The 114,224-nt window shown below is 55.2% G+C and carries 114 protein-coding genes and 3 tRNA genes (1 of these 117 running past the window's edge); 64 read left to right on the top strand and 53 right to left on the bottom strand.

Features of this window, described 5'->3' with window-relative positions:
* Positions 1-542: 542 nt before the first annotated feature.
* The 4 genes from AC2FH8_RS05435 to AC2FH8_RS05450 all read left to right on the top strand — a co-directional run bounded on the left by AC2FH8_RS05435 (position 543) and on the right by AC2FH8_RS05450 (position 4,462).
* On the top strand, positions 543-1,298 hold the full coding sequence (locus AC2FH8_RS05435; protein WP_281995294.1) for a 5-oxoprolinase subunit B family protein: 756 nt from the start codon (positions 543-545) through the stop codon (positions 1,296-1,298).
* Positions 1,295-2,293, top strand: a complete 999-nt coding sequence (locus AC2FH8_RS05440) for a 5-oxoprolinase subunit C family protein (RefSeq protein WP_496688677.1) — start codon at positions 1,295-1,297, stop codon at positions 2,291-2,293. Before AC2FH8_RS05435 ends, AC2FH8_RS05440 begins: the two co-directional genes overlap by 4 nt.
* 11 nt (positions 2,294-2,304) lie before the next feature.
* Positions 2,305-3,066: a LamB/YcsF family protein gene (locus tag AC2FH8_RS05445; protein ID WP_271948108.1), complete on the top strand. Its 762-nt coding sequence runs from the start codon at positions 2,305-2,307 to the stop codon at positions 3,064-3,066.
* A gap of 148 nt (positions 3,067-3,214) precedes the next feature.
* Positions 3,215-4,462, top strand: coding sequence for a hypothetical protein (locus AC2FH8_RS05450; RefSeq protein ID WP_496688679.1), 1,248 nt, complete (start codon positions 3,215-3,217; stop codon positions 4,460-4,462).
* 95 nt (positions 4,463-4,557) lie between these two features.
* On the opposite strand, the gene AC2FH8_RS05455 is transcribed toward AC2FH8_RS05450, so the two are convergent.
* Complete coding sequence (locus AC2FH8_RS05455) at positions 4,558-5,931, bottom strand: D-alanyl-D-alanine carboxypeptidase family protein (RefSeq protein ID WP_142635921.1); 1,374 nt, start codon at positions 5,929-5,931, stop codon at positions 4,558-4,560.
* 281 nt (positions 5,932-6,212) lie between these two features.
* Positions 6,213-6,914 carry an HAD family hydrolase gene (locus AC2FH8_RS05460; RefSeq protein WP_496688681.1) on the bottom strand — a complete coding sequence of 234 codons (702 nt, stop codon included), beginning with the start codon at positions 6,912-6,914 and terminating at the stop codon, positions 6,213-6,215.
* A gap of 93 nt (positions 6,915-7,007) precedes the next feature.
* Between AC2FH8_RS05460 and clpS the strand changes: the two genes are divergently transcribed.
* The 4 genes from clpS to hemF are packed head-to-tail and all read left to right on the top strand — an operon-like array spanning position 7,008 to position 10,076.
* A complete protein-coding gene (clpS, locus tag AC2FH8_RS05465) occupies positions 7,008-7,349 on the top strand; it encodes an ATP-dependent Clp protease adapter ClpS (RefSeq protein WP_496688683.1) in 342 nt (113 codons plus the stop codon).
* 31 nt (positions 7,350-7,380) lie between these two features.
* Entirely contained in the window at positions 7,381-8,346 is a 966-nt protein-coding gene (locus AC2FH8_RS05470) for a class I SAM-dependent methyltransferase (RefSeq protein ID WP_496688685.1), read from the top strand.
* A 37-nt stretch (positions 8,347-8,383) separates the two neighbouring features.
* The gene (locus AC2FH8_RS05475) at positions 8,384-9,187 is read left to right on the top strand and encodes an SDR family NAD(P)-dependent oxidoreductase (RefSeq protein WP_142635913.1); all 804 of its coding nucleotides are present in this window, start codon (positions 8,384-8,386) and stop codon (positions 9,185-9,187) included.
* A 4-nt stretch (positions 9,188-9,191) separates the two neighbouring features.
* Complete coding sequence (gene hemF / locus AC2FH8_RS05480) at positions 9,192-10,076, top strand: oxygen-dependent coproporphyrinogen oxidase (protein WP_281995301.1); 885 nt, start codon at positions 9,192-9,194, stop codon at positions 10,074-10,076.
* Between the two features lie 40 nt (positions 10,077-10,116).
* Here the strand turns inward: hemF and AC2FH8_RS05485 are convergent, their stop codons facing one another.
* From AC2FH8_RS05485 to modA, 4 genes are all read right to left on the bottom strand, one after another.
* Complete coding sequence (locus tag AC2FH8_RS05485; protein ID WP_496688687.1) at positions 10,117-10,524, bottom strand: hypothetical protein; 408 nt, start codon at positions 10,522-10,524, stop codon at positions 10,117-10,119.
* A gap of 73 nt (positions 10,525-10,597) precedes the next feature.
* Entirely contained in the window at positions 10,598-11,698 is a 1,101-nt protein-coding gene (modC, locus tag AC2FH8_RS05490) for a molybdenum ABC transporter ATP-binding protein (protein ID WP_496688689.1), read from the bottom strand.
* Positions 11,695-12,387, bottom strand: a complete 693-nt coding sequence (gene modB, locus AC2FH8_RS05495; protein ID WP_496688690.1) for a molybdate ABC transporter permease subunit — start codon at positions 12,385-12,387, stop codon at positions 11,695-11,697. Before modB ends, modC begins: the two co-directional genes overlap by 4 nt.
* A 3-nt stretch (positions 12,388-12,390) precedes the next feature.
* Positions 12,391-13,170 (bottom strand): molybdate ABC transporter substrate-binding protein, encoded by a 780-nt coding sequence (modA, locus tag AC2FH8_RS05500; RefSeq protein ID WP_281995303.1) that lies wholly within the window; start codon positions 13,168-13,170, stop codon positions 12,391-12,393.
* A 318-nt stretch (positions 13,171-13,488) separates the two neighbouring features.
* Between modA and AC2FH8_RS05505 the strand changes: the two genes are divergently transcribed.
* From AC2FH8_RS05505 to AC2FH8_RS05515, 3 genes are all read left to right on the top strand, one after another.
* Positions 13,489-13,564, top strand: a tRNA-Val gene (locus AC2FH8_RS05505).
* 66 nt (positions 13,565-13,630) lie between these two features.
* Positions 13,631-14,353, top strand: coding sequence for a hypothetical protein (locus AC2FH8_RS05510; protein ID WP_496688692.1), 723 nt, complete (start codon positions 13,631-13,633; stop codon positions 14,351-14,353).
* Between the two features lie 224 nt (positions 14,354-14,577).
* Positions 14,578-14,913: a hypothetical protein gene (locus AC2FH8_RS05515; RefSeq protein WP_281995305.1), complete on the top strand. Its 336-nt coding sequence runs from the start codon at positions 14,578-14,580 to the stop codon at positions 14,911-14,913.
* Between the two features lie 175 nt (positions 14,914-15,088).
* On the opposite strand, the gene AC2FH8_RS05520 is transcribed toward AC2FH8_RS05515, so the two are convergent.
* Positions 15,089-16,828: an arylsulfatase gene (locus tag AC2FH8_RS05520; protein ID WP_496688694.1), complete on the bottom strand. Its 1,740-nt coding sequence runs from the start codon at positions 16,826-16,828 to the stop codon at positions 15,089-15,091.
* A gap of 143 nt (positions 16,829-16,971) precedes the next feature.
* Here AC2FH8_RS05520 and AC2FH8_RS05525 point away from each other — a divergent pair, with 143 nt between their 5' ends.
* Positions 16,972-17,880, top strand: a complete 909-nt coding sequence (locus AC2FH8_RS05525) for a LysR family transcriptional regulator (RefSeq protein WP_496688696.1) — start codon at positions 16,972-16,974, stop codon at positions 17,878-17,880.
* A gap of 29 nt (positions 17,881-17,909) precedes the next feature.
* Here AC2FH8_RS05525 and AC2FH8_RS05530 read toward each other — a convergent pair whose 3' ends face one another.
* The 3 genes from AC2FH8_RS05530 to AC2FH8_RS05540 form a co-directional block, all read right to left on the bottom strand.
* A complete protein-coding gene (locus AC2FH8_RS05530; protein ID WP_496688698.1) occupies positions 17,910-18,908 on the bottom strand; it encodes a formylglycine-generating enzyme family protein in 999 nt (332 codons plus the stop codon).
* Between the two features lie 183 nt (positions 18,909-19,091).
* Positions 19,092-19,598, bottom strand: a complete 507-nt coding sequence (locus AC2FH8_RS05535) for a hypothetical protein (protein ID WP_496688700.1) — start codon at positions 19,596-19,598, stop codon at positions 19,092-19,094.
* A 409-nt stretch (positions 19,599-20,007) separates the two neighbouring features.
* The gene (locus AC2FH8_RS05540) at positions 20,008-20,958 is read right to left on the bottom strand and encodes a GlxA family transcriptional regulator (RefSeq protein ID WP_496688702.1); all 951 of its coding nucleotides are present in this window, start codon (positions 20,956-20,958) and stop codon (positions 20,008-20,010) included.
* Between the two features lie 154 nt (positions 20,959-21,112).
* Here AC2FH8_RS05540 and AC2FH8_RS05545 point away from each other — a divergent pair, with 154 nt between their 5' ends.
* The 4 genes from AC2FH8_RS05545 to AC2FH8_RS05560 are packed head-to-tail and all read left to right on the top strand — an operon-like array spanning position 21,113 to position 25,585.
* The gene (locus AC2FH8_RS05545) at positions 21,113-21,823 is read left to right on the top strand and encodes a GntR family transcriptional regulator (RefSeq protein ID WP_142635889.1); all 711 of its coding nucleotides are present in this window, start codon (positions 21,113-21,115) and stop codon (positions 21,821-21,823) included.
* A 7-nt stretch (positions 21,824-21,830) separates the two neighbouring features.
* Complete coding sequence (locus AC2FH8_RS05550) at positions 21,831-22,748, top strand: dihydrodipicolinate synthase family protein (protein ID WP_496688704.1); 918 nt, start codon at positions 21,831-21,833, stop codon at positions 22,746-22,748.
* Between the two features lie 3 nt (positions 22,749-22,751).
* Positions 22,752-24,248 carry an aldehyde dehydrogenase gene (locus AC2FH8_RS05555; protein ID WP_496688706.1) on the top strand — a complete coding sequence of 499 codons (1,497 nt, stop codon included), beginning with the start codon at positions 22,752-22,754 and terminating at the stop codon, positions 24,246-24,248.
* The gene (locus tag AC2FH8_RS05560; RefSeq protein ID WP_282021560.1) at positions 24,245-25,585 is read left to right on the top strand and encodes an NAD(P)/FAD-dependent oxidoreductase; all 1,341 of its coding nucleotides are present in this window, start codon (positions 24,245-24,247) and stop codon (positions 25,583-25,585) included. Before AC2FH8_RS05555 ends, AC2FH8_RS05560 begins: the two co-directional genes overlap by 4 nt.
* On the opposite strand, the gene AC2FH8_RS05565 is transcribed toward AC2FH8_RS05560, so the two are convergent.
* The 4 genes from AC2FH8_RS05565 to AC2FH8_RS05580 form a co-directional block, all read right to left on the bottom strand.
* Entirely contained in the window at positions 25,586-26,320 is a 735-nt protein-coding gene (locus AC2FH8_RS05565; protein ID WP_496688708.1) for an SDR family NAD(P)-dependent oxidoreductase, read from the bottom strand.
* Positions 26,317-27,048 carry an SDR family NAD(P)-dependent oxidoreductase gene (locus tag AC2FH8_RS05570; RefSeq protein WP_496688710.1) on the bottom strand — a complete coding sequence of 244 codons (732 nt, stop codon included), beginning with the start codon at positions 27,046-27,048 and terminating at the stop codon, positions 26,317-26,319. Before AC2FH8_RS05570 ends, AC2FH8_RS05565 begins: the two co-directional genes overlap by 4 nt.
* Before the next feature lie 67 nt (positions 27,049-27,115).
* Positions 27,116-28,657 (bottom strand): trimethylamine methyltransferase family protein, encoded by a 1,542-nt coding sequence (locus AC2FH8_RS05575; protein WP_496689146.1) that lies wholly within the window; start codon positions 28,655-28,657, stop codon positions 27,116-27,118.
* A gap of 119 nt (positions 28,658-28,776) precedes the next feature.
* Positions 28,777-28,923 carry a hypothetical protein gene (locus AC2FH8_RS05580; RefSeq protein WP_496688712.1) on the bottom strand — a complete coding sequence of 49 codons (147 nt, stop codon included), beginning with the start codon at positions 28,921-28,923 and terminating at the stop codon, positions 28,777-28,779.
* A gap of 149 nt (positions 28,924-29,072) precedes the next feature.
* Here AC2FH8_RS05580 and AC2FH8_RS05585 point away from each other — a divergent pair, with 149 nt between their 5' ends.
* From AC2FH8_RS05585 to AC2FH8_RS05635, 11 genes are all read left to right on the top strand, one after another.
* Entirely contained in the window at positions 29,073-29,978 is a 906-nt protein-coding gene (locus tag AC2FH8_RS05585) for a LysR substrate-binding domain-containing protein (RefSeq protein WP_282021563.1), read from the top strand.
* A 91-nt stretch (positions 29,979-30,069) separates the two neighbouring features.
* Positions 30,070-31,224: an aromatic ring-hydroxylating oxygenase subunit alpha gene (locus AC2FH8_RS05590; protein WP_142635876.1), complete on the top strand. Its 1,155-nt coding sequence runs from the start codon at positions 30,070-30,072 to the stop codon at positions 31,222-31,224.
* 47 nt (positions 31,225-31,271) lie between these two features.
* Entirely contained in the window at positions 31,272-31,496 is a 225-nt protein-coding gene (locus tag AC2FH8_RS05595; protein WP_142635874.1) for a hypothetical protein, read from the top strand.
* A gap of 125 nt (positions 31,497-31,621) precedes the next feature.
* Positions 31,622-34,042 carry a GcvT family protein gene (locus AC2FH8_RS05600; RefSeq protein WP_496688715.1) on the top strand — a complete coding sequence of 807 codons (2,421 nt, stop codon included), beginning with the start codon at positions 31,622-31,624 and terminating at the stop codon, positions 34,040-34,042.
* 102 nt (positions 34,043-34,144) lie between these two features.
* Positions 34,145-35,119, top strand: coding sequence for an alpha/beta fold hydrolase (locus AC2FH8_RS05605; RefSeq protein ID WP_496688717.1), 975 nt, complete (start codon positions 34,145-34,147; stop codon positions 35,117-35,119).
* An 82-nt stretch (positions 35,120-35,201) separates the two neighbouring features.
* Positions 35,202-35,278, top strand: a tRNA-Met gene (locus tag AC2FH8_RS05610).
* Between the two features lie 364 nt (positions 35,279-35,642).
* Positions 35,643-36,065: a lipase family protein gene (locus tag AC2FH8_RS05615; protein WP_496689148.1), complete on the top strand. Its 423-nt coding sequence runs from the start codon at positions 35,643-35,645 to the stop codon at positions 36,063-36,065.
* A 33-nt stretch (positions 36,066-36,098) separates the two neighbouring features.
* Complete coding sequence (locus tag AC2FH8_RS05620; protein WP_496688719.1) at positions 36,099-36,776, top strand: ABC-three component system protein; 678 nt, start codon at positions 36,099-36,101, stop codon at positions 36,774-36,776.
* A 13-nt stretch (positions 36,777-36,789) separates the two neighbouring features.
* A complete protein-coding gene (locus tag AC2FH8_RS05625; protein ID WP_496688721.1) occupies positions 36,790-37,284 on the top strand; it encodes an ABC-three component system middle component 5 in 495 nt (164 codons plus the stop codon).
* Entirely contained in the window at positions 37,284-39,200 is a 1,917-nt protein-coding gene (locus tag AC2FH8_RS05630) for a hypothetical protein (protein ID WP_496688723.1), read from the top strand. The genes AC2FH8_RS05625 and AC2FH8_RS05630 overlap by 1 nt, the downstream gene beginning before the upstream one ends.
* A 320-nt stretch (positions 39,201-39,520) precedes the next feature.
* Positions 39,521-40,186, top strand: a complete 666-nt coding sequence (locus AC2FH8_RS05635) for a hypothetical protein (RefSeq protein WP_496688725.1) — start codon at positions 39,521-39,523, stop codon at positions 40,184-40,186.
* Between the two features lie 39 nt (positions 40,187-40,225).
* On the opposite strand, the gene AC2FH8_RS05640 is transcribed toward AC2FH8_RS05635, so the two are convergent.
* The 12 genes from AC2FH8_RS05640 to AC2FH8_RS05695 form a co-directional block, all read right to left on the bottom strand.
* Complete coding sequence (locus AC2FH8_RS05640; RefSeq protein ID WP_496688727.1) at positions 40,226-40,663, bottom strand: hypothetical protein; 438 nt, start codon at positions 40,661-40,663, stop codon at positions 40,226-40,228.
* Positions 40,664-41,294: 631 nt separating this feature from the next.
* The gene (locus AC2FH8_RS05645) at positions 41,295-42,149 is read right to left on the bottom strand and encodes a PGN_0703 family putative restriction endonuclease (protein ID WP_496688729.1); all 855 of its coding nucleotides are present in this window, start codon (positions 42,147-42,149) and stop codon (positions 41,295-41,297) included.
* A gap of 79 nt (positions 42,150-42,228) precedes the next feature.
* Complete coding sequence (locus AC2FH8_RS05650) at positions 42,229-42,942, bottom strand: hypothetical protein (RefSeq protein WP_496688731.1); 714 nt, start codon at positions 42,940-42,942, stop codon at positions 42,229-42,231.
* Between the two features lie 113 nt (positions 42,943-43,055).
* Positions 43,056-43,346: a hypothetical protein gene (locus AC2FH8_RS05655; protein WP_496688733.1), complete on the bottom strand. Its 291-nt coding sequence runs from the start codon at positions 43,344-43,346 to the stop codon at positions 43,056-43,058.
* A gap of 2 nt (positions 43,347-43,348) precedes the next feature.
* Positions 43,349-43,726, bottom strand: coding sequence for a hypothetical protein (locus tag AC2FH8_RS05660; RefSeq protein WP_496688735.1), 378 nt, complete (start codon positions 43,724-43,726; stop codon positions 43,349-43,351).
* Between the two features lie 222 nt (positions 43,727-43,948).
* On the bottom strand, positions 43,949-44,935 hold the full coding sequence (locus tag AC2FH8_RS05665) for an AAA family ATPase (protein ID WP_496688737.1): 987 nt from the start codon (positions 44,933-44,935) through the stop codon (positions 43,949-43,951).
* Positions 44,932-45,891 (bottom strand): DNA-primase RepB domain-containing protein, encoded by a 960-nt coding sequence (locus AC2FH8_RS05670; protein WP_496688739.1) that lies wholly within the window; start codon positions 45,889-45,891, stop codon positions 44,932-44,934. Before AC2FH8_RS05670 ends, AC2FH8_RS05665 begins: the two co-directional genes overlap by 4 nt.
* Before the next feature lie 61 nt (positions 45,892-45,952).
* Positions 45,953-46,198: a helix-turn-helix transcriptional regulator gene (locus AC2FH8_RS05675; protein ID WP_496688741.1), complete on the bottom strand. Its 246-nt coding sequence runs from the start codon at positions 46,196-46,198 to the stop codon at positions 45,953-45,955.
* Positions 46,195-46,350 carry a hypothetical protein gene (locus AC2FH8_RS05680; RefSeq protein ID WP_496688743.1) on the bottom strand — a complete coding sequence of 52 codons (156 nt, stop codon included), beginning with the start codon at positions 46,348-46,350 and terminating at the stop codon, positions 46,195-46,197. Before AC2FH8_RS05680 ends, AC2FH8_RS05675 begins: the two co-directional genes overlap by 4 nt.
* A gap of 243 nt (positions 46,351-46,593) precedes the next feature.
* Positions 46,594-47,178 carry a DNA-primase RepB domain-containing protein gene (locus AC2FH8_RS05685; protein ID WP_496688745.1) on the bottom strand — a complete coding sequence of 195 codons (585 nt, stop codon included), beginning with the start codon at positions 47,176-47,178 and terminating at the stop codon, positions 46,594-46,596.
* Positions 47,179-47,294: 116 nt separating this feature from the next.
* Positions 47,295-47,897, bottom strand: a complete 603-nt coding sequence (locus AC2FH8_RS05690; protein ID WP_496688747.1) for a hypothetical protein — start codon at positions 47,895-47,897, stop codon at positions 47,295-47,297.
* A complete protein-coding gene (locus tag AC2FH8_RS05695; RefSeq protein WP_496688749.1) occupies positions 47,825-49,036 on the bottom strand; it encodes a tyrosine-type recombinase/integrase in 1,212 nt (403 codons plus the stop codon). The genes AC2FH8_RS05690 and AC2FH8_RS05695 overlap by 73 nt, the downstream gene beginning before the upstream one ends.
* A gap of 718 nt (positions 49,037-49,754) precedes the next feature.
* On the opposite strand from AC2FH8_RS05695, the gene AC2FH8_RS05700 reads away from it, so the two are divergent.
* The 13 genes from AC2FH8_RS05700 to AC2FH8_RS05760 all read left to right on the top strand — a co-directional run bounded on the left by AC2FH8_RS05700 (position 49,755) and on the right by AC2FH8_RS05760 (position 62,968).
* Positions 49,755-51,395 carry a hypothetical protein gene (locus AC2FH8_RS05700; RefSeq protein ID WP_496688751.1) on the top strand — a complete coding sequence of 547 codons (1,641 nt, stop codon included), beginning with the start codon at positions 49,755-49,757 and terminating at the stop codon, positions 51,393-51,395.
* Positions 51,392-52,339 (top strand): hypothetical protein, encoded by a 948-nt coding sequence (locus tag AC2FH8_RS05705; protein WP_496688753.1) that lies wholly within the window; start codon positions 51,392-51,394, stop codon positions 52,337-52,339. Before AC2FH8_RS05700 ends, AC2FH8_RS05705 begins: the two co-directional genes overlap by 4 nt.
* A gap of 17 nt (positions 52,340-52,356) precedes the next feature.
* Complete coding sequence (locus tag AC2FH8_RS05710; RefSeq protein WP_496688755.1) at positions 52,357-52,770, top strand: hypothetical protein; 414 nt, start codon at positions 52,357-52,359, stop codon at positions 52,768-52,770.
* A gap of 686 nt (positions 52,771-53,456) precedes the next feature.
* Positions 53,457-54,287 carry a class I SAM-dependent methyltransferase gene (locus AC2FH8_RS05715; RefSeq protein ID WP_496688757.1) on the top strand — a complete coding sequence of 277 codons (831 nt, stop codon included), beginning with the start codon at positions 53,457-53,459 and terminating at the stop codon, positions 54,285-54,287.
* Positions 54,288-54,330: 43 nt separating this feature from the next.
* Positions 54,331-54,663, top strand: a complete 333-nt coding sequence (locus AC2FH8_RS05720; protein WP_496688759.1) for a class I SAM-dependent methyltransferase — start codon at positions 54,331-54,333, stop codon at positions 54,661-54,663.
* 111 nt (positions 54,664-54,774) lie between these two features.
* Positions 54,775-55,125, top strand: coding sequence for a hypothetical protein (locus AC2FH8_RS05725; RefSeq protein ID WP_496688761.1), 351 nt, complete (start codon positions 54,775-54,777; stop codon positions 55,123-55,125).
* A gap of 437 nt (positions 55,126-55,562) precedes the next feature.
* Positions 55,563-56,534: a VOC family protein gene (locus AC2FH8_RS05730; protein WP_481668174.1), complete on the top strand. Its 972-nt coding sequence runs from the start codon at positions 55,563-55,565 to the stop codon at positions 56,532-56,534.
* 14 nt (positions 56,535-56,548) lie between these two features.
* Positions 56,549-58,063: a bifunctional 3-(3-hydroxy-phenyl)propionate/3-hydroxycinnamic acid hydroxylase MhpA gene (gene mhpA / locus AC2FH8_RS05735; protein WP_299353562.1), complete on the top strand. Its 1,515-nt coding sequence runs from the start codon at positions 56,549-56,551 to the stop codon at positions 58,061-58,063.
* Positions 58,060-59,040, top strand: a complete 981-nt coding sequence (locus tag AC2FH8_RS05740) for a fumarylacetoacetate hydrolase family protein (protein ID WP_299353559.1) — start codon at positions 58,060-58,062, stop codon at positions 59,038-59,040. Before mhpA ends, AC2FH8_RS05740 begins: the two co-directional genes overlap by 4 nt.
* Before the next feature lie 47 nt (positions 59,041-59,087).
* On the top strand, positions 59,088-59,879 hold the full coding sequence (locus tag AC2FH8_RS05745; RefSeq protein WP_299985868.1) for a DNA-binding transcriptional regulator: 792 nt from the start codon (positions 59,088-59,090) through the stop codon (positions 59,877-59,879).
* Positions 59,880-60,011: 132 nt separating this feature from the next.
* Positions 60,012-61,025, top strand: coding sequence for a TRAP transporter substrate-binding protein (locus tag AC2FH8_RS05750; protein ID WP_496688763.1), 1,014 nt, complete (start codon positions 60,012-60,014; stop codon positions 61,023-61,025).
* Positions 61,026-61,106: 81 nt separating this feature from the next.
* On the top strand, positions 61,107-61,652 hold the full coding sequence (locus AC2FH8_RS05755) for a TRAP transporter small permease (RefSeq protein WP_299353551.1): 546 nt from the start codon (positions 61,107-61,109) through the stop codon (positions 61,650-61,652).
* On the top strand, positions 61,652-62,968 hold the full coding sequence (locus AC2FH8_RS05760; protein WP_299353548.1) for a TRAP transporter large permease: 1,317 nt from the start codon (positions 61,652-61,654) through the stop codon (positions 62,966-62,968). Before AC2FH8_RS05755 ends, AC2FH8_RS05760 begins: the two co-directional genes overlap by 1 nt.
* Positions 62,969-63,463: 495 nt before the next feature.
* Here the strand turns inward: AC2FH8_RS05760 and AC2FH8_RS05765 are convergent, their stop codons facing one another.
* The 3 genes from AC2FH8_RS05765 to AC2FH8_RS05775 form a co-directional block, all read right to left on the bottom strand.
* Positions 63,464-63,943: a hypothetical protein gene (locus tag AC2FH8_RS05765; RefSeq protein WP_496688766.1), complete on the bottom strand. Its 480-nt coding sequence runs from the start codon at positions 63,941-63,943 to the stop codon at positions 63,464-63,466.
* 663 nt (positions 63,944-64,606) lie between these two features.
* A complete protein-coding gene (locus AC2FH8_RS05770; protein WP_281995168.1) occupies positions 64,607-65,977 on the bottom strand; it encodes a sensor histidine kinase in 1,371 nt (456 codons plus the stop codon).
* Positions 65,974-66,642, bottom strand: coding sequence for a response regulator transcription factor (locus tag AC2FH8_RS05775; RefSeq protein WP_496688768.1), 669 nt, complete (start codon positions 66,640-66,642; stop codon positions 65,974-65,976). Before AC2FH8_RS05775 ends, AC2FH8_RS05770 begins: the two co-directional genes overlap by 4 nt.
* Positions 66,643-66,781: 139 nt before the next feature.
* Between AC2FH8_RS05775 and AC2FH8_RS05780 the strand changes: the two genes are divergently transcribed.
* The 4 genes from AC2FH8_RS05780 (at position 66,782) to AC2FH8_RS05795 (ending at position 72,068) form a co-directional block, all read left to right on the top strand.
* On the top strand, positions 66,782-67,888 hold the full coding sequence (locus tag AC2FH8_RS05780; protein WP_281995166.1) for a type 2 periplasmic-binding domain-containing protein: 1,107 nt from the start codon (positions 66,782-66,784) through the stop codon (positions 67,886-67,888).
* A 68-nt stretch (positions 67,889-67,956) separates the two neighbouring features.
* Positions 67,957-69,984, top strand: a complete 2,028-nt coding sequence (locus AC2FH8_RS05785; protein WP_281995165.1) for a tripartite tricarboxylate transporter permease — start codon at positions 67,957-67,959, stop codon at positions 69,982-69,984.
* Positions 69,981-71,072 (top strand): 4-oxalomesaconate tautomerase, encoded by a 1,092-nt coding sequence (locus AC2FH8_RS05790; protein WP_281995164.1) that lies wholly within the window; start codon positions 69,981-69,983, stop codon positions 71,070-71,072. Before AC2FH8_RS05785 ends, AC2FH8_RS05790 begins: the two co-directional genes overlap by 4 nt.
* A 27-nt stretch (positions 71,073-71,099) precedes the next feature.
* Positions 71,100-72,068 (top strand): D-2-hydroxyacid dehydrogenase family protein, encoded by a 969-nt coding sequence (locus AC2FH8_RS05795; RefSeq protein WP_281995163.1) that lies wholly within the window; start codon positions 71,100-71,102, stop codon positions 72,066-72,068.
* Here the strand turns inward: AC2FH8_RS05795 and AC2FH8_RS05800 are convergent.
* Genes AC2FH8_RS05800 through AC2FH8_RS05810 form a run of 3 tightly spaced genes read right to left on the bottom strand, consistent with a single transcriptional unit; the run spans position 72,065 to position 74,429 of the window.
* On the bottom strand, positions 72,065-72,751 hold the full coding sequence (locus tag AC2FH8_RS05800; protein ID WP_281995162.1) for a transporter substrate-binding domain-containing protein: 687 nt from the start codon (positions 72,749-72,751) through the stop codon (positions 72,065-72,067). The genes AC2FH8_RS05795 and AC2FH8_RS05800 overlap by 4 nt on opposite strands.
* Positions 72,748-73,779, bottom strand: coding sequence for an AbrB family transcriptional regulator (locus AC2FH8_RS05805; protein ID WP_496688772.1), 1,032 nt, complete (start codon positions 73,777-73,779; stop codon positions 72,748-72,750). Before AC2FH8_RS05805 ends, AC2FH8_RS05800 begins: the two co-directional genes overlap by 4 nt.
* Positions 73,779-74,429 carry a GntR family transcriptional regulator gene (locus AC2FH8_RS05810; protein ID WP_281995160.1) on the bottom strand — a complete coding sequence of 217 codons (651 nt, stop codon included), beginning with the start codon at positions 74,427-74,429 and terminating at the stop codon, positions 73,779-73,781. Before AC2FH8_RS05810 ends, AC2FH8_RS05805 begins: the two co-directional genes overlap by 1 nt.
* A gap of 60 nt (positions 74,430-74,489) precedes the next feature.
* On the opposite strand from AC2FH8_RS05810, the gene tcuA reads away from it, so the two are divergent.
* The 3 genes from tcuA (at position 74,490) to AC2FH8_RS05825 (ending at position 78,593) form a co-directional block, all read left to right on the top strand.
* On the top strand, positions 74,490-75,959 hold the full coding sequence (tcuA, locus tag AC2FH8_RS05815) for an FAD-dependent tricarballylate dehydrogenase TcuA (protein WP_496688774.1): 1,470 nt from the start codon (positions 74,490-74,492) through the stop codon (positions 75,957-75,959).
* Between the two features lie 766 nt (positions 75,960-76,725).
* Positions 76,726-77,652, top strand: coding sequence for an MBL fold metallo-hydrolase (locus AC2FH8_RS05820; protein WP_496688777.1), 927 nt, complete (start codon positions 76,726-76,728; stop codon positions 77,650-77,652).
* Positions 77,649-78,593: an MBL fold metallo-hydrolase gene (locus AC2FH8_RS05825; RefSeq protein ID WP_281995313.1), complete on the top strand. Its 945-nt coding sequence runs from the start codon at positions 77,649-77,651 to the stop codon at positions 78,591-78,593. The genes AC2FH8_RS05820 and AC2FH8_RS05825 overlap by 4 nt, the downstream gene beginning before the upstream one ends.
* 1 nt (position 78,594) lies before the next feature.
* On the opposite strand, the gene AC2FH8_RS05830 is transcribed toward AC2FH8_RS05825, so the two are convergent.
* The 14 genes from AC2FH8_RS05830 to AC2FH8_RS05895 all read right to left on the bottom strand — a co-directional run bounded on the left by AC2FH8_RS05830 (position 78,595) and on the right by AC2FH8_RS05895 (position 91,508).
* On the bottom strand, positions 78,595-79,653 hold the full coding sequence (locus AC2FH8_RS05830; RefSeq protein ID WP_496688779.1) for a YeeE/YedE family protein: 1,059 nt from the start codon (positions 79,651-79,653) through the stop codon (positions 78,595-78,597).
* Positions 79,654-79,705: 52 nt separating this feature from the next.
* On the bottom strand, positions 79,706-80,929 hold the full coding sequence (gene hemA / locus AC2FH8_RS05835; protein WP_496688781.1) for a 5-aminolevulinate synthase: 1,224 nt from the start codon (positions 80,927-80,929) through the stop codon (positions 79,706-79,708).
* A gap of 1 nt (position 80,930) precedes the next feature.
* Positions 80,931-81,365: a DUF302 domain-containing protein gene (locus AC2FH8_RS05840; protein ID WP_496688783.1), complete on the bottom strand. Its 435-nt coding sequence runs from the start codon at positions 81,363-81,365 to the stop codon at positions 80,931-80,933.
* Between the two features lie 80 nt (positions 81,366-81,445).
* Complete coding sequence (locus AC2FH8_RS05845; RefSeq protein ID WP_496688785.1) at positions 81,446-82,708, bottom strand: FCSD flavin-binding domain-containing protein; 1,263 nt, start codon at positions 82,706-82,708, stop codon at positions 81,446-81,448.
* 27 nt (positions 82,709-82,735) lie between these two features.
* Entirely contained in the window at positions 82,736-83,440 is a 705-nt protein-coding gene (locus tag AC2FH8_RS05850; RefSeq protein ID WP_142635858.1) for a c-type cytochrome, read from the bottom strand.
* Between the two features lie 2 nt (positions 83,441-83,442).
* Positions 83,443-84,768, bottom strand: coding sequence for a c-type cytochrome (locus tag AC2FH8_RS05855; RefSeq protein WP_496688787.1), 1,326 nt, complete (start codon positions 84,766-84,768; stop codon positions 83,443-83,445).
* Entirely contained in the window at positions 84,752-86,014 is a 1,263-nt protein-coding gene (soxC, locus tag AC2FH8_RS05860; RefSeq protein WP_496676312.1) for a sulfite dehydrogenase, read from the bottom strand. Before soxC ends, AC2FH8_RS05855 begins: the two co-directional genes overlap by 17 nt.
* Before the next feature lie 24 nt (positions 86,015-86,038).
* Complete coding sequence (soxB, locus tag AC2FH8_RS05865; protein ID WP_496688789.1) at positions 86,039-87,736, bottom strand: thiosulfohydrolase SoxB; 1,698 nt, start codon at positions 87,734-87,736, stop codon at positions 86,039-86,041.
* Between the two features lie 87 nt (positions 87,737-87,823).
* Positions 87,824-88,669, bottom strand: coding sequence for a sulfur oxidation c-type cytochrome SoxA (soxA, locus tag AC2FH8_RS05870; protein ID WP_496688791.1), 846 nt, complete (start codon positions 88,667-88,669; stop codon positions 87,824-87,826).
* Positions 88,670-88,739: 70 nt separating this feature from the next.
* On the bottom strand, positions 88,740-89,069 hold the full coding sequence (gene soxZ, locus AC2FH8_RS05875; protein ID WP_142635848.1) for a thiosulfate oxidation carrier complex protein SoxZ: 330 nt from the start codon (positions 89,067-89,069) through the stop codon (positions 88,740-88,742).
* A 34-nt stretch (positions 89,070-89,103) separates the two neighbouring features.
* The gene (gene soxY / locus AC2FH8_RS05880; RefSeq protein WP_142635846.1) at positions 89,104-89,520 is read right to left on the bottom strand and encodes a thiosulfate oxidation carrier protein SoxY; all 417 of its coding nucleotides are present in this window, start codon (positions 89,518-89,520) and stop codon (positions 89,104-89,106) included.
* Positions 89,521-89,566: 46 nt separating this feature from the next.
* Complete coding sequence (soxX, locus tag AC2FH8_RS05885) at positions 89,567-90,043, bottom strand: sulfur oxidation c-type cytochrome SoxX (RefSeq protein ID WP_142635844.1); 477 nt, start codon at positions 90,041-90,043, stop codon at positions 89,567-89,569.
* Between the two features lie 131 nt (positions 90,044-90,174).
* On the bottom strand, positions 90,175-90,753 hold the full coding sequence (locus tag AC2FH8_RS05890; RefSeq protein ID WP_496688793.1) for a thioredoxin family protein: 579 nt from the start codon (positions 90,751-90,753) through the stop codon (positions 90,175-90,177).
* A 14-nt stretch (positions 90,754-90,767) separates the two neighbouring features.
* On the bottom strand, positions 90,768-91,508 hold the full coding sequence (locus tag AC2FH8_RS05895) for a cytochrome c biogenesis CcdA family protein (RefSeq protein ID WP_496688795.1): 741 nt from the start codon (positions 91,506-91,508) through the stop codon (positions 90,768-90,770).
* An 80-nt stretch (positions 91,509-91,588) separates the two neighbouring features.
* Between AC2FH8_RS05895 and AC2FH8_RS05900 the strand changes: the two genes are divergently transcribed.
* From AC2FH8_RS05900 to AC2FH8_RS05915, 4 genes are all read left to right on the top strand, one after another.
* A complete protein-coding gene (locus tag AC2FH8_RS05900) occupies positions 91,589-91,963 on the top strand; it encodes a hypothetical protein (RefSeq protein WP_271948177.1) in 375 nt (124 codons plus the stop codon).
* Positions 91,964-92,063: 100 nt separating this feature from the next.
* Complete coding sequence (locus AC2FH8_RS05905) at positions 92,064-92,372, top strand: ArsR/SmtB family transcription factor (RefSeq protein ID WP_142635976.1); 309 nt, start codon at positions 92,064-92,066, stop codon at positions 92,370-92,372.
* A 41-nt stretch (positions 92,373-92,413) separates the two neighbouring features.
* Positions 92,414-93,475 (top strand): YeeE/YedE family protein, encoded by a 1,062-nt coding sequence (locus AC2FH8_RS05910; protein ID WP_496688797.1) that lies wholly within the window; start codon positions 92,414-92,416, stop codon positions 93,473-93,475.
* Positions 93,476-93,760: 285 nt separating this feature from the next.
* Complete coding sequence (locus AC2FH8_RS05915; RefSeq protein WP_496688799.1) at positions 93,761-94,297, top strand: bacteriocin fulvocin C-related protein; 537 nt, start codon at positions 93,761-93,763, stop codon at positions 94,295-94,297.
* Between the two features lie 57 nt (positions 94,298-94,354).
* On the opposite strand, the gene AC2FH8_RS05920 is transcribed toward AC2FH8_RS05915, so the two are convergent.
* The gene (locus AC2FH8_RS05920) at positions 94,355-94,876 is read right to left on the bottom strand and encodes a ZrgA family zinc uptake protein (RefSeq protein ID WP_496688801.1); all 522 of its coding nucleotides are present in this window, start codon (positions 94,874-94,876) and stop codon (positions 94,355-94,357) included.
* 249 nt (positions 94,877-95,125) lie between these two features.
* Between AC2FH8_RS05920 and AC2FH8_RS05925 the strand changes: the two genes are divergently transcribed.
* The 10 genes from AC2FH8_RS05925 (at position 95,126) to speB (ending at position 106,400) form a co-directional block, all read left to right on the top strand.
* Entirely contained in the window at positions 95,126-96,397 is a 1,272-nt protein-coding gene (locus AC2FH8_RS05925; RefSeq protein WP_496688803.1) for an imelysin family protein, read from the top strand.
* A 128-nt stretch (positions 96,398-96,525) separates the two neighbouring features.
* Positions 96,526-96,819 (top strand): (2Fe-2S)-binding protein, encoded by a 294-nt coding sequence (locus tag AC2FH8_RS05930; RefSeq protein ID WP_142635828.1) that lies wholly within the window; start codon positions 96,526-96,528, stop codon positions 96,817-96,819.
* Entirely contained in the window at positions 96,767-97,252 is a 486-nt protein-coding gene (gene bfr, locus AC2FH8_RS05935) for a bacterioferritin (RefSeq protein WP_142635826.1), read from the top strand. Before AC2FH8_RS05930 ends, bfr begins: the two co-directional genes overlap by 53 nt.
* Positions 97,212-98,753, top strand: coding sequence for a di-heme oxidoreductase family protein (locus AC2FH8_RS05940; protein ID WP_496688805.1), 1,542 nt, complete (start codon positions 97,212-97,214; stop codon positions 98,751-98,753). Before bfr ends, AC2FH8_RS05940 begins: the two co-directional genes overlap by 41 nt.
* Entirely contained in the window at positions 98,753-99,763 is a 1,011-nt protein-coding gene (locus tag AC2FH8_RS05945; RefSeq protein WP_281995322.1) for an imelysin family protein, read from the top strand. Before AC2FH8_RS05940 ends, AC2FH8_RS05945 begins: the two co-directional genes overlap by 1 nt.
* A gap of 3 nt (positions 99,764-99,766) precedes the next feature.
* On the top strand, positions 99,767-100,849 hold the full coding sequence (locus tag AC2FH8_RS05950) for a DUF1513 domain-containing protein (protein ID WP_496688807.1): 1,083 nt from the start codon (positions 99,767-99,769) through the stop codon (positions 100,847-100,849).
* Positions 100,850-100,948: 99 nt separating this feature from the next.
* The gene (speA, locus tag AC2FH8_RS05955) at positions 100,949-102,838 is read left to right on the top strand and encodes a biosynthetic arginine decarboxylase (protein WP_281972444.1); all 1,890 of its coding nucleotides are present in this window, start codon (positions 100,949-100,951) and stop codon (positions 102,836-102,838) included.
* A gap of 21 nt (positions 102,839-102,859) precedes the next feature.
* Positions 102,860-104,083, top strand: a complete 1,224-nt coding sequence (locus tag AC2FH8_RS05960; protein WP_496688810.1) for a saccharopine dehydrogenase family protein — start codon at positions 102,860-102,862, stop codon at positions 104,081-104,083.
* A gap of 308 nt (positions 104,084-104,391) precedes the next feature.
* Complete coding sequence (nspC, locus tag AC2FH8_RS05965; RefSeq protein WP_496688812.1) at positions 104,392-105,561, top strand: carboxynorspermidine decarboxylase; 1,170 nt, start codon at positions 104,392-104,394, stop codon at positions 105,559-105,561.
* Positions 105,558-106,400: an agmatinase gene (gene speB / locus AC2FH8_RS05970; RefSeq protein WP_496688814.1), complete on the top strand. Its 843-nt coding sequence runs from the start codon at positions 105,558-105,560 to the stop codon at positions 106,398-106,400. The genes nspC and speB overlap by 4 nt, the downstream gene beginning before the upstream one ends.
* Here the strand turns inward: speB and AC2FH8_RS05975 are convergent.
* From AC2FH8_RS05975 to AC2FH8_RS05985, 3 genes are all read right to left on the bottom strand, one after another.
* A complete protein-coding gene (locus tag AC2FH8_RS05975; RefSeq protein WP_496689149.1) occupies positions 106,397-106,987 on the bottom strand; it encodes an HD domain-containing protein in 591 nt (196 codons plus the stop codon). The two genes, speB and AC2FH8_RS05975, sit on opposite strands and share 4 nt — an antisense overlap.
* A gap of 108 nt (positions 106,988-107,095) precedes the next feature.
* The gene (gene lptF / locus AC2FH8_RS05980; protein WP_142635808.1) at positions 107,096-108,235 is read right to left on the bottom strand and encodes an LPS export ABC transporter permease LptF; all 1,140 of its coding nucleotides are present in this window, start codon (positions 108,233-108,235) and stop codon (positions 107,096-107,098) included.
* 162 nt (positions 108,236-108,397) lie between these two features.
* The gene (locus AC2FH8_RS05985) at positions 108,398-108,880 is read right to left on the bottom strand and encodes a MarR family winged helix-turn-helix transcriptional regulator (protein ID WP_496676356.1); all 483 of its coding nucleotides are present in this window, start codon (positions 108,878-108,880) and stop codon (positions 108,398-108,400) included.
* Between the two features lie 77 nt (positions 108,881-108,957).
* On the opposite strand from AC2FH8_RS05985, the gene AC2FH8_RS05990 reads away from it, so the two are divergent.
* Together AC2FH8_RS05990 and AC2FH8_RS05995 are read left to right on the top strand one after the other, a co-directional pair.
* Positions 108,958-109,839, top strand: coding sequence for an EamA family transporter (locus AC2FH8_RS05990; protein ID WP_281995325.1), 882 nt, complete (start codon positions 108,958-108,960; stop codon positions 109,837-109,839).
* A gap of 73 nt (positions 109,840-109,912) precedes the next feature.
* A complete protein-coding gene (locus AC2FH8_RS05995) occupies positions 109,913-110,932 on the top strand; it encodes a hypothetical protein (protein ID WP_281995326.1) in 1,020 nt (339 codons plus the stop codon).
* A 145-nt stretch (positions 110,933-111,077) separates the two neighbouring features.
* Here AC2FH8_RS05995 and AC2FH8_RS06000 read toward each other — a convergent pair.
* A tRNA-Trp gene (locus AC2FH8_RS06000) sits at positions 111,078-111,153 on the bottom strand.
* 143 nt (positions 111,154-111,296) lie between these two features.
* On the opposite strand from AC2FH8_RS06000, the gene AC2FH8_RS06005 reads away from it, so the two are divergent.
* A complete protein-coding gene (locus AC2FH8_RS06005; protein ID WP_496688816.1) occupies positions 111,297-112,004 on the top strand; it encodes a lysophospholipid acyltransferase family protein in 708 nt (235 codons plus the stop codon).
* Here the strand turns inward: AC2FH8_RS06005 and AC2FH8_RS06010 are convergent.
* Together AC2FH8_RS06010 and AC2FH8_RS06015 are read right to left on the bottom strand one after the other, a co-directional pair.
* On the bottom strand, positions 112,001-112,246 hold the full coding sequence (locus AC2FH8_RS06010) for a MoaD/ThiS family protein (RefSeq protein ID WP_142635798.1): 246 nt from the start codon (positions 112,244-112,246) through the stop codon (positions 112,001-112,003). The two genes, AC2FH8_RS06005 and AC2FH8_RS06010, sit on opposite strands and share 4 nt — an antisense overlap.
* A protein-coding gene (locus AC2FH8_RS06015; protein WP_496676366.1) for a xanthine dehydrogenase family protein molybdopterin-binding subunit crosses the window boundary here: on the bottom strand, positions 112,239-114,224 show its 3' portion. Its footprint extends 270 nt past the window's final position; the window shows 1,986 of its 2,256 coding nt (coding positions 271-2,256); the start codon falls outside the window, past its right edge; its stop codon occupies positions 112,239-112,241. Before AC2FH8_RS06015 ends, AC2FH8_RS06010 begins: the two co-directional genes overlap by 8 nt.

The following is a 114,224-nucleotide window of genomic DNA, read 5'->3' on the forward strand; positions in this document are numbered from 1 at the left end:
GCCAAAAATCAGACCGTTGCGCCAATAACATCAGCGCGCCCGCCTAAATCATTCCCTAAGATGCCCACCGTCTCTCCAGTGTGTCCGGCCGTCTCTCCAACCCGTCCCACCGTCTCTCCAGTGTGTCACAAGCGCCTCAGCAGCGCCGGTGAAGGGGGTTCTAAGCATTACAAACATACACCGCAAGCAGAAAATCACGCCCTGAGCAACTTTTTTGCACTTTCTTATTTTACTCAATAAATTCAGATAATTAAGGTGATAAATTCGACCGATGCACCCAGGAAAGCCCATTATCACGCCTAAGGTATCCACACTGCTTTCCGTACGAGCTATGCCCGATATCAACATATTGTTGAGCTCCCCACGTCTACTACAAGACTCGTATGAGTCGCCCGGTATGAAACACACCCGCACCGAGTCGGAATTTGCCTGCACGCGGTCTGAAACGGGGATGCACCGGCAAATACTTTGCACCCTCTCTTGCGAAACGCTCTGGATTGCGTTCAGGTCACCTGACTAGTTACATACTGGCACGCAGCGAGATGACACGAACACACGCCGCCATCTTCCCACGCATATGCACCGTCGGCTTTGACGGCCTGCTGGTCTCTTTCGCCGAAACCATGGCCGAGCCATCGAACCGGGCAGCATTGGCGTTTCGAGCTGCGGTGGATTCTGAACGGTGGGAAGGTGTCATTGAAACCTCTGCGACGCTGGCGTCGACTTATATCCGATTTGAACCATCCCAGTTTGCCCACGCAAACCTTCGCGACCGGGTCGAGCAGCTGTTGCGGCGGCAGGATTGGTACAAAGCGCCCCTCCCCCAGGGGCGCAGGTTATGGAGTGTCCCCACGGTTTATGGCGGCGCGCTTGCCCCTCAATTAGATGAGGCTGCGGCTGCGGCCAGGCTGTCCCCCGATGAAGCCGTTCATCGATTGAGCGCCACAACCGTCCGCGTCCTGACGATCGGATTTGCTCCCGGTCAGCCATATCTTGGCCCGCTCGGCCCTGAGTTCAACATACCGCGCCTCAAGAAGTTGACCCCGATGGTGCCCGAGGGCGCTTTGGTATTGGCGATTTCGCAATTTGTCCTTTTCTCGGGACCCACACCAACCGGGTGGCGACATATTGGCCAAACCGCTTTTCGCTGTTTTCGTCCTGAAGCACAGAACAGCTTTGCCCTGAAACCCGGCGACGAAATGCAGTTCGTGTCAGTCACGCGTGAGGAATTAGAGGCGATACGCGCCAATGACGTTGATGGATCAGGCGGCGCGACCTGTCAGGAGATCGCGGTTTGAGCCTGTCTGTCCTGCGCATAGGGCCTGCTTGTACAATACAGGACCAAGGCCGCCACGGATATCTGGATCAAGGGCTTTCCCGATCTGGCGCAGCAGATTTACTGGCCCTGCACGAAGGCGCCGCATTGTTGAGGCAAAGTCCTAAACTTGCCGCGCTTGAAATGGCCGGAATGGGCGGTGAGTTTGAGGCCACTCATCCCATACAGATTGCACTGACGGGCGCACCGATGCAGGCCAGTATTGATGGCGCTGCCATTTCGTGGAATGCCTCTTACCGCCTTGAGACCGGACAGCGGGTGATAGTCGGGGCCGCCACACGGGGAACCTATGGATATTTGCACCTGGGCGGCGGTATTGAGGTGCAGGAGTTTCTGGGATCCCGCTCAACTCACCTTACTGCCAAAATCGGGCGCGCCCTACAGGCCGGAGACAGCTTATCCGCCGGGGCAGCGTCACAGCAGGCAGGACAGAAGTTGCGCGCTGAAGATCGGTTCTCGGGCGGTTCGCTGCGGGTTGTGGCCAGTTTTCAGACCGAACTGTTCGACCGGCAAACGCTGGACCGCTTTTTGCGCACGACATTCACTCGCGGGTCCCGCGCAAATCGCATGGGAATGCAGCTGGAAGGCGACGGAGAGGGTTTCGCCGCAAAGGGGCAGCTGAACATATTGTCCGAGGTCATCGCCCCCGGCGACATTCAGATGACCGGCACTGGCAATCCCTTTATTCTGCTGCCCGAGTGTCAGACAACCGGCGGGTATCCCAGAATTGCGACCGTCCTTCCCTGTGACCTGCCGCGGGCTGCGCAAACCCCGGCGGGCGTACAGCTTCAGTTCAGGCTGGTCGAAATGGACGAGGCCATTTCCCTGCAGGCGGCTTTTCAAAAAGAACTGGCCAACTTGCCATCCAAGGTCGAACCGCTGATCCGTGATCCTCATGACATTGCTGACCTGCTATCTTATCAACTGGTCAGCGGAATGATCTCTGCCACAGACTAAGGAGTTTGCCGATGCCCAGCGTAGATCTTAATGCCGATATGGGGGAAAGCTTTGGCCCCTGGAGCATGGGCGATGACAAAAGCCTGTTGCGGATTATCACTTCGGCCAACATTGCCTGTGGCGTTCACGCGGGCGATCCGGACGTCATGGCGCAAACGATGACCCTGGCTGCGGAAAACGGTGTCGGCATTGGCGCGCATCCCGGCTTTCCTGACCTACAGGGATTTGGCCGCCGCAATATGAAAATACCCCACGATAGCCTGCGAAATCTTGTTCGGTATCAGTTGGGATCGGCGATCGGTATGGCAAACGCCGTTGGAACGCAGGTCCGGCATCTGAAGCTGCACGGTGCATTGTCCAACATGTGTTCGGTCGATATCGACATGGCGCGGGCCTGTTATCAGGGCGCGCTGGACGTGAACCCAGATATCATCATCATGGTGCTGGCCGTCACCAAGCAGGAAGAAGCCGTTCGGGAATTGGGCTGCAAGTGGGTCGGCGAGATCTTTGCCGACCGCGCCTATAACGACGATGGCACTCTGGTCGACCGAAGCTTGCCCGGCGCCGTCATCCACGACCCCGAAATTGCAGGGCCTCGAATTCTGGAAATGGTCAGCGAAGGGGCCATCATTACCGAAACCGGCAAAAGGCTTAATACCGCGATCGACACGATCTGCCTGCACGGGGATGGACCAACCGCCGTTCAGATTGCGCATTCGGTCCGCGAAAACCTGATCGCGGGCGGTGTCGAGGTGACAAAGTTCCTGCGGTAATCCCGCGGGTGCAATGCGTCCGCCCGTACTCAGACTGTTGCCGAGGCTGAATTCCCTCCCTAGCATGTCAGCAAGCATATGTTCTGAATACCACAATCCCGGCAACGAACCGCACCTGGTTTGCCTAGTCTGGGCAAGGAGTAACTTTATGTCTTTTGATTTAGCGTCTTACGAACCACGCGGCGACAAGAAGAATTCGGACTTCTTCAACGAGTATTTGCCAAAAATTTACGAACGCCGTGCCAGCTCTGGTGTCGCCCAGCAGGTTGGGCCCATGCGCGCTGTCGTGCTTCAGGTCGAAACTGACGTTCTTTTCGACACTCTGGTCGAGCTATATGTGATGTCGCCATACCGTCACACGGCCAGCTATCTTGGACGGACGCATAAATACTCGGTCCTGCATTCACACCTGAACTACCCGGCGCTCATCGTGATGGCTCCGCTTAGCCCGACATTCGAAGACTTCATCCCGCGCATCAACCGCATGTACCCGTTGGCACGAAACACGCCGCAAACGCGCTATGTTGGCGAAGTGTTTGGCGCCACTGACCTGAACACGCTGACCAAAACGCTGGAGGATCAGAATATCCGGTTCGAATATTCCGGCGACACCGAGAACCCGTTTTACACGCTAAAGGGCCTTCGGTTCACCACCCCTTCTGATTTCACCTGCAACCGGGTCGGTTATTCAACGCTGGATTTCAACGATACCGACAGTTTGGGTCTGGGCGACAGGGTATTGCTCAGCAGCGCAGAACAAGCGCGACTGGATGAGGCTGCTGCCTTTGGTGCCGATAGCAATATCTCTTCACTGATGTTGGGCATCGACCATCTGGCGACACGCGTTCTGGCTGGTGAGCGCGAGGATGCGATCCTCGAATTTCTGACGATGGTGCCCTACTATTTCTGGGGGGCGTACAACATTTTCGACATGAATTCGTCGACCAATGTGAACCGCAATGCCAGTGTGAATGATGACAAGAAATCCCCGGCTAAGGTATTTACAGCCAATAATACGCCTTCGTTTGTAAACTCTTTTGCCAAACGGCCCATGCCAACCGAGGATTTCGTCCGCAATTTCGGACGTCGGCTGCATCACATGGCGATCGAGATTCTGGACGGCGATCACGGTGCGGGCGAAAAGAATGTGGATTTCGTTGTGAACACTCTGAAAGACCAGGGGGTGCCATTCCTGGCCCATGTGGTTGGAGAGTGCAAAGACGATCCGAACCTCAAGCAGATTTTCTCAAAACATTCGAAGAACACTCTGCTGATCACCGAGTATATAGAGCGCTGTCATAAGTATGATGGGTTCTTTACCAAAGATAACGTCGCGGCCCTGACTGCGGCCGCCGGTCAGGATGAGCAATATCAGCACGGCCACGTATTCGACTGACCTGACCCCTGCCACCTACTACGGCACGCTCGCTCAGAAAAAAAGGGCCACGGAATTCCGTGGCCAGACCCATCCAGGAGAGTATATGTCGGGTCTTATGACGGCCCGATCATGAAACAGGTGACATTGCGGGCCTGAAGTCTGCGGCAGGCCAGATCGGCTTGCTCTCGGGTCATGCCCTGGAACGTCGCGTCGAACCCGCGTGAGTTTTGATTGACCTTGCGCAGCGTGCCTTCCAATGTAGTCATTTCCGACAGGGCCGTTTTCAGTAGTACCTTTTCAGCCTCGTACCGGGTCGTATAGCGCCCCACATTCACGCCCCACAAATGACCGCCAGAGGTCGACAAGCGTGTGACGATTTCCTGCTCTGGCTCGGGCTGTTCTGCCGAGGCCAGCACTAGATCATCCGTGCGGACCGTCGGGCGCGTCGTTCCTTCGGTCGGCGTCTCTACACCGGCCGAGGCGATGGCTGCGGCGATACCGTCCTGAATCCGCGCGTCGTTCTTGGCTGCGGTTGCGGCGACATTGTTCGCCACTAGAACGGTACTCCCCCGCTGGGGTCGAAGAACCGGTCGCAGGCTTCTGGTGGGCGCGCCGCTTACGCTGGCGACTTTCGCATTCAAACCTGCATTACCGGCATAGGCCGGCCGGGCTGGTTTGCGGATCGGCGCGCGCGACGGGGCGCGGCGGAAACCCATGTCCAACAGCTCGGCTACTTTGGCATTGCGCGATGCGCCGGATTTGCCACCAAAGACAGTCGCGATGATCCGTTCGTCCTTGCGCTTGGCCGAGGCAACCAGATTGAACCCAGCTGCACGGGTATAGCCCGTCTTGATCCCATCCGCACCGCGATAGGCCGCTAGCAGGCGACGGTTCGTATTGGGAACGGTTTTGATCCCCGCATTCGTGGATTGGCGCGAAAACAGGTTGTAATATTGCGGGTAATCATACAGCAGATGCCGTCCCAGCGTGGTCATGTCCCGTGCGGTCGACAGATGTCCGGCCTCGGTCAGACCATGTGCGTTCTTAAAGGTTGTACGGCTCATTCCCATCGCCTTGGCGGTACGTGTCATGCGGCGCGCAAAGGCGGCCTCGGACCCGCTGAGGGCGACACCAATGGCAGTGGCTGCGTCATTGGCCGACTTCACCGCCGCCGCACGGATCAAATAGCGGAAAGCAATCTTCTGCCCCGAACGCAAACCCAGCTTTGAAGGCGGTTCAGAGGAAGCCTTTTTGGTGATGGTCACCTGCGTATCAAGAGTGATTTCGCCGTTCCGAACCGCTTCAAATGCGATGTACAGTGTCATCATTTTGGTTAACGAGGCCGGATGGAGGCGTGTATCGGCGTTTCGGGAATGCAGCACTTCGCCCGTTCGCGCGTCGATCACCATCGCCGCATATGGGGCAGCAATGCCCTGCGCCGGAGCGAAGGAAAACAACAACAGGAATGCTGCAAGGAATACGCCCATAGGGGCCGGAACTGTCCGCCGTACCTGCACGATTTTTGCCTCTGTCTACCTCAGGCCGCCGGGTTTTCCCGGTCAGCTACTATTTATTTTATTGCTCATCAGCGTAGCACAGCACCCCCGCGAAAGAAACCGAAAGCTCATAACTTTAACGCTTTCAGCGTATGTCAAAGACCCACTAGATGTGGCGGTGCAAACGGCGGCGCACCGCTAAACCTGCCATTTCGTCAAGACTGTGTCGTCGACTGGCCCCTATTTTCGGAAACTGCGACCAAATGGCAACATCAACTCAAAGAGCGAACCAGCGCCGTCAATCCACTAAGATCGGGCAATTCGTGGTATCTGGAACTGTCGGCCGGCACGTCGGCCTGCTCGATCTCCCAGACCAGCCCATGCGGCACGTATACGCCCCAGCATCCGGCCTGAATCGGAGCAACCACATCGGACCGCATCGAATTTCCGACCATCATAGCCGCAGCGGGCCCCTCGCCATGCTGCGCGAAGATCTGGCGATAGATTTCCGGGGTCTTTTCAGACACGATCTCGACCCCGTCGAAAAGATCGCCCAAACCGGATTGCGCAAGTTTGCGTTCCTGGTCTATCAGATCACCCTTGGTGATCAGGATTACGCGGTGGGTGTCGGCAGCGCTTTCGATGGCCTGCCGGGCATAGGGCAATAGCTCGATCGGATGGGCCAACATCTCTTGCCCCGCTTCGATCAGTTGGCGAATGACCCCTGCAGGAACACGGTCTTCGGTCACTTCGATCGCCGTTTCGATCATGGAGAGGGTGAAGCCTTTGATTCCATACCCATAATGCCGGATATTGCGTTTTTCGGCAGCCAGCAATCGGTCCATCAGGTGATCCGATTCGGCATGATCTGATAGCAGGTCGACAAAATGTGCCTGCGTCAGCTGAAAGAACCGTTCGTTGTGCCACAGCGTGTCATCGGCATCGAACCCGATTGTGGTTAGTTTTTCGCCCATTTGGATAACGTCCTGCTGGCTCTTTTATCTGACGCATTGGACGTTATATAAGCGCACAGATAAACCGAAGCCTGAATCGGACGTTTGCGCCTAATGTTTGAGAACCAATGGATGATGTCTGACAAATCGGACGACGATGCAGATTCGTCGATCCTGGTACAGACGCGCCCCAAGACCAAACGCCCGCCGCTGTACAAAGTGCTGCTTTTGAATGACGACTACACCCCGATGGAGTTTGTCGTTCACGTATTGGAACGTTTTTTCGGCATGACCCACGCAGAGGCGTTCGAGATCATGCTAACCGTCCACAAGAAGGGCGTCGCCGTTGTTGGTGTCTTCAGTCATGAGATTGCCGAAACCAAGGTCGGGCAAGTCATGGATTTCGCTCGCCGCCATCAACACCCCCTGCAGTGCACTATGGAACGCGAAGAGTAAGGCGACGCCTGACCTCTTTTCGGAATTGCCAATGTCCCCTCGCCTAGATCTTGCCTTGCAAAGCGGCCTTGAAATCGCGCAACCCCTGTCCGTGATTGGGCCAACGCCCGAGGAAGACCTCGCTGGGCTGGCTTCAGATACGCAGGTAGTCCAGCCATTCAAGCCGTTTCACGACCATTTTGCGGATCACGGATTCAGGGCCACGCCCGAGGCCGATGACCTGTGCCAGGACGCCATCGTTTTCCTGCCGCGTGCCAAGGCTTTGGCCCGCAACCTCGTGTATCAGGCTTGCAAGCGTTCGGCCGGATTGGTTGTGGTCGACGGCGCTAAGACAAATGGCGTCGACAGCCTGTTGAAGGATATTCGCAAACGCGTAACCGTGCAGGGGCCCATCGCAAAAGCACATGGCAAGATCTTTTGGTTCCAGTCCGACGTAAACGCGTTCGAGGACTGGGCCGCACCCGCCACCCAATCCGCCGACGGATTTCAGACAGCGCCCGGAGTATTTTCTGCAGACGGGGTCGACCCGGCCTCAGTAATGCTGCTTGCTGCCTTGCCTGAAAAACTGGGCGGTCGGGTCGCCGATCTGGGGGCTGGCTGGGGATACCTGTCCGCAGGGCTAATGGGTGCAAGGGGGCTGCAGGAATTGCATCTGGTCGAGGCCGATCACATCGCCCTGCAATGTGCTCGTGCAAATGTAAAAGACGACCGTGCACAGTTCCACTGGGCCGACGCGGTCACCTGGCGCGCGCCTGAGCCGCTGGATACGGTCATTATGAACCCGCCGTTTCACACATCGCGCAGTGCCGATCCTGCGTTGGGTCAGGGATTCATCAAATCTGCTGCGCGCAATCTGACACGGGGCGGTTCCCTTTGGATGGTCGCCAATCGACACCTACCCTATGAAATTACGCTGAACGAGGCCTTCGCGCAGATGAAGGAAGTGACCGGGGACAATCGTTTCAAGGTCTTCCACGCCTCTCGCCCTCGGCGGTGATACCCGCTAACCTGCACCGCACATCAGGAGAACACGCATGTCCTTTTCCATAGCCGGCAAGACCGCGATCGTCACAGGTGGTGCAAATGGTGTCGGATTGGCCATCGGACGTCACTTCGCGGATGCCGGGGCCAATGTCATGTTCGCCGACATGGATGAAAAACGACTGGCCAATGAACTGGGCGAGCAGGCAGATGACAGCAACATCCGTTTCTTCGCCGGGGATCTGCGTGAAAAGCTGACGATTGCGAACCTGCTTTCGGCCACGATTGACGCTTTCGAACAGGTCGACATCCTGATAAATGGCTCGCGCCAGGTTATTCCGTCTGATCCATTGGACATGGAAGACGACTCGGTCCGCACCTTGTTGAACCAGAACCTGATGCCGGCCTTGCGACTGAGCCAACTAGTTGCCAAACGGATGATCAAGCAATCCGGTGATGATGAAAACGAAAACCCTGCGGGATCCATCATCAACTTATCTTCGATTGCTGCCCGTCGCACCCATCCCGATCTGATGGCCTATTCGGTGTCTACAGCAGCGCTTGATCAGTTGACCCGATCCCTGGCCGTTGCCCTTGCCCCAAACCGCATCCGCGTGAATTCGATCGCGCTGGGATCGGTGATGAGCGCTTCGCTGCAATCCACGCTCAAGGAAAATCGCACATTTCGGGATGATATCGAAAAGCACACACCCCTTTCCCGGATTGCCGCGCCAAACGAACTGGCCGAAACCGCACAGTACCTTGCCTCGGACGCCGCAGGTTTCATCACTGGACAAATCCTAACCATTGACGGTGGACGCACTTTGCTGGACCCCGTCGCAGCCCCGGCCCATTAAACAGATGTTCGATACTGAAAAAGCCACCGCCGCAGCCTGGTTTCGTGACTTGCGCAATGAAATCGTAAACGCTTTTGAGCAGCTTGAGGATTCCCACGACACCGGACCTTTTTCCGATGCTCAACCCGGTCGCTTCGAAGTCAAAGAGACCAAACGGCATTCGGATGACGGGGCGGACGCCGGTGGCGGTTTGATGTCCGTGATGCGCGGCGGCCGCGTGTTCGAGAAAGTCGGCGTCAATGTCTCGACAGTATTCGGCCAGCTCGGGGAACGGGCGCAACAGGCAATGGCTGCCCGAAAAGGCATTCCCGGAATGACCGAGGACCCGCGGTTCTGGGCCTCGGGTATCAGCCTGGTTGCCCATATGCAGAACCCGCACGCTCCCGCTGTTCACATGAATACGCGCATGTTCTGGACACCTCACGCCTGGTGGTTCGGCGGCGGATCAGACCTGAATCCCTGTATCGAATATGACGAAGACACTGCCCATTTCCACGCAACCCAGAAGGCCCATCTGGATCCCCACGGACCGGGCCACTATCCGCGTTTGAAAGAATGGGCCGACGAGTATTTCTTTATCCCGCACCGCAAGCGCGCCCGCGGTGTCGGCGGTATCTTTCTGGATGACTATTGCACCGGAGACTGGTCATCGGACTTTGCCCTGACACAGGATATCGGGCGGGCCTTCTTGCCAGCCTTTCTGCCTTTGGTTGAAAAGCGCAGGCAACAGAGCTTTGACGCCGCTGATAAGGATACCCAACTGATTCATCGCGGGCTCTATGCCGAATACAACCTTGTCTATGACCGCGGAACCAAATTCGGGCTAGAGACCGGGCACGACCCGGACGCAGTGCTTATGAGCCTGCCGCCCTTGGCCAAATGGGTCTAGCGCCTGACCTGCCCCTGCGGTGCTTTTTACTTCCGGGGTTTCAGAACCCGAAATCCATGAAATTGTCAGAGCAATAGCGCTGCGCCGATGCCGCTGACATGTTCTCGCCAACGCGTTTGACAGTAACCGAATAGCCCGGCGTCGTATCAACCCCTTCGGGCGCAGTCAGCGAGAATTGCACCGTCCGTGTCTGTTTGTCATAGGCCCGGGTTATGTAAATACGCTGGTTCGATTTGGTTCTAAGCGTGCGTATCGCAAAATCCCCGATCCCGCACCAATAGGCCACTGGCGCAGAACTGCCGCTGGTTGAGACCTCGTAAACGCCATTGTCACGTGGTGTCACTGTCGTTCGGAATGCGGGGTTTATACCGACCCCGAACCCAACAGCCTGGGCCATGGCAGGCACCATCATCAGCGTCAGAATACATGTTGATACAAAGTATTTCATGGTGCTTGACCCCGGGCAAAAAAGATTTCCTTGGAAAATCATAGAACAGATACGCTTTCCGTAAAGCGCAGTTTCAATCCGCAAAGTGCAGCCGCCCACCGACATCCTGCGGCGCAAGCGCCACGGTTTTTATCACCGCAAAGCAAGGTTTGCCTGCAGCAAGCCCAAGGGCTTCAACCGAACGTCGGGTGATCCGAGCCAGAATAGTCCCTGCAGGTGTAATGACAGAGACGATCGCACCGGGGCCTTCCCCGGCTCGGATCGTATCAACCCTGCCCTCCAGTACATTCAGCGCTGACAGGCCCTCGGGCCGCTTACTGGCAAGGATCACCTCTTGTGCGGGGATGCGAATACGCAGGCTTTCACCGACCATATGGGGAATAAGCGGCAGAAATAGACGCGCCTCTTCGGCTGCCAACTCGGTCAACCCGTCTGCATGGTGAGCTGATACCTGCACCTGAAGCACCGCACCAACGGCTCTGACACCGAGCGGGGCCACAGAAGGATCAGCCATCACTTCGGAAGCCGGGCCTTGCCGAACCACCTTACCGTCCTGCAGGGCTACGACAGAAGTTGCCAGCCGCGCAACTTCGGCTGCCGAGTGGGTCACATAAAGGATCGGCACCGAAATCTCATCCCGAAGCCGTTCGAAATAGGGCAGTATCTCGGCCTTCCGTGCATCATCCAATGCGGCCAGAGGCTCATCCGCGAGGATCAGACGCGGGCTGGCCAATAAGGCGCGGCCTATGGCGACACGCTGCTTCTCGCCACCTGACAGGCTCAGTGGACGACGGTCCAGAAGATGCCCGATCCCCAACATTTCAATCACCTTATCGGGGTCTTCGCGCGGCACGCTTTTGGGCGCGAACCAGCGCCCATAGGACAGGTTCTGGCGCACAGTTAGATGTGGGAACAGCCGGCCTTCCTGAAAAATATACCCCAAGCGGCGTTTATGCGGAGGCAGCCAAAGGCGCTTTTCCGTATCGAACAACGTCCACCCGTCCACGGATACGCGACCAGCTTTGGGCTCCAGCAATCCCGCCACAGCGTTAACGATTGTCGTCTTACCGGCGCCGGACCTTCCATACAGAACCGTCACCCCGGCAGGCGCATCAAATTCGGCATCCAACTGAATACCTGGCAGATCATGTTGCAGATTGACGGAAAGGCTCATGTCCCCGACACCCTTTCCGCGGCGCGACGACCGACAAACTCTGACAACAGCAGCGCCCCCATCGCGATGATGACCGATATCACCACTAGCCGCATCGCCGCCGCCTCACCACCCGGAACCTGCAGAAACGCATAAACGGCCGATGGCAACGTCTGTGTCTGTCCAGGTATGTTCGAAACAAAGGTGATCGTCGCGCCAAACTCACCCATGGCTTTTGCAAAGGCAAGGATGGTCCCGGCGATCACCCCCGGCAGAATCATCGGCAAGGTTACGGTGACAAAAACCCACAGACGCGAGGCACCCAGCGTGGCTCCGGCCTGTTCGAGCTTAGGGTCGACGGCTTCGATCGAAAGGCGAATAGCACGGACCATCAGCGGAAACGCCATGATCCCGGCGGCCAGCGCCGCGCCGGTCCAGCGAAACGCAAAGACAATTCCAAGCCCCGCCAGAGGTCCACCAATCGGGCCCTGAATACCAAAGGTCAATAGCAGCAGATATCCCGTAACAACCGGCGGCAGGATCAATGGCAAATGCACCAACCCATTCAACACTTGTCGTCCGGGAAAGCGCCAGCGCGCCAGTGCATAGGCAACGAATATACCAAAGGGCAAAGTAACCAGCGTTGCCCAGAAAGAGACACGCAGCGACAATTTCAGCGCCTCAAGTTCTTCCGGTCCCAGCCAACCCATCGGCTAGTCGCCCGGCAGGGCAAATCCCTGCTCTGCAAAGACTGCCATCGCTGCATCGGTCTGTAGGTAGCTTAGGAAAGCATATGCCTCGGCTGAGGCTTGCGTTGTTACAGCGGCCGGGTAGACAATTTCCGGGTGAAGATTTGCAGGGAAAGAGGCCACAACCCGCACCCGATCCTCGGCCTGGGCATCCGATCGGTAGACAACACCCAAGGGGGCAGCCCCCGCGGCAACCAAAGCCAGAGCCGCGCGTACATTGTCGGTCTGTGCCACCTGCTGCTGAACACTATCCCAAAGACCTAGGTTTTGCAGCGCCGCTTTGCCGTAAATTCCCGCAGGCACGGCATCGACCAGGGCCATCGCAAGATGCCCACCTGACAAAGCGGCTGAGATGTCCGTCTGCGGGGAAAGCCCCTCAATTTCAACGGCCGTCGGCCCACCGATCAGGACAAGCCCATTTCCCAAAAGGTTAACCCGCGATCCAGCATCAATCAGCCGATTCTCCTGAAGGACATCCATCCAGTCACTGTTGGCTGAAATATACACATCCGCCGGGGCGCCCTGTTGAATTTGACGTGCCAGTATAGAAGACGCCGCATACGATATGACAACCTCCTGACCGCTTTGCCGTTCAAAACCCGGTACAAGTGAATCCAGAGCATTTTTCAGACTGGCAGCAGCAAAAACCAAAACATCGTCGGCCTCTGCACGCTGCGGAGTCGATATCAAACTACCCAAAACAATAGCAGCAGCCAGAAAACGGCTTGCGGATGACAGGGTCATATTGTTCCCGTCTCGTAGGTTAAGGTTCCATCAGGGGATATCTGAGGCGGCGGGGGGCGCGCAAGCATCGATAGGACGCATCGTGAATAAGAACCTTTGAAACGGGCAATTCATAGCCGCAACAACACCCAAGATATTTTGGAGGTGCCTGATCCGAAACGACCGGTTCAGATTTCGTGATCCCTCAAAAAGTCTGATAAATCAGAGCCCGGTTGGCGGAGATATCACCCCAGATGCCCGCCTTGTCTAAATTCAGTGAAAGAAATTGTGCCAGACCCTCTTGCGCCCGCGCGCCGGCTTGGCTAAATGCAGCCTCACGGGTGATTAGCTCAGTTGGTAGAGCGCTTCGTTTACACCGAAGATGTCGGGAGTTCGAGTCTCTCATCACCCACCATTCTTTCCCTACAATGTATCAAGGTCTTACGCGGCTAGCACCTTTTGCTGTGCTGCGCATGAAACTGTGTCCGCTGCGCCTCCGCTGCACTTAAACGGAGATGATGTCTCCAACACAGGAGATAAGCCACATGGGTTTCGCACGTATTCAGAAGAGGTCAAACTTGAGCCTGGGACTTATGGCATCGAAGTCCGATATGTCGAGAACCACGGCCATGTGGGGCTGAAGCTGGAATGGGACGGTCCGGATACCCATGGCCGTGAGGTGATGCAGGCCGATCCCGGTTTGTCGGTTCCCAAGGACGACGCGATCCAAGTTGGCATCCAGGTGTCGCATGCGTCTGAACAGGCGAGTGTTACACTGGAGGGGTTACCGGCAAATACCCTGATAATCAGTGGTGAGCATTCGGTGATCACCAATGGTGATCCGGTGGATTTGTCGGGTTGTAACCTGAACCACCTGGAGCTTTCCCCGCCAGTAGGTTTCGAGGGCGTAATTCATGGTCAGATCGTTGTGTCAGACATAGACAGCGCCGGCACTCTCATCACTTCGGAAAACCCATTTGCCCTGACCGTCGGTGACGACCCTGTCAGCCCAGGGATTTCTTTGGACGAAGAACTGGCTTACGAAGCGCTGCACTCGAGTACTCCTGGAACCCTGCCTTGGGATGCTATCCATTCGACCGACAATGCCCCAGAGGTGGATGTTCTGGACGAGCCGATCTCAACCCTCGGAGATGCAAATATTACTTGTATTGAAACAGATACTTATGAGAGATTTGATTGGTAGTGAATGCAATGCTCAGTTGAGCCGACCTGCATTCTGTTCTGGGATGCGATCTTTGCCACAGGCTTCTTGCCGAGACGCTAGAATCTTGATTTTGCAGACGGTCCAACACCTATATTTTCTTTGGTTGTGCCCAAGGCACAGTCTGGCCAGAATTTCAGCAAATTTATGACAGAAATCACACCTAGCTGCGGCGTTCGAAACGAATCTGCTCTAGGTGAGATCAAATGAAAAAGTTGGCCATTCTTCTTATATCTATGCCCTTCACGGCGCTTGCAGAAGAGCGGGTGTTTGAATGTCAGTCGCCAGACGAACAGCATCCCGAAATGGCTGCGAAACTGATCAAATATGAAGATCAAAATAAAGGTCGTATCAAGATCGGTGACATCGACAAAGAGGTCGATGTTTTCCCGGGGCTCGATACCTTGACCTACCTGTATATCGGCGAGGATCACACGCTGAGTTATAACGTCCACCCCCAGAAAGGCACGTTCGATTTCTCTGCCTCTGGTAGTAGAACCGGTTGGGGCAAAGGAACTTGCACGGAAATCACAGGGCAATAACCCGCATCTCCTCCTAACAATGCACCGGCCTGTTCCATGGGCGTGTGCTTGCGGCAAACAGTGGCTGCACCCGCAGTAGCGCCACATATCTATCGGCGGACCAACCAGCACAGTCCCTTTTTCAAATATACGCATCGCGCCGTTTCCGTCCCGAAACGGCGCGATGACATTTCAGTTAATGCGCGCCACTGCGCTTGGCGTTGACGACCGTCTGCTCCAGAGGGTTATAGCCTTCTGGAACAGGCACAAGATTTACCCTTTTTGCATAGTCCTCAAAATAGGCCTGCATCGCTGCGACACGCTCGGGCATCTGGTCCGCCAGATTGTGTAATTCCGACGGATCAGCTTCGATATCAAACAGCTCCCATTCGCCTGTGCCTTTAGGGGCCAGATTCTGCATCAGTTTATATTTGCCCTGGAATACTGCCGAGGACCCCGCAAGCTCATATCCGACCGGGTTGTTATCGTCGCGCACGGTTTCCGTCTCACCCTTCAGGACCGGCATCATACTGATACCGTCTGGCGTATAAATTTCGCGACCGTCATAGACCGGTCCGGGAACGTCTACGCCGGCAACTTCAAGAAGTGTCGGAACGATATCGCGAACAAAGGCAAATTTATCGACTTGCGATCCAGGCTCGACAACACCCGGGAATTTCACGATCAAAGGGACACGCAAACCACCCTCGGTCGAGAATGTCTTAAAGTAGCTGCCCGGAACCGCTGCGGCTGCCGCCCAGCCAGGGCCGTAATCAGCATAGACACCCTGCTGCCCCATATCCGAATAATCGCCGTCAAAATCCTCGATATAGACCTTGTCGTAATAGGCTTTGTACCAATCACGATAGGCTTCAGACAGCGGCAACTGGTTCGGATCCGGGCCGTTATCCGCAAGGAAAATGACGATGGTGTTGTCCGCAATACCTTTTTCATCCAGATAGCTCAGGATCCTGCCGATATTGACATCCATATTGTCCAGCATTCCGGCATAGGTCTGCATCCGTCGCGCGTTGAATGCTTTTTCTTCGTCGTTAAGCTTTTCCCAATCCGGCATCTGCCACGGTTCATAAGAGGTTTTCGCAAACTCCGGGTCCAATTCCACATTCGGAGAGATCAGCCCAAGTTCCTTCTGCTTTTCCAGACGCGAAACCCGCAGGGCCTCGAACCCTTCGTCATAAACGCCGTCATATTTGTCGATGAATTCTTTTGGCGCCTGATGAGGGTAATGGACGGCCTGATACCCGACCCAGGCCAAAAATGGTTTACCGTCATCCAGGTTGCTGTCGATGTAATCGATCATCGTTTGGGTATAAAAATCCGACGAGAAGTAGTCGTCCGTTGGCAGGCTGACAAGCTTGTCGTCCTCGTAATAGTGCACCCGCGTATAGAACGGGGCATAGGGCTGCTCGACCCAGTTATCCGCACCGCTTTCGCCCAGCATAAAGGATTTCTCAAATCCGCGGTCATAAGCGATCGTGCCAGGCTCATGACCTAGGTGCCATTTGCCGGTCATATAGGTGTGGTATCCTGCGTCGCGCAACAGACGCGGCAACGCAACAACCTTGTCGTTCAAATGACCTTCATAGCCAGGCTTGCCGAATTGGTTATCGGCCTGAATCTCTAACATATTGCCGAGGCCTGCGAGATGGTTGTCGACACCGCTGATCAGCATAGTCCGAGTGGGCGAGCAAGACGCTCCGACGTGGAAATTGGTGAACAGCATACCGTCATCTGCCAGTTGGTCGATCGAGGGCGTTTCGATTTCACTGCCAAATGCGCCAACATCGGAAAACCCCATGTCATCTGCGATTAGAATAAGAACGTTTGGGCGTGTATCCTCAGAATCGGCAAGTGCTGCAGTCGTTGATAACGCCGAAGCGCCAAGCACAGCTAATATATTCCTTAAAGGAACCATTGAATCCTCCGTTATGTGGGAAGTCCGGGGCGTCGTGCCACGGTCGACAATAATGTCGCAGGAAACGACATTTCCGGCTACAGAAAGAGACGGTCATTCCATCATTTGGTATGAGCGTTCTGAATATTGGAACGAGGGTGCAAATGATTGATTCCAAAGCCATAGATGCGGTGCGCTCATTGGCCAGACACGGCAACTTTCGCGTGGCAGCGGATGCAATCGGAACCTCTCCGGCAAGTTTCTCACGCTATATCGGCCAGGCAGAAACTTATGCCGGTCAGGCGCTATTCGAACGGACAGGCCGCGGCGCAACCATCAGACCGGCGGGGAAACGCTTTCTGCAACTTCTGGACGCGCTGCACAATGCGACCAGCCAGTTTGAAGCAGGAGTCAAACGGCTGCGTTCGGTCGGCCCGGAGGTGCTGAATATCGGCTGCGGCCCCCTGACGACCCGGACGATCATCACGCCGCTTCTGGCAGAGCTGCTTGATAACTGGCCAGATCTTCGCGTCCGCGTTGATGTGCGGGCCACCATGGAACCCCTCGAAGCATTGCGGATAGGGCGCCTGGACGTGGCGGTTTGCGATCTGACGCACACGCCCAACCTAAGCGATCTGGACATTCAGGTCGTTCGAAAGGAACCCGTTTTCTTCTGCGCTCGCCCCGACCATCCCATTCATGAGGCAACTCCGGTCTCAATCGCTGAGGTGTTTCGGCATCCGTTTATAACCGCGCATATGCATCGCCACTGGCGCTCTGCCATTGCCGCCACTCTGGGGAATGACGAGAAAGCCTGGCATATTGTTGACCGATTGCCCCAGATCGAAAGTGACGATTTCTCTTTAGTTGCCGATATGGCCTGCAGAGCAGACCTGATTGCCGGAGGAATGAAGGAAGATTTTGATCAGCACCTGAAATTGGGGATGTTGAAAGAGATACGAACCACGCAACCTCTGACCTGGAACATATGCGCTGCCCGTCGCAAGGGCGTTAAATTTGCCGCGCTTGATATGTTCTGGAATCGATTGTGCCACCGGTACGGGGCGGAATAAGCCCGCCGCATGACCGGAATGCCCGGCGGTTAGTCTACATCGCGGACAACGCGAAATCCGACATGATTGCTGCCCAATGACATCTCAACCGGCTGCCGCGCTGCAGGTCGGTAACGCAGACAGAAATTCGACGCGCAAAGCCATGAGCCCCCTTTGACCAACCGCATTGCACCCATCGATGCGCTACCGAACTGGGCGGCAAAGGCCTTTTCCGGGCCGGTAGGATCAATTTGGTCGCCAGGAATGTGCCCCGGCACCCACCAGTCGGCCACGTGCTCCCAGACATTGCCCGCCATGTCATACAGGCCGTAGCCATTGGCCACATATGAAGCTACGGGTGCGGTTCCGACATGGCCATCGTCAGCCAGGTTTTCGCTTGGGAACTTTCCTTGCCAGGTGTTTGCCTTCCACCCATTGCTGGGATCATAGCTGTCACCCCAGGTGTAGTCGGCGCCTTCGATCCCGCCGCGAGCTGCAAATTCCCATTCGGCCTCGGTCGGCAGACGACCTCCGATCCACTCTGCAAATTCTGCGGCATCCTCGGGTGACACATGCACCACCGGATGGTCGCCCAGTTCCGCAATCGAACTGCCCGGTCCTGCCGGGTGTTGCCAGCTTGCACCTTTGACATAGCGCCACCATGCGTTGGGATTATTCAGCGACACCGCTTCCTCAGGCTGGGCGAAGACCATCGACCCAGGCTCAAGCAAATCTGCAGGCAGACCCGGGAAATCCTCCGCCGACAAGCCACGCTCTGCCGTTGTCTGATACCCGGTTTCTTCGACAAATTTCGCAAATTGGTCGTTGGTAATTTCTGTCCGCGTAATGTCAAAGGACCTGACATTCACTGGATGGACCGGAGTCTCTTCCGCTTGAAAGTTTTGCGAACCCATCAGGAATTCTCCACCATCCAGCCGGACAAACTCAGGACCTGGTTTGGAACCGATACTGGTATACCAAACGGCAAAGCATACAATCGCAACCACGGGAACCGAGCCATAGGCTAGCAATCTTTTTGAAAGGGGCATGTAGAATTAACCTGTTGGATCTATCAGGGGTGAATGTAGTGATTTGGTAAGGTTTTCAATCCCCTACTGTGAATGGGCAGCATTTCCACCCTTCGACCTGAGCTTCAACGAAAGGAGCGCGCCTGCCTGCTGCGAGGCAAATTCACCTACACTTGTAAATTCATGTCAAATTGGGACCGCTGTTCAATTCAAACGATCCACAGCCGCCAAAGCACCCGACAGAGCGACCTTGATCTCTAAGGGCATGCCTCTGCCCTGTTTATATTGATTGGCCGCGATCCAACCTGCCTTGTGCCCCCGCGCACCGATCGCCTTCATCCGTGCATCAGCCGCAGAATCCGGCATTTTTTCAATCAGGTTTCTCGAATACTCGATCTCATCGCGGGACAAAATCATACCAACCGCACTGTATACATCCATGCCTACTTGCATCGTCAAATGATCCAGCCGATGCGTTGCCCCAGACAACATCCGCGTGCAATAGGCCGCCAGAAAATACCAGCGAAAGATCGCAAGTATGCGCTTCTGAGTATCAGTGACTGTATCAACCTCAAATATTGCCGTGGCGGATATCTTCTCAAATGCTGAACTGGCCGCCTGCGAGGCCTGAATAATCTGATCCTCGCGCACGTCTACGGGTATGACTGGCGGGACAGGTGTCACGACCGGCTGGTAAGTTTCGAAATTCATGCATGGCCTCCGGCTTTGGTTGCTGAAGGGAACATGGGGGTTCGAAAATGCATCCCGATGTGAATCTCTGCCATAGTTTGTAAGTATACCCGGTATTTTGGCTGAACTTAAAAGCCATTTTTCATATGTAACGCAAACTCAAGGACAAACTTGGCTATTTGAGCTATTAATTGTGTGGGATTTGAGCCGCATTTTTTGCAGAAATCTGGGCCTTTATATCGCCCTAAACCCCCTTACATCTGACACGATCTTGCAGAATTTGTGCCCTTTTTACCAAATACAAACAGTCAATCCTGCTGATCAGTTTACGAGTTTGAATTTAACGAGGGGGTACAAGCGGGACTAGGGGGTGAGCGCCTGCCGGGCCGGGCTCGCCCTAGGGCAGAGCAGCTCCCCCCGCCGCCTTCCGTCAGTCGATTTTGCTTTTTTGCGAATGCGGTGTGACACCAAAACTGGATCGATAAACCCGCGAGAAATGACCGGGATTTTCAAAGCCACAAGCCAAGGCGACCTCGGTGACGGATGCTTCGGTCTGAAGCAAAAGCTTTTGCGCGCGTTCCAGGCGCAATTCCATAAAGTATTTTTTGGGCGAAGTGTTGAGATACTTACCAAATAACCGCTCTAACTGGCGCGTGGATATGCCAAGATCATCCGCGATCTTTGACGGAGAAACCGGTGCTTCAAGGCATTCGCGCATGGTATGGATAGCCCGAGCCAGATGTGCGTTACGCATCCCGTTGCGCGATTGCAATGATACCCTTTGTTTGGCCGTTGCGTTGCGGGCAGCATTATACACCATCTGGTCTGCAACCGCGATCGCCAGCTCCTCGCCGTGGTCGCGTCCGATCAGATGCAGCATAAGATCGGCAGTTGCCGTCCCACCCGATGCTGTGATGTGTTTCGCGTCTGCCACGAAGACACTGCGCACAAGGTTCACCTCTGGGAACGCTTCCATAAACGCATCGTGATATTCCCAGTGGATCGCAGCCTGAGAGCCATCCAGAAATCCGGCCTCTGCTAGAAGCCAAGCACCAGAACACAATGCCCCGATCGGCGTGCCCCGCGCACGTTCGCGTCGCAACGTCGCCAGAAGGTCACGTGAGACATGGTTGCGCATGTGGATGCCCGACAAGACAAACAACTGATCAGTCTTTGGAATATCGCCCAACCCGCCATGCACAAGTGTCACCACCTTATTGGAACACACTGCACGATCTGCGTCCTCCGATATCAGCGTCCAATCATATAGCGTTTTCTCACTGACCAGATTGGCGATCCGCAGTGGTTCGACGGCACAGGAAAAGGCGAGATGCGAGAACTCCTCGATCAGAACAATGGTGATGTGCCGCATCTGAGTCATAGGGTTTTCCACTTTGTTCGGCCGGATTGGCTGAGTCTTTGTCGTTGGATTATGCTGCACGAAATTTCTATGTATACAATATGTATTTTATTCGGATACAAAAAGGAGGCAATCGAACCCAATCGATTCTTGCTGACTGGGCTGGAGGATCCGGATGAAGGACGTCGCAAAAACCCGCAAAACGCAGCTGGCCGAGCACTTGAAGGTCTCGATCCTGACTTTGCGCCTGCAACCTGGCACCGATCTGGACGAGGTGCATCTGTCCGATGCGTTTGGCCTGTCGAGAACGCCTTTACGCGAAGTGTTCCGACAACTCGCCGGAGAAGGATATCTGGACCTGCGAACAAACCGCAGCGCGCGCGTGTCCGAAATGTCGTATACCACCTTGCGCGATTTCTTTCTGGCCGCTCCGATGATCTATGGTGCAATCCTGCGACTGGCAGCGGCGAATGCAAAGCCTGTGCAGATTGAAGCCCTGAAAACCGCACAGCAGGCATTCAAGGCCGCGCTGCGGGATGGGGCAGCCGAAGAGCGCGCCCTGGCCAATAACCGCTTTCACGAAGTGACCGGCGAAATGTCGGGCAATGTCTATCTATTGCCCTCTTTCAACCGTTTGCTGATTGACCATGCCCGTATCGGCATGACCTTCTACCGGCCACAGTCGGGCAGGATGGTCGAAAACCTGTCCGAGGCAAGCCAGCAACACGACGCCATCATCGACGCCATAGAGACACGCGATGAAACGGCTGCTGCGCAGCTGGCCGAAGATCACTGGAACCTGTCACGCGATCAGATCGAACTGTTCGTGATGCCCGATGCGCTGGATGTCCCAATGGGCCTCCCACCGCTTTCGAAACCTGCATGAGGACGGAATGAATCCAATTTTCCGATTTGAGGGGGTCTATACCCCGGTGGTCACGCCCTATCAGGCCGATGACAGCGTCAACTGGGACGCGCTGGCGCAGGTGATCGAGCTTCTGATCAAGAATGGCGTGCATGGTCTGATCTCGGGCGGGTCGACCGGTGAGAATTATGCGCAGACCGTGGAGGAACGGCTGGAATTGGCGCGGTTCACCCATGTGCGTCTGAAAGGCCGTTTGCCTCTGGTTGTTGGCACGGGCGCGATGTTGACGTCGGACTCGGTTGCGCTGGCGTCGGGTGCAAAGGAAATCGGGGCAGATGCGATCCTGTTGGCCAGCCCGCCCTATTCGGTGCCCACCGAACGCGAAAATGCGCTGAATGCGCTGGCCATCGACAAGGCCGCCGACCTGCCGGTAATGCTGTACAATTATCCTCACCGCACAGGCACGATGATGGGCGAAGAATTCCTGGACCGCGTCGGACGCAGCAGGAATTTCTGCGGCATCAAGGAAAGCTCGGGCGATATCAACCGGGTGCATCTTCTGGCGCGGGACTATCCGCATATCCAACTGGGATGCGGTATGGACGATCAGGCGCTGGAATTCTTTGCCTGGGGCGCGCCGTTCTGGGTCTGTGGCGGCTCGAACTTTCTGCCTGCCGAGCATGTGGCGCTATACCAAGCCTGTGTAATCGAGGGCGATTTTGCCAAGGGCCGTCGGATCATGTCGGCGCTGATGCCCTTGATGCGGGTATTAGAACAGGGTGGCAAATTCATCCAGACCATCAAGCATGGTGTCACAATGAATGGGATTGACGCGGGCATCGTTCGGCCGCCGCTGAAATCTTTGAACAAAGATGACAAACGCGCGCTAGAGCAAGTGACGCGCGTGCTGAAACAGAAAATCGCTGACATCATGGCAGAGGGGTAAGGTATGACATTGCTGACGCAGGACGAATACGACTCCATCGCCGCGGGTCTGACCTTGCCAACCGGCGCCTTTATTGATGGCGCGTACCGCCCGGCGATTTCCGGGCAGTCCTTCACAACGGTTAACCCGGCGACCAACAAGAAATTGGCCAACATTGCCGCCTGCGGCGTAGCGGACGTAGATTTTGCCGTCGAGAAGGCGCGCGAAGCGTTCGAAGATGGCCGCTGGTCGAGGCTGCACCCATCCGAGCGCAAAAATGTACTGATCCGGTTGACCAAACTGATCACACGCAATGCACGTGAACTGGCGGTGATGGAAAGTCTCGACAGTGGCAAGACCATCTTTGACTGCGAGACCGTCGACCTGCCCGAGACCATTCATTGCCTGAAATGGCACGCCGAGGCGATCGACAAGATCTATGATCAGGTCTCGCCCGCCAGTGACGACCACATCGCTTTGGTCGTGCGCGAGCCGATTGGCGTTGTCGGGTTAGTCCTGCCCTGGAATTTCCCATTGCTGATGCTGGCATGGAAGATCGGGCCCGCTCTGGCTGCGGGCTGCTCGGTGGTGGTGAAGCCGGCCGAGGAGACTTCACTGACGGCATTGCGGCTGGCCGAACTGGCGATGGAGGCCGGTCTGCCACGCGGCGTCCTAAACATCGTCCCCGGCGCAGGTGCCGAGGTGGGCGAACCTATCGGACGGCACATGGATATCGATATGGTGTCCTTCACCGGTTCAACCGTGACTGGCAAACGGTTTCTGAGCTATTCGGCGGAAAGCAACGCCAAAGAGGTGGTGCTTGAAATGGGCGGCAAGAATCCGGCCATTGTGATGGAAGATGCAGAAAATCTGGACCGCGTGGCGGCACATATCGTCAATGGTGCGTTCTGGAATATGGGTGAGAACTGCTCGGCCACGTCCCGCCTGATTGTCCACAAGGACATAAAGGCCGAGTTGCTCGACCGCATCGCCCATCATGTAAAGCAATGGAATGTCGGCGAGCCTCTGAACCCGGAAACACGATTGGGCGCAATGGTCAGCGAAGCTCATTTCGATAAGGTCTGCGGATATCTGGATCAGGCCGAAAACGTGGTGATCGGAGGCAAAGCGGACAATGGCTTTGTCGAGGCCACCGTAGTCGAACTACCTGGCAATGACGCCATCCTGGCACGTGACGAAATCTTTGGTCCCATTCTTTCGGTGATCACGGTTTCCAGCTTTGATGAGGCCATCAAGATCGCCAACGATACCGAGTATGGTTTGTGTGCGTCGATCTTCACAGCCAATGCGAAACGCGCCATTCGCGGGGCGCGGATGATCCGGGCGGGAACGGTGACTGTGAACAGTTTTGGTGAGGGCGATATCACCACGCCCTTTGGCGGTTATAAACAGTCTGGCTTTGGTGGGCGCGACAACTCGATCCATGCGCATGACCAGTATACCCAGCTAAAAACCATCTGGGTCGACCTGTCCGACGATGCGGATGAGGCCGTGGATTGAGCAGCTATGCCGCCCGAACCCTGCCTGTCCATCGCGGACCTGCGGCCTGGAGCGTCATATTAGGCGATCCACCCCCAGCCCAAGAACTGGATGGTGATCTGACGGCGGATGTCGTGATTGTTGGTGCCGGTTTCGCAGGCCTGTCAGCGGCACAGCGTTTGAGGCAGCTGCAAAGCGACGCAAAGATCATCGTGCTTGAGGCTGGCCGCGTGGCCGAAGGGGCTGCGGGGCGCAATACGGGTTTTATGATCGATCTGCCACATGACCTGGCCTCGGACAATTATTCCGGGCCGGGGGATGATCGCACCATGATCACATTAAACCGACTTGCAATTGATTTTGCCCGATCGGCGGTCGAGCAATATCAGATCGACCCGAATTTCTTTGATCCGGCTGGCAAGGTTAACGGAGCGGTGAGCGCGGCGGGACATGCACATAATATCAGCTATGCGCATCATCTCAGCACTTTGGGTGAGACCAGTGAAATGCTCGACCAACAGCAGATGCACGCCCTGACAGGGTCGCGCCACTATCGGTCGGGGCTATACACACCCGGCACGGTTATGTTGCAACCAGCAGGCTATATTCGCGGTCTGGCTGCGGGACTGATCAAGGATGGCATTGCATTGTACGAGAGCTCTGGCGTGACCGGGTTTGAGAAGCAAGGCGGTGCGTGGCTGGTAAAAACCGCGCGCGGTACCGTCAGCACTGGTACAGTCATCCTAACGGTGAACGGGCATCTGGAAAGCTTTGGGATCGAGCGCGACCGACTGATGCAACTGTTCCTTTTTGCGGCAATGACCCCTGAGCTGGACGCCGAAGTGCTATCGCGGCTTGGGGGGCAACCCCGCTGGAGTGTCACACCATCTGATCCGTTGGGTACAACGATGCGGCGCATTGATACGGCGCAGGGCGGCAATCGGATCATAACCCGTACCTGCGCGGCCCTGCGCCCGGGCATGACCTCAACTGCTGGTGATCTGGCGCGCGCCTCGCGGGTGATGCAGCGCAAATTCGACCAGCGATTTCCGCAGTTGGCGGGGCTGGACATGCAATATCACTGGGCCGGTCATCTCTGCCTCAGCCTGAACGGCGTTTCCGTCGCGCGAGAGGTCGAACAGGGCGTGATTTCCGGCTGCGTCCAGAATGGGCTAGGCACGGCGCGCGGCACCCTGACCGGTATCGCGGCAGCAGAACGCACCTGCGGCCACAGCTCGAATATCACCCGGTATTTCGACGCCCAGGATCAACCCAAACGCCTGCCCCCAAAACCATTCCGAGAGATCGGTGCCAATGCAGTGCTGCGCTGGAAAGAATGGCGCGCGCGGGACGAGTGATCAGGGCAGGCTCAGCTTGGCCATGCGGCCTCCGTCGACTGTGTAGACCTGCCCGGTGATAAAGCTGGCATCATCCGACGCCAGGAAGGCGACCAGCGCCGCAACCTCTTGCGGGCTTCCGGTTCGGGCAACGGGGTGTATGCGCTTGATATCCTCGTGAAATGTCTCCGGGTCCGGCATTGAGGCGATGAAATCCACGTTCAACTCGGTGTCGATCCAGCCAGGGGCCACGGCGTTGCAACGAATGCCCTCTGCCCCATGATCCACGGCCACCGCTCGTGTCAGGCCATGCAACCCGGCTTTGGATGCGCAATAGGCAGCATGGCCGGGATTGCTGCCCAGCCCCTCAATCGAGCCGATATTGACAATCGCCCCGCCCGCCCGCCGTAGATGGGGCAGCGCCGCCTTGATCAACAGGAACGGGGCCGTGAGGTTGACTGTCAGCGTGCGCTGCCAGTCTGCAAGGCTCATCTGCTCGACGCCGGCTTCCTGCATCATGCCTGCATTATTGACCAGAATGTCCAATCGCCCGGACAGATCAACGACCTGATTGACCACCGTTTGCGGGCTGTGGGGATCTCTGAAATCGGCCTCGAACCCTTCGAATTCCGGATCGCTCCCACGTTGCACGGTAAAGACCCGTGCACCTTCGTGTTGCAAACGTTCCGCGATGGCGCATCCGATACCGCTGCGCCCGCCCGTAACCAGTGCGGTTTTGCCGGTAAATCGCGTCATGAAACCGGTTTTCCTCCGTTCACTTCCAGCAATGCCCCGCACACATAGCGCGCGGCGTCCGAGGCAAGAAACATCACCACATCAGCAATATCCTCGGGCTCGGCGATACGCCCCAAGGGCACTGTCCGGCCCAGCTCGGCCACGGCAGTATCCGGATCGAAGCCGCGTTTTTCAAACCCCGACCGCAGCATCGGCGTGTTTACTTCATTCGGGCAGACGGCGTTAATGCGGATGCCCTGATGCGCGTGGTCCATACCCATGCATTGTGTCAACGACGCAATAGCTGCCTTGGTCATGCAATAGACCGCGTGGTTCGGCCCAGGGCGCAGCCCCCAGCATGACGCGGTGTTCACGATCGCGCCACCACCACGCGCCACCATGATCGGGATTGCGGCGCGACAGATGCGAAAGGGCGCCTCGACATTTACGCCCAGCGACAATGCCCAGTCGGTATCCGAAGTCTCGGTCACCGCTCCGCGGGTGATGACCCCCGCATTGTTGACGACGATATCCAGCCCGCCCAGCGCATCCGCCGCATGTTGCGGCAATGCATCTGCATAAGCACTCTCGCGCAAATCGCCGGGCAAATGGGCGTCGGCCTCGATACCCTCAACCGAAACGTCCGCAACCGCAACCCGTGCCCCTGCCTGCCGCATCCGCTGTGCAATAGCAGATCCGATGCCGCCCGCAGCCCCTGTGATGAGCGCTGTTTTGCCCGTCAGCTCCATTTTCCCTCCGAGTGCTAAATAGAAACCCACCCGACAATGCAGTCGGGATAGGTCCAAGGCGAAATCTTTAATAGGCTTGGTTCAGCTCGTCAGCGGCGGGAATTTCCCGTTCCCGCCGAGCGATATAGTCCAGCAGGGCCTCGTTTTTGGCCACGTCCAGTGTCGGTTCCTGGTATTCGGCCAGCAGCTTGCGCGCGTGCTTCAACGCGCGCTCAGTGATCTCAACCCCGCCTTCTGCCACCCATTGCTCAATCGAGTTGTTGTCGAACATCTCGGGCATGAAAAACGCCGTTTGAAAATTGTCCTGCGTGTGCGGATGACCCAGATAGTGCCCGCCTGGACCGACCTCTGGAATGGCGGCAAGAGCTTGGTCGAAATCATCCCATTGCGGGCCTTCTGCCATGCGATAAGCCATCGCACATTGTTCAGCATCGACAATGAACTTGGCGGTGGAACAATGCATCCCGGCCTCATTCCAGCCGGCCGAATGCCAAATATAGTTCGCACCGGAATGAAGAACGGCCTGTAGCGTCGTGGCGGATTCGTACCCGGCCTGCGCATCAAATGTCTTGGCCCCACCCAGCGTATTCGAGGTGCGCCATGGAACGTCGTAGAACCGGGCCATCTGCCCGATCATAAAGTTCATCAGGCTGATCTCGGGCGTGCCGGCCATCGGGGCACCTGATTTCATCGATACCGTCGACAGGTAGTGCCCGTAAATCGCCGGAGCACCTTTGCGAATGACTTGGGTATAGGCCAGCGCGCTCAGTGCTTCGGCGTTCAACTGCGCCACTGTGGCGGGAACCGATGCGGGCGTATTGGCCCCGCCCAAAACAAAGGGCGAGCACAACACAGGCTGATTGCGGCGAGAAAAGGCCCGCATCGCGCCCAGCATCGTTTCGTCCCAGACCAGCGGAGAGTTTCCGTTGCAGTTGCCCGTGGTGACCGGATGATCTTCAATGAAATCTTCCCCGAACAGGATCGCACACATCTCAATGACGTCTTCGGCGTTTCTGGGCGAGGTAGTCATACCCATGAACGTCTTGTCCGAATGTTTCATCGACGAATAGGTAATCCGCAGATGTCGCTGACTGATCGGGTGGTCGTAAGGTTCAACAATGTGATGCGCCGAGGAATGCATCGCCGGCAGCATGTGGCTTAGTTTGTGGAACATTGCTAGATCATCGAGCGTCGGATTACGCCTCACGTCATCGAGATCGCGCAGATAGGGCGCGCCGGTCATCGGCACAAAGATCGAGTGCCGTCCGCCCAGTCGCACGTTCTTGTTCGGATCGCGAGCATGATAAGTGAAGGTGCTGGGAATGGTGGCGATCAGCTCTCGGACCAGGCCCCGGTCCAGATAGACCAGTTCGCCCTCGACCTTTGCACCAGCTTTTTTCCAATCCTCCAGTGCGATTGCATCGCGAAACTGAACACCGACATTCTCGAGAATATCCATTGAGGCGCTGTCGATCCGGTCGATCTGGCTGCCATCCATCACCTCGCATAGGGGGATGCCTCGGGTCAGGCCGGGCAACATCTCGAAATTCGGAGCAGAGCGCAGCGCGCGCCGGGCCGCACGGCCACCGGTTCGGGTCATGGTACGCATATTCACAGGGCGATCCTCCAATCCTCCCCAAAAGATTGCGGTATTTGGTCAAAGCAAGCCTCACTAATTGCGATACATGTTTGCAGGAAGCGACCCGCACCCGAAACCGCCGAAATGATCTACAGACCCATGATGACGACCAGACCTGCTATCAGTTCTGCCATGCTTAGCGCGGGATCATCTCTGCCCATATCCATGATCCACTCCATGTCAGTGATGGCATAAGAACCGTCAATGAACTGGCTGACACCAAACCCGGTCGTCACAGAAACATTGCCTGATCTTTACCGCACGTATCGGAAACACGGCACTCAACATCATCGTTTTGGAAAATTTCTTCTGGCGCACAATCTTAAAAAGTCCAATATTTGAGTGAGAAGAATTAACCTGAAGACCACCAACGGCTACACCTGTCATGTCCAGACGCCACTATAATCTGCCGCCACTCACCACGCTGTCGGCCTTCGAAGCCGCTGCGCGCCATCTAAGCTTTAAGAATGCGGCTGAAGAACTGTCGGTAACGCCGGGCGCGGTCAGTCATCAGATCAAAGCGTTGGAAGGTGATCTTGGCACCGCCTTGTTCCAGCGCAAACACCGAGGGGTCGAACTGACGGAAGACGGCAAAGCGCTGTATGACGCGCTGGCTTCTTCGTTTACCCGCATCTCAAAAACACTGGCAACAATCCGCGACCGTGCCACCGTCGAAAAGGTAACCGTAGGATCAACCACTGCAGTGGCTGCTCTTTGGTTGTCGCCATCGGTAATCCGGTTCTGGCGCGAAATGCCTGAAGTAAATGTTGACCAGCTTTCACAGGATCGACCATTTCGGGATCGGCCGGATATCGATTTCTTTATTCGCTACGGCCGGGACGGCAACGGTGACCTTTCGCACACTCCTCTGTTTCGGGATTGTCTGGTCCCCGTCGCCTGCCCAGAGGTGGCGGATCGGTTGGCCGGTGCAAGCCTTGAAGATCTCGCCGCTGAACGACTGATACATCTGGACTCTGAAGACCGCAGCTGGACCACTTGGCCCGAATGGTTTCAACAACTCGGGTACACGGGAACCATTCCGATCGATTCTCGTGTGAACAGCTATTCGGTAGCCCTCCAGCGGGCGCGTAAGGGGGCCGGGCTGGTTCTTGGATGGCAACGCTTGATCCAACCCATGCTGCAATCGGGAAAGCTGGTGGCAATCGGGCCCCACCTCCAGATCGCTCCAAACCAGTTTTATCTGGTTGGCCGCTCGGATGAAGACTTGTCCGAAAGTGCCCGGGCGCTGAAAGATTGGATCATTCAAGAGGTTCAGGACGGTTCGGTTTAGGTGAAATCACCCTGTGATGAGGTTTTCTGATATTGAGTGGATGCCAGCGTATCCGCCAATAGAGACCAAACAACACCTGCAGGAGAGCCCGATGAACAAGCATACTGCGTTGTCTTCCGTTCTGGTCGATGTGAATGTCGCAAACGGCCTGCCAAACGAACACTATATCGACCCGGCACTTTTCGCCGAAGAGCGTAGATCGGTTTTGTACGCCAACTGGTCCGGGATCGGCTTTGGCAAAGACGTGCCCGAGGAAGGCGATGCCATGCCGGTCGATTTCCTAGGCATGCCTTTACTAATCGTGCGGGATCGGGATGGTGAGGTTGGCGTATTTCAAAATACCTGCCGTCACCGCGGGATGATCCTTGTCGATACCCCTCGCAAGATAAGTGGCGCGATCCGTTGCCCCTATCACAGCTGGTGCTACAGCCTGAAGGGAGAGCTGCGTGCGACGCCACATGTTGGCGGCGCCGGTCACAACACCCATGAGGACGTGGATCGCAAATCTCTGGGCCTGATCCGTATTCGCTCTTATGTCTGGCGGGACGTGGTCTTTGTGAATGTGGACGGCAATGCACCCGAATTCGAAGAGGCGCACGCCGCCCTATTGGAACGCTGGAAAGAGTTTGATCAACCAGTACATCACGGCGGTGAGGCCTCTTCGTTCAAGTTGGAGGTCAAGACCAACTGGAAGCTGGCGGTTGAGAACTATTGCGAAAGCTATCACCTGCCCTGGGTGCATCCCGGCCTGAACAGCTATTCGCGACTTGAGGATCACTATAACATCGAAGTGCGCGGGCACTATTCCGGTCAAGGCACGCTTGTCTATCGACAACTCACTGACCATGACGGCACCACATTCGCCGATTTCGACGGGCTCAGCGATCGATGGAATGAGGGTGCAGAGTATGTGGCCGTGTATCCGAATGTTCTTTTGGGTGTGCAGCGTGACCATGCCTTTGCCATTGTCCTGGAACCGGTTGATCACGAAAATACCGTTGAGCATATCGAGCTTTATTATGCCAAAAGCATCGAAGACACACCTGAACATGATGGCCTGAGGGCGGCAAACGCCCAGCAATGGAAAACTGTGTTTGAAGAGGATGTGTTCGTTGTTGAAGGGATGCAAAAGGGTCGGCACGGAATGTTGTTCGACGGCGGTCGATTCTCTCCGGTGATGGATGGTCCGACCCATAATTTCCATCACTGGGTTGCGACACAGATTGAAAGCGGTCGCGCCGACTGAACCAGCTGTCTGGCCACGCACGACTGGCCAGACGCGACGGAGACCCGATGGACAGAACAGAACTGGATCGCTTGCTACTTGAGGCGCATGATCATGATGATCCTGCCGCGTTGGTCCGCTATTACACTATTGCAGCAGATGAATGCGAAGCGGTGCAAGATATCGACGCGGCCTGTTTTTACCTGACCCACGCCTTTATATTCGCCCTGGAAGCCGGGGCCTCTGAAACAGATGAATTGAACCACAGACTGGTCGAGTATGGACGTGCATAGTGGTGGGCATCGGAGACTAACCTTGGTTTATATCTGTTCAATCCCACGTGAAATTTAAACCCGTTGTCTTGGGTTCAGTACTGGTAACACATGACGACAAGACCAAAATTTTGGATGACAGACTCATGAAGACAAATGCACAGGCAGTGGTAATCGGCGGTGGTGTGATTGGGTGCTCGATCCTGTATCACCTGACCAAATCGGGGTGGTCAGACGTGGTGCTGTTGGAACGGGATGAACTGACATCCGGCTCGACCTGGCACGCGGCGGCGAACATCCACGGACTGCATGACAGCACCAATATCAGCCGCATCCAACACTATACGATGACGCTGTACAAAGAGCTTGAGGCTGAAACCGGCCAAAGCTGCGGCGTGTTCCAGCCCGGCTCGTTATATCTGGCCCAAACCGAAGAGCGCGAGCACCAGCTGAGGCTGCAGGCCGCCAAGGCCAAGCTGTACGGGATGAATTTCTATGAGATCAGCATCGAAGAGGCGCAGCGTCTGAACCCGCTGGTCAATTACGATGGCATCCGATGTGTCATGTACGAACCTGATGGCGGTAATGTTGATCCCTCGGGGGTCACCAACGCCTACGCTGTCGGCGCGCGCCAGCGTGGGGCCGAAATCCACCGCTTTACGCCGGTCACTGCGACAGATCAGCAAGAAGACGGCACCTGGATCGTACGCACCCCTAAGGGGGACATCCAAACGCCGTGGGTTGTGAATGCCGCCGGTCTTTGGGGCCGCGAAGTTGCCATGTTGGCCGGGATCGAGCTACCCCTGCAACCGACCGAGCATCAGTATTTCGTCACCGAAACCATGGCTGACGTCGCGGCGCATGATACCCGCCTGCCCTCGGTCAGTGACCGCGATGGCGAGTACTATTTGCGGCAGGAAGGTCAGGGCCTTTTGGTGGGGGCTTATGAAAAGGATATGAAATTCTGGGCCGAGGACGGCACACCCCTGGATTTTGCCCATGATCTGTTTCCCGACGATCTGGAGCGGATCGAAGAGAATATGATGAACGCCATCGAACGCGTACCTGCCGTGGGCGACGCCGGGATCAAACGGGTCATCAACGGACCGATGATCTGGTCACCGGATGCCAACGTTCTGATGGGACCAGTGCCCGAGGTCAACGGCTATTTCTGCTGCAACGGCATCATTCCGGGATTCTCGCAATCGGGTGGCATGGGCCTGATGGCGGCGCAGTGGATCATCGAAGGCGAAACCCAATACGACATGTTCGCCTGGGACGTGGCGCGGTTCGACACATGGGCTACGAAAGATTTCACCAAGGCCCGCGTGCAGGATCAGTACGCACACCGCTTTGCCATCCACTTCCCAAATGAAGAACGCAGCGCAGGACGCCCTGCCCGGACCCGCCCGATTTATGACAGGCAAAAGGACATGGGTGCCGTCTTTGGCCTGAATGTCGGATGGGAACACCCGCTGTGGTTCGCAGAGGCGCCCGGCGCCACGGACACCAACGGATTCACCCGCCAGAACTGGTGGGAACCGGTGGGCGCGGAATGCCGGATGCTGCGCGATCGGGCCGGGATCATCGACATCTCAAACTTTGCCAAATATGTTTGCAAAGGTCCGGGAGCCGAGGGTTGGCTTAATGCCGTATTCGCAAATTCCATGCCGAGATCGGTTGGTCGATCCTGCCTGACCCCGCTGATCTCAAAACGGGGTGGTATTGCCGGCGATTTCACCGTGACCCGCGTGGCCGACGACGAATTCTGGATCATCGGCTCGGGCATGGCCGAGCGCTATCACAAACGGTTCTTCAAACAAGTTCCTCTGCCCGACGGCACCCGTTTCGAAAGCCGCACCGAAGAGACTTGCGGCTTTAACGTGGCTGGACCGAAATCGCGGGAAATCCTGCAACGGCTTACGAATACCTCGCTCAGCCCCGAGGATTTCCCCTTCATGCGCTCGCAACAGATCGAAATCGCCGGAATTGCGGTCCTGGCGCTGCGTGTCTCCTTCACCGGCGATCTGGGCTGGGAGGTGCATTGCGCCGCGAAAGATCAGCTCCGCCTGTATGAGGCGCTGATCGAGACCGGAAAAGAGTTCGGCGCAGGCCCAGTTGGCAGCCGCGCACTGATGTCGCTGAGGATCGAAAAGGGCTATGGGTCTTGGGGGCGCGAATACAGCCCCGAATACTGGCCACACGAGGTCGGTTTGGACCGGTTGTGCAAATTCGACAAATCGTTCCTGAACAAAGATGCCGCCAATACTGCCATGACCTCTCCAGCCAGAGAGCAGCTTGTCCTGCTGCATCTGGACGAAGCCGACACCGCAGCTTCGAACGCTGACGCGACCGGAGGCGAACCCATTTTCATGGACGGGCGCGGAATTGGTCGGGTGACATCGGGCGCTTATGGCTATTCCGTGGGTATGTCGCTGGCCTTGGGCTATGTTTCGGGTGCCGAGGCAGGCGATAGGGTCGAGGTCATGGTATTAGGGCGCCTGCATAGGGCAACGATCCTGAAAGAACCGCCCTTTGATCCAACTGGGACGATCTTGCGCGGCTAACCCAGTCCGCATTAGATCCTTTAAGCGAGCTGTGGACATTGCCTTCGGGTTGTGGCGCTATCCGGTCAGTAATCTGATCTGCTCCATCCAGAGGATAGGCTGATGACAATCTTCCTGACTATTGCGCTGTTCATTGCGCTGTTTCTTGTTGCGATGAATCTTTGGACACGCAAGCTGACCCGTGACGGCCGGACGCGTGTCCCACAACAGGGGGTTATCATTTCCGTGCGCGGCGGCGATATCCACTATGTGGAAAAGGGCGACCCTTCCAATCAGACGGTTGTGCTCATTCATGGGCTGGCCGGGCAGTTGCAACATTTCACCTACGCCTTGATGGATAAACTGGCCGAGGATTTTCACGTCATTGCCGTGGATCGCCCCGGTTGCGGATACTCAACTCGTGAGACGGCAGAGCTTGGGCGGTTGCCCGAACAGGGCCGCATGATACATGAATTTCTAGAGGCAAAGGGGGTCAGCAACCCAATTCTGGTCGGCCATTCGCTGGGTGGCGCGGTTTCTCTGGCGATGGCGCTGGATTACCCGGACAAGATCAAGGCCCTGGCCCTGCTAGCCCCGCTTACTCAGGCGATGCCTGGCCCGCCCGCCGTGTTCAAACCGCTTGAAATCCGGACAGAATGGCTGCGCAGTCTGATCGGCAACACGATTGCCGTCCCGCTGGCCGCAAAAACCGCACCGCACACCCTTAGCGCGGCTTTTGCGCCAGAACCCGCGCCCCAAGACTTTCTGGACCGCGCCGGCGGCGCTTTGGGGATGCGTCCATCCGCGTTTATCAGCGCCTCACAGGATGTGATCGGGATTGAACAGAGCATGCTGGCGCAGGTCGCCCGTTATGGCGACCTGAAAGTGCCTGGCTCCATATTGTTTGGAGCACAGGATGCGCTCTTGTCAGCCACGCAACACGGTGAATCAATGCAGGCGTTTGGTCTGAGTTTTGAACAGATCGAAGGGCTGGGCCATATGATCCCCCTGACAGTCCCGGACATCTGCAACAACTTCATTCGCGGCGTGGTACAAAATACAGAACCCAGGGCGACGGTTGTGCCGAATTCGGATTAGTCCCAGCTAAAATATTCCCAACAAAGGCGCCATTTCCCTCTTGACCCTCCCCAACCCCTCCCTTAAATCGCCATTCACTCATGGCGGAGTAGCTCAGTTGGTTAGAGCAGCGGAATCATAATCCGCGTGTCGGGGGTTCAAGTCCCTCCTCCGCTACCAAAACCTCCCTGAAAAATCAGATAGATACGCACAAACAAAGTCGTCCACACACGCGACGAATTTGGTTTGGGTGACATTTTGGGTAACAGCAGACGAATTCTGTCGCCGAAACTAGCTGGGATTCGGCCAACGCATCGGAAGGCGGTGGTTCGCTACGAATTGCAACGAAGGTAAGCCATGTTCAATAAATTCGAGGTGCGGCACTGTTCCCTCTATGGGTGCGCAAATCTACTTGCACTAAATATAGCATTTGCGCATTGTCAGATCAAAATAGATCAACCTTTGCAGGTACTACTTGTCTGATTTTCAATTAAATGAAATTTACACACCGCCAAACGGATTACCCGCCGTAGACTTGGTTTTTGTGCACGGTTTGGGGGACGCTTTCGAAGCCTGTTGGCAAAACCCGTCAGGTGGACCCGGTGAAGTCTGGCCCGTATGGTTGTCTGAGACCTTCCCTGGCATTTCAATTTGGGGTCTAGACTACCCCACTTCCAAATTTAGCGCACTCTTGAACAAGCCTGACCTCTCTCTTTTCACCGTGGCTGCAAGCTTGTCTGAACTATTGCGGGCAAAGAAGATTGGCAGGAGGCCATTGGTTCTAATTTGCCATAGTCTTGGCGGAGTGATCGCGAAGGCAATGCTTCGCGCTTGTGAAAGCTCAACCACCAGCAGAAAGAAATCAATTTTCGAGAATTGCAAAGGTGTGGTCTTTCTTGCGTGCCCTCACTCTGGATCGCCTTTGGCTTCAATCTTGTCACTGATTCCCGGCGTTGCTTCAAAGTAGACACAAGAACTTCAGCAAGCCGGCGCCAACTTAGTGGACTTGCATACCTGGTATCAAAACAAAGCGCCGGCCTCGGGCGTTAAGTCGTGCGCGCTTTACGAAACCATGGCTACAAAGGGTGCGATGGTGGTGGATGTGGGATCTGCCAATCCTGGCGTGCCCGATTGTGATCCTATCCCAGTTGACGCAAACCACCGAGACATCTGCAAATTTGGCCAGAAGGATGAATTTGGCTACGTTTGCATTGAAAACTTCCTCGAGGAGTTGTTCGAGACTGAGGGGCTGGATGTCGATGACCATACCTCCGTCGATGATTTGGAGTACTACATTAATACGGTAAAGGGTGATCGGCTTTCGCTAGCAGAAAAGCTCGAAAATGGTGGCAAGAGTGACCAAGAAATTGATGACGCTGAAGCGGAGAAAGAACGTATCGACATGATGGTAAGGCGAAACGCAGTTTCAGGAAGCGCCCGCCAGAGTTACCGTCAATTTCTAAGCGAAGTTCTAACTCTTTTCAGAATACACATTGCTCCGCTTATTCGTTCTGGAGCGGATGATCTCATGGTCAACACTGCCATTCATTCGAAGCTATTAACGCCCTTGAGCGAAAAACAGGCGTCGAACAATTTGTTCAATATTGCAGATATCCATAGCGCTATCTACTATTTGACGGGGAACTGCCACATAGATTGGACGAAGCCGAATGATTAGAATTTGGCATCCAATGAGGGACCCCCACCATTGCAGTTTTCGAATGATGGCACTCCGCTTGGCAACGGCAAAGCAACTGTCCGTGTCGAGAGCATCGCTGCTTGATACATTCTTGCTTTTCCCTGAGTACTTGTACGATGTGCAGTACTTTGGTTTTGGATCTCTGCGGGCGTCGCTTCGGAGTTTAGACATTCCTAAACCCGGAGATAGTTTCGTTAATCTTCCCGACATTAGAACGGTTTTTCGCGAATTGCAGGTCTTTCAAAAAGCCGCGCTGCGTCAGTTGGTGGCAAAGAACATACTCTCATCTGAAGCATACAAAGAGGGAGACCTAGTACTGTCTTCAAAGGGGGTTCCAAACGATTTAGAACAAGTGTTGCAAGCGTTTGTTTCCGAAAACTCCCGACAGCTAGCGTTCATCACAGACGACCTAAGCGCGATCCCTCTCGATGGCCCGACCGGTTTGCTACGGCGAACAAATTTGGAGATGGGGGGGCGAACCAGATAATGTCTTCCATTCTTAAACTCAATCGCTTGGTTGTGATGAAAGGCGGTCAACGAGCCTATGATCAGAAATTTCATTCTGGACTCAATATAATCCATGGATCAAATGGTTCAGGAAAATCCTCCATTCTTGACTTTATTTTTTTCGCCTTGGGGGGTGACTTGACTAAGTGGAAACCCGTTGCTCAAAGGTGTGACACTGTTTTCGCTGAGGTGTCTGCTAACGGAACAAAACTTTCCCTTCGGAGAGAAGTGTCGACCGACAAAAGCCGTCCAATGTTCATCTATTTCGGAAGTCTTGAAGATGGGCTCAAAGCCGCCGCTGACGGTTGGCAGAGATTTCCTTATAAACGCAATGAACACTCCAAAACCTTCAGCCAAGTATTGTTCAAAGCCCTGGGCCTCCCAGAGATACCGGGAGATGAAGGTTCGAACATCACTATGCATCAAATCTTACGGTTGATGTACGTTGATCAGACAACGCCGTTCCAACGCATTTTCCGAAGCGAAGACTTTGATCCCCGAGATACAAGAGAAGCTGTTTCCGAGCTGCTGTGCGGAATCGGAAATAACCAACTCTACTCAAAGCGAATAGCTCTGCGAGAGCAGCGAAAGCTGGAAAGCGAACTCAGCACAAAGCTAACCAATTTGCTGAGGGCAACAGCAAACTTGGGTGAAAACTTCAACGAAGGCGCGTTTGAAGCAGAACAACAAGCATTGGCACAAAGGCGAGAGGTGCTTCAAAAAGGGATAGAAGCACTCCATAACTCGGATGTCGACAGCTCTCAAATTGCGAAGGAAGCTGAGAACGAGCGTAGAAAGCTCTACGAAAAAATCAGCAAAGACCGCGACCGTTTGGTTGGCATAGAGCGCGAGATTGCAGCGCTAAGTTTTGAAATGTCCGACAGCGATCAATTTGTGAGCCACCTTGAGCAGCTTCTCAAAGAGTTCGACCGCACCGCTGCAACATATACTGCTATTGGTGAAGTACCCTTTGAGCTCTGCCCATCCTGCCTTCAGCCGCTGACCGAAGCTTCCGATCGACACTGTCACCTGTGCAAAGAAGAACTTCCACAAGAAGACAAAGACGCGAAGCTCTTCGAACTCCGAATGGACATCGAAGGGCAAATTGTTGAGAGCAAGCGACTTCAAGAAAAACGTTCGGAGAAGATAAGCTCCATCAAAAAGGAAGCCACCCGCCTCAAGACAAGCATGTCGCGCCAAATGAAGCAATTCGACGAAGTTCGAAATGCCTCTGTTGATGGGCAAACCGCATTGATTTCTGAAAAGAGCCGCGAAATAGGAAAAATAGATGCTCGCTTGGATGAGGTGAGTAAGCTGTCTGATCTCAGGCAGCAGATCGAGGAGGCAAAGCAAGCAAAAAAGAAGGCTACTAACGCAGTGGATAGCCTAAAGAACGAAATCGAGGCCTTGGAGTTGGCTCGGGATAAACGTCGACGACAAGTGAAAACTCGAATTGCAGAGCAAACAAAGCGCGTTCTAGAAATGGATCTCGAAGAACACAATGATTTCGAGGAACTTGAAAAGTTTGATTTCAGTTTCGAGGACGACTGGTTTGCTATCAACGGTGACCCAAACATTACGACCAGCGCAAGTGGTATGGTTGTGGTAAAGAATAGCCTTTTCATAGGCTTGCTCTTGTCATCGTTACAGGATCTGAAAATGAGGTATCCTCGCTTTCTCCTTCTAGACAACGTAGAGGACAAGGGGATGGTTGGCGACAGGGTCAGAAATTTCCAAAAAGTAATTGCTGATCTCATGGACGAAGAAAGCGAACCTCACCAAATCATTATGACTACATCGACGCTGAACCCTGAACTAGAGCGTGCAGACTACATCGTCGGGCCTGAGTATTCGAAAGAAAATCGCACTCTGTTGATCGATACCGGGAATGGATAGAAACAAATGTGCGCAGTCCCATTTCACTGTGAGCGAAATCATTCGATTAAACTCCAGGAGACGCCAGCGACCATTCTGAGTTTCTCCGTCCTGCCGGAGTTCGTACTTTTTAGATGCTACACCGTGTACGAACGGCTGCTTCAGCAAAGTTTTCAGAGCTATCGAATGCCGGTTACGGAACGCCTCATAAAGGGAACCGACGGGATTGCTGCTCTCTAATTCAATGTCCGCCATGTAGAAAACAGGCATCAGTTTTTTGTGCAATCTGCTGCCTGCTATGGTCTTCTAAAGGCCCAAAAAAAGAATTCTGAGGACTACCGATGAAAAAAAACTGTCTTTTGGAAATTCTCAGAAGCGGGGCCAAGTTACATCAATCCGAATTGATGGAGGCAAACGACTATCAGCCTAATCGCACTACCACTGAGTATATTCTAACGGCGGCCCTTCTGCGCGCCGGGTTAAAAGAAGGTCTGTCCGTGCGAGTGGAGCCCCGCTGCAAGAAGCTAGTCAACATCGTTACATCCACTGCGTCAAAAGAGGTCCGAAATTCCTTCGGGAAGAAACGCTTCGATCTACTTTATGGGGAATACCTGTCGCCTCGCGCAATAGTCGAGGTGAAGATCGGCGTTAGAAGCGTCAAAAAACTCCTGGCAGACACGGAAAAAATTTTGGACGTCATGCGCGAGTTGGATCGTATTCAGTATCCAGCGCTTGGTGCCCTAGTGTTTGAAATACATTTGAGGGGCAGCGGTAAACTTGTTGAAAAGACGGATTTCAAAGCCAATTTTCAGAAGCTATTTGGGACCATCACGGCTGATCTTGACGCCTATATTCAATCAAAAAATCCAGAATGGAAACTCGATGTCACTGTGCTGAGCGAAGCAATTGAACCTGCCTACATCCCTGATGGAATTATCGAAAACGATGGTAATGCAACTTTCCTATGTGCAGCATTGCTTGAAAAGTTAACCATTTCGTCAAAATAGCTTGCTCGCTTAGCTTTAAGGTTCAATGAATATGGGCTGTCAACGGCGACCTTCGAACCTTGGGGGTAGATTGAGATGCAAGTAAGCCTCCAACAAACGAGTCATCGCATCGCCATGAACATTGGGGATTCTAATATTCGCCCTCCCGCAGTTTTCAAAAATCCATCCAGAGATTTCGTCTTCGATTCCGTTGTAGCCAAATTCATGACGATTTTCCCAGACATCCTTTGCGAATGTGCTTCCGGCACGGCGAGTTCCATAGTGTTGGCTTGTAAACCTCTGAGAATAGCCAGTCTGTCCAATCCGCAACCAGTCATTGCCCCGAAAGAACAAGTAAACGCCACGCTCATTTCGCAGAGGGCGTGGCCGCGTGTGAGGCGCATCTTGAAAATCCAAAGGAAGTGGGGCTTGTAGTGCGCCTCGAACTCCTTGTATCTCGACGAAGCGAGCCAAAATCCCCCGAAGCTGTTGTTCCATTGTCCACCTCCCAGCATTGAACAAAAGGCTGCGTTTCCCAGCAGCCTCGTTTGTAGTTCGAATGGCTGCAAGGCAGATACAAGTGCATTACAACGCATACCGTTAAGAATTCTTCCGTATGCACGGCATGATGAATGGTCGCTATGGTCTTATGTTGTTCCAAATGCCACCCCAAATCTCAAACCCTAGAAATCCTCTGGGCACCTACAGAACACTTCACAAGGGAAGTACCGTTGGACTTTTTGGCCTTTTGGCTTTGGTCAGTCCGGTACTGCAATGCTGGCATAGGCGTTGGGACCAAGGACAGCCACAAGTCCGCTGAGAGCTTGTGGCCACAATACACGCTTCCAACCTCAACACGGCTTCCATGCTGTGCGCATTTTTGAATCTTGGAGGTTGTCACCCATACACAACCCAGCTGATTAGGTAGTCCCAGCGAAATCGGTCGCAACAGATTGGTTAGACTCGGAGAACTTGGAGACTTTGGGTTTCGGCAGACCAATATCGAATCCGCGTGTCGGTTGGCGACGCGGAGACAGTACTAAACGCTTGAGCGCGACGTGAGGACGTGCTCCCAATTCATTGCAGGGCATACATGCATTACACGCGCCCCCGGCGTCCCGTGACGATCTCAGAGCCTCTCAGCGATAATCCCGTGCCGCTGGCGTAGGGCATCGTCGAGCCAGTCGAAATCGGCGAGTTGTGCAATTAGATTTTGCCAGGACAACTTTCGAAAGAGGCCCGGCACTCGGCTCGCGCTAGTTGCTTCGTCAAACTGAGCCAGCGCCTTACCTCCATTATGGAATTCCGGATTTCGAGCATCATAGACGACTAAAACATGGCCGGTATCTGGCCGTGCAATGCCATCGTTGTAGGTACAAGCTGCCAGTGCATTTCGAGCCAACTGATAAGTCTTGGCAAATGGACACACTTCGAGGTCCCTTTGCGTGTCCCACTGAAAAAGATCGGGCAATACTTCCCAATACAAGGCGCCAATTTCTGTCAGAGAGCAACGAGCAATGCGTTTGCGTTGACGACTGTAGCTCCCATCGCAAAATTGTTCTTCATATGAGGCATCGTTAGGTGTCAGGTTGGGCCGAGAACACAGCCCGAATTCGCGCTCCGTGAACTTGCATTCGACTGCGACACGGTAGTTAGAACCGCGAAGAAATACATCGATACTGGTGGGCCGCGGCTCTCCTAGCCAGTGAACCTCGTACTCCATGTCCATTGTGAACTCGGAATTTCCGAACGCTAACTGCCCACAATCTGCAATGATCCCACTTAGATTGGCCCCGGCTGCAAATGCACCAAAAACCGATTGAGCCAAAGCTTGTGAACTCCTCATGCTCGCGTACCCACGGTGCCTCTGAGATCGAGGAATCAGACGTCGAATATGTTCAGCCAACTCACTGCCTTCAGGAACGATGACATTTAGTTCCTCGAAGCCTTTTGCAAACACTGGCGGACGAGAGGCACGTGACACCCCATCTAGCTCCGCGGGATGGTTGCTAGTTGCCCACTGCCACCATGTATCGTGCAAGCCCCTAAAATAGCTGTTCCAATCACTCGACATCGTCATCCAAAATCAAAGCACGAATGGCGGGCGCTGGTTGGATTGAGGGAGGCAACCCGTTTCCACCATACTCAATCATAACATCCGCCATTTCGCCAAACTCGATTACCAGGCCGAGAGCGCGACGAATTTTGACGGTTAGATCATGTAACGCGATCAGTGGAGCGGTTCCGAGATCCCGCCACGCCTGCCACCATGACGCTTCGCCCAACACTAAGACCGATGGTTGTTTGTCAACACAGGCCCCGAATAGTTCTTTCGCTTCATCCGCGATGGCTTGGAGGTTTGCCGATATGATCGCGGCGTATCGCAGGCCTTCGAGCAAAGCAGTAATCGGCGGATCACTTCGGCCACCAGTGTGGCTGGTCACCTTCAACTCAACCACAAGAGGCGATCTGCTTGTCGTTAGCCCAAGGATATCGATTTTCCCTATGCGCCCGTCCGTTTGAGCCGATTTGAGCGGCACCTGATAGTCTACGAATTCGTACTCTCCGATGTTTGGCAGCGCCAAACTGCGCTGCAAGTTTACAAGCGCGATTGCGATATGCTCTTCGCGGCGATTGCTTGCCGCACCCGAACTTGGTACGCCATTGTGACCGACGAAGTAGCGTTTAGTGCCTCTTCGCTGAGGTGCAACTTCCTGTAGTTCTCGGTATTCGCGAACAAGCCTATCAATGTCGATCTGCCGGATCGCAGTTGCCATACCGCCAATTGGCCATCGTCGCTCAAATAGTATTGGGAAACGGCTCGAATAATTCATTCATTCGATTGTGCAGCAAAGCGGCCAGTTTGTCATGCCGGATCCCAGTGGCGATCTCAACGCGTTTGCAGCGGTACCAATGACCTTGCCCGCCAGACCCCATCGACCAGTTCAAAGATGTAAAGAGGCATGAGCTCGAATGCATCAGAAGTCATAATGCGTATTCTGGTCACGAACGGATCGATTTGCATGGCTTTTTGAACTGTGGCCCTCAACGTTGGCATGATCCATCCCGAAGTCACAAATGAGAGGCGATGCTCTACCTCACTGTGATAAAATTCATGAACTTCGCAGTCTTCGCCTTCGATCTCGCCAGGAAGGATGAAATGCTGTTCGATATTTCTCACGTTTAGTGCCTCCGTCCAACGACCGTTTCTAGCTTTGAGCGCAGGTCGGCGCGCTCCTGATCCGACAGCTTTGTAAAGTCATACACCTGTTGTTCCAACTTCTGTTCGATCTCGACCGTCTGCCCCTCTTTCCACCCCGCGCGTGTCTTCAGCCAAAATATCGCCGCTGGCGTTGAACCTTGTTCGATCAACCGAAACAGCCGCCGCACGACCTTGGCGTTGGCCAGTTCCAAACCGCTGTCCAATTCCTCTTGGTAGTGCCGCTGTAGCGTTTTCATACCAATACCCAGTGCCTTCGCGATGATCGTTTTGGGTGTTCCACCCGCCACCAATACTTCCACGATATGCCGTTGTTCTTCTGTTGGTTGGTGCGTTGGCATCGCCATTTCCCGCGTGTCCCTACTTTGTGATCACAAAGGATTTCGAAGGGATGATAAGTGAATTGCCGCGCTTTCTAAACTATTGCCAACAATTAGGCGCTTCAGAATGCCATGGTCATTACTGCGCCAATATCGCCGCACAAAATTTTGGCGGCCTTGGCACACTTGGACCTAAGATCGCCAAGTGTGCCAACATTTTCCCCGACGATTTTGGCAACCTCGTTAGTATTTTTCGGGTAGGCCCCAATATGAGAATTTGCCTTCTTTGTAACTGATGACCGACAAATCCGATTTCGCACGATCAAGCGTGCGCTTTTTAATACCTGCGCCCTCGGCTAGCTTGAGAACCTTTGTCGCTTTCATGCGCCCTTTTCCCAGTGTTTTTTTCAGGAACTCGACAGCTTCCTGCAGCTTCGATTGCCGTTCAATACCGCTTTGGTCATGAAGACTATCCGCAGAAAATTCACTGGCTCCCTCCCATTGCAAGACAGGTACGTCGTCCGGTTTGTCTTTGACGAGCCGGTACATCCACCCACCTTTTTTGTCTGTGAGATTCGACTTCACTGGTGCGATGACCCGGATTTCGTCATCTTCTGGATGCAACGACACTAGAAATGCTGATCGCGCGGCTCCAACGAAGTCGATACCTCCGCTGCCTTGCAATACAGCACTATCGCGTTTCGTCTTGGTCAGGTGGCGTATCAGAAGAACCGCGATCCCTTCATGCTCGGCGATCGCTTTTAATTTGGACAAGTATTCCCTGATAACGTTGGGGCGAAGAACGTCACGATCACCTGGGACATAGGCGAAGAACGGATCGATGATAATTAACTCTGGCGGGTATTGATCTATCTCATCAAGCAGTTCTTCAAAGCCATCGTCGTCTAGCGCAAGATAGTCAGCTTGGATCCGAATTTGGTCTGGGTCGCCTCCCATCGCGTCGATCCGCGGCCTTATTGTGTAAGAAGGGTCATCTTCCGCGCTTATGTACAACACGCGGCCCTGTTCGGTTTTGGAACTGCCGGGGAGTCTCCCACCGATTGATATTTGCGCAGCGATGTGCATTGCCAAATACGACTTACCTATACCCGGGTGCCCTTCCATAATGGTGGTCATGTTGTACGGAATGAAGTCTGGCATCAGCCATTCAACATCCCTCGCTTCGACATCGGAGAGATTGATGAACTTTTCTTTCTTTGAAGAACTCACGATTTACCCTCCAGCTTGTAGAGAATTCGCGACAGTTCGCTCTCTAGCGCCCAGCGGTCGCGCCCGTGTTTGTCGATGAAGTAGACGCTGTTCCAGATCGCAACATCTATGTCGCGCCGCGAAGCACCAGCCTGATGAAGCCCCGCCGCCATCGCGTAAATCGCATCGCTACGATTAGGGTAGAGCAAAGTATCATGCTCCAAGAGAGCACGTGGCATCAGTGTGAGCAGTGAGTGGTATTTCTTGAGGATCTGCTGTCGGTGCTTGCGACCTTGGGGTAGCTTTTTTCGGGATGGCCAACTGCGGCTTCTGGGCTCGCCTTTCGCCTTCTTCTTCGTCTTTGCTGGCGCGGCCAAAAACTTTGGCGGTTCAATCACGCACGCAAGTGGGTCAGCTGGGTTCTCTAGCAAACGAACCTCTGGCCGATCATATTCAGGCTTGTGGTTGTACGTGAACGGAACTCTCAGGTACTTGGTGACACTCCAGCCATTTTTGTCGGCGCCGTAAGTGTACGCAAGGTTACGGGCAATCTGCTCGGCATGCTCGACATCGAGCGCCCGATCGTGCACCCAGATTGCTTGCGTACGCCCAGGAGATGTTGCCCAGGAGAGCGTCGGCGCAGGATAGAAGGCGCTTAATGCAGCTTCGTCCACGTCCACACATGCGTAAGGTGTCTTTCGGGCGAACTTTGTTTTTCGTTGGACTCTCTCAAACGCGTTTGCGCAGAAATACAGATCATACTCTTCGCGTGGAAACTTTGTGAAGAACTGAACGATTTCGCTCAGACTGACAGTGCTGCGAAAGGCTTGTTCTTTCCATTTTCCTGACTTGCAATCCTTTGTCCCGATGAAGGTAAATCCGTTGACGCTGTGCGTTTTCCAAATGGAGTGGAGCCATTTGGCTGCATTTGTTTCCCAGCCAATAGGCTGAGAATCATCGTTCATGCGTTTGGGCATGTTTTTTCCTTTCAAAGATTTGGCGAATTTCTGTAGCGGGAATCCCGCCAGTGAGGTGGGATTAGCTGGAGTTTCTTTGATCAGCGCGATCGTTGATCCATGCGATGACTTCTGCGTACATCCAGGCGACGCGCGCGGTACTTAGGCGCACCCTATCAGGGAACAACCCATCAGCCTCAAGACGGCGTAGATGCTCTTTGCTATAGGTTATCCCAAGCGTTTGAAGTTCTTCTATGCCGATCAGAACGGGGTGCACCCCGGCAATGGACCGCTTGATCTCCCTTTTGGGGCTTGTTCCCTGCGTCATGCGTCGTCCCCCAGTCTGGCGACAACCCGCGCAATTTCTTCGTTGAGCTTGCCGAGGTCTTGCCCGTGTTTGTCGATGAAGTAGGGGTTGGGCCAAATCACGCTGGCGATTTCGTCATAGTTTGCACCGGCGACGTGAAGAGCAGCAATCATGTGAAATATTTGAGCAGATCGGTCTGGCTCATATGCCTTGCGGTTTCTCATAAGTCTGCGTGTCTTGGGATGGAGATTATCCTGATACCGTTTGAAGACCTCCAGCGCGTTGAATTTGGCAGGATCCGCATTTACCTCTGGCAACGGCTCGCAGAGCTTCGCCTGATCCCGTTTCAAGGCTAAGGGGCGAGCGAGAATCTTCGTCCAATCACATTTTACCGTGTGCACAATGGCCTGATTATGTTAGGGCTCATGGTTAACCGACCCAATCAGGCGCAGCATTTTGGTTGTCTTCCAACTAGTCCGGTCTCCCCCATGCCGATATGCCAAAGCTTTTGAAAAACGCTCAGTTTCGCCCGGCTCATGGAATTTGTCCCAGGCCCAAAGCGCCTGATACCGATTGGGCGAGGTTTGCCAGACTAGGCTTGGCCAAGGATCATAGTCGTCAGGATTGCCTTCACCGATATCGCACCAGCTGAAGCGGGTTGCTGAAGCATTCTGTCGTTCGCGGCGAGGTTTTGAGAATGCGACCGGACAGAAAAACTGTTCGTAATCCCATCTATTGAATTCAGTAAGAATGTCGATGATTTCTTTCGCCGGAACGAGGCCGTTGGGCTTAGTTACTTTTTCGATCCACATGCCGTCCGAAACCCTTTTGAAGCCAAGGAAAGAATAAAGCGCGTCGCCCGGACCGCCCCAGAGATTCCAAATGTCATTTAAGTAGTGGGACTGGCTGTAGATAACGTCAGTTTCGTCGTTAAGGTTCTTGAAAATCCTGCCGGTGTTATTGGGGTGCTTGCACGGTACGTAAATCTTTTTATTTCTCATCACTTCCTCCTTTGCTCATCATGGCGTCGCTGCCATGACAAGAGGATTACAGCGGGTATTTCATCAATCAATTCAGCATTTTGGAGATTTCTGCCAGCATCTGGCAGACCCAGAATTTACCCTTTCAAAGCAAGGGTGATGAGGTTGTCGAGTTTTTTGCCGGGAATGACGTCACCGCCGGTAACTTCAGCGAAGGCGGCGTCGACGAACTCTGGCAAATGGCCGATCCAGCGCTTCTCTTTGGCATCATAAACGCCCCTCGAGGCATCTAACTCGGGACAATGTTTCTCAAAAAGCTCTACCAGTTCACAGACAATATCGAAGCGCATCTCGCCAGTGTGAGGCGCCTTTTCACTCTTGAGCTTGTTTAAGTCGGAGATCAGATATTCGAGATGTGCGAGCAAATCATCGAGTTTGTTTCGTGCCGGTTCACGGTCGAACTCACTAAGATCGGGATCCAGAGTGCCCCAAATGGAAAAGTAGGGATTATTTTCGTCGCCTAAGTTTTCCAGGAGCTGTCTGGCAGGTTTCTCAACATTATTCTCGAGCCACCTGATCCGCTTTGACGGAGGCAGGTTAATCTTAGCAATTGGGAAATCGACCGGGGCCGCAACAATTGTTTCGCGCCACTTTGTGCCGAGCTCGACTAACGCGTTGTGGATGCGGTCGAGCCGTTCGGGCTGTGCTTTAAAGTTAAGTATCGAGGCGATGTCTCGCATGCGGTCTTCGCCGAAAAGTTCAACGTCATCGCCCATTGCTCCAATGCCTCGCGTTTCTCATCTGCATATGAGTAGCGATTATAGACGGCTGCGACGCCGGAGATGATCCCTGATTTGTGGTTCAGCACTTTTTCAATGACATGCGGAGACACGCCGATCCGCGCCATTCCTGACGCAGCGGTGCGACGCAGGTCGTGGAGCCACCAGTCATCGGTGCCGATTGCTTGGTCGAAACGGTACTTTGCACGGCCAAAGCCTGAAACAGGCGTCGTGCCGGTGGTGGTGAATACGAAGTTGGACCCGGCAAAGCGCGGCATGACGTTCAGGATGTCGATGACTGCTGGCGACAATGGCACATCATGCGCGATGCCGTTCTTGGCGCGCTCGGCGGGGATGGTCCAAGTCGAAGTGTCGAAATCGATTTCTGACCAGCGCATCTCGGAGACCTCGCCACGGCGTTGTCCAGTCAGGATCAATATCTGTGTCAATGTACCGAAAGGATACCCTTCGCCCTCGGCAGCAGACCATAAAGCACTCAGCTCAGAAACCGTCAGAATGCGATCCCGTGCCTTCGGCTTGGTCGGTGGCTTTAGACCAGCGATAGGGTTGGCTTTGATCACCCCGCGATCCAGGCACCAGTTCAAAAGTTTCTTCAGAGCGGCCAGTGCGTGATTGGCCCTGCCCGGCGTTCCGTTCGCGACGATCTCATCCAAGATACGAACGACTTCGCTGCGTTCGATATCTTCCAGCGATTTGCCGAAGAGCCGGACCCATTTTTGATTGAGTAGGCGTTCCTGCTCCTTCCAGCCGCGATTACGTGGCTTTGCCCAAAGCTCAATAAATTGGGGGACGACCTCACCGAGCGTGATCGGTTTGTCAGACAGAGTAACGCCAAGCTGTGCGTCGCGTAGCAGCTCTCTCGCACGGTCGCGCGCTTCTGAGAGCGCCAGCGCAGGGTAAGTTCCGATCTTGATCCGCTTCATGCGCCCGTTGACGCGCGGTGAACAAAACCAGGTCTTGCCGCCAGAAGTCGACACACGAATACCAAACCCCGGCAAGGTGTGATCGTAGACTTCCAAGCGTTTCGGGCCGGGTGCAAACACGGTTTCAACGTAGCGGGATGTAAGCTTCTTTTTCATACAAGATATATAATCTGACAGTCAGGCGATCTCACGGGTGGAAGCCTAAATTATCCCAAGAAAACAGATATTTGTCACCACATCAGATGTGGTGGAGTGTGGCTGAATGTGGCGGTTTGACTGGGTGCTCAGGTTTGGTGAGCGGCCGCTTGCGCTGCATCCGACTCTCTCTGATTCTCATATCGCGGTAATTGCTATCGCCCAACGCCACATATCGAGCGAGGCGAATTGGCTGGTAGTTTCGTCTTCTTAGCGATGCGGGGTTCCGATCGAATATCTCAAGCACCGGATTCAATACGCTCCGAAGAAACATGCAGAAAAAAATACAGAAATTTTTTACTTATATATGCTGAAAAAAATTATCATAAAAGCAGAATCTGTATCGAAATGCCGCCTGGAACAGGGCATCCTCTGATCAAGAGATGCGGAGGAACCGATGAGACACTCAGCGCACAGTAATCGGCGGTCAGCCCAGCGCGGCGTTACAAAGCGCTTTATGAACGCGCTCCTCAAATATGCGGATGTCGATAAGCCAATTGGTGGAAACTGTCGGCTTTTGCGTGTCAGTCGCCAGCGCGCGGCTGTCCTAAACATCGACGATCGGCTTGGCCGATACGCTCTAATCTGGAGTGACAGCACCGCGCAGATTGTAACTGTGATGCCCTTGCATAACGGCACTGGTGGTCGGCGTTACAGGTCCAAGTTTTAAGAGGTTTCCATGGACGAACTGGATAAAGAACAGCGCAGGCTTGTAAAGCGCGAAGCTGATGTCGGGCGTCTCAACGCATTGCAGCAGCAAGCGGTTCACTCGGGCATAAAACTTGGGCCTCGCGACAGGTTGAAGGCGGCATTCCATCTAACGCGTGCGTGGAAGCAAGCGAAGAGTGAGGGCCTGAGAAAGGAAGACTTTCAAGACACCGTCTGCGCCCGCTTGCAGCGAACCCATTCCAATCGGCGAGAATTTCGTTTGAGCAATTGGACTCTTCGGCGCGGCGAGGATCCGTCAACTCAGGATCTAATGAAAAAGTACGAGAAGAAGAGTACGCCTCAGAAAGCGTTGGAGCCGTACCTAGTTGGTATAGCCGTTGCTGCTGAGCATTGTGGCGCGGACCCCGCAGATTGGAAAATCGACATGACTCGGGATCTTACGATTTGGCCCCTTGCCCAAGCAGATCCGAACGTCGCACCGCTCGACGACCGCCCAGCTGAAACGCTAGCCATCCTACTTAATTCCCTTTGTGCAGAACTTGGAAGTTGCAATGCGCTAGCCGAAACTTTCGAAGTAATAGATCGAATGAGCTGTCGTTGGGAAATGTTCGAAGAGCGACTTGCGGCCTGTGAAAACCTTCACATGGAACGACTAAGATTCATGAGCCCACCTATGAATGAGGGCAATGACATCGATGGTATGTTTCCCTTCCCGTCAGTTCCGCTGCTACGTGTGCCCTATGCAGTCGGCACCGTGCAGTTTGATTTGGCACCCGACGCCTTGCTGCGGCCCCTTGATGATGGTGATGAAAACCGTCACTACAATGGTATTCCGCGAATGCCCCCAGAGATTTTCCCTGAAAATGCGCCGGGACTTGAAAAAGCGGACGGAAACTTGTTCTTCTACCGTGAAATCGGTTTAGCCATTGTACCCGATGGCCGAGGGGGCTTCGCAGGCAATCTTGAATCGCGTCCCTACGTGGAGGTGAAGTTCGACGAAATTCACCCATTTGCTGGCCGTCATCAAGTCATGAACGGGCACATGGTCGACCTCGATTACTTCTTCTTTTTAGCTACCGAATTCGACGGTAAGTATCGCTTTCCCACGATATCCGCCCAAGATGGAACGGTCTGGCGTTTGAATTTCGCTGCTCACCCACCGGGAAGACCACCTACATATCAACTTGTCGCACAGAACCCTGAGACCACCGGATGGATGTTTGACAAGGATCCGGTGCGCCAGCCAGGAGAGACTGAATTCAGTACAGAGTATATTTGTTTTTCGCCTGTCGCGGCGGCTGATGTGCGCTACTGGTTTACGCAGGATTGGCGGCTTTTGGCGCCATGGGATGGAACGACAAATGTGTGGGCTGAGTGTCCGTGGTTTTCGGCGGTTACCGCTCAGAAAGCGCACCCCCAGAAAACCCCACCGATCTACGAGTTGAACTTCCCAGATCGCAGTCATGCGACTTTCATTGAAAGCTCTCTTCACGACGGCAGTATCGAAAAAGCTCTGCAAGTAAAGATCGACTCCTTGCAGAAGCAAACTGCACGTCTGCAGTCCGAATGGAATAACGCCAGAGAGCGCCATAGCAATGCGCTATTACGGCGCTGGAAAAGCGGCTCCGAAACAAAGGGTACTCAGAAATGACTCGCATTTACGAACGCCAAATCGACACTCTTTTCGTGCGCTCATTCACGAGCAATCCAGAGTTTGCTGCAGCATTTCTTTCCGCCGTGGATGGCAAACCGGAGATTGGGATTAGCGCGCTGGCCACCCAGACACCGCATCGCGCATCTGAGCACCGCGGCAGCATCGATTTCGAAATTACTCGCGTCGATAGCGCCATCCTCTTGGTCGAGAACAAGATTGACGCCGGATACAGCGTCACTAGGGCCGGCGACCCTCAACCGGAGAGATATCGCGCCAGCGTTGCCGCGTTGACGGCACAGGGGCAGCGTGCCGCCTCAGTCTTGCTCGCCCCTGAACATTATTTACTCAACACACGTCATTCGGCGGCATTCGATCATCGCTTGAGCTACGAAGCGCTGCGCTCCGCGCTTACCGGGAATGACCTGGTTCTGCTGGACTCTGCTATCGCTCAGGCTTCAACCCCTTACGAGCCGGAACCGAACCCTTCCAGCGCCGCTTTTTTCGCTGAGCTCGAGGCATTTGCCCGGGAACATTTTCCAGAGCTAGTGATCAAACGGAATCCCAATGGAAAAGGCGTCCGACCAACTGGGTCCAACACGATCTATTTTGATGTTCCGCGGACCTTGCGCAGTTGGGAGCAACTTGCTCGCCCGCGTATGTCGCTTCAATGTCGCGACAAGACCGCCCCTTCGGCATCGGTCAAGATCATGTTGGGCGGCCTAGGTGCCAAAGCCAGATCCATGGCGGTGCCCGAACACCTAGCTGTAGTAGGTGGCTACATCCGGCCTGCAGGGCGTTCCTTGGGGTTCGTTATAGATACTCCCCAGTTGAACACACAGATTCCCTTCGACGCCCAGGTGTCCGCCGTGGAGGAAGGTCTCGAGGCCGCTCGCAGGTTGACAGCCTGGTGGAATAATCACGCGGGCGCGCTGCGCCTCTGAATAACGGAGAATATCCAATGAACAACATCGAAAGAATGATCGCTCGCATTCCATCAATGGACCAAAAAGCGCAGGCAAGGCTGCGTCAGAACGCTGAGGACAAACTGCAGAAATCGCCGGACAGTGCCGATGCAAAAGATGCAAAAAGAGTCATCGACGCGCTCAGCGCCTTCGAGAAAATTCGGCCGATATCCGAACGCTTTGACGTCACCGGCGATCTCTCATGGGAAAAGTACCAAAAGGGCGGATCCAGCACCATCAGAGCTTTCTATGAGGATCGAGTCGTCGGGTACATTTTCAAGAGCGCAAACCACTCAAACGCTGACAAGAATGTCTACTCGATCGAGATCCTTGGCCAGGCGCTCCCTGGGTCTTGGCACCATATTTCTGACGCGCGCGCTGCCGGAGAAGCCGCATTTGCAGAACGATAAAAGGATGCGCAGGGATAATGGCACTACGGCTGTCGAAACAGTGTATGCGTCCACTAAGGCATCGCTATGATTGAGTTCGTCCTAATCGCACTAGCCGTCACGGCGCTACTCATGCTTCTCTCCTGGAAACCTGTGCACCAGGCGCTTCAGGCTTTGCTCGGCCTGTATGTATTCGCATTTATTGTTTTCGTCATCTCTTTGGTAATTTGGCTAGCTCTGAAAGTATAGAAGGATCAAGCCTAAGTAGTTATCGACCCCACGGCAACTTAGGCTCTCGGCTCCGCGCAATTTTCGAATTTGAGAGCTGGGTCAGTCGAGTTTGTAAGCCAGCGGCGTGTTGGGCGGAAGCTGTCGTCTCACCCACACCGAAGCAAAGACGCATAAGGCGCATAAGGCGCATAAGGCGCAATATGGAAAGCTTCGGATAAGACATGAGCCACGAGGCTCAGAAAATGCCACCCAAATCTTAAATCTTGGAATTCCTCTATCCGCCTACAGAAATCCTCACGACGGATTCTGGCTGGACTTTTTGGAATCTAAATGCGGTCGTGAAAGCGACTGACATGCGGGCATGTGCGCCAAACCGGTCATTGAGCGGCGTTGCCGGTAACAGCAGGTACGCAGACGAAGCTGACATTTCGGACAACTGCGTGTACCCTAGCTGCATCGATTAGAGAGGCTGCGTAATGACTAATCCCAATGAAGTCGCGCACCATTACCATTCCGGTCACCTGCTACAGCAGATTTCTGCTGGTTGCGCAGCGCTGAACCTAACCCCACCATTTTCTCAAGACGCCTTGGCTCCAGTTGACGAGTTTCACATTGGTGGGCGCCTCGCAACCGAACCGTTTGTGAAGGCTCTTGGCCTTACGCCCGAAAGCCGGGTTATCGATTTTGGATGCGGTCTCGGCGGTCCGGCACGCTATGTCGCGGCAGCCACCGGAGCGCACGTAACTGGCGTTGATTTGACCGCTGAGTTTGTGGAAACCGGAAGGACACTTACAGAATGGACCGGGTTATCGGATCGGGTTCAACTTATCGAAGGCAGCGTGCTCGATTTGCCGCTAGAAGCTGGTTGCATGGACGCCGCTTACATGATCCACGTTGGAATGAACATCGCGGACAAAGTAGGCATAGCGCGCGAGGCGAAACGGGTCCTCAAGCCAGGAGGAATCTTTGCAATTTACGATGTGATGCAAGTCGGAGAGGGACAAATGGACTATCCGGCGCCTTGGGCTTCTTCCTCAGATCAAAGTGCACTTGCACCACCGGAGACGTATGAGGCTGCTTTGAAGTCCGTTGGTTTCGAGGTGAGTGACCGGATCGACCGCACTGAATTTGCCAAACAGTTCTTCGCCGATCTGGCTGCCGCGCAAAGCCGTGCAGATGGCCCTCCACCACTGGGTCTTCATCTTATCATGGGCGATGATACGGCGCTTAAGATTCAACACATGGTTCGGAACATCGCCGGCGGATTGATTGCTCCGATTGAACTCCACGCTTGCCTCCCAGAGTAACAAAACACTCTATACGATCGGCGAATACCAGAAAGGTAGGGTGATGGCTGCAAGCAATTTCCGACTGACCAAAGAAGCTGCTCTCAAATACGACAGCCATAGTGTACCCGCCATGTTTGGACCACTGGCGCAAGCGACGATGGAGAACGTTAACCTCCGCAATGGCGCGCACATCGTAGATATAGCCTGCGGCACAGGCGCTTTGACACGTGAGATCGCCAAGACTTTGTCTGGCAAAGGACGCATTGTCGGCGTGGACCTAAACGAAACGATGATAGAGGTTGCGCGGGCTAACCAACCAGAATCTGATCATACTTTTGAATGGCACGCCGCGGATGTATGCAACATGCCCTGTAATGACGGCTCGTTTGACTAAGCTTTCATTCAACAGGGCCTGCAGTTCTTCCCAGACAAACCGGCAGCCTTGGCAGAAGTTCACCGCATACTGCGTGATCAAGGGCAGCTCTTTCTGACGTGTTGGCGCGCTGTGTTACTATTTAATGGGGCGCCTGCAGACGCCCTCGAAAGACACGTTGGCCCCGACGCAGCGACCAAGGCGAAGGCGCCGTTTTCGTTCCGCGATGGAGACTTAATTTCGAACCTTCTGACGGACGCAGGTTTCCAAATCAGCCGTTATGACGCCTTGGTGCTTGAACGCCGTTTTGAAGACCTGCGGGCACAAATCATGGCTCTGCCGATTGAGGTGGACCTCAGAAAGACGGGAGACAGTATTGCTGAAGCGGTTGTGGCAGAAGTGGCCGCTAAGCTGGCCCAGTACGATAGATCCGGCGTATTGCACGTTCCACAAGAAGCGCATCTTTTCGTCGCGGAAACGTGAGCGGACATTCGTTGCGGGCTGAACCAAAGACAGCAGTGCGGACAAAACGGTCATTCGCAAAACCGTGCCTTCTGTCGCCATAGGCCCATTCACGACCTTATGAACTCTGTCAAACGCTGTGGTGCAGTTTCACAAGAGCAGCCGTTCATGCATCGTGCAGCATCCATTGCCAGAGAACAGCGGACGCGTGGGCAAATTGGTCCGTTTCGGCGGCAGCATGTCCACGCCCCAATCCAGCGTGGTGTCAGAAACCGGAAATGATCCATTTTTTCGGATCAAGGCTGCGTGCAAAGATGCAATCTGCGCAAAAAACAACGCTGTTTTCAAAGGCGCTCCACGAGCACACCTTGTCCGCCTGGCGGACACTGAGCCGGACAGAAGTTCTCTCCGGTACCGTCTCTTTCTAGTTTGGTTGCGCAGCTGTGGAAGGAAATGAAATGCCAATTCAATCTTTGGGCTATCTTGGTGTGCGATCCGACCGGACGGATGACTGGAAGCAATTCGCAAGTAAAGTACTTGCCATGCAACTCGCTGATCACGGCGGGCGCCAACTTTCTTTCCGGATGGATGATTTGGTGCAGCGCCTGGTGATATCCGATGAACCCGGCGAAACGCTTGCCTTCATCGGCTGGGAACTTTCGCAGAAATCAGACCTGCAAGATTACGCCGCCCGGCTGGACAATGCGGGACATAAGGTTGGGCAGGGAAGCCGTGAATTGGCAGACCGCAGGTTTGTCGAAGACCTGATCGTATTTCACGATCCTGCGGGAAACCGGATCGAACTGGTGTGGAACCCACAAAAAGCCGAAGACCCCTTTACGCCGGGGCGGCCGATCGACGGCTTTAAAACCGGCCCGCTTGGAATGGGGCATGCGGTGTTGCACGTGCCCGATGCGACGGCTCTATTACCGTTCTATCGCGATGTGCTGGGATTTGCCGTCAGTGACTATGGTCTGAAACCAGTGCCGCTCTACTTTTTCCACGTCAACGGGCGGCATCACAGCTTTGCCATAGTTGGCTCGGGCAATTCGGGGTTTCACCACTTCATGGTCGAATATCACAACCTTGATGACGTTGGTCAGGGTTATGACCTAGCCTGCCAGGAAGAGGATGGCATTGCCTATACGCTGGGGCGCCATACCAATGACTACATGACCAGCTTCTACGCCAACAGCCCCTCGGGTTTCTTTGTCGAAAACGGATGGGGTGGGCGCGTGATCGACCCCGCGACCTGGGAGCCACATGAAACAAAGTGCGGCCCCAGTTTCTGGGGTCACGACCGTCTTTACTTGTCCGAGTCAGGGCGGGAACCTTTTGTCGACATGCGGCTCAAGGCCGCTGAGGACGGGTTGCGCGCGCCGCCCGTAGTCGATTGCCCATGGCTATATGAAACCCGTGGGCGTGGCTGAGAGAGGGGAACCTGATGGCACAGATTACCAAACATTTTGATGTCGCCATTGTCGGCTATGGGCCAACTGGTGCGACGCTGGCCAATCTGCTCGCCGAATGCGGTGTGAGTGTGGCTGTCATCGAGCGCGAGGCGGCGATTTATCATCTCCCCCGGGCTGTGCACTTTGACGGTGAAACCATGCGGGTTTTTCAGGCCGCAGGCGTAGCCGAGCAGCTGAATGAAAAAGTGCGGGTCAATCCGGGTATGCGCTTTGTCGATCAACAAAGAAATCTGCTGATGGACTGGCCCCGTCCGCAAGGGATTGGACCGCAGGGGTGGCATTCAAGTTATCGCCTTCACCAACCTGACCTTGAGAAGCTGTTGCGTGACAAACTGACCAGCCGCGACACTGCGATGATTCTGACAGAAACTGAGGTTGTTAGCGTCGAGGATCAGGGCGAAGAGGTTACTTTGTACTGTCGCAAAGCTGGCGACGAGCACAGCACAATGGTTAAGGCCAATTTCGTTGTCGGCTGTGACGGTGCTCGATCTTTGCTGCGTGAAGCCATCGGTTCTGGCATGGACGATCTGGGGTTTGACGAACGTTGGTTGGTCGTGGACCTATTGCTTAAGAGGGACCGCCCCGATCTGGGTGATCACACGGTTCAGTTCAGCAACCCTGATCGTCCAATGACCTATTGCCGAAGCCCGGAAAACCGGCGGCGGTGGGAAATCACGGTTCTAGATGACGAAACCGACGACGAGGTTTTGCAAACCGCGCGCATATGGGATTTTCTTGCGCCCTGGATTGGCCCCGAGGATGCGGATCTGGAACGGAGCGCGGTCTACACGTTTCGATCTGCAATCGCGCAGAACTGGCGCAAAGGTCGATTGATGATCGCCGGAGATGCCGCACATCTGACACCGCCTTTTATGGGTCAAGGCATGTGCGCGGGGATCCGTGACGCCGCCAATCTGGCGTGGAAACTGGCGCTTTGCGTCAATGGCGAAACCGGAATTGACTTGCTGGACAGCTATCAAGCCGAGCGCGCGCCCCACGTGCGCACGTTCATCGAAACGGCGGTGCGCTTAGGTGGTTTGATCAATACGATGGATCGCGACACCGCGCTGGCACGAACAGAAGCTGATTGCGACGGAAAGGCTCGCATGGAGTTCACCTCGCCCCCACTTGGTCGCAGTGATTTGGCCAGCCTCGTGGTTGGCAACACGCCGCACACCGGGCACCTGTTCAGCCAGCCGACACTCAGTGACGGTCAGCGGCTTGATGATGCCATCGGGTATGCACCAGTGCTTGTGGTGCGTCACAAACTGCCCCGTGATGTCGTGCCAGCCATGCGCGTTCTTGATGGAGAAGCGCATCCTGCCTTTGCAGATGCGTTGGACGAAATTGGGGCAAATGCCGTTCTGCTGCGCCCTGACCGATACATCGCCGCTAGCGCCATGACTCAGACAGACATCAAAGCAATTGCAGCTATGAGCCTGCCAACCCCTTACAAAACCATCATAGAAAGAGAGCCCGTAAAATGAAACTTGCTTCCCTGAAAACTGGCGGGCGCGACGGCACGCTGGTCGTTGTGTCCCGTGATCTTTCCCGTTTGACTTTGGCCACATCCGTGGCACCCACACTGCGCGAAGCGATCGAAGACTGGCAGACCGCCGAGCCTGCCCTGCGCAACCTTGAAAAACAACTCGAGGACGGCGTCGTCGATTCCATGTCGTATGATCCGGCGGCACTGGCCTCACCGTTGCCGCGAGCGTTCCAGTGGGCGGACGGTAGCGCCTATCTCAGCCATATGCGGCTTGTACGCAAGGCGCGCGGCGTTGACATGCCTGCAAATTCGGAATCCGACCCGTTGCTCTATCAAGGTGGTGGCGACGGGTTTCTTGGACCGGTCGACCCAATCCCCTGCGTCGATACCGATTGGGGTCTGGATTTCGAGGGCGAAATTGCCGTGGTCACAGATGACGTGCCGATGGGATGCACGGCCAAGCAGGCCAGATCGCATATCAAACTGATCATGCTGTGCAACGATGTAAGCCTGCGCCATGTCATGCGCCCAGAACTGGTTAAAGGATTTGGCTTCTTCCAGTCGAAACCCGCAAGTTCCTTCTCGCCCGTGTGCGTAACCCCCGACGAGCTGGGAGAGGCCTGGACTGGTGGGCGCATCAACCTGTCACTAGTCACGACTTACAACGGTGACGAATTCGGATGCGTCGACGCGGGCGCGGATCTGAACTTTGAGTTTCCCGAGCTGATCGCCCACGCCGCGCGTACCCGCGACCTATCGGCCGGCACGATCATCGGGTCGGGCACTGTCAGCAATGAAAACCACCAAGAGGTGGGTTCATCCTGTCTGGCTGAAAAGCGTATGATTGAAACCATTCGCGATGGCGAGCCGACAACCCGGTTCATGCAACCCGGCGACACAATCCGGTTCGAGATGCTGGACCACGACGGCACCAGCGTGTTCGGCGCTATTGACCAGTCGGTTGTGGCCGGGTGAAACTGCATCATGGGCGGACAGAACGCCCCCCTGATCGTGATGGATAAATGGCGGCAAACTCTGAAACTGTCCGCGCGCTTGCGCGTGGATTGAATATCCTGCGATATCTCAACCGGGTCGGCGCAACCCGTCCGGGTGAAATCGCGTCAGAGCTGGGTTTGCCTCGCCCAACGGTTTATCGCTTGCTGCACACGCTGGAAGAAGAGGGCTATGTCCTCTGTTCCGCCAGCGATGCCCGGGTGCGTGTGTCGCCTTTGGCCGCGGCATTGGGAGACAATGTGTCGGTGCGCTCGCGCCTTTGTCAGGTGGCGGCACCAGTTATGGCGGAATTCACCGAAACCCACGCCTGGCCAGCCGATCTTTCCACCTATGAAGACGCCCATATGGTGATCCAGGAATCGACCCATGGCCGCAGCCCGTTGTCGGTGGACCCAGGGATGGTCGGCTTTTCCCTGCCCATTCTGCGCTCGTCAGCGGGGCGGGCCTATCTTTCGGTCTGTGGTTCGCGCGAGCTGGAGATGATTATCGAGTTATTGCGCGCCGAAAACCTTCCCGAAGACATGCCGTTCCTCAGAAAAAGATGGCTGGAGGAAAACCTGACGATCTATGCCGAACAGGGATACGCCACCCGTGGCCCACACACATTCAGGCCCAAAACATCCAGCCTGGCCGTGCCTATCCTAACTGATGATCGCGCGGTCGGCTGCTTGTCGATTATCTGGGTCACCAAGGCCATGAACATGGATCAGGCGATCAAGCGTTATGCCGACGCTTTGCAGTTTGCTGCGGCGAACATCGCCACCGAATATGAAACCCTTGAAATTTCGGGTCGGCCTTAACGGCGTCTGTGGGCATATGGCGCGCTTCAAAACGCTAAGTGTCCGCCACGCGGACAGCTGGACGCAAGAGCATATTTTTTTTGTGCTCTGAAGCGCTAGAATTTCGCCAAGAAATGGGAGGAAACACACATCATGAAACATACTTTGATCACAGGTCTTGCCGCCGGCGCGATGTCGATTGCATCCATGGCAGCGCAGGCCGCTGACACCACACTGACGATTTCGTCTTGGGCCCCGCCAACGCATGGCGTCAACGACATGATCTGGCCTGAGCTAACCAAAATGATCGAAGAAGCCACCGACGGGCGGGTCAGTGCCGAAGTCAAATATGGTCTGGGCAGCCCTCCGGCGCAATTCGACCTGGTGCTTGACGGTGCGGCCGATATCACCTGGATCTTCCACGGCTATTCGCCTGGCCGCTTCGTGTCGACGAAAATGATCGAACTTCCGGGCTACGAGGGTAACGCCGAGGCCGCGTCGGTCGCAAGCTGGCGGGCGTATGACACATTCTTTGCCGATTTGAATGAGCACAAGGGCGTCAAGGTTCTGGCGATGATGACCCATGGCCCGGGCGTACTGCATTCGAACGTGCAGATCACCGCGCTTGAAGACATTTCTGGAATGAAGTTGCGACTAGGTGGCGGCGTGTCTGGCGATGTCGGGGCTGCACTGGGGGCAACGGGCATCCGTGTGCCCGCTCCAAAAGTCTATGAAACATTGGAATCGAATGCCGCAGACGGTGTGATGATGCCGATGGAGGCGAAGAAGAGCTTCAAACTGTTCGAAGTTGCCAAAAACTCTTACGAAGTTCCGGGCGGGTTCTATCGTGGATCTTTCGCCATCATCATGAACCAGGACACATTCGACAGGCTGTCTGATGCCGATCGCGCTGCACTGGATAAGGTATTTGGCGAAAACTTGTCACGCGCTGCGGGCAAAGCCTGGGACCAGATCGATGCGGCTGGCATCGAATCGCTGCACGCGAATTCCGACAATGCACTGACACAGGCCTCGGCTGACGATGCGGCCAAGTGGCAGGCACTTACAGGACCGCTGATTGAAAAGGTCCTCTCCGAGGTCAGTGCAAAGGGCGTCGATGCAGTTGCCGCGCATGCCTTTATCGTCGAGCAGATGTCCGCCGAGTGACCTGACCGCACGTTCAGCGTTTCAAAACACCAACAACAAGGCCCTTCATTGGGCCTTGTTTCATACAGTGGACCCACCATCATGACTGAACAAGATGACCAAACCTCAAATCCAGCGCAAAACTGGGACATGTCGCTGCGACAAACAAGTCCCTGGCGCTATATCGCCGTTGCCCCGACATGGTTTGCGGCCGGTATCTTGTTCCTGTTGATGTCGATGACATTTGCAGATGTCGTTTTGCGCAGCCTGTTTGGCAACCCGATTGAATCGGCAACCGAATTAACGCGACTGTTCATGGCCATCATCGTGTTTTCGTCTCTGCCTATCGTCAGTTGGAAAGGCGCGAACATCGTGGTTGATCTTATGGACCCGCTATTTTCCCGTCGCCTTGCGGCCCTGCGCGACTTTGTAATTGATCTTGCGTGCGGAATCTTTCTGTTGTGGCCCGCAAAGCGGGTCTGGGAACTTGCCGAACGTGCGCGCGAATACGGCGATGTCAGCGAATACCTCAACCTACCACAACACTATGTCGGTTGGTTCATCTCCGTTTTCACCCTTGTCACTGCAATCACCTTCATTGCCCGTGCCGTCGCGCGAGTAATTTCCCCAACAAAGGCAAACTTCTGATGCTGTTTTCCATCCTTGGCCTGGCTGCGGTCCTTTTCCTTGTGTTCCTGCGGATGCCGATTGCGATAGCAATGGGGTTTGTGGGGTTTGTCGGCTATGCTGAACTGCGCGGGTTTCGTGCCTCGATTTCTATGGTCGGTCGGTTGATCATAGACACCGCACAGGACTACGGGCTGTCGGTTGTCCCACTGTTCATCCTGATGGGGCTTTTCGTGAATAAGGGCGGACTGTCGCGCGAATTGTATCAGGTATCTTACGCCTTTATGGGTCACTTTCGAGGTGGGCTGGCAATGGCGACAATCGTTGCTTGTGCCGGATTTTCGGCCATCTGCGGCTCGTCCCTGGCGACTGCTGCCACGATGTCAAAAGTCGCGATGCCTCAAATGCGCAAATACAATTATGCTGACAGCCTGTCGACGGCATCCATCGCCGCCGGGGGCACGTTGGGGATTCTTATACCGCCCTCTGTCATTCTTGTTATCTATGGTTTGCTGACCGAAACCAGCATCGGAAAATTGTTCATCGCCGGTATCATCCCGGGATTGCTCGGGGTCGTTCTTTACCTTGCGGCAGTGCGCTACACGATCCTGCGCAACCCAGAGGCCGGCCCCGCCGGGGATCGCGCGAGCTGGGTTGATCGTGCCAAGGCTTTGAAAGGCGTGTGGGCGGTACTTCTGTTGTTCTTCATTGTAATCGGCGGGTTGTACGGAGTTTTGGACTTCTGGCCACTGAATTTGACATTTTCCCCGACCGAGGCGGCAGGTATGGGCGCGGCAGGAGCCTTTCTGATCGCTTTTTCGCGGCGCAGACTCAGCTTTGCTGCAACGATGCAGGTCTTGATCGAAACCGCCCAGACGACCGCCGCTCTGTTTACTGTTCTGATCGGCGCCTGGGTGTTTTCAAACTTTGTGAACCTTGCCGGCCTGCCGGAAGCGCTGCGCGCCACGGTTTCCTCTGCGGGTCTGGGGCCAATGACGGTAATGCTGATGATCCTTGGCGTCTATGTCATCCTCGGATGTGTTTTCGAAAGCCTTTCGATGCTATTGCTGACTGTGCCGATCTTTTTTCCACTGGTCACGAGCCTAGGCTTTGATCCGGTCTGGTTCGGCATCATTGTTGTCGTCGTCACCGAAATCAGCCTGATTACACCACCGGTCGGATTGAATGTCTTTGTCCTCAAAGGCGTTGTTGGGAACGTGTCGACAGCAACGATCTTCAAAGGCGTCACGCCATTCTGGGTCGTCGACATCATCCGCTTGGCCGTGTTGGTACTTGTACCAACACTGGTGCTGTTCCTGCCAAACTCTATGCACTAGCGAGTGGTGCCTCCCAAAAGGACGCTAACCAACTCTCTGATATGGCGTGTTAAAACGTACGGCTCGCGGCGTTCGGCGCTCAACGAACCTAGTTAGAGATTGGTTAGCCTTCCAACATCTGTTTTGCGAAATTCAATTGAGGTTACAGCACGGGCTATTCCTCAGCTCCGACAAAGGTCCTGCATTTCTCGCCTTCACTGCAATGCATTCGGCAGCGATCTCTGCTGAAAGAGAGAAGTACGAGAACCTTGGTGCGTTCCGCGCGACTGACATTTTCAGTGCCGGATTGCCGGAATTGCAGCCAAAGATTGCATAGTCGCCCAGTCAAACACCGGTGGCGGGACAATTTCTGAGGGCGTAACGAACGGCAGCTTTTCTTTCTGCAGTGTGGCTGATGGTCTCGGTAAGCGGGAGTTGCAGCACCTGCGAGCGTCGGCGTTGACTATGTCTACTCCGGGCTCTCAGCGGACATTCGAGAGTTCACAAATAGGAGGCCTAGTGGAAGCCAAAAACCTTTGTTAAAGCCGCAACAGCGGTCGCCAAGAAAATAAGTAGCCAGAGCCTACTTGGCCGATAGTCTGTCGAGAAGTACCGAACTCTTCTTTGGCTTGCTGCAAATCGCTCTTGCTCCCAACCACCTGCTTTTGGACCGATAACAGGTTCGATATTCGCTCGGATGTATTCACTGATACTTTCTATGAAAACGCGATGCAGAAAGGTTCTACGCAGCGAGAATAGCGAGACAAAAGGTGGCGCAAACCATACCCATGTTTCGAACTCGTTGCTAATCAGGAAGCTATCGCTGAAAATCAATCCGTAGATGACCACTAGCGCTGCGAAGGCCCCTCGTTCGAGACGAAAGTTTCTTTCAGTGTCTGCCTCGATTGAAGCCCTTAGCGCTTTGTACTCTTCGAGAAGGTAGTTTGCTTCGCGGTCACTCAACGAAGCCTCTGCCTCAGACTTTTCAACATCCAATACATTCCCCCCCAATCGCAATCCAAAATTCCCAACGCGACTTCGTTATTGAAAATACCAACTGCTATGTCTAGCAAACTTGAAACAAATCCGAAAATCTTAGCACCAGTTGCCTGTGCAAAGCCCGTAGCACGCCTTCAACCACAAAAGGCTCACCAGATCGCGGCCAGTATGAGTGCCAGAAGAAGGAGACATAGTTCATCGTATTTGCGATCTCCAATAGTGATAGCGTAGTCTTAGATTGGATCGCGTGACACTTCGAGACCGGACATTCAATCCCTCTGCAGAATTTGTCAGAAAGGGCTCTCAGCAGACATTCGAGAGTCAACAATAAGGAGCGCCTGATGTCGGCTCTGCGGACAAAGCCGACCTCGCGGTCCTCTCAACCAACGACCGCTTTCCAAATGCTGCTTCAGCAGCGTATTCAGCAGCGTAAAGAACGTCGAGACGTTTGCTTACATTCACTGCAAAGGGCAGATGGCAATGGCTTGGTTGGCTTCGCCGACATTTATGCGTAGCCAAAGTGAGCGATCTGACTTGACCGGTAACATGTCAACTTTTGAATATTGGTATCGATCACGCGGCGGAGGATCTTTAAGGCAGCCGTCAAAATCAACCTTAAGCGTCTGGTTCTAGTTCATAATATATGGGGTCATAATTTGATCAGCGGGCTAAAAGTATCGTTAACTTGACCGACGCGCCTGCAGCACTTTCCAGAAGTTCCAGGCGCCCATCATGGTTTTCCATCACTCTGCTTGCAATGGGTAGCCCCAGGCCGCTGCCTGAACCTCCGCCCGCTTGGGAAAAGCGACTGAGAGCTTCAATATGTCGATCTGCAGGGATGCCTGTGCCATCGTCACTGATGACCAGAATTGCATTTGATCCGTCCTGTGACAAATCCAGTGTAATCTGTGACAGATCCGCTCCGCCATGGATGATTGAATTGCTAAGCAGGTTCAGCACAGCTTCATGCAGCATGGTTGTATCACCTGTTACAACGACATCCGTTGAGGGAAGGTCATAGATCAGCTGAACATCACTCTCAGGGTGTTGCTGGCTGAATGCGATGCCGACGTTGCGTACAAAAGATCCGAGTTCGACGGGTAATCCTGAGCGCAGAATGTCTGTCCCGCTCGCCCGTTCGAATGACAAGAGCTTATTCGTTAGATCGCTGGCCTCCCTTGCTGCAAGCAATAATTCAGCACTGCGCTTTTGTGCAGCTTTCGGGCTTGGCGCATTTGCAACGGCTTCAGCTAAAGCGAGCACGCCTGCAACTGGGTTTCTGAGTTGGTGGGCAGCGTTGGAGATAAATTCATCCTTGGAGCTGATCCGCCGCGAAATGCGGTCGAGCAACGCGTTGAGCGTATTTACAAGGCCCTGTGCTTCCGCAGGCACGGCACGGCGGATAGGTTCAAGCTCAGTCGGGCTGCGTTTTGCTATAGCGCGTTCTAGATCAAGCAGGGGGCGTAGTCCCAGCCCCACACCGAACCAGACCACCACCGCCACACTGAGTACAAGAAGTGTAATGACAGCAAAGGAGCGTGATAGCACATCGCGCACAAAGCTGCTGCGTACATCAGCGCTTTGCCAAACGGTGATACTGAAAACCCCCGCCACACCACTTACGACAGTACTGTCGCGATAGCGCAATACGCGGACCTTTTCGCTCTGATAGGTGCTGTTGAAATACTGCGGATCAGTTGGCTCGTCTGGAAGGACGTTTGGCAGGACCGGCGGCGTTGAGTAGCCAGTCACGAACACCCCGTCAGGCGCATAGACGTGATAGAAGATGAGCCCTCCGGAAGTGTCGTTCAAGAGCCGCTGAGTGGATGGGCTGATCGCGTCGCCATCAGACAAAGCCACATCGCGCGAGATTGCGAGCGCCGCTGACAATAGCCCCCGATCAAAAATGTTTTCGGCGCGATCTGTTGTCGTTCGAAATTGCCACGCGGCGGCGATGAGAGAGATGACCAGAAGCGGTGGCAGTATAATTAGGGTGAGCCGCGCGCGCAGAGACTTCAACTTCATGGTCATGTCTCGGCTGACATCTGGTAGCCAATGCCGCGCCGTGTACGGATATTGATGCCGTGTTGCTTTAGGCGACTACGCAGGCGCGAAACATAGACTTCGACGACGGTCTCTTCGACATCTGCCCCTACGCCATAGACATGATCCAGAACGGCGGTTTTCGAAACAGTGCGCCCCTCTGCTGCCAAGAGACATTCAAAGACAGACATCTCGCGGCGAGGGAGGTCGATTTCGGTCAGGCCATCGAATAACTGCCGCGCAGCAGGGTCGAACTGCAACGCTCCGAAGGTGCGTAACTGTTGCTGTGGAATGTCCCGCCTGCGCAACAGGGCCCGCACGCGCGCCTCCAACTCTGCCATCTCGAAGGGTTTGATCAGGTAGTCATCGGCCCCCGCATCAAGGCCTGTCACCCGATCTTCTGTGTCCGCCCGTGCGGTAAGCAGGATCACTGGTCTGGTATCGCCCCGCCCGCGCATTTGCTTGAGCAGCGACAGCCCGTCCTGACCCGGCAGATTGATATCAAGGATGACCAGATCAGCCTGGTCGCGGGCCAGATGATCCTCTGCAACACTGCCGTCAAGCAACACATCAACAGCATGGCCAGCGTCCTCAAGACGGTAAGTGATGCCTTTTGAAAGGCTGACGTTGTCTTCAACCAGTGTGATCCGCACCTTGAATGAATCCCGATAATGCAAGTCTGGTGCAAGGTTCGCAGGTCAAAAGACATACATCAACCGGGGGCGGACACCCTCGCAGCGATTCTAGATTGGCCCCTTTGGGAGAAGGGGCATACATAACCGGGAGGAAAATATGTCCACTTTCAAAACCACGCGCCGCGTGGCCGTAAGCCTTGTTGCTGCGGCTGCTGCCACATTTGGTTTGCAAGCAAATGCTGGCAGCCATGGCATCGATCTGGCAGGCAAAACCGTCGAATGGATCATTCCATTTTCCGAGACTGGCGGTTCTGCGAAATGGGCCAACTTTTATGCGCCACTGCTGTCCGAAGCGCTGCCAGGCCAGCCGACTGTCGTTGTGAAATTCATGCCGGGTGCGGGCTCAACCAAAGGGGCCAACTTTTTCCAGCAGCAAACCTATGACGACGGCACCTTGATCTTCGGGTCTTCAGGCTCCACACAGTTTCCTTATCTGCTGGGTGATCCGCGGGTGAAATTCGAGTACGCTGACTGGAACGTGGTTCTTGCCTCTGGCACCGGCGGCGTGGCCTATCTGCCGCCAGAGCTGGCCGAGAAGATGGACGGCCTGGACGCCTCTGGTTTGCAAGACACAGATTTCATCTACGGCAACCAAGGGGCCACGCGCCTTGATCTGGTGCCAACTCTGGCATGGGAGATGCTGGGCCTGAACGTCGAGAGTGTTATGGGTATCAAGGGGCGCGGTGACGGCCGTTTGATGTTCGAGCGTGGTGAAGCCAATATCGACTATCAGACATCCTCTTCGTATCTGTCCGGTGTGACGCCCTTGGTTGAAGCAGGCACAGCCGTGCCGATGATGACTTGGGGTGCCTTGGACGATGCGGGCAACATCGTGCGTGACCCCACGTTCCCCGATATCCCGACCTTCAAGGAAGTCTGTGAAGCAACTGAAGGGTGTGAGACCTCGGGCGAGAAATGGGATGCATGGAAAGCCTTCTTTATCGCGGGTTTCCCAGCGCAAAAGATGGTGTTCTTGCCACAAGGTGCATCGGCTGACGCGATGGCCACCTACACGGCCGCGTTCGAAGCGATCAAAGCACGCGCTGATTTCGCTGAAATCTCCGGAAAGCGTTTGGGTAAATACCCTCAGATGACTGGTGCTGCGGCTGAATCCGCCAAAGCAAGTGCGACACAAGTATCCCCCGAGGCCAAAGCATTTATCGTGAACTGGCTTCAGGAAAAATACGGCGTGTCATTGAACTAAACTTTCCTTTGTGAACGCCCCGCCTGCATTGGGCGGGACGTTTTCCTAAGGAAAGTGGGAGAATTTTCATGGAAGTCATCATGGAGGCTCTGCCTGCATTTGGCGATGCCTGGACATTGATATTACAGCCTGTGGTGTTGGGATATCTGGTCATGGGTGTTCTAATGGGGCTTTGCATCGGTGTATTCCCTGGATTGGGCGGGATTGCGGGCCTGTCGCTGTTGCTCCCGTTTATGTTCGGGATGGATCCGATTTTGGGTCTGGCGCTGATGATCGGGATGGTTGCGGTTGTCCCGACATCCGATACTTTTGCCTCTGTTCTTATGGGTATTCCGGGGTCTTCGGCCAGTCAGGCGACTGTGCTCGACGGCTTTCCCATGGCGAAAAAGGGTCAGGCGGCGCGTGCGCTTTCTGCGGCCTTTGCCTCTTCCTTGTTCGGCGGTCTGGTCGGAGCCACCTTTCTGACCGTGTTCATCCTGATTGCACGTCCCATCGTGCTGGAATTCCGCACCCCTGAATTGTTGATGATCACCATCTTTGGCCTGTCTATGGTTGGCATTCTTGCTGGTCGTATTGCGATCAAAGGGATTGTAGCGGCAGGCCTTGGCATGTTGATCGGTATGATTGGCGAAGGCGCGTCGTCGGGCGATCTGCGCATGTCGTCCTATGATTTCCCCTATCTGACAGACGGGCTGAAACTCGTGATCGTGGGCCTTGGTATCTTTGCCATCCCCGAGATCATCTCGCTGCTGCGTCAAGACCGCGCCATCAGCCAAGAGCCGCAAATCGGCGGTGGCTGGATTGATGGCGTCAAAGACTGGTTCGCCAATATCTGGCTGTCTGTGCGGTGCTCTATCATCGGGGTTATCGTGGGCGTTATTCCCGGTCTTGGCGGGTCAGTGGTAGACTGGATCGCTTACGGCCACGCGGTGCAAACGACAAAAGACAAATCCAACTTCGGCAAAGGCGAAGTGCGTGGCGTGATCGGGCCTGAGAGTTCGAATAACGCAAAAGAAGGGGGCGGGCTGGTACCCACCTTGCTCTTCGGCATTCCCGGCTCAGGCTCTATGGCGATTTTCATCGGTGCGATTGCCCTATTGGGATCTGGCCAGATCGAAGTTGGTCCTGCGATGCTAAAGAACAACCTCGATATTACCTACGCTATCGTTTGGCTGCTGGCGCTGGCAAACGTGGTTGGCACAGTCATTTGTATCGCCGCCTCTGGGGGCATCGCAAAGCTGACAACTATTCGCTTTGTTCTGCTGGCGCCCTTCCTGTTTATGATCATCAGCTTTGCGGCGTTCCAGTCAGGCCAGAACCTGATGGACCTCGTGGCACTGTTCGCTATCGGGTTCCTCGGCATCCTGATGCGGCGGTTTGACTGGTCGCGACCAGCCTTCCTTATCGGTTTCGTCTTATCAAATCCTGCTGAAACCTACGCAAACCAAGCGATTCAGATCGCGCAATCGCGCTTTCGCAAAGGGTTTGGCGAAGGGATCGACTACATCTTTTCGCCCATTGTTATCATCTTGGTGATCATCACGGTGATCTCGGTTGTGCTTGGGCTGCGTCAGGCCAAACACATCATGGCCGAAGGCGATATCACAGCAGGATCCAAGCGCGCCCCGATGGTCTTCATGCTGCTTGTAACCGCCTTCATCGGCTATGCGTTGTATGATGCGATGTCGATCCCCAGCTACAGCCGCGACCGGACCTTCCCGATCTTTGTAGCAAGCATTTGCCTGATCGGCTGTGCTTTTCTCATCATCCGCATGATGCTCAAGTCCGAGACGGACACGATTTTTGCCGACCGTGAATTGAACGGCGAGGATGCGCACGCGACCCATGGATTGTGGCCAACGCTGGCATGGTTCGGGGCGCTGCTTGTGCTGACCTCACTGCTGGGATTCATCCTTGCGCTGACGATCTTCTTATTCGCCTTCATGGTGATCCGCGCGCGGGTCAGCATGGTCTTTGCGGCCGGATATACCGCCGCAGGTCTCGCGTTTATTTGCGCCATGGCATGGCTTTTGAACCGCGATTTTCCGCCTGGTCTTTTACAGGAATATTTCACCCTCCCATGGCCGTTCACATGATCCAAACAGAAATCCCTTTCCTTTTCATGCGCGGTGGCACCTCGCGTGGTCCCTACCTAAACCGCGCGGATCTGCCGGATGATCTTGAAACCTTGACACAGGTACTCATCGCCATCGTTGGCTCAGGTCATCCGCTCAACATTGACGGGATCGGCGGCGGCGCTGCTGTGACAACCAAGGTCGCGATGCTGTCAAAGTCCGACGATGAATGGGCCGATGTGGACTATCTCTTTGCGCAAGTAAGCGTCGAGGACCGGTTGGTGGATTTCAAACCCACTTGCGGCAATATCCTGTCTGGGGTCGGACCTGCCGCGATCGAAATGGGGCTGGTAACGGCTCAAGACGGCGAGACGGCTGTAAACATTCGTGCAGTGAACACGCAAGCGCGGGTTGCCGCCGTTGTGCAAACGCCAGATCGTCAGGTCAGCTATGACGGCAATGCGCAGATTGACGGCGTGCCGGGGAGTTCGGCACCTGTAGCCTTGCAGTTCATGGAGACAGTCGGTGGCGTCACCGGTGCCTTTCTGCCCACGGGAAATCTGGTTGATGTCATCGACGGGATTGCTGTTAGCTGCATGGATGTCGCAATGCCGATGGTGATCGCCAAGGCCAGTGATTTTGGCCTGACCGGAACGGAGAGCGCAGCCGAGCTGGATGAAAATCGCGATTTCTTTGCCAAGATGGAGGCCCTGCGCATCAAGGCTGGGGCAATGATGGGGATGGGCGATGTCGCCAAATCCGTGACGCCCAAATTCGGGCTTTTGGCACCTGCGCGGGCAGGGGGGACCATCGCCACGCGGTATTTCATGCCGTGGAACACCCATCCGACGATGGCCGTAACCGGTGCGCAATGTCTTGCCGCTTGCGTCCTGACGCCAGGCACGGTTGCGGAAGGGATGGCAGCAAAGCCAAATGAAGTTCCTGCCGCCATCACGCTTGAGCATGCCTCCGGCAGCATAGATGTGGTCGTAGACTACGCGCAGACCGATGCGGGGTTCGAGGTTAAATCTGCAGGGTTGATCCGCACAGCGCGCAAGATTGCCGCTGGAAGCGTTTTTGTCCCTGCATCAGTATGGGCTGGTGTCTGACACTACCTGTTACAAGGAAATAGACCGATGAAAGTTCACATTCTCGACGATTGGTTCGATACACTGCGCAGTCTGCCGTGTTTTGCGAAACTGGCAGATCACGAGGTCACCGTCTGGACCGACCACGAACCCGATCCGTTAAAACTGGCCGCACGGATGCGCGACGCCGAGGCGCTGGTGCTGTTTCGCGAGCGCACGAAGGTTGGTGCAGATTTGCTTGCAGGTTTGCCAAACCTCAAGCTTATTTCCCAGCGCAGTGTCTACCCCCATGTGGATGTGGCCGCCTGTACGGCGCATAGCGTCCTGCTGAGCTCCAACATGCACGCGGGCGCGCCCTCCTATGCAGCGGCTGAACATACGCTTGCCCTGATCCTTGCCAGCTACCGCCAGATCCCGCAGCAGACCGCGTCGATCAAGGTGGGCCACTGGCAATCGGGTGTTGGTCGCACGCTGCGCGGCAGAACGCTTGGGCTTTATGGTTATGGGCGCATCGCGGGTGCGGTAGCGCAATATGCGAAAGCGCTGGGTATCACTGTGCAATGGTGGGGATCAGAGGCTGGACGCGCACGCGCTCTCGCGGCGGGTGAAACGGTTGCTGCATCACGCGAGGCGTTCTTTGCGACTTCGGATATTGTCAGCGTTCATGTACGGCTGAAGCCCGAAACGCGCGGCCTAATCACCGCCGCTGATCTGGCGCAGATGCAGCCACGCGCGCTTTTCGTGAACACGTCACGCTCAGGCTTGGTGGAGGCAGGCGCGTTGGAGGCCCAAGTGGCAAAAGGCGGGCTGCACGCCGCTGTGGACGTATTTGATCACGAGCCGCTGACCGACACGTCAAACATCCTTCTGACCCACCCCAATGTGCTGGCTACACCTCATATCGGTTTTGTGACCGAAGATGAGTTTGATCTTCAATTCTCCGACATCTTTGACCAGATCAACGCCTTTGCCGCTGGCGCGCCGATCCATATGATCAACCCCGAAGTCTATCTTTAAGCGTTTTGCGCGGCCTCGACGAACCCGTCCTCGATCGCACGACCTACAAAGTCATTGAGCGCTGCGATGCGTGGGTCTGTGGTGTCAGGCAGCACCATCGCTTGGCGAACAGAGGTCAGCACGCCGGACAAAATGCGGATATCGGGCGATCCTGCAAAAGCCCCCTCCAGTGAGGCGCGGACACCGGCCACGGCATCACATCGGCCTGCGCGGAACTCCTCAAAGCTTTCAGGTGGCGTGCCCGAGCGTTCCAGCGCAGCATGTTTGAGGCTCTTGGTCAGATGCATATCATAGGCTGATCCCGTGGATGTTAATACCTTTACGCCCGCAGCATCCACATCCTCTATGTCTTTGAACGGGGCATCCGTGCGTACCGCATAGGTGGCCTCAATCACGATATAGGGTTGGGTGAAGCCGATTTTTTCGGCTCGCATGGGATCAATCGCAAGAAATCCCACGTCCCATTTGTCGAGGCTTGCATCGTCAAAGACCTTGCCAGCGCCGCTGTAGATAACAGGCTCCATCCGCGCGCCGATCTCCTCGGCCAGTCGTCTGGCCAACGCAGGGCTTACGCCAGACAAGTTGTTGCCCTCCTGCTGGACCAACGCGCGATTGCCCGTATTGATGGCCACGCGCAACACGCCGCCCCGTGCCAGTGTTTTCAACTCTGCCTGCATCGTCATTCCTTTCCTCCAGAGTTTGCATCAAACAACCGTACGAACAGCGGCGCACCAAGGATGACCACGAATATGCGCAGCACATGATGCGCCACCACAAAGGCCATATCCGCCCCTACGATCAAAGCCAGCACTGTCAACTCTGCCTGTCCCCCCGGCGCAAAGGCAAGGATCGTTTCCATTGGCGGGGCAAGGCCAGCAAGGTGGATGGTCTCGGCGAAAATGATGGTCAGCACCAGAAGGATCATACAAAACCCCAGACCTGCCGTTACATCCGTGCGCACTTCGGCCATGGTGACACCCGCGTATTTACTGCCCACGCCCATACCGATGAAGAACTGTGCGGCCCAGATTGCCTCTGCCGGCGGGCGGTGGTTCAGAATTCCAGTGAGTGCAAATGCCGCGGCCAGTAGAAGCGGCCCCAGAATCGCGGCACCGAACATGCCCACCCGTTTCGCGATCTGCCAGCCAGCGAGACCGCAAAACACCATGAGCCCCAGTTGGACAACTTCAATACTGGCCGCAGGCGCACCCGGCGGGTTGCTCAGATCGGCATCCCAGACCCAAGTCAGCAGAAACGGAAGCACAACCACGATCACAAGAACCCGTGTGGCGTGGATGAGGGACAAGGCGCGCACATCGCCGCCAGCTTCTTCTCCAAAAACAAGCATATCCTGCAAGCCGCCCGGCATGGCGGAATAATAACTGGTCGGAAAATCAAAGCCCCAGAGCCGCTGGAAATAGAGCACGCCGATCACGCCGATACAGCCGGTCATCACGGGGATCATCAGCAAGGTCGGCCACATCCCCGCCATGGAAACCAGCAGCGTTGTTGTAAATGTAGCGCCCACAGCGACGCCCAAAATAGTACGCATGCCATCATGCACCATTTTAATCCCTCGCATCGGCACACCAACCAATGAGGCGATCAGGCAGGCAAAGATCGGCCCCAGCAACCAAGGCAGTGGTAAGTGCATAATCTTGAAAGCAAGAACGCCAATCGCGGCAACCGCAAACGCGTAGATACGCGGCATCACGATTGTAGCACCTTCAGCCTGTGGCGCAGGGAGGTCTGCAAATGCGCCTCTGCCGCGTCACCCGCCGCCTGTTGATCCCCTGCGGCGATAGCTGTGATGATCTGTTCGTGCTGACTGCGGACCGTTTTGATCCGCGCTTCGTCATCCAGCGTGGTCGGTCCCAGTAAAATCAACGCATTGTTAAGCGCACGGGCCGACGCGAGCAGAAAGCGGTTGCGGGTTGCAAGGTATATGCTGCGGTGAAAATCCTGATTGAGGGCGGCTGCGCGGGGGGTGTCTTGCCCCGCGCCATCAATTTGTTGGTTGATATCCTTGAGAAGGTCGACCTCGGCGGGGTTTGCATGTTTGGCTGCCATCTCTGCGGCGGTACGTTCAAGGACGAGCCGCATTTCATAGAGCTCAACGATTTCTGTGGTGCTCAGCGTGCGAATGACAGCGCCTAAACGGGGGCGATGCTCGACGATCCCGTCGTTCTCAAGCTTGCGCAACGCTTCTCGCACCGGTGTGCGCGACAGGTCCAATTTTTTGGCAACATCGATCTCGCGCAGACGGTCACCGGGCAGGAATTCTCCCGTTCTGATCGCCGCATGCAAACGGTAGTAAGCAAGTTCGCCCTGAGACATGTCTTGCAATTCTGTGCTGTGCATTCTAGTGAAGCCCAAATTGTATCCACTCGGATACAATAGCCATACGAGAAGGAAACACCAGTGTCAAAATCAGTGATTGTCGTCGGAACAGGTAATGCCGCCCTTTGTGCCGCGATCGCAGCGTTGGAAAACGGGGCGCAGGTGACACTACTGGAAAAGGCGGATCAGGCTTTGGCTGGCGGCAATACAAAATACACCGCGGGTGCCATGCGGTTTGCCTATAACGGGGCTGAGGATCTTTTGCCGCTGTTGCGTAACCCCGATGACCCTCGCGTGCAGAAGGCTGATTTCGGTGGCTATGACACAGGGAAATTCGGCAATGACCTGCTCGGCTTCAACGATGGCCGTCCACTGTCTGAGGAGCAAGAAGCGCTCGTCAACCTATCTGGCGAAACCATGCGCTGGCTTGCTTCGCATGATGTAAAGTTCGAGCCGATCTATAGCCGTCAAAGTTTTGAAAAAGACGGGCGTCATGTGTTTTGGGGTGGTCTGACGCTGGCAGCCGAGAACGAGGGGGTCGGCCTGTTCGACATGGAACTGGCGGCGGTTGAGCGGATGGGCGGCGTTGTCCGCTACAAGAGTGCTGTCACAGGTCTGGTGACTGAAGATAACCGCGTCATCGGGGTGCGCGTTGGTGATGAGGTTCTGCATGCCGACGCTGTGATCCTTGCCTGCGGTGGATTTGAGGCAAATGACGAGATGCGGGTCAAACATATGGGCCCGAACTGGAAAGCAGCGAAAGTGCGTGGCACGCCGCATAATACCGGCGACGGGCTAACAATGGCGCGCGATGTTGGCGCGGCTGAATATGGCCTCTATGCTGGATGCCATGCCACTCCGATGGACTTGCATATGGCCGACTTCGGCAATCTGGATTTGCCCGCTGGTGAACGCAAGAACTACCGCAAAATCTCTTATTTCTTGGGCGTTATGCTGAATGCCGACGGTGCGCGCTTTGTCGATGAAGGTGCTAATTTCCGCAACTATACCTATGCGCAGTATGGTGCCGCCATTCTCGAACAACCAGGCCAGCTTGCTTGGCAGGTTTTCGATAGCAAAGTGTTCGATCTGCTTTACGCCGAATACAGGTTTCATGACGCTCATTTTGTGGAAGCTGACACCTTGGAGGCGCTGGTGCCTCTGATGACTGGCGTGAACGCAGAGGCAGCCACCGCTACGCTTGACGCTTACAACGATGCGGTGGAAGCTCAAACTGCGTTTGATCCAACCGTTCTGGATGGCAAAGCAACCGTTGGCTTGACGCCGCCCAAATCAAACTGGGCCCAGAAAATCAACAAAGGACCCTTCCGCGCGTTTCCAGTCACTGGCGGTATAACATTCACCTATGGTGGATTGAAAGTAGACGCCAAGGGTCGCGTCCTAAGGGAGGACGGCTCAACAATTGCAGGCCTGTTTGCATGTGGCGAGATCGTCGGCGGCGTCTTTTTTGCGGGCTACCCGGGCGGGTCGGGCCTCACGTCAGGCGCTGTATTTGGCCGCCGTGCGGGGTATGGGGCATCACAGGCATAATACAATCAATGACATCTGTACCGTCGGCTGTTGAGTGCGGCAAAGACCGCTTCGGGAAAGCTGTCTTGCAGCGCTGAACGAATAGCTAACTTGCGTTCGGATCGGGATTACATGTTTTCCAATTCCGGTCTCCCGAAAGCCGACTTTAGCCGCGGCACAGAAAATTGTTAATTATGGGCTCGGAGCGGTCATTCGCCACGCTGCACATCAATGTCCGCTTTCAGGACTGGGTAGCGTATGGGTGACAAACAACCCTGTGGTTGGGTGTGTCGCGTTGTGGCTGCATGTGTCCGCCTGCACACCTTAATCCTAACAAAGCCAAATAGTTAATGTGGTTGGCTGGGGCAGCTTGTGGCGTTGTGTGGGGCAAGTCAGACTGAATCATAATCCGCGTGTCGGGGGTTCAAGTCCCTCCTCCGCTACCAAAACCCCATAACATATCAGTTAGAAACGTGAACTCAGCGTTGCTCTCACGTACCGCAAACATAGTTTGGGTGGCATTTTGGGTAACAGCAGACGAATTTTGTGTTCAAAAAGAACTGGGAATCGTCACGAAAAAGCGGGAAACGCCACACGCCGCAACCAGTCCCATTTCGCTCCAAGAGTTGAGATGCAGGCTCTCAGGGGCACCGGTGTAATCGCTGACTTACCCGCCGGTACCGAAGAAGTTGAGTAGACTTCTTAGTGATCAAGACGAAAGCAGCTTTGCACACACAGCCTTTCTTTCTCCATTTACAAATAATAACATTCATTTTATTGATTGTGTATGGATGGAAATGCATTTTCTCGCCGCACTTTCTTGTACAGCGCCGCTTGCCTTGGGATGCTTGGTACTCAATCCAGGATCGTGAGGGCCGAGTTGCAACTCGGCTCTTCAGCTCGGATTTCAACCGTATCAGACGGGTACCTGTCATTGCCACCGGAAATGGTCTTTGGGTCCATGCCGAAAGAAGAACTCGAGCAGCTTCTGAATCGCAATCGAGTGGGCACGACCAAGTACGAGCCAGAGTGCAACGTGGCGCTCTATCGTGATGGTAAAAACACGGTATTATTCGATGTCGGAGCTGGGCCGGATTTCATGCCCACGTCTGGCAAACTTATGGAAACTGTTGAAACAATCGGCCTGTCGCCCGAAGACGTTTCGCACGTGATTTTCACCCATGCGCACCCGGATCACATCTGGGGCATTTTGGATGACTTCGACGACCTGATTTTCCCCAACGCGACGCATCACTTTGGCCGTAAAGAGTGGGATTATTGGTGGAACCCTTCAACGGTAGATTCAATAGGAGAAGATCGCGCTGCGTTCGCTGTAGGCGCGAAGCGCCGGATGGCAGAAATTGAGGATCAGGTGGCGTTCTTTGACGACGGACAAGAGATCCTTCCAGGCATTGCCGCCCGTGCAAGCTTTGGGCACACACCCGGCCACATGGCGTTTGAAATCCGCAGCGGCAGTGAATCCGTGATGATTGTCGGCGATGCGTTGGGAAATCCACACGTAGCTTTTGAACGGCCTGATTGGCACAGTGGTACGGATCAGGATCCACAGACAGCTGCAGCAACTCGTAGTTTGCTGCTAGATGAGATTTCTCGCGAGCAAATGAAGATAATTGGCTTCCACCTGCCGAATGGTGGAATCGGCCGGGTCGAAAAAACTGGCTCTGCGTATAAGTTCATTGGAGAACCAACATGATACGAACGCTTGCGATTGCCTTGGCCTTGGCCGCACCAGCTTGGGCAAGCGAGGAAATTGCAGACCAATATCCGCAAAGCGTGCTGTATTCCAAACCGGTCGAGTATTTCCCTGGCGTCTATTCCGCCATTGGCGCAACCGCACCACCAACCTACGAAAACTCTGGTCACAACAACAATCTCAGCTTCATTGTAACCGGTGAAGGTGTAGTCGTCATAAACGGCGGTGCAGCCTATGTCCTTGCCGAAGCGCTTCACAAGGAAATTCAGGCCATCACGGATCAGCCTGTCAGACTTGTCTTCAACGAGAATGGCCAGGGGCACGCGATGCTTGGCAACGCTTACTGGTCAGAACTCGGCATTCCGATCATCGCACATTCAGAAGCAGCGGCTGAATTCGAGGAATATGGCCTGCAAATTCTGCAAGGAATGCAGCGATACAATCAGGACAAGGCAGACGGAACATTCCTGGCCGGCCCAACCGAGACATTCGATGATGAATACGTGGTTGAGATGGGTGAATTCCGGATTGAGGCAAAGTACCTCGGCCCTGCCCATAGTCCCGGCGATATCTCGATCTGGTTGCCGAACCAAAGCCTTGTCATTGCGGGAGACATGGCGTTTCACGAACGCATGCTGCCAATCTTTCAAGACACCTATACAGCGGATTGGCTTGAAACTTGGGACACCGAATTCGAAGCTTTAGATGCCACTTATGTGATACCGGGACACGGCCATCCTACGAACATGGATCAGGTGCGCCGCTATACACGCGACTACCTGATATATCTGCGCGGCAAGATTCAAGAGCATATGGATGCAGGAGGTGATCTGGCTGAGGCTTACTACGTCGATCAGTCACCTTACGCCAACCTGGACACGTTTGAAGAACTGGCCACGAAAAATGCAGGGCGCGTTTTCGAACAGATGGAATTCGAGTAGCTCAGGAATGTTGCGGAACAGGGATTAGCATCAATAATCTATGCGTGCTGATCGCCCCGACCCACATGAAAAATACGGCAACCCATGCGGTCAATGACAGGGCGGACCCTCCTGAAAGCCCGGCACCCACCGCGCAACCTCCCGCCAGCATGGCCCCAAACCCCATGAGAACAGCCCCTACGAGGTAGCGTTCCATCGGAGTTTCCGAGCCAAATCGTTCGATCCTCCACTCCCCTGCAGTCAAGGCTGAGCCTGCCGCACCAATTACTACGCCTGGGACAAGGCCGATACCGAAGGACAACACAACGTTTCGACTTGCAACCAACGCCATTAGTGTGTCCGTGGCCGGTCCGGTAAACGTGACTGAAGACACAGGCACGACTTCAAAAGATGCTTGCGCGATGGCAAATGTTATCAACCAGCCGAGCGCCACAGCCAGGCCAACTCCTGCGGCCGCTATGATCCTTATAGGCGCGACTTTCCGGTGGGACGCAAAGACAATGGCCGACACCAATCCCAACGCTGCAACGGCTGTATAAACCGTTGGCGAGAACCCAAGTATTTCTGAAAGATCACGCGGCGCGCCTCCTAGGACAGCCCAGATACCAGACAGCAACTCGCGGGCGGGACTAAGAACACCTGTGTAGGCGGCTTGAGCCACTAAGGTCAAAACCAACCCCGTAACCAGTGCGCGCAGATTACCGCAGGAGGCTAATACCAAAAGGCGAGATGCACATCCACGCGCCAGAACCATGCCTGCGCCGAACATCGCTCCACCAATTACCGCGCCGCTCAGGCTACCTGTCGACGCGATTGCACGTGTCTCGGAAAGGTCTAGCCACTCAAACGCGATAAGCACCTGCACCAAGGCTAGCGCAGTGGTGAAGGCGATCAGCCAAACGGCCAAGCGGGGACCTAACTCGCCTTCGGCGACTTCGACTGCCGACGCTCTTAAACAAAAGTGAGACTTCTGAGCCGTCACGCCAAACAAGATACCGACGAGCACTCCGGCAAATGCCAAGGCGCCAGAGTCTCCCAACAGATCGATGAGTCTCTCCATCAACAGAAACTCTCACTTCGTAGCGTGTGCATCCTTGTCTTCGGTCAAGTTGTCATTGCGCGACCATTGGCCTGCGCGCCAACTGGCATTGCGTCCACAACTCACCCAATGCAGATACCAGTCGATCCACGTCTTCAGTAGAATGCATCGGCGACGGTGTAATCCGTAGACGCTCCGTTCCCTTGGGAACGGTTGGATAGTTGATCGGCTGGATGTAAATTCCATAGTCACGCATCAGTACATCAGAGATGAAGCGACACTTAACCGGATCGCCGACCATGACCGGAATGATGTGACTTGGGTTCGGAGTATGGGGAATACTCAGTTCGTCCAGCCTGTCTCGAACTTCGCGCACTCGCTGCTGGTGCAGATATCGTTCCGCATTGCTTTGCTTCAGGTGCCGAACCGAGGCTGCCGCACCTGCGGCTACGGCCGGAGGCAATGCAGTGGTAAAGATAAACCCGCTGGCAAAGGACCGGACGAAGTCCACAAGCTCTTTCGACGCCGCGATGTATCCACCGACGACACCGAAGGCTTTGCCTAATGTCCCCTCGATAACGGTTAGGCGATCCATCAGGCCTTCACGTTCGGCGATGCCACCGCCGCGCGGTCCATAAAGCCCTACGGCGTGAACCTCATCCAAATAGGTCATCGCGCCATAGCGATCCGCCAGATCACAGATCTCGGCAACTGGCGCGATATCACCATCCATGGAATAGACGCTTTCGAACGCAATGAGCTTTGGTGCGTTGGCTGGTATGTCAGCAAGCTGCCTTTCAAGGTCTGCAATATCATTGTGCTTCCAGATCCGCTTTTGACAACGGCTGTGGCGAATTCCCTCAATCATCGAGGCATGGTTCAACTCGTCTGACAGTACGGTGATACCAGGAATGCGGGAGGCCAAAGTTCCCAAAGCCGCCCAGTTTGAAACGTAGCCGGACGTAAATAGCAATGCCGCCTCTTTGCAGTGCAAGTCGGCTAGTTCCTGTTCCAGCAAAACGTGCTCATGAGTGGTTCCAGAGATATTCCGCGTACCACCCGCCCCGGCACCACACTCATCAATCGCTTGGTGCATTGCTGCAAGAATGCAGGGGTGTTGACCCATGCCAAGATAATCATTTGAGCACCAGACAGTGACTTTTTCGGGACCGTCTTCTGCGTAATTGCGCGCGGTCGGGAATGCACCGCATTGCCTTCCGAGATCCGCAAAGACCCTATAGTTCCCTTCATCTTGAAGCTGGTCCAGTTGATCACGAAAAAACTGCTGATAGTTCATTTCAATTCCCTACGGCCTCTTCGACGATCTCGGATAACAGAGTCTGAACCTTTTGCATTGGCCCGTCAGGGTAGCCTCGATATCCCACCATCACGCCACTGTCGTCCTCGGCTACAAAAATCCCGTAGGGGCAGAATCCGATATTCATAGGGTCGGCTTCCATCACCTCGCGCGAGGTTTTTGCCGAGCAGAAAATGAAGATGTCTGCGGCCGCAAATATCTGCTTGTCACTGCCGACATCAGCGCCCGTACGATTTAACATGTCGCCTACGTGGCTTACATGGTCGATGACCAGTCCCTGTCCGACAATCGCGGACTCGACGGCGAAGGTTGCATCATCAAAACTGCCGTCAAATGGGGCGGTGATGATCTCCTCTGCAAACGCATGGCTCGCCAGAACAGTGGAAAAAGCGGCTACAGCGATAAAGTGTTTCATGATTTTAATCCTCCTCTTGAGCCGCATCTTCTCAGATTGCTCATCAAGGTCTTTGACACCAGTCAAAGCCCCTGAATACCTTAACCGAACATGTCTGAAGTGATACCAGCGTACCAACCCAGCGACTCTTCATAAGTTGCTTTTCTCAAGTCCGCATCTTCGCCGGTCTGGCTGATAAAGCCGTCCACTTTGGCAATCTTTTCGGGAGTCGCTTCGTAAGTTGCGCCAACCTTGACGCCATTATCGGTGTCGATGAGCGACCAGCAGGTGTTGGAGAACTTGGCCGGAAACACTTTGGACCCGGTCAACGCACCTCGCACGGCATTCGCACAGACTTTCGCCTGACTGTTGGCCGAGAAGCCGGATTTGGGCATGTCACCCTGTTGGCTGGCGTCACCAAGAACGTAGATATCCAGGTCGGCTTTGGAGGACATATCCGCGGCGTTCACGGGTGCCCAGTTGCCATCGGTCACCCCTGCCATTTCCGCAATGCGTCCGGCTTTCATCGCTGGGATCACGTTGCAGACATCGACCTTGGTTTCTTCGCCGTCGATAGTAACGGTCATTGCATCCGGGTTTACGGCGACATTGCCGCCGCCGAAATCTTCGCCGATCCAGTCAACCATTCCTTCATAGTGGTTGGCCCAACCCTCTTGGAACAATGACATCTTGGAAAACTTCGGTTTCGGGTCGGCAACGATGATCTTTGCTGTCGGGTTGTTCGCCTTCAGAACATGCGCAACCATTGAAACCCGCTCATACGGTCCGGGTGGGCAACGGTACGGGTTCGGTGGCGCGACCATTGCAAATGTACCGCCTTCGGGCATTGCCATGATCTGCGCCTTGAGAAGCTCGGTCTGAGATCCAGCCTTGTACGCATGCGGCATTTTATTTTGCGCCGAGACGTCCCAGCCCTCGACCGCACCATCAACAAAGTCGATACCCGGGCTCAGGATCAGCTTGTCATATGGAACGGACCCGCCACCTGCCAAGGACACAGTCTTGGCATCGCGATCCACCCCTGTGGCCCAATCATGCACCACGTTGATGCCGTAGTTCGCGGCAAGCGTGCCATAGCTGTGGGCAATGTCCGAAAGCTCCTGAAACCCTCCCAGATACAGGTTTGAGAAGAAACAGGTGTAATAGGTCCGCGACGGCTCGATCAACGTTACGTCGATCTCACCCCTGCTGTCTTTTGCGATGTAGCGCGCAGCAGTTGCACCGCCCGCACCGCCGCCGACAATTACCACGCGTGGTTTGCCTTGCGCCAACACCATCGGTGCCGATAACCCGGCTGCTACCACCCCGGCGGCTCCAAGAAATACTCGTCTATTTAGCGTCATCGCGATTCCTCCTCTTGGACACCGTCACTATGGATTATTGAAGTAGGCAGCCAATGCCGCGATCTCGTCATTGCTCAGCCGTCCGGCAATCATTCGCATGACCGGATGTGGCCGCTGTTTGTCTTTATATGCGTGCATGGCGACCACGAAGTCTTCGTCAGGCCAGTACACGATCGAGGGAATGCCCTCATCGCCTCCGTCGATCTGATGGCACGTTGTACATTCGCTGCTGAGATATGCGCCGTACTCCGGATCTCCTTGAATCGCCAAGATCGCGGGGTCGATAGAATGATCCGTGCCCTTCGCCGTCGGGTCCGCTTCTGGGATGTCCTGAGGATTGTCGGAAAAATCCCGCAAATAGGCGATCACGTTGGCGCGGTCTTCCGGGTCTTTCAGGCCACCAAAACTCATCCTGGTGCCTGACGCGAATGCACGTGGGTTTTCGATGTACGCAGACAGTGTGTCAGCGTGCCACTCCAGACCCGAGCTACCCGCGCGCGCAAGGCTTTTGGAATAGCTAAAGCCATCCAGACCAGCTGCCCTGCGCCCAAAAATCCCATTCAGATGCGGACCGATTTTGTTTTCGGCCCCCTTTCCAACCTGATGACAGCCTTTGCATTTGGCGAACACGGCTTTCCCTGCCTCAGCATCGCCAAGGTCTTCTGCAGCGTAGGTCGATGAAGCAGTAGCCCCAAAGAACGCGGCACAGACAAGCGCGTTCGACCAACGCATCGTCAACTTCCAAACGTCTTAAGATAGATGATCAAAGCTTCGATATCGTCCTGTTTTCTAAGACCTGCAAAAGACATCCTTGTGCCTTTCATGTATTCCTTGGGCTTCGTAAGAAAGGCAGTCATTTCTTCATCGGTCCAGACTAGTCCTGCCTCCGCAGACGCCTGCATCGCTTTGGAGTATTTGAAGCCCTCGACCGATCCAGCATTAGCTCCGATTACCCCGTTCAGAGCAGGCCCAGTGCTGTGCTTTGCACCTTCACCAATTTGATGGCAGGATTTACACTTCTTAAAGACTTTCTCTCCGGCAGCAGCCAGTTCTGTAACCTCGTCTGTCACTTCAGTTTCTTGAGCGGCCGGTATGGCTGCGGCCTCTTCATCAGGCTTTGGCGCTGCAGTTGGAATGAACGAGGGGCCTTCTGCCGAAAACGTCGGCAACTCATCCGGGCTGGCATTATTCATGACCGAGTTCGAACCACCCTCCGCGGGCGTTTCAACCAGAAAAACAGAACGCATAGTGACGGCGGTCTCTGCCTTGCAGTTCTCCATGCAAGGCTCTTTGCGCCATTCAGTGTATTCGGTCTCGGGTCGTACATCTACAACGAAACCGTCCATATTGTACATTTTGAACTCGGCGAAGTTTTCGTTGTTCAGCTCGAAATCGTCATCCACCAAATCATTGGAGTAGAGGATGTATGCGACAATTGCGTAGGTCTCATCCGCCGTCAGCGTGCCCGCTTCACCAAAGGGCATTGAGCGGGAAATGTAATCCCAGGCAGTCGACAAATGTGGCCAATATGACCCAACGGTTTTTACAGGATCTTCGTCTGCAAGCGTGTCAAACCCACCGGCCAGAACAGGCCAGTTAGCGGCACCTTCGGCAAATTCACCGTGGCACGACGCACAGCGGGCGACAAACACCTCTTCTCCGGTCCAGACGTCGCCTGAACCTACGGGTAGGCCACGCCCATCAGGCAAGACGTCAACGTCCCAGGCCGCAATCTCTTCCTTCAGTGCCGACCGCCCAAGCCCAAGGCTGCTCTCGCGGATGGGCGCGGTTGTGGTCAAGTTCGCACCATTGGCGACCCGTTCTGCCGCCGCAGCCTGGATTTCTTCGACTTTGATCTCCAGTTCGGCTGCTCGTTTGGATTCTGCTTCCGCATTCTCCTGGGCAACTGCTGCATGCGCCTCAACCTGCCCTATCCGGGTCTCCAATGTCTCAATCTTCGAGTGGCCGTAGTTCCGGTTCGCGAAAGACACAGCTACCGCAAGCACCAACGCCGTACCGCCAAATACGGGCAGGAAAACATGACTAAGAGACTTCAACATTCTCGGCGATCCCTTCTGCGCTCACGTACCAAGTCTGGATACAGTTGTTGTGGTAGACCGAGTTTTCTCCGCGCTTTTCACGCAACTGGTCTTTGGTTGGTTGCACATAACCGGTCTCGTCTATTGCCCGGGCCTGCAAGAGCATTGGCGCCCCGTCCCAGTTCGTATCGAGATAGAAACGTGTAAGAGCCTTGGTGTCGCCCTGCTTACCAAGACGCGCTGTCTCCCATGTGATCCCACCGTCCTTTGACACATCGACCCGTGTAATTTGTCCGTGGCCTGACCAGGCAAGCCCGGAAATGACCAGCGGACCCGGTCCGTGTTTGATCGGCATTTGCGGGCTGGGTGAGGTGATGACAGACTTAGCATCCATCACCCAAGTCCATTTCTGGGCCGTGCCATCGACGTAAACATCGGTGTATTTTGATGTTTCTTCGCGGCTTTCGACCGCCATATCGACAACCTCGATCCGGCGCAGCCACTTGACCCACATGTTGCCTTCCCAACCCGGCACCACGAGACGCACAGGGTACCCATGCTCCATCCGCAGCGCTTCGCCATTCGCCTTGAATGCAACCAACACGTCATCCAGCGCTTTTTCCATCGGGATAGAGCGGCCATTGGACGACGCATCTGCGCCCTCAACATAGACCCATTTGTCAGGTGAGATGTCGGCACCTGCTTCCTGCAACAGCGTGCGCAGCGGAACACCGGTGTATTCCATGTTGTGAATCATGCCATGAGTAAATTGGACGCCGTTGAGTTGCGCACCAGCCCACTCCATACCCGTGTTCGCCGCACATTCGCAGAAATACACGTGGTTTTCGCGCGGGAACCGCTCAATGTCTTCGTATGTAAAGACAAGCGGGCGATCAACCAGCCCGTTGATCATCAGGCGGTAGTCCTCCTTGCGCAGCTCGATCGCGCCTGAATGGTGACGCTCAAAGGCGCATCCCTGCGGAGTGATCGTACCATCGAGCGCGTGGATCGGCGTGAAGTTGATCGACGAAATCGGAGAGGCGGTCAACCATTCCACATTGCGGCGCACGACATGGGATTCAAAGCTGATCGGCATGCCATAAGGCGTCTCATCAACACCTGCACCCGTATAAGATGCCCAATCCTGAAGCTCTGTTATCAGTGGGTCGGGTGTTTCTGCCGCTGCCGCACCTGCAACGGATCCTGCGGCGACCGCGGCACTGCCTTTCAGGAAGGCCCGGCGGGACGGTTTGAACGCGTCATCCATATCTCTTAGGTCTCCATCGGTTTCTTAAGCGCCGATTACTTCGACACTGGTGTTCTCTTGCACCGTTACGGTGCCAAGGTTGCGAACATGGTTTTCGACGACATCCCAAATCGGCGGGCCCTCGGTGCCTTCGTTGACGCTGGCCCAACCGGCCACGACATAGGACTTGGCCGGGTCGATCGCCTCACCGGTTTTCAACAGCGTCATGTCGCTGATCCTCTGCCCCTGCGGCTTGGTTACGTCGATCCGATAACCCAGCCCGCCAACGCGGACCATGTCGCCACCCTGCTGGTAATAGGGGTCGGGATTGAACAGATTGTCGCCGACATCTTCCAGGATGACATGGATGAACTCCCCGGTCATTTCTGTGCGATAGGCGTTCGGATAGGACATCGAGGTGACGTTCCAAATATCCTCTCGCGTTATTTCTTGCCCCGGCAGGACTGACGGCCCCCAACGGACGCCGGGCGACATTGCGATATCTGCCTCACGCTCATTGATCAGAGCATCGCAGATCAGGTCATCCCAAGTGCCGTTGAAGTTGCCGCGGCGGTACAGCAACGAGTCTGTTTTGCCGATCACCTCGCTCAGCGCCGCCTCATAAGGCGCGCGCTGATCATTTATCAGAGCAGTGATCGCAGGATCTGGTGCAATAACATCAGAGAAAATCGGGATAAGCTTGTGCTTTAGCCCCATCATCTGCCCATCCCGCACGTCGAGATCCACACGGCTGACGAATTTGCCGTTCGATCCAGAGGCGATTATATGCGTTTTACCCACCAGAACCGGCTCGGGCAGTGCGTCATGGGTGTGGCCACTGAGGATAACGTCTATCCCCTGAACGCGACCCGCCATCTTCTTATCCACATCAAAGCCGTTATGGCTTAGGACGACAACGACATCGGCGCCGGCATCGCGAACTTCGTCCACCATTTCCTGCATGTTCTCATCCCGGATCCCGAACGAGTATTCGGGGAACATCCATCCCGGATTTGCAATCGGCATGTAAGGGAAGGCCTGTCCGATCACCGCAATCTTGGAACCGCCCCGATCAAAGAACTTGTAGGGTTTGAACATCTCTGCGGGCTCATCCCATTCCGCGTCAAAAATGTTCTGCCCCAAGGCGGCAAAAGGCAAACCTTCGACAATCTCATTGACACGATCACTGCCCAACGTGAACTCCCAATGGAAAGTCATCGCATCGGGTTTCAGCGCATTCATGACGTTGACCATGTCCTGACCGGCCGTCTGATAGCAGGTGTAAGAACCGTGCCAAGTATCACCCCCGTCAAGAAGCAACGCATCAGGACGGTCCGCTCGAATGGCGTTGATGACAGTTGAGACCCGATCCAAGCCACCCACCCGACCGTAGGTCTTGGCCAGTGACTCAAAATCGGTGTAGGTCAGCGCATAGGCCGACGGGCTTCCATCTTCTATCCCGTATGCCTTGCGGAACGCGGCGCCAGTAACATGCGGCATCTGTCCTCTTGCATCGCCAATACCAAGATTGACTTCGGGTTCACGGAAATAAATTGGTTTGAGTTGCGCGTGAATGTCGGTGACATGAATCAGGCTGATATTGCCAAAGGTCTCGAACTCTAGCAGTTGATCCTGCGTTAGACTTTGCTGCGCAGCAAGCTTGGCCCAGTTGCCAAACCCGGACGCTCCGAACAGAGCCGAGGCCGCCATTGAAACCTGCAAGAAGTCACGTCGAGAAATCATCTATCAGCTTTCCTTTTACACATATATATGTGTGAATGTTATATAAGTGAAAAACCCGCTCCGGGCATTGCCCAGGCGGGTCATTCGTTATTGACGTACAGCTGGGGTTTCGACTGAAAGCCCGTTGCCACGCGAAGCGACATAGAGCTCCAGTGCCCGGAACTCGTCCGACCCTTCGGCAAAGGTTTCAGCACGTGTATCGCGAATACAACCGCGGAACCGATTGTGGCGCGAGATCAGTTTGGCCTGCTTCAAACGATAGGTAGGGAATCCATTTATCATACCCTGGCTCAAGTGATCCGCTCGGATCATATTGCCCCAGTTTTCTTCATGACAGTTGGCACAGCTCAGTTCCAACTGACCGTAGCGGGTATAATAGATTTCCTTGCCCTCTTCCCAGAATGGCGCGGCATCACCATCAATAGCAACGTTCATGGGCATCCCGCGTGACTGCAGACCGATCAATGCGACCATACCCTGCATGTCACCACCAGACCATTTCCAGGCATCGGCCTCCATGCGATCGGTACGACACTTGTTGATCAGATCTTCCATAACCACCAGCTCGCCGCTTTCAGCATCGACCTTGGGCATGGACGCCTGCAATCCTTTGAAGCTTTCCACTCCATCATGGCACGAGGCACAACTTTCACCTGCAGCACCATCAACTGCCTCATAGAGGTCGGCTGCCTGATCGACGAAGATCATTGCCGGATTGTCAAAATCATCAATCTGCAGTGCCTGAGTTTCATCTGTGCGGAAATGCCAACCCGAATAGATCGTGTCCAAATTCTCCAGATGCGCCGCGGCCTCGGTGACCGAGGTCATATTCAGCTCGTCATTGATCACAAGATTATCTTCGTCCGGTCCAGCCATTGCTGCCATTGGGAAAGCCAGAACAGCCGCGATCGCCGTAAGTGCCTTGGTATTCATTACGTTCCTCCCTTGGTGGGCCAGCGCCAGAAATCACAACCAGCGCTAACCTTCCTTAGTGGTCGAGCCGTCAGGCGATCTCGATCGTTTTCTTCTCGTCGTAAACTGAGCCATCATCATCGTACCAGGTGAAGACAAACTCACCGGCCTCGGGCACGGTTGCTTCGAACTGGAAGTACGGATTTGTCGAAATCGCTGGCTCCATAGTCACATCAATCACCATTTCACCGTTAAACTCGCAGGTGAAACGGTTGATGATCGAGCGCGGGATGACGTTGCCTTCTTTATCCTTGCGCTGGCCGCTTTCCATCTTGTGGCTGATCAGTGTCTTGATCGTAACAGCTTCGCCAGCAGCGGCTGTCTTTGGAACCTTGACGCGGGGCTTTACACCGGATGCCATTGGTTAATCTCCTGTTCTTCAGGGCGCGTGGCGATTAACCGCCGCAACCGCCGATTGTCACTTTTACGGTCGCGGACGCTTTGGCAAAACTGCCATCTGCCATCTTCGCCACGGCAATGACATCCTGCGTTCCGGCAAGACGGATGCGGGTTGAAGCGGCTTGTTCAGCAGCCAGCGGGCCGAAATTGAACGTTGCCACACCCGGTTCGGGGTTGCCTGCGGCCACGATCAGAATTGCAGCTGCGCCCGGAGCACTGACTTCGATTGGTACGGTGTTTCCGTTTTCCGCGATTTCCGGTGCCGTCAGTGTAACACCGCCATCAGCCACATCTGCCCCGCCTGAAAATGCGGAGATCGCATCTTCAGCAGCTGCATTCGCTCGTAGCGGCATAATTGTCAGGAACGCGGCGCCCAGCCCAAGGGCCAGAGTCTCGCGGCGAGAGAGTTCCATTTTCAATCTCCTTTGAATCTTCGAAAAGCCACGCCAGAAGGCGAGATTATTCCTCTTTCAGTGTCGCTAGAAACGCGACCACGTCCTCAATTTCCTGTGCAGTCAGGATCGTCGTTAGAGGCGCCGTTGGCGCTTTGCCCGTATAGGCATCGCCTGGCCGGATATAACCGTCATCCTTGTAGAACGCCGGCATTACCGTGCCTTCGAACGTCATTTTTGCGTTTGCGACTAAACCGCGAAGCTCTGCTTCGGTCCAACGATCACCGGCGCCATCCAGCATCGGGCCAACCTCACCATGGAACGGAATGTCCGCCAAAGCTGAGACCGCGTGGCATGCCACGCAATTACCTTTGGACTTGTCGCCAACGATGAGTGCACCGTTTGCCGCGTCCCCATTAACATCGGTCAGAGAGACCTCGATTGCACCATAGTCGTCATAGGGTACGTCTTTCGGACTTGTCTCTTCGGCAAATGCGGCAACGCCCATCATAGCGGATGCCAGTGTTAAGAGTCTCAGCTTCATGATCCCTCCCATTTGCTACCGCGCCTGTGGCGCTTTGCGACCCAAAGACTTTGTGCACCGTAGTCGACGAACATGGTTTATCGCAACATCAAATTCATCATAATGAATTTTTTTATCTGTAACGCCCAATCTCACTCCTGCGAAATATTGTTTCGCTCCTGAATGCGCCGCGCGTGATACCTTTGGAAATCTTCGCCATTATCAAGTTCATATCGCTTCTGATCGACCCAGGTGAAAAGGTCTAAGGTTGTTCCCTTGGAGAATGCTCCCGGCATTACAGCAACGGCAGCATCGATGGCTGAGGCAGCCTCGGGCACCTCTTCCGGCAGAAAAACAAGCGTTGGGGTAAACAGAATCCCCCATTTGCGCATCAGCGCTCTCTGCTCACTCTCTTCTCCGTCAAAATCTGTGGCCGTGGTGCTTCCATGCAAATCCAGCTGGACGACAAAAAAGTTCTCTTCGATAAACGCCGCCAGGTCGGGCTGTGGGAAAACCTCTTCGTGCATCTTTTTACAGTAGATGCAGCCCCGTTGTTCAATGAACAAAACCAACCGCTTACCTTCACCTGACGCCTCTTCAAGATCCTCGCGAAGATCTTTGAACGTGTCACGCATCCACGGTGTTTTATGCAATCCATCGTCGCCCAGATCAGCAGCAGAGACTGCAGCCCCTATCATGCATGCGATCAAAACTGACAAAGTGCGTTTCATGTCTTCCTCCCGGATTAACCTATGGCCGCAAGCCAGGGCATATAGTCCAGCATCCATTGTGCGATGTGATTGATCGAGTTGGTTGCGATCAGGACCCCGAACAGGATCAACAGCCCCCCCATTGCCATTTCGATCTGCGGCAAGTGCTTCCTGAACCGCGCCATCCATTGCATGAAGGGGCGAACCAAAAAGGCCGCCAGAACAAACGGTGCAGTCATTCCAACCCCGTAAACGAACAGAAGCCCCGCGCCCCGCCAAGCCGTTTCGGTTCCGGCCGCTGTAAACAGGATTGCAGCGAGCACCGGCCCAACACAGGGCGTCCAGCCAAAAGCAAATGCCAATCCAAGTACATATGCCCCAGTGAGGCTCACGTTTGATGTCTCGCCAATATCTGCACGTAACTGCCGATACAGGAACCCGATGCGAATTAACCCCAGGAAATGCAGGCCCATCGCTATGATGATGGCTGCAGCAATCCAACGCAGAATATCGAAGTATTCTCGTACCAGCTGACCAAATATCGAAGCCGTGGCCCCGAGAGCCATAAAGATGGTTATGATTCCAGCCGCAAATGCGATTGCAGCAAGCGTTGCCCGGCGGCGAACTTCGCCGGAAATGGCGGATGTCGCTGTAATCTGCTCCATACCGACCCCCGCCAGATAACTGAGGTAAAACGGCACAATTGGCAGGATGCAAGGCGACAGAAAGGACAAAAGTCCGGCGACCAAAGCTCCTGCAAAAGTAATGTCGAGCATGGTCAAACCTGTCCTGGCGCGCTATCATTCACACATTCAAAATTATAAAGATATGTCACTGCGGTCAATCGGAGCTTTGGATGCGCCACCTAATCCTACGTTTGCTTGCGATCACGTTGCTTGTTTTTCCCGTGGCTTTACGGGCCGAAATGACGCTTCTGATGGCAGAAGAAGATGGGTGCATGTGGTGCGCCCGCTGGGACTCCGAAATTTCAGAAATCTACCCTAAGACACCTGAAGGAAATGCCGCACCGCTTCGGCGTGTCGATATCCACGCAGCCATGCCTGACGACATCACATTGGAACGGCCTCTCTACTACACACCAACCTTTGTTCTGTTGGACAATGGCCGAGAGGTCGGACGAATCGAAGGCTATCCCGGTGAAGATTTTTTCTGGGGTGTGTTGGGCGTTTTACTGCGTGACGCTGGGATACTAATTGAGACCTCTGGATAAACTGCGGTATATTACATAAACTGTTTTGAATGCGTGAAGCCATGAAAGCGAGGCGATCTTGTTGGACAAATCTTCGAACCTGCCTGTGTTCTCCAAGGACATGTGCGCCGAAGACATGGACAGAATGATGGAGAATGCTCAGACCGCGTCAAATTTCCTCAAGGCAATCAGCCATGAGGGGCGCCTGATGATTTTATGTTATCTGTCGTCAGGGGAAAAATCGGTCACGCAGATGGAGGAAATGCTCTCAGCGCGTCAAGCCGCGGTATCTCAACAACTCTCCCGCTTGCGCTTCGAGGGCTTGGTGAAGACACGACGCGAGGGGAAAACGATCTACTACAGATTGGCTGATGATCGTTCGACCCAAATCCTGGAAGTCGTTTACGACCTTTTCTGCAGGGAGAAGTAGAAGCCGGTCAGAAAGCCGCCAGCTTTGGGAGGAGACTGGCAATGCTCGAAGCATTGGGAGACACAAATACCGTTGCTCTGATCGGTTTGATTGGTGGCATCGTATTGGGATTGGCCGCACGCATCGGCCGTTTTTGCACGTTGGGTGCAATCGAAGACTACCTTTACGCAGATGATGACCGGCGGCTGCGCATGTGGGCAATGGCAATCGGTGTTGCGATTGTCGGCAGCCACACCGCTATGGCGTTGGGGGGACTTGACCCTGTCGGAACAAGGTATCTTGCGCAGACCTGGAACCCCCTCGGTTCGATCGTGGGGGGCCTCATGTTCGGGTACGGAATGGCCATCTGCGGTAACTGCGGCTATGGTGCGCTGGCAAGGCTGGGAGGTGGTGACCTTCGATCATTCGTTATTGTTTTGATCATGGGTCTTTCCGCTTATGTCGTAATGTCCGGACCCCTCGCCTATCTGCGGGTATGGATATTTCCAGAGGAAATGGATCTCAATGGCCCCCAGAGCATTAGCTTTCTTGCCGAACGGTTGACCTCTATTCCAGCTTGGCTCATTGGCTCTGTTATCGGTGTGGCTTTGGTGTTTTTTGCTTTGGCAAGCCATCGCTTCCGCCGCGCTCCGGCACAGGTGTTTTGGGGGTCTGTAGTTGGACTGGCAATCGTTTCGGGCTGGCTTGGCACGAATTGGGTTGCAACACATGGTTTCGATGGTGAGCCGGTGCAAACCCATACCTTCGCGGCACCCCTGGGTGACACAATATTCTACCTTATGACTGCGTCCGGAAACACTTTGTCCTTTGCGGTCGGATCAGTCTCCGGCGTTCTCATTGGCGCGTTTCTGGGGTCGTGGTCTAAGGGCCATTTCCGATGGGAAGCATGCGAAGATCCACGTGAACTCAAGCGGCAAATGCTGGGCGCTGCGATTATGGGTCCAGGTGCGATCATCGCGGTTGGTTGCAGCGTCGGTCAAGGCATATCTGCATTCTCACTTCTGGCCTACAGCGCGCCCGTAACATTCGCTGCAATCTTTGCAGGCGCAGCACTTGGATTGAGACAGCTTGTGTCTGGATTGTCCTTCATAACTGAGCGTTGAGTTCACAGTTCAAATCAGCGGGAATCCGGGTTTGCACCGGTGCAGCTGATGCCCTGCACCAAGACCTAAAGAAACCCGGTTAATTTGTGATGGTGCTGGCGACTCTGCCATCACAAAAGCAAGCCAAAACGCTCTCTTTCCGACTTTGTCCTCGATCTCGCTTCTAAGGACATACCAAGGCTTATCGAGCCCTTGCTTCAGCCTGTTCTCTGCGCCCTCAGAAGGTCGGGACAAACGCGCAAACGAAAAATGTGTTATGATGGCCCCTTAGAAAAGGGGGCTACTATGTACAATCCCGTATCATCTATCTCAAAATTTCGGATCGGCTTGTCGGCATTGAACATCGCCGAACAGAAGTCAATTTTTGACTGCCTTCCCGCCGCTGTTCAGGCGGCAGTGTGGCAAGACCGGCTTAGTGAAGGCATTGCGGCACTGTCTGACAAGTCTCAGTGCCGGTTACTTTCCGAGCTACAGGATTTACTCAATCCTGACTGCTACTCCGAAGACAAAGCGAACCATACGGCCACTTCTCGTCTTGAGGAGTTGTCGCCTGTGATCGAGAAGGTTTTTCCAGATCACTCGGTGTTTCATAAATATACGCAGCAACTCGGCGACAATGCTTGCGAAAGCCCGATTATCGAAATTGCCAAAGGCGCGCCGCCTACGTGCACATGTTCGTCTTCGAGATCCTGTATGTGGTGGCACAATGATTGTGGGGCAATGCAGGAATGTCTTGCCGGTGGGTGCAAGAAGACTAACGTTGGATGTGGGGTCCTGTGGCTTCAGACATGCGATGGCCTTTGCACTGGGAACTGGTGCTGAAGAACGCAGGAAAGCTCTACCTATTCCGGCAGCAAAGCCTTTGCTTTCTTTGCCGAATTACAGGCCTGTGTTGAGGTCTAAATCAGGCGCGTCGCGCGTCACGGTGTGACGATCAACCTTCCCGGATTTGTCGATCTGAACAATCAGAGACTCAGCACGTTGAAAGCGGTCAAAATAAGGAAAGTTGACGTGGTCCAGATGCGTCATGTCCTGGCATTGCATCTGATAGTCTGCCCTGAATTCGGTATGCACATTTGATCCGTTGTCTACGACCGGTCCCAACCCTTCACCAGACAGCGTGACATTGGCCGAGACAGTGAAACACCCCGCCTCTTCAGGCAAACTGAACAGATCAAGGGGGTTGGACAATTCAGAAATGGCTCCGGCGACCGAGGCCTGATCGCCTTCGGTTTCCGCTGGGCCTTCGAACCCCAGGACGTCAAGACCAGGAACCACAAGGGAAATTGAAATCCCGGCTTCCGAAAAGGAAACCGCCAATCGTCCCTGCCCATGCTCGTGCTGATTTGCAACCTGGGACTGAGGCAACGCGTTTACCGGGAAAAGCGTTAATACAAACACTAAGAACTTCATGACCATGGAACCATCTGAAAAGAATCAACTAAGCGACTCTAAACTGAAAAAACATTCGCGCAATCGCGTCACGATACACCAAAGCCCACTAGAATTGGGTAGGAATGAGCTATTTTCGCTCACAATTTACCTGACTATAAAACTCAGGTTGACTTAGTTGACTATTTCTATCAGTTATTTGGTCGAGCGTCGCATCGCGCGAACCCATTGTTATCTGACAAGAAAGACTACCCCCCAATGAATACCCCCCTGATCCTGACAAGCGCCGTGGCTCTGATGACCGCCACATCTGCTTTTGCAACCGAGACCCCCTCGAAAGTAGATGTTCTGAATACCTACGCCAATATCGCCGAGGCGAAGTACGATGACAGCCTGATTGCAGCCAAATCGCTGCAGCGCGCCGTGACCGCGCTGATTTCCGAACCAAACGACGCAACACTGAATGCCGCCCGTTCCGCTTGGATTGCGGCCCGCGTCCCTTATCAGCAGACCGAGGTTTATCGGTTCGGAAATGCGATCGTTGATGATTGGGAAGGTAAAGTGAACGCATGGCCCTTGGATGAGGGCTTGATCGACTATGTAGACACCACCTACGGCGGCCCGAGCGACGAGAATGAGTTCGCCGCATTGAACGTCATCGCCAACCCAAGCTTTGAACTTTCAGGCGAACCAATCGATGCCAACGACATCACTCCGGAACTGCTGTCTGGCACCTTGCACGAAGCAGACGGGATCGAGGCCAACGTCGCCACTGGTTACCACGCGATTGAGTTCCTGTTGTGGGGCCAGGACCTGAACGGCCACGGTGAAGGCGCGGGTAGCCGTCCATGGACGGACTATGCCCAAGGTGATGCCTGCACCGGCGGCAACTGTGACCGCCGCGCCCAGTACCTTGAGGCCGTGACTGAACTGCTGGTCACCGATTTGGAATGGATGGCGACCCAGTGGCAGGACGGAGGCGCGGCCCGAACCTCCCTGACCGAAAATGAAAGCGCAGGAATAAGCGCGATCCTCACCGGAATGGGCTCGCTGTCCTATGGTGAGCAGGCCGGTGAGCGGATGCGTCTTGGCTTGATGTTGAACGATCCCGAGGAAGAGCATGACTGCTTCTCGGACAACACGCATAACAGCCACTACTATGATGGTCTTGGCATTCAGAACGTCTATTTGGGCAGCTATACCCGCATCGACGGAACTCCTGTCAGCGGCGCATCGCTTTCGGACTTGGTGATTGCCTCCGACCCATCTCTTGACGCCGAGATGAAGCTGAAGCTGGCCAACACAATGCAGGCGCTGGGTCGGATCAAATCCACAGCCGAGGCCGGGTTCGCCTATGACCAGATGCTGGAACGCGGCAACGAAGGTGGCGAAGTTTTGATCATGGGCGGTGTGAACGGGCTGGTGGACCAGACCAAGACAATCGAGCGGATCGTCACCATTCTGGACGTCGATCAGATTGAGTTCGAAGGATCTGAAAGCCTGGATAATCCGACAGCTGTTTTCCAGTAAACCTAGCGGTTCGGGGGCGGAGGATTATCCCGCCCCCAACTCATTTTCGGCTAACTGACAGTATGCCGCAGGACACGCACTTAATAACTGACTAATATAGTCGGAATACAAACCAGAGCGCCACCTCCATGATCGTCTGCCATTGCACCAAGATCACAGACACCGAGATTCATGCCGCCATTGACTGGATGCGCGTTTCCGACCCTAGGGCAGTCATAACCCCTGGCAAGATCTATCATGCCCTTGGAAAATCAGCGGATTGTGGCGGATGCATGCCGCTTTTCCTAGACACCATGCGCGCCAGCGATAATCTGGAAGTCCCCATGCAGCTTTGTGCATTACGCACCAAGGCATCACAGGAGAGTGTAGATGAAGGGCGATCCCAAAGTCATAGAATACCTCAACAAATCTCTGCGGCATGAATTGACGGCAGTCAGCCAGTATTGGCTGCATTACCGTCTGCAAGAGGATTGGGGCCTGACCCACATGGCAAAGAAAAGCCGTGAGGAAAGCATCGAAGAGATGGGTCATGCCGACAAGCTGATCGAGCGCATAATCTTTCTGGAAGGTCACCCCAACCTGCAGAAACTGGACCCGCTTCGGATTGGACAGACCCCGAAGGAAACTCTGGAATGTGATTTGGCTGCCGAGAATGATGCGCGTGCCCTGTACGTTGAGGCCCGTGAATATTGTCGAGAGGCGGGTGACTACGTGACTATGTCTCTGTTCGAGAACCTGATCAGTGACGAAGAAGGCCATATCGACTTCCTCGAAACACAGCTTGATTTGTACGAAAGGATTGGCGAAGCCAATTATGCGCAACTTAACGCATCGAAAATGGACGAAGGCGAGTAAGGTCTCGCTTGTAGCGGTGGCTGCGATTGCAGCCACCCCGATCCTGTCCGCTGAACTGCAGGATCTGCATCTCAACTTCCAACCCAGAACCGAAGATGAAAAGGCCCGGATCGCGGATGTGATCGCCGCGCCCACGGATTTCGACGCCGCGCAACGGTTCGAGGACCTGCCCGCCGGTGCTGCAACCGTAAGGGCACGTCAGGACGCAGATGCATTTTCGCAACCTTCGGGCAATCTGAAATTCGAACAGGAACTGGATTTCAAGGTCGGCAACGGGCTGTTCAAGAAAATCTGGGTGTCTTCGCCTTCCTCGACCCTGGCCTCGGACGGTTTGGGGCCATTGTACAACGCGCGCTCTTGCCAACGATGTCACATTAAGGACGGGCGCGGCCACACACCAAATGGGCCCGATGACGGGGCCGTTTCGATGTTCCTTCGGGTCTCAATCCCCGGTGGCGGCGCAATCGATGAAATCGCGGACTACATCGCCACTCAGCCCGAACCCAATTACGGCGGGCAGATGCAGGATCTGGCCCTCGCGGGCCACCCCGCCGAGTACCGGCTGGACATCACCTATGAAGACCTTCCTGTCGCGCTATCAGACGGCGAAACGGTCATTCTCCGCAGCCCGACCTATACCGCGGCGGATCTTGGATATGGCCCGCTGCACCCCGAGGCGATGCTGAGCCCGCGCGTGGCTCCGCAGATGATCGGCCTGGGATTGCTTGAGGCAATTCCCGTGCAGGACCTGCTGGCCCAGGCCGACGCGGATGACGCGGATGGCGATGGTATTTCCGGCCGCCCCAACATCGTTTGGTCAACCGAATATGGTGAACCGATGATGGGCCGGTTCGGACACAAAGCCGGGATGCCCACGATAATGGAGCAGTCTGCTGCAGCTTTTGCAGGGGATATCGGCATCTCAAGCCCGCTTTACCCTGCTGGCTATGGGGAGTGTACGGAATTGCAGGTGGATTGCGTTGGCGCCCCCCATGGGGACAACGATGACCGTGTGTTTGAAATCGACCAACTGGGCATGGACCTCGTTGCGTTTTACAGCCGCAATCTGGGCGTACCCGCGCGGCGCGATATCGGTGACCCGCAGGTCCTGCACGGCAAGCAGGTATTCTTCGATACCGGCTGCGCCTCGTGCCACACGCCATCCTATGTCACCCACCGGATGGACGACCGGCCCGAGCACAGTTTTCAGCTGATCTGGCCCTATACGGATCTTCTGCTGCATGACATGGGCGATGGTCTGGCCGACAACCGACCCGAAGCACGCGCAACAGGCCGGGAATGGCGCACACCCCCGCTTTGGGGGATCGGCCTGACCGGGCAGGTCTCTGGCCACACACAATTTCTGCATGACGGGCGGGCGCAGTCGCTGTTGGAAGCTATTTTGTGGCACGGCGGAGAGGCACAATCGGCGCGCGACACCGTTGTGTCTATGCCAAAACCTGACCGCGACGCTTTGATCCGCTTTCTGGAGAGCCTCTGATGCGTGCCCTCGGCCTGGCCATTGCCCTTATTCTGCCCCTGTCAGCCTTGGCGCAAAATCCCAGCCAGATCCTGACAGATGTTGTTGAAGGGCACATTCTTCCCGGATACGCACAGCTATCTGACGCAACAGCTGCGCTGGATGCGGCCGCGCAGGCGGATTGCACAGCCGCTTCACTGAACCTTCGTGCAGCCTATCACCTGGCATTCGACCGCTGGGTCACGGTAAGCCACTTGCGCTTTGGCCCCTCCGAGGTCGATGACCGCGCATTTGCGATGGCATTCTGGCCAGACACAAAAGGGTTTACACCCAAAACCCTATCCGGCCTGATTGCCACCCAAGACGCGGTGGTTGAAACCCCCGAGGCTTATGCCGAGGCTTCGATCGCGGGACGCGGGTTTCTTGCACTTGAAATGATGCTATTCGACCCAGCCCTCGCGGATCAGGGCGACAGGGCCTATCGATGCGCTTTGATCCGGGCGATTGCTGCAGATATAAACCGCAATGCCAAGGCGATGGATCACGACTGGCGACCTTTCTCTGCCAACCTGACCATGCCCGGCGGAGACAGTCCTTACCGGTCTGCTGATGAGGCCATGCAGGAACTTTACAAAGCTCTGATCACCGGATTGGAATTCACTGCCGAAACACGCCTTGGACGCCCCATGGGCACCCTAGAGCGCCCCCGTCCCAATCGGGCCGAAGCGCGCAGGTCTGAACGGTCACTACGCCAGGTCGAACTGTCATTGATCACGCTGCGCGATCTGGCCACCGGGCTGTCCGCAGATCATCCGCAGATTGCCGCTGATTTGGATAATGCGTTCGACAAGGCTATCATCCGCACGCGTGAGTTAGACGACCCTACACTGGCCGGTGTCTCGACACCTTCGGGTCGGATACGGGTCGAAGCCTTGCAGCAGATGATTAACGACATCCGCACGATTGCAGCAACCGAGCTGGGCCCGACCTTGGGTATCAGTGCCGGATTCAATTCGCTGGACGGGGACTAAGCCATGACAAGCCGTCGACAATTCCTTGCGGGCCTGGCTGCAGCCAGCCTTGCCCCGACACAAGGTTGGTCGACTGTCGGCGCGCCGGATTTCCTGGCGGCGGCGCTGTTTCCGGACGGCACCTATCGGCTGGCGGGCCTGAGTTCTGAAGGCGGTATCTTATTCTCTCTCCCCCTGCCGGCGCGCGGCCATGCCGCTGCGGCGCATCCCTTGCGCGCGCAAGCCGTGGCTTTCGCCCGCCGCCCTGGCACCTTTGGCGTGGTGATCGATTGCAAGAGCGGAACCCAAACCGCACGGATGGATGCTCCCAAAGGCCGCCATTTCTATGGCCATGGCGTGTTTTCCCGGGATGGAACCCATCTGTTCACCACCGAAAACGACTATGAGGCCGGTGAGGGTGTGATTGGCGTCTGGGACTCGGAGGACTACACGCGGTTGGGCGAGTTTTCTTCGGGCGGAGTCGGGCCGCATGATATGCGGATCATGCCGGATGGGGAAACTCTGATCATCGCAAATGGCGGCATTGAAACACATCCTGAAATGGGCCGAACCAAGCTGAATCTGCCCATCATGCAACCGCGCCTAAGTTATCTGAGTCTGTCAGGCTCGGTCCTGGAACAGATAGAGCTGCCCCGGACACTGCATAAAAATTCGATCCGGCACCTTGCCGTTCGATCCGACGGTCTGGTTGGGTTTGCAATGCAATGGCAGGGCAACAGGTTAACCCAACCGCCTTTGCTGGGACTGCACAAAAGAGGCGAGGCTCCGCGCCTGCTTGCAGCCCCGGAATCGGTGCAAAGTGCCTTGCAGGGTTACGCTGGCAGCATTGCTTTTGCCGGGGACGGCAAAACCATCGCCATCACCTGCCCTCGCGGCAACAATTTGCTCCGGTTCGACAGCTTGACCGGTCGACTTAACGACACGACCCCGCTTGAGGATGTCTGCGGCCTGGGTGCCGGGCCTTCCGGTTTTGTCTTCACCACAGGCACCGGGCTGGTCGGAGCGCTTACTGCCAAGGCCCGCATTTCCGCCCGGCCGGATTGTCAGTGGGATAACCATCTGGTTCCCGTTGGTCTGCCTGTATAAATTCGGAAATACCCGTCACATAGATTACACTTGGACGAATCGAATTGCTGCCGTATTGGCGGGCGCGAAGCAGGCACCCTAGGTTAAGGACAGACTTGATTGAAACAGACGCCCGACGCACCGCATTCCATCTACGGGGTTGAGAAATGGGGCAAAGACCTCATCGAGGTGACGGAAGACGGCGAAATCGGTCTGCGCAATCCCCTTGCACCAGAGACTGCTGCTATCAGCCTGCCCGGTATTCTGCGTGATCTGGACGATCGCGGCATCAAGGCTCCGATGATCCTGCGCGTCAGCTCCTATCTGGAGCACGAGATTGTCCATATTAACGAAAGCTTTGCAGAGGCGATTGCCCGGGTTGGGTACAAAAGCAGCTATCGCGGTGTCTTTCCGATCAAGGTCAACCAACAGGCTCAGGTGGTCGACCGGATCGTCGAGTTTGGGAAGAAGTACAATTATGGCCTTGAGGCTGGCTCGAAACCGGAACTTGTGGTCGCGCTTGCCCATCGTCTGGCCAATGAGGCGCTGATCGTCTGCAACGGCGTCAAGGATGCCGAGTTTATCCAGCTGGCCATCCTCAGCCGCAAAATCGGGTTCAATACGGTGATCGTGCTGGAAAGCCCGAAAGAGGCCGACACGGTGATCGAAGTCTATAACCAACTGGGCATCGAACCGCTGATCGGCGTGCGGGTTAAACTGACCAACCAGATCAGCGGAAAATGGGAAGAAAGCTCGGGCGACCGTTCCGCCTTTGGCATGAACACCGATCAACTGGTCGCCACGGTGGACAAGCTGAAGGCCGCCGGATTGCTGCACTGCCTGAAGCTGCAGCACTCGCATCTTGGATCGCAGGTGCAGGACGTCAATGACGTGCGCCGCGCCGTGGGTGAGGCCTGCCGATACTATACCGAACTGACCCGCGAAGGCGTACCGCTGACCCATCTGGACCTGGGTGGCGGCATGGGCGTAGATTACACGGGCGAAAAGAAAGCCGCCGAAAACTCGATCAACTACACGGTAGAAGAATACTGCGCCAACGTGGTCGAAACCGTGGCCTATGCCATGGATGAAGCCGAGGTCAAGCACCCCACATTGGTCACCGAAAGCGGGCGCGCTATCGTTGCGACCTCATCCATGCTGGTGTTCAACGTGCTGGAAAGCACGCTTTATGACGCGCCAGACGGCCCTGAGGTCGAGGCGGATGATCATCACTTAGTCTCGGACCTTGCCGCCGTGCACGGATACCTCTCCAGCGACCGCCTTCAGGAATGCTGGAACGACGCCACTTTTTATCGCAACGAGCTGCGCGCCCTGTTCCGCCGCGGATATATCGACCTGCGCCAGATGGCGCGTGCCGAACGCATTTATCTGTCATTGATGGCCCGCCTCAAGGCGTTGGCTGCCAGTGATGAGCTCGACACGGATGTCGACGAACAGTTGGAAAAAGTGGCTGATATCTATCACTGCAACTTCTCACTGTTCCAATCGCTGCCCGACGTCTGGGCCATTGACCAGCTACACCCGATCGTGCCGCTGCAGGGTCTGAACGAAACGCCCGACCGCCGCGCGGTGCTGTCCGATATCACTTGCGACAGCGACGGCAAGATCGACCGGTTTATTCTGGCCGACGGTGTCTCGCCCAGCCTGCCAGTGCATTCCCTGCCCGAGAATGACGAATACTTCATGGGCGTCTTCTTTGTTGGTGCTTATCAGGAAACGCTGGGCGATCTGCACAACCTGTTCGGCGACACCAACGTGGTTACCATCGACCTGCGCTCCGATGGCGGTTTCGATCTGCTGCACGAGCAAGAGGGCGACACCATTGGTCAGGTCCTGTCCTATGTCGAGTTTGATCCGGCCGACTGTGTCGCCGCCTTCCGCAAAATGGTGGACGAGGCGATCTCGACCGGTACTCTGCTGGCCAAAGACCGCAAAACCCTGATGAGCGCATATCGCGACTCGATCAATGGCTACACCTATTACGAATAACCCCCGAGAGGAGATGACCCCATGGGAACTTTGAGTGGCAAAACGCTGGTTGTCGGCGCGGGCGGCGTCTCTCACGCTGCGGTGCACAAGATGGCGATGAATTCGGACATCTTCACTGAAATCACGCTGGCCAGCCGCACCAAGTCGAAATGCGACGCCATTGCCAAGGCCGTGAAAGAGCGTGTGGGCGTTGATATCGCTACTGCGGAGCTGGACGCTTATAAGGTCGCGGACACGGTCAAACTGATCAAGGACACCGGTGCCGAGGTCCTCGTGAACCTGGCCCTGCCCTATCAGGACCTCGTGCTGATGGACGCGTGCCTTGCGGCGGGCATCCACTACATCGACACCGCGAATTACGAGCCCGAGGACGAAGCCAAGTTCGAGTATCACTGGCAATGGGCCTATCAGGATCGGTTCAAACAGGCAGGACTGACCGCCATCCTCGGTTCGGGCTTTGATCCGGGCGTGACGTCTGTCTTTGCGACGTGGTTAAAGAAACACAAGTTGGATACGATCCGCCAGATCGACGTGCTGGACGCCAATGGTGGCAGCAACGATCAGGAATTCGCCACCAACTTCAACCCCGAGATCAACCTGCGCGAAGTGTTGGCCGAAGTGCGCCATTGGGAAGCTGGCGAATGGAAACACTCCCCCGCCATGACCCATAAGGTCGAGTTCGATTTCCCCGCCATCGGCCCCAAAAACATGTACCTGATGTATCACGAGGAGCTGGAGAGCCTCTCCACCCACTTCCCCGAAATCGAGCGCGCCCGCTTCTGGATGACCTTCGGCGACGCCTATATCACCCATGCCAAAGTGCTGGAAAATGTTGGCATGACCCGCATCGACCCGGTAATGCATGACGGCAAGGAAATCATCCCGATCCAGTTCCTGAAAACCCTGCTGCCTGATCCCGGCGATCTGGGTGCGGAAACCAAGGGCAAGGCCTGCATTGGCGACATCGCTACAGGTCAGGCCAAGGATGGCTCGGGCGAGAAGACCTATTACATCTACAACATCTGTGACCACGAGGAATGCTACGCCGAGGTCGGCAGCCAGGCCGTCAGCTACACCACCGGTGTCCCCGCCATGATCGGTGCCGCGCAGGTGCTCAAAGGCAACTGGACGCAGCCAGGTGTGTGGAACATGGAACAGCTCGACCCGGATGATTTCATGGACATGCTAAACGCCCATGGCTTGCCATGGCAGGTTCACGAACTGGATGGTCCGGTCGAATTCTAAAGCTTAACCGTCATCATATTAAAGAGGGAGCGAATAGAAGCAATGTCGTCAGATCAGCAAATGGCAATTCTGATCGGGTCGATGTTCGGAACCTATGCGCTCCTTCTTATTTTATCGAAGCGGTACAGGACAGACACGGTCAAAATGTTCCGCTTGGAAAAGTCCAGCATTCTTGTGGCAGTAGAAAATCCTGTCGCTACCACTGCTCATATCCTGTCATTCATTATACCACTTTGGATGATGGGCCTCATCTGAAACTGCGTCGAACTTTAAGGGGCCGCAGTTAGAATGAAAGGGACTGGATTATCATGGCAGAAATGATGACCACACAAGCCGGGGATGCTGGAGCCTTCCGCAATTTCGACCTCAACCGCGTGCCAACGCCTTGCTTTGTGGTCGACGAAAAAGCAGTTGAGCAAAATCTGGCTATCTTGTCCGACGTCGGCAGTCAGTCAGGTGCGCAAGTGCTGAGTGCGCTCAAAGCGTTTTCGATGTTCTCGCTTGCGCCGCTGGTCCGCCAACATCTTGACGGCACCTGCGCCAGCGGTATCTATGAGGCGCGTTTAGGCCGCGAAGAATATGGCGGCGAAGTCGCCACCTTCTGCGCGGGCTACAAGGAAGCGGACATGGATGAAATCCTGTCGCTGTCCAACCATGTCATCTTTAATTCTATAGCTCAAAAGGATCGGTTCCTGGCCAAAGCCCAAGCAGCAGGTGTGCAGGTCGGTTTGCGCATCAACCCGGAACATTCCGAGGGCGAGATTGCAAAATACGACCCCTGCGCGCCCTGCTCTCGATTGGGAACCCCGGTCAGTCAATTGACCGAAGAGGTTCTAACCGGAGTCGATGGCCTGCATATGCATACCTTATGTGAGCAGGGGTTCGAACCGTTGCAACGCACATGGCAGGCCGTCGCGCCCAAACTGGCACCTTTCATGGTGCAGCTCAGATGGTTGAATTTCGGCGGCGGGCATCACATCACCCGCGACGACTATGACCGCGAAGGGCTGATCGCCTTCATCAAGACAATCCGCGAAAAACACGCGGTCGAAGTCTATCTTGAACCCGGTGAAGCCGTCGCTTTGGACGCGGGGATTCTGGTCGGTGAAATCCTTGACCTGCCGACCAATGACATGAAACTGGCGATCACCGATATTTCAGCCACATGCCACATGCCCGACGTGATCGAAGCCCCCTATCGCCCGGCCCTGATGGCCGAGGCCGAGGCAGGCCATACCTACCGTCTGGGCGGCCCGTCCTGTCTGGCGGGGGATGTGATCGGCGACTATACGTGGGACAAACCGCTTGAGATCGGCCAACGCTTTGCCTTCCTAGATCAGGCGCATTATTCGATGGTCAAGATCAACACCTTCAACGGTGTCCCCCTGCCCACAATCGCCCTGTGGAACAGCGAAACCGACGCGTTGAAAATTATCAAACAGTTCGGCTATGACGACTTTAAAGAGAGGCTCTCATGAGCGTTTTCCTCGACAGTGAATTGAACACATCGGAACGGACCGAAAACGCCCGGTTTCGTGTAATCCCAGTACCGCTGGAGCGCACGGTATCCTACGGCTCGGGTACAGCCGGTGGCCCGGCGGCGATCATCGAGGCCAGCAACGAGCTGGAGCGCATCATTGGCCTTGCCGAGCCTTGCACAGCGGGTATTTTCACTGAGGAACCTTTGAACTGTGACGGCCCTATGCCTGCAGTGATGGAACGCCTTGCCCTGCGCACCGAAGCCGCCATTCGCGCTGGTAAAGTACCGGTCACTCTGGGCGGTGAGCATTCGCTGAGCTACGGTGCGGTGATGGGCGTGGCCCGCGCGTTGAACCAACCGATCGGGATCGTCCAGATTGATGCGCATGCGGACCTGCGCGACACGTATCAGGGTGAAAAACACAGCCATGCCTCGGTCATGCACCTGCTGGTCCAAGAAGGCGTCCGACTGGCCCAATTCGGCGTCCGGGCCTTTTCGACCGAAGAGGCGCAGAGCCGGGTGAAGAACAACGTGTTCCACATTGATGCCGAGGAGCTGGTCACCGGCAACATCAACGCGGTCGATCTGCCCAAGGATTTCCCCGAACTGGTCTATGTCAGCTTTGATGTCGACGGGCTGGACCCTTCGCAAATGCCGGCCACAGGAACACCCGTGCCCGGCGGCTTGGGCTATTATCAGGCGCTACAACTGGTCGAGCATGCCCTTCGGGGGCGCAAATGCGTGGGGTTCGACGTGGTCGAGCTGGCCCCGGACGGCAATGCCGCCTGGGACTTTACCGCCGCACAGATCGTCTACCGTCTGATGGCCGCCTGCTAACCTTCGGCGGTTTCGTTCAACTCCATATGCCCCTCGCCGCGGCTTAGGACACGGCGCAGCATCGGCTCGAAGAACTCCAACGGTTTGGTCGGGTAATCCGGATCGAACGCCTTTTGGTCGTATTCATGGCAGAAATAGCGGCAGTCCTCCCAAAAAGGACTGTCGCGGTACTTGTCGCGGGCGTTGCGGTCTCCGCCCAGGTGGTGATTGTAGTAATAGCCCTGGAACACGCAGTGATGTTTGAGGATCCAATGGGTTTTCTCGCTGACATAGGGCTTCATCATCGCCGCTGACAGCTCTCCATGGTTATAGGGAGACAGGATATCGCCGGTGTCGTGGATCAGCGCTGCGACGACCAGCTCTTCTTCCGCCCCATCCTCATAGGCGCGCGTCGCGGCCTGCAGGCTGTGCTGATAGCGGTTCACGGGATAGGGCGTCCAATCCTCATCCAGCGAACGGATCGCATCCAGTATCCTGTCCGGCAACGCGGCGTTATAGGCCTCTTCGTATTCCATAACGGCGTCCCAATCGGCCTTGGTCGCCTCTTCAAAGCTGGTCCAGGTGGGTTTGTGGGTTTTGTCCAGCATGGTCCGGTCCTTTTGACTGATCATCCAACCGCAGCCTAACGCAGAAAACCTGAGCGAAAAAACGAATTAGCTTGGCCGAAGAACATTGCGCCGAAATGCGCCGTAGCTTCAGGCTTGGGACAATGCCCGCGAGTGTTTTCTTGCGCGCACGCGCAGAAGCGGACGACCTGCAATCAAAAGAAACAGGCACGAGATCAATATGCCCATGACAGCAGGCAAATAGAGCAATAGCCACAATTTCGGGTCTTCGATCACCAACGGAGACACAAAGCCGCGCATACCTTCCAAAAGGACCAGAATTATGAATGCTCCAAAAATCTGTGGCCACAGGCCAAATCTGGAAAAGCTGCCCAACATAAGGGTTGCATAGCCCGCCATCGCGACCGCGATACAAATGGTGATCCACGAAAATCGCTGATGCAGCTCGTCGATCAACGCGCCCTCAGTGAACCCTTCTGCTGCCGCGATCGCAGCCCGGTCGCGCAACAGCTCTGCGGTGGGAATGGCCTCGAGGCTTCGCTCGGCCGCGTTGTCGGTACTCGTCAATTCTGAGATGTCATAGGACGCGTCCTGAAACAGTGTAGACGACAGGGTACGTCCCTGCCTGTCCTGACGCAGGGCAACTCCGTCAACCATCACCAGATGAATGCCCGAGCCGTTATTGACCAGATAAGCTGTTTGGCTGGAATAGCTGACCGGGCTGGTTTTATCCCGCCGGTCCGAAACAAAAACTTCGCGCAAAGTCCCGTCCAGATCAATTCCCCCAATATAGACGGTCACGTCACTTGCAGGATGCAGGAATTCGCCTTCATTCAATAACTGCGCTGTGACGTCACCCGCCACTTCGGCCTGCCGTTTTTCCAGTAGATCGACCGAGGCCGGGCGCAGGAAAACACTGATCGAGGCCATCATCAGACCAGCAACAAGACCGAACAGAACCACAGCGCGAGCCAGCCGCCACGGGCTGGAGCCTGTGGCCAGCATCACCGTTAGCTCGCTTTCACGGCTCAGGCGGTTGGTGGCATAGACGGCCGCTGCGAACACGGCCATGGGCATCACCGTACGGATCAGCGTCGGCAAAGTAAGAGCGGTAAATTCAAGAAACACCATGGCCGATTGACCACCGCTGATGACACGGTCAAACAGGCTGACCGAGCGGGTGATCCAGAAAACCCCCACCAGAATCAGAGTGAAAAAGCCGAACAGAATCAGCAGTTGCCGCAGGAAATATCCATCGAAGCGCGACATGTATCCTCATCCGGCTACCTGAAATTCGTTTGGACAATATGCCAATCCCCTGACCGAGGAAACCGCATAGCCCAAGAATTATAGAATTTGAGCCGTGCGCACTAAAACGGCTTATGCCACATCGGAATTGGCACCCCGATCCAGAATGCTTACCTGCCCGGATCAGTCCAGCGTTTCAGACAACGATCTGAGCAGGTGATTGAGTTGATCGCGCTGTTGCAGGGACAAACCCTGAACCAGGCGCTGCTGAGTCTCTACATGATCCGAAACGGCGGCCTCAATCGCTTTGAATCCGTTTTGGGTAAGACGGATCAGGAAGCCCCGGCCATCCTCAGGGTTTTGCACTCTTTCGACCATCCCCGCCTTAACCAGTTGATCGACGCGATTCGTCATTGTGCCGGACGTCACCATTGTAAGCTCCAAAAGCTCGCCAGGTGAAAGACCCTCTGGCTTGCCAGACCTTCGCAACGTGGCAAGGACATCAAAGCTGGCAGCGTTCATGTCATGAAGAGCCCAAGTATGCTCCATCGCCCTTCGCAACTGAACCGCCAACCGCGTCAGTCGACCAACGGTTTCCATTGGCCCCACATCCAGGTCGGGCCGGGCACTGTTCCACTGCGCGATAATTCGCTCCACATGATCCATGAGTTCTGGCTAGCCCAACTTTATCTTGACGTCAAGATTTTGCAATATATCTTGACATCAAGATAAAGGGATTCGCCATGAGACACCAAACCGACATCGCCCTAACTGCTGTTGCCCCTTTGATCTGGGGTAGCACTTATTATGTTACGACCGAATTTTTGCCCGTCGGATATCCGATCACGATGGCCGCGCTGCGTGCGCTGCCTGCCGGGCTGCTGCTTCTAGTTTTGTCCCGTCAACTTCCAAGGGGTCATTGGTGGGGCCGCATATTCATTCTGGGCGCGCTCAATTTCACCGTGTTCTGGACCCTGCTTTTCGTCGCGGCTTACAGGCTCCCCGGTGGGGTCGCAGCCACTGTCGGCGCGGTACAACCTCTTATTGTAGTCTTCCTGTCGGCATTTCTGCTGAACACCCCGGTTGGGCTGAGATCGGTCGGCGCAGCGCTGTTGGGGGTGATCGGCGTCGGGTGCCTTGTCCTCGGTACAGCTATCAATCTTGATACGGTAGGCCTGATCGCTGGACTGGGTGGCGCCCTTTCGATGGGAGCAGGAACTGTCCTGACGCGCAAATGGCAACCGCCAGTGCCGCTGCTGACATTTACCGCTTGGCAACTAACCGCCGGCGGGCTGTTGCTGGTGCCGCTTGCACTGATGTTTGAGCCCGCCTTACCAGCGCTTGAAAAAAACAACCTTCTCGGAATTGGTTATCTGAGCGTCATCGGGGCTGCCCTGACCTATATCCTGTGGTTCCGAGGCCTCGCCCGGATCGAACCCTCTGCGGTCTCGGCACTTGGCTTTCTCAGCCCGCTATCCGCCGTAATGATTGGTTGGGTCATGCTTGGGCAAAACCTGACCTTTGTGCAGATCGCCGGTGTCTGTATTGTACTTCTGGCGGTCTGGCTGGGGCAAATGGGCAAACGTACCGGCCGTTCGATTGTCACCATCAGAAAGCCCGCCTGAAACTCCAGGCATCGATGTACGAGTTTTGTGCTAAACTGTGTGCTGTGCAACGCCCGGGCTAGAAAGGTATCACGTGTCAAAAAGCCGAGTAAAACCGCGCTATTTTGCCATCGCCCTGCTGCCGGTATGTGTTTTCGCAATCCATAAACTGATCCAGAACCAAATGATCGCCAATGAACTGGACGTTCCAGTAAACTTTGTGTTGAGCGGTAGCTCTTGGCAGGAAGCCGTTGGTCGATTTCGGTTTCTTGCCGCGTCCTGGTTCTTTTTATCGCTGGCCTTGTTGCCCGTGGCAGTCTTGTTCCGGACCCTGTCACGCCCGATCGAAAAAAACACCCGGATCGCGGCAATCGCGATTGTAGTCGCCATCGTGTTTCTGGCTCTCGTGCCGACCATTCAAAAGCATATGACCGACCAAAGCCCGCAGATTTACCACCAGATCGGCAAAGCCGTTTTTGAAACAGCATTGTCGCAAGGCACCTTGCCGGCATGTTCCGGTTCGGAAGATAGCTGGATGTTTGGGAAATGCGGGCAGGCCCCTGTTCTTTCGCTGTTCAACCGTATTCTGGACCTGGTGAATGCAATGGCCGGCCTTGCGATCGGGTCGTTGATTGTCGGAATGATATTGTGTCTTGGTCGGCATGAATCTCAGGACATCGAAGCAACCGCAGCTGAGCTGGCGCAAAACTTGCGGCAGATGCGGCAGCAGCTCTACCTGTCCAGTCTGGTGCTGACCTTCGGCATGTTCTTTGCCGCAAGCTGGATGTACTGGCCCTTGCCCATGATCGCTGAATCAGAAAGGGCCGCCTATAGCGCATTGCTCAACGCATCGGCCTTGTTCACCGGCACATATTTTTGCTTGCTAATGCTCAGCTACTTTCTTCCCGTGGCAGTCCTTCTGGACGGAAGAATTTCTAACCTCGCTTTGGCTGCCCGAAATCAGGGCGGCACAGACCAGACATTCGACATTGATGACTGGAGATCGTCGCATAAGCTGACAGAAGGAACAGGTGACATCATCCGCGCCGGCTTCGCCCTGACGGCCCCAATCTTGGCCGCTTTTGCCGGTGGCATATCACCGATTTTGGGTTAGACCGTGATTTGTTGAGCAACCAGAACGCGGTTTATCGCATCGGTCGAATGCTCTGCTGGTCCAAGTTGTAACAGCTAGGCTGCGCAAAGGGTCACGCGTGTCCCATTCCGCCCAAGCTGGCACAAACTTCTGGCAATGGAGAGAATGGCAGGGGCAGCAGGGTTCGAACCCGCGACCTACGGTTTTGGAGACCGTCGCTCTACCAACTGAGCTATACCCCTAAGGTGCGCCTCAAATATGCTAGCCGCGCGGCGGACTCAAGAGGCTTTTTCAGATTCCTCCTCAGTTATGCGCACGACAAACAAGTTGCGTATGGCGTTGAGTTCTATAAGACACGGTTTGATCAATATGAGGGTCACCATTAGTGAGTATCCGCAAGAAAATCGCCGATAGCGAGGCCGTCCTGAATTGGACCGCCCGCCGCATCGCGAGCTATATTCGGATGGTTAACCGCAACACCCAATGGCAACGCATCGGCTATGAAGAGCTGGACCAACTGGCCGATCAGGGCGAGCCGGTCATCGTTGTCCTTTGGCATCAGCGACTGGCACAATCGCCCTATTTCTTTCCGTTGGATAAGGGGCGTATCTGCTCGATCACATCCTCGGCACGCGCTGGCAGCATGGTTGGTCGGGTGCAGAAACTGTTCGGCATGGACACCATCGCCATGACCAGCAAAAACGCCAACAACATCGCGGTGTCACGCGAAGTGATCGGCAAGATCAAGCGCGGCATTTCCATCGGGATCGCTGCTGACGGCCCGCGCGGCCCGGAACGGGTGCTGTCGACCGTGCCTCTGGTCTGGGCCCGCACCTCGGGCAAGCGGGTCTTCGGGATCACCTTTTCCGCTCGCCACGGCAGCGAGGCCGGAACCTGGGACCGCCTGCTGATGCCACGCCCTTGGCGCAATCAGGGCGTCTTTTTGTGCCGGGAATGGACCGAAAACGTTCCCCGCAAGGCCAGTGAAGAAGAACTCGAGGCCCTTCGCCTCAGCCTTGAGGCGCATATGAACGACATCACCGCCGAAGCAGACAGGATGGTCGGGCGCGAACCTTGGTCTCCCCAAGGCTAACCGCCGCGCAGCCTTTGCATCAGATAGACTTCGCTGCCCTCGGGGATCGGTTCAGTCAGCCCGCTGGCGATCACGCGCCCGTTGATTGAGATAGATACACCGGCATCAATCGGTGCCTGAAGCTGCGGATGAACCCGCGCAAGTTCCCGCAGCAGCTCGCCGGTGGTTTTGGCCTCGACCTCGACCACCTGTTGACCCCCGGTCAGAGACCGGAGGCCGGACCAAAGGTGGACCTCAACCATTGTCCTTGAGCGCCGCCAAAATGCGCGGCGGTGACATTGGCAGTTGCTTCATCCGCACTCCTGCAGCGTTCGAAACCGCGTTGGCGATGGCTGCCAGCGGCGGCACAATGCCGGTTTCACCCACACCACGCACCCCAAACGGGTGGCCGGGGTTGGGAACTTCGACGATCACCGTATCGATCATCGGCAAGTCGCTGGCGACCGGGATACGATAATCGAGGAAGATCGAGTTCTGCAGACGACCATCCTCGCCATAGACATATTCCTCGTTCAGCGCCCAACCGATGCCCTGCGCCGCGCCACCCTGATACTGGCCTTCCACATAGGTCGGGTGGATCGCCTTTCCGGCGTCTTGAATGACCGTATAGCGGGTGATGCTGGTCTTGCCGGTTTCCGGGTCGACCTCGGCATCGACGATATGTGTGCCGAATGACACGCCTGCGCCTTCCGGGGTCGCTTCGAAATGGCCCGAGATCGGACCACCGGTCGCACCCATATCGGCGGTGATATCGGCCAGCGGCATCGGATCGAAATCGCCCGCATTGGGGCCCGAGGGCACCGCGCAGCCGTTTTCCCATTTCACCGCATCTACCGAGATGCCCCACTTGGCCGCCGCGCGTTCGCTCAGCTTTTCAACCGCATGCCGGGCCGCCTTGATCGTGGCCAGCCCTGAGGCATAAGTCACGCGCGAGCCGTGCGAAACGTCGTTATAGCCGAGTGTTGCCGTGTCCGCGATGGTTACGCGAATATTCTCGTAGGGAATGCCCAACACCTCGGCTGCCATCAGCGCCATCGACGCGCGCGAACCGCCGATATCGGGCGTGCCGACCATCAGCTGGGCCGAACCATCCTCGGACAGGGCCAGCGACACGGATGTCTCGCCCCCGTGATTGAACCAGAATCCACAGGATATCCCACGCCCCTGCCCTGGTTTCAGTGGCGCAGAATAGTGCGGATGCGCCTTGGCGGCCTCAAGCGTTTCGACCAGACCGATGCGTTCGTAGCGCGGGCCATAGCTGGCCTTGGTACCTTCGTAGGCGGCGTTTTTCAGGCGCACATCCACGGGGTCCAGCCCCAGCTTCTTGCACAGCTCGTCAATCACCGATTCAACCGCAAACGCCCCCATCGGCGCGCCGGGCGCGCGATAGGCGGCCTGTTTCGGGCGGTTGGCCATGACATCATAGCCCACCTGCTTGACGTTAGTCAGGTTATAAGGAGCAAAGGCACACATGGCCGTCATATCACCCGGCGCGCCGGGGAAGGCCCCACCCTGCAGGCGGAACACGCCTTGCGCTGCGGTGATCGTGCCGTCATTCTTCATCCCGATCTTGATATCCATCGACGCGGAGGCCGTCGGACCGGTGGCCCGGAATACCTCGGATCGGGTCATCACCAGCTTGACCGGGCGGTTGGCCTTGCGGCTCAGCGCCAGCGCGACCGGCTCGATGAATACGGTTGTCTTGCCACCAAAGCCGCCGCCAATCTCGGACGCCGTCACCCGCAGTTGCGATGTTTCGATCCCCAGCAAAGCCGCACAGGTTTTCTGCGCGATCCAGTGCCCTTGGGTGGTGCACCACAGCTCACCCTTGCCGTCATTTCCCAGCGTCGCCAAACAGGCATGAGGTTCGATATAGCCCTGATGGGTTGCCTCGGTGACGAAGCTGTCTTCAACAACCAGATCCGCTTCGGCAAAACCGACCTCGACATCGCCATGCCCGCTTTCGTGATAGCGCACGACGTTCGGGTGCATCCCTTCGGGCACGGAATAATCCGCCGCCCCCTCGCGTATAACCGGAGCGTCCGGGGCCATCGCTTTGTCGACATCGGTCACATGGGGCAGCACCTCATATTCGACCTCAATCAGTTTGAGTGCGTCACGAGCCGACAGCGCCGAAGTTGCCGCAATAGCTGCCACCGCGTGGCCGTCATACAGGGCCTTCTCGCCTGCCATAACGTTTTCCAGCACGTTCCAGAACTC

The organism is Ruegeria sp. CDSC025, from assembly GCF_059610805.1.

Coding starts and splice junctions, on each gene's coding strand:
- AC2FH8_RS05435 (WP_281995294.1), top strand. CDS start 543: ATGACACGAACACACGCCGCCATCTTCCCACGCATATGCACCGTCGGC.
- AC2FH8_RS05445 (WP_271948108.1), top strand. CDS start 2,305: ATGCCCAGCGTAGATCTTAATGCCGATATGGGGGAAAGCTTTGGCCCC.
- AC2FH8_RS05450 (WP_496688679.1), top strand. CDS start 3,215: ATGTCTTTTGATTTAGCGTCTTACGAACCACGCGGCGACAAGAAGAAT.
- AC2FH8_RS05455 (WP_142635921.1), bottom strand. CDS start 5,931: ATGGGCGTATTCCTTGCAGCATTCCTGTTGTTGTTTTCCTTCGCTCCG.
- AC2FH8_RS05460 (WP_496688681.1), bottom strand. CDS start 6,914: ATGGGCGAAAAACTAACCACAATCGGGTTCGATGCCGATGACACGCTG.
- clpS (WP_496688683.1), top strand. CDS start 7,008: ATGTTTGAGAACCAATGGATGATGTCTGACAAATCGGACGACGATGCA.
- AC2FH8_RS05470 (WP_496688685.1), top strand. CDS start 7,381: ATGTCCCCTCGCCTAGATCTTGCCTTGCAAAGCGGCCTTGAAATCGCG.
- AC2FH8_RS05475 (WP_142635913.1), top strand. CDS start 8,384: ATGTCCTTTTCCATAGCCGGCAAGACCGCGATCGTCACAGGTGGTGCA.
- hemF (WP_281995301.1), top strand. CDS start 9,192: ATGTTCGATACTGAAAAAGCCACCGCCGCAGCCTGGTTTCGTGACTTG.
- AC2FH8_RS05485 (WP_496688687.1), bottom strand. CDS start 10,524: ATGAAATACTTTGTATCAACATGTATTCTGACGCTGATGATGGTGCCT.
- modC (WP_496688689.1), bottom strand. CDS start 11,698: ATGAGCCTTTCCGTCAATCTGCAACATGATCTGCCAGGTATTCAGTTG.
- modB (WP_496688690.1), bottom strand. CDS start 12,387: ATGGGTTGGCTGGGACCGGAAGAACTTGAGGCGCTGAAATTGTCGCTG.
- modA (WP_281995303.1), bottom strand. CDS start 13,170: ATGACCCTGTCATCCGCAAGCCGTTTTCTGGCTGCTGCTATTGTTTTG.
- AC2FH8_RS05515 (WP_281995305.1), top strand. CDS start 14,578: ATGAAAAAGTTGGCCATTCTTCTTATATCTATGCCCTTCACGGCGCTT.
- AC2FH8_RS05520 (WP_496688694.1), bottom strand. CDS start 16,828: ATGGTTCCTTTAAGGAATATATTAGCTGTGCTTGGCGCTTCGGCGTTA.
- AC2FH8_RS05525 (WP_496688696.1), top strand. CDS start 16,972: ATGATTGATTCCAAAGCCATAGATGCGGTGCGCTCATTGGCCAGACAC.
- AC2FH8_RS05530 (WP_496688698.1), bottom strand. CDS start 18,908: ATGCCCCTTTCAAAAAGATTGCTAGCCTATGGCTCGGTTCCCGTGGTT.
- AC2FH8_RS05535 (WP_496688700.1), bottom strand. CDS start 19,598: ATGAATTTCGAAACTTACCAGCCGGTCGTGACACCTGTCCCGCCAGTC.
- AC2FH8_RS05540 (WP_496688702.1), bottom strand. CDS start 20,958: ATGACTCAGATGCGGCACATCACCATTGTTCTGATCGAGGAGTTCTCG.
- AC2FH8_RS05545 (WP_142635889.1), top strand. CDS start 21,113: ATGAAGGACGTCGCAAAAACCCGCAAAACGCAGCTGGCCGAGCACTTG.
- AC2FH8_RS05550 (WP_496688704.1), top strand. CDS start 21,831: ATGAATCCAATTTTCCGATTTGAGGGGGTCTATACCCCGGTGGTCACG.
- AC2FH8_RS05555 (WP_496688706.1), top strand. CDS start 22,752: ATGACATTGCTGACGCAGGACGAATACGACTCCATCGCCGCGGGTCTG.
- AC2FH8_RS05565 (WP_496688708.1), bottom strand. CDS start 26,320: ATGACGCGATTTACCGGCAAAACCGCACTGGTTACGGGCGGGCGCAGC.
- AC2FH8_RS05570 (WP_496688710.1), bottom strand. CDS start 27,048: ATGGAGCTGACGGGCAAAACAGCGCTCATCACAGGGGCTGCGGGCGGC.
- AC2FH8_RS05575 (WP_496689146.1), bottom strand. CDS start 28,657: ATGCGTACCATGACCCGAACCGGTGGCCGTGCGGCCCGGCGCGCGCTG.
- AC2FH8_RS05585 (WP_282021563.1), top strand. CDS start 29,073: ATGTCCAGACGCCACTATAATCTGCCGCCACTCACCACGCTGTCGGCC.
- AC2FH8_RS05590 (WP_142635876.1), top strand. CDS start 30,070: ATGAACAAGCATACTGCGTTGTCTTCCGTTCTGGTCGATGTGAATGTC.
- AC2FH8_RS05595 (WP_142635874.1), top strand. CDS start 31,272: ATGGACAGAACAGAACTGGATCGCTTGCTACTTGAGGCGCATGATCAT.
- AC2FH8_RS05600 (WP_496688715.1), top strand. CDS start 31,622: ATGAAGACAAATGCACAGGCAGTGGTAATCGGCGGTGGTGTGATTGGG.
- AC2FH8_RS05605 (WP_496688717.1), top strand. CDS start 34,145: ATGACAATCTTCCTGACTATTGCGCTGTTCATTGCGCTGTTTCTTGTT.
- AC2FH8_RS05625 (WP_496688721.1), top strand. CDS start 36,790: ATGAGGGACCCCCACCATTGCAGTTTTCGAATGATGGCACTCCGCTTG.
- AC2FH8_RS05630 (WP_496688723.1), top strand. CDS start 37,284: ATGTCTTCCATTCTTAAACTCAATCGCTTGGTTGTGATGAAAGGCGGT.
- AC2FH8_RS05635 (WP_496688725.1), top strand. CDS start 39,521: ATGAAAAAAAACTGTCTTTTGGAAATTCTCAGAAGCGGGGCCAAGTTA.
- AC2FH8_RS05640 (WP_496688727.1), bottom strand. CDS start 40,663: ATGGAACAACAGCTTCGGGGGATTTTGGCTCGCTTCGTCGAGATACAA.
- AC2FH8_RS05650 (WP_496688731.1), bottom strand. CDS start 42,942: ATGGCAACTGCGATCCGGCAGATCGACATTGATAGGCTTGTTCGCGAA.
- AC2FH8_RS05660 (WP_496688735.1), bottom strand. CDS start 43,726: ATGCCAACGCACCAACCAACAGAAGAACAACGGCATATCGTGGAAGTA.
- AC2FH8_RS05670 (WP_496688739.1), bottom strand. CDS start 45,891: ATGCCCAAACGCATGAACGATGATTCTCAGCCTATTGGCTGGGAAACA.
- AC2FH8_RS05675 (WP_496688741.1), bottom strand. CDS start 46,198: ATGACGCAGGGAACAAGCCCCAAAAGGGAGATCAAGCGGTCCATTGCC.
- AC2FH8_RS05680 (WP_496688743.1), bottom strand. CDS start 46,350: ATGATTGCTGCTCTTCACGTCGCCGGTGCAAACTATGACGAAATCGCC.
- AC2FH8_RS05685 (WP_496688745.1), bottom strand. CDS start 47,178: ATGAGAAATAAAAAGATTTACGTACCGTGCAAGCACCCCAATAACACC.
- AC2FH8_RS05690 (WP_496688747.1), bottom strand. CDS start 47,897: ATGCGAGACATCGCCTCGATACTTAACTTTAAAGCACAGCCCGAACGG.
- AC2FH8_RS05695 (WP_496688749.1), bottom strand. CDS start 49,036: ATGAAAAAGAAGCTTACATCCCGCTACGTTGAAACCGTGTTTGCACCC.
- AC2FH8_RS05700 (WP_496688751.1), top strand. CDS start 49,755: ATGGACGAACTGGATAAAGAACAGCGCAGGCTTGTAAAGCGCGAAGCT.
- AC2FH8_RS05705 (WP_496688753.1), top strand. CDS start 51,392: ATGACTCGCATTTACGAACGCCAAATCGACACTCTTTTCGTGCGCTCA.
- AC2FH8_RS05710 (WP_496688755.1), top strand. CDS start 52,357: ATGAACAACATCGAAAGAATGATCGCTCGCATTCCATCAATGGACCAA.
- AC2FH8_RS05715 (WP_496688757.1), top strand. CDS start 53,457: ATGACTAATCCCAATGAAGTCGCGCACCATTACCATTCCGGTCACCTG.
- AC2FH8_RS05720 (WP_496688759.1), top strand. CDS start 54,331: ATGGCTGCAAGCAATTTCCGACTGACCAAAGAAGCTGCTCTCAAATAC.
- AC2FH8_RS05730 (WP_481668174.1), top strand. CDS start 55,563: ATGCCAATTCAATCTTTGGGCTATCTTGGTGTGCGATCCGACCGGACG.
- mhpA (WP_299353562.1), top strand. CDS start 56,549: ATGGCACAGATTACCAAACATTTTGATGTCGCCATTGTCGGCTATGGG.
- AC2FH8_RS05740 (WP_299353559.1), top strand. CDS start 58,060: ATGAAACTTGCTTCCCTGAAAACTGGCGGGCGCGACGGCACGCTGGTC.
- AC2FH8_RS05745 (WP_299985868.1), top strand. CDS start 59,088: ATGGCGGCAAACTCTGAAACTGTCCGCGCGCTTGCGCGTGGATTGAAT.
- AC2FH8_RS05750 (WP_496688763.1), top strand. CDS start 60,012: ATGAAACATACTTTGATCACAGGTCTTGCCGCCGGCGCGATGTCGATT.
- AC2FH8_RS05755 (WP_299353551.1), top strand. CDS start 61,107: ATGACTGAACAAGATGACCAAACCTCAAATCCAGCGCAAAACTGGGAC.
- AC2FH8_RS05760 (WP_299353548.1), top strand. CDS start 61,652: ATGCTGTTTTCCATCCTTGGCCTGGCTGCGGTCCTTTTCCTTGTGTTC.
- AC2FH8_RS05770 (WP_281995168.1), bottom strand. CDS start 65,977: ATGACCATGAAGTTGAAGTCTCTGCGCGCGCGGCTCACCCTAATTATA.
- AC2FH8_RS05780 (WP_281995166.1), top strand. CDS start 66,782: ATGTCCACTTTCAAAACCACGCGCCGCGTGGCCGTAAGCCTTGTTGCT.
- AC2FH8_RS05785 (WP_281995165.1), top strand. CDS start 67,957: ATGGAAGTCATCATGGAGGCTCTGCCTGCATTTGGCGATGCCTGGACA.
- AC2FH8_RS05790 (WP_281995164.1), top strand. CDS start 69,981: ATGATCCAAACAGAAATCCCTTTCCTTTTCATGCGCGGTGGCACCTCG.
- AC2FH8_RS05795 (WP_281995163.1), top strand. CDS start 71,100: ATGAAAGTTCACATTCTCGACGATTGGTTCGATACACTGCGCAGTCTG.
- AC2FH8_RS05800 (WP_281995162.1), bottom strand. CDS start 72,751: ATGACGATGCAGGCAGAGTTGAAAACACTGGCACGGGGCGGCGTGTTG.
- AC2FH8_RS05805 (WP_496688772.1), bottom strand. CDS start 73,779: ATGCCGCGTATCTACGCGTTTGCGGTTGCCGCGATTGGCGTTCTTGCT.
- AC2FH8_RS05810 (WP_281995160.1), bottom strand. CDS start 74,429: ATGCACAGCACAGAATTGCAAGACATGTCTCAGGGCGAACTTGCTTAC.
- AC2FH8_RS05820 (WP_496688777.1), top strand. CDS start 76,726: ATGGATGGAAATGCATTTTCTCGCCGCACTTTCTTGTACAGCGCCGCT.
- AC2FH8_RS05825 (WP_281995313.1), top strand. CDS start 77,649: ATGATACGAACGCTTGCGATTGCCTTGGCCTTGGCCGCACCAGCTTGG.
- AC2FH8_RS05830 (WP_496688779.1), bottom strand. CDS start 79,653: ATGGAGAGACTCATCGATCTGTTGGGAGACTCTGGCGCCTTGGCATTT.
- hemA (WP_496688781.1), bottom strand. CDS start 80,929: ATGAACTATCAGCAGTTTTTTCGTGATCAACTGGACCAGCTTCAAGAT.
- AC2FH8_RS05840 (WP_496688783.1), bottom strand. CDS start 81,365: ATGAAACACTTTATCGCTGTAGCCGCTTTTTCCACTGTTCTGGCGAGC.
- AC2FH8_RS05845 (WP_496688785.1), bottom strand. CDS start 82,708: ATGACGCTAAATAGACGAGTATTTCTTGGAGCCGCCGGGGTGGTAGCA.
- AC2FH8_RS05850 (WP_142635858.1), bottom strand. CDS start 83,440: ATGCGTTGGTCGAACGCGCTTGTCTGTGCCGCGTTCTTTGGGGCTACT.
- AC2FH8_RS05855 (WP_496688787.1), bottom strand. CDS start 84,768: ATGTTGAAGTCTCTTAGTCATGTTTTCCTGCCCGTATTTGGCGGTACG.
- soxC (WP_496676312.1), bottom strand. CDS start 86,014: ATGGATGACGCGTTCAAACCGTCCCGCCGGGCCTTCCTGAAAGGCAGT.
- soxB (WP_496688789.1), bottom strand. CDS start 87,736: ATGATTTCTCGACGTGACTTCTTGCAGGTTTCAATGGCGGCCTCGGCT.
- soxA (WP_496688791.1), bottom strand. CDS start 88,669: ATGAATACCAAGGCACTTACGGCGATCGCGGCTGTTCTGGCTTTCCCA.
- soxZ (WP_142635848.1), bottom strand. CDS start 89,069: ATGGCATCCGGTGTAAAGCCCCGCGTCAAGGTTCCAAAGACAGCCGCT.
- soxY (WP_142635846.1), bottom strand. CDS start 89,520: ATGGAACTCTCTCGCCGCGAGACTCTGGCCCTTGGGCTGGGCGCCGCG.
- soxX (WP_142635844.1), bottom strand. CDS start 90,043: ATGAAGCTGAGACTCTTAACACTGGCATCCGCTATGATGGGCGTTGCC.
- AC2FH8_RS05890 (WP_496688793.1), bottom strand. CDS start 90,753: ATGAAACGCACTTTGTCAGTTTTGATCGCATGCATGATAGGGGCTGCA.
- AC2FH8_RS05895 (WP_496688795.1), bottom strand. CDS start 91,508: ATGCTCGACATTACTTTTGCAGGAGCTTTGGTCGCCGGACTTTTGTCC.
- AC2FH8_RS05900 (WP_271948177.1), top strand. CDS start 91,589: ATGCGCCACCTAATCCTACGTTTGCTTGCGATCACGTTGCTTGTTTTT.
- AC2FH8_RS05905 (WP_142635976.1), top strand. CDS start 92,064: ATGTGCGCCGAAGACATGGACAGAATGATGGAGAATGCTCAGACCGCG.
- AC2FH8_RS05910 (WP_496688797.1), top strand. CDS start 92,414: ATGCTCGAAGCATTGGGAGACACAAATACCGTTGCTCTGATCGGTTTG.
- AC2FH8_RS05915 (WP_496688799.1), top strand. CDS start 93,761: ATGTACAATCCCGTATCATCTATCTCAAAATTTCGGATCGGCTTGTCG.
- AC2FH8_RS05925 (WP_496688803.1), top strand. CDS start 95,126: ATGAATACCCCCCTGATCCTGACAAGCGCCGTGGCTCTGATGACCGCC.
- AC2FH8_RS05930 (WP_142635828.1), top strand. CDS start 96,526: ATGATCGTCTGCCATTGCACCAAGATCACAGACACCGAGATTCATGCC.
- bfr (WP_142635826.1), top strand. CDS start 96,767: ATGAAGGGCGATCCCAAAGTCATAGAATACCTCAACAAATCTCTGCGG.
- AC2FH8_RS05940 (WP_496688805.1), top strand. CDS start 97,212: ATGCGCAACTTAACGCATCGAAAATGGACGAAGGCGAGTAAGGTCTCG.
- AC2FH8_RS05945 (WP_281995322.1), top strand. CDS start 98,753: ATGCGTGCCCTCGGCCTGGCCATTGCCCTTATTCTGCCCCTGTCAGCC.
- AC2FH8_RS05950 (WP_496688807.1), top strand. CDS start 99,767: ATGACAAGCCGTCGACAATTCCTTGCGGGCCTGGCTGCAGCCAGCCTT.
- AC2FH8_RS05960 (WP_496688810.1), top strand. CDS start 102,860: ATGGGAACTTTGAGTGGCAAAACGCTGGTTGTCGGCGCGGGCGGCGTC.
- nspC (WP_496688812.1), top strand. CDS start 104,392: ATGGCAGAAATGATGACCACACAAGCCGGGGATGCTGGAGCCTTCCGC.
- speB (WP_496688814.1), top strand. CDS start 105,558: ATGAGCGTTTTCCTCGACAGTGAATTGAACACATCGGAACGGACCGAA.
- AC2FH8_RS05975 (WP_496689149.1), bottom strand. CDS start 106,987: ATGCTGGACAAAACCCACAAACCCACCTGGACCAGCTTTGAAGAGGCG.
- lptF (WP_142635808.1), bottom strand. CDS start 108,235: ATGTCGCGCTTCGATGGATATTTCCTGCGGCAACTGCTGATTCTGTTC.
- AC2FH8_RS05985 (WP_496676356.1), bottom strand. CDS start 108,880: ATGGATCATGTGGAGCGAATTATCGCGCAGTGGAACAGTGCCCGGCCC.
- AC2FH8_RS05990 (WP_281995325.1), top strand. CDS start 108,958: ATGAGACACCAAACCGACATCGCCCTAACTGCTGTTGCCCCTTTGATC.
- AC2FH8_RS06010 (WP_142635798.1), bottom strand. CDS start 112,246: ATGGTTGAGGTCCACCTTTGGTCCGGCCTCCGGTCTCTGACCGGGGGT.